Genomic DNA, 109815 nt, shown 5'->3' with positions numbered 1-109815 from the left:
CTTTGCCGTGTAGGGGCGAAGACGCCTGAGTTTCGGCAAACCGCGCAGAGCCAAGGCAATGCGCGGTTTTCGCGTTTCTGTGCGGCGCCAGACCCGGACCAAGCCTTGACCCGGTATAACAGCTCATTGTAGGCCTCGCCTCAGCGAAAGGCGGCCACCATGGCAAGAGCGATCATGCTGCAGGGAACCGGCTCGGATGTCGGCAAGACGGTGCTGGTCGCGGGCCTCTGCCGGCTGGCGGCCAATCGCGGGCTCACCGTCCGACCCTTCAAGCCGCAGAACATGTCGAACAATGCCGCTGTTGCCGACGATGGCGGCGAGATCGGCCGGGCGCAGTGGCTGCAGTCGCTGGCTGCGCGCACGCCCTCTTCGGTGCACATGAACCCGGTGCTGCTCAAGCCGCAATCGGAAAACGGCAGCCAGATCATCGTGCAGGGCAGGGTGTTCGGCCAGGCCAAGGGGCGCGACTATCAGCGGTTGAAGCCGCAACTGCTCGGCGCCGTGCTCGAAAGCTTCGAGACGGTGGCCGCCGGTGCCGATCTCGTCATCGTCGAGGGTGCGGGATCGCCGGCCGAAATCAATCTCCGGCCCGGCGATATTGCCAATATGGGTTTTGCGACGCGGGCCGGCGTGCCTGTCGTGCTCGTCGGCGATATCGACCGCGGCGGCGTCATCGCCTCGCTGGTGGGCACGCACGCGATTCTCGCCGACGAGGACCGGGCGATGATTGCGGGCTACATCATCAACAAGTTCCGCGGCGACGTCTCGCTGTTTGACGACGGCATCCACGCCATCGAAGGTTTTACCGGCTGGCCCTGCTTCGGCGTCGTGCCTTGGCTGCAGGGCGCTGCGCGTCTGCCGGCCGAAGATTCGGTCGTGCTCGAACGACTGGCGAGGGGCGGAGCGGGCGCGCTGAAGATCGCCGTGCCGGTGCTGCCGCGCATCGCCAATTTCGACGATCTCGACCCGCTGCGAACGGAGCCGGATGTCGAGTTGGTCTTCGTGCGATCGGGCGAGCGACTGCCCACCGATGCCGGCCTCGTCGTTCTTCCCGGCTCGAAATCGACGATCTCCGATCTCGCGGATTTCAGGGCTGAAGGCTGGGACCGCGATCTCCAGGCGCATGTCAGGCGCGGCGGCCGGGTAATCGGCATCTGCGGTGGCTACCAGATGCTCGGTCGCATGGTCCACGATCCGCTCGGCATAGAGGGCGGGACACTCGAGACGCCGGGGCTGGCGCTTCTTGACGTCGAGACCGAGATGGCGCCTGAGAAAACCGTGCGCAACAGCAATGCACGGTCGACCGAATATGACGCGCCGCTTGCCGGCTACCAGATCCATCTCGGCATCACCCGCGGCCCGGATTGCGACAGGCCCTCGGCGATCGTCGATGGCGCGCCCGACGGGGCGCTGTCGGCCGACGGCCGGATCATGGGCACCTATCTGCACGGGCTCTTCGGCAGCGATGCCTATCGCGCCCGGCTGCTTCAAAGCTTTGGGCTCTCGGGTGAGCGGAGGAATTACCGCGACTTCGTCGAGCAGGCGCTCGACGAGGTCGCCGGGGAATTGGAACGTCACCTCGATCCCCGCTGGCTCGCCAGCCTGATTGGCTAGGACGTTTGCGTCATGCAAGGGGCGCGGCTTGCTCCTTCTGCCTCTCGTTGGGAGGGCGGAGGCTGGGTCGATGACGCGGGCAGGGACCTGCGATCATCAGCCGTTTTTCTGCTCTTGCCAAATTAGTTGACTGAGTCCATTAATTCTCGCGACGAAACCAATTCAGAGCCATGAAACCATGAGCATATTGGATCGATTTTCACTGGCGGGTCAGGTGGCGCTGGTGACCGGCGGCGGCCGTGGTCTGGGCTTCGAGATGGCGCGCATCCTGGCCGAGGCAGGCGCGCATGTCATTATCACCGGGCGAACGGCGGCGACTTTGGAAGGCGCGGTCAGGAGCATCCGGTCTGCGGGTGGCTCGGCGGAGGCCGCCGTATTCGACGTCACCGATCGCGAGGCCCAGCGTGCTGTGATGGCCGATATCGACAAGATCCACGGCCGGCTCGATATTCTGATCAACAATGTCGGCGCCCGCGACAGGCGGCCGCTGGCCGAATTCGATGATGAGGCCATTATCGAGTTGCTGCGTACCGATCTGGCTGCGGCAATGACGCTTTCGCGCGATGCCGCCGTGCTGATGAAGCGGCGCAGTTACGGCCGCCTGATTGCCGTGACCTCGATCAGCGGCCATGTCGTCATGCCCGGTGACTGCGTTTATCCGGCAGCCAAGCAGGGCCTGACCGGTCTGATGCGCGGCATGGCGGTGGAATTCGGCCCGCATGGCATCACCAGCAACGCGATTGCGCCCGGCTGGTTTGCCACCGAGACGAACGCGGCAATGGCTGCGAACGACGAGCTGATGCCGTTCGTGCGCCAGCGCATCCCCGTCCAGCGCTGGGGACGTCCGGACGAGATTGCCGGCGCGGCGCTGTTTCTTGCCAGCGCTGCCGCCTCTTTCGTCAACGGCCACGTATTGACCGTCGATGGCGGCATGACCGTCAGGATGTGAATGCGGATACCGCAGGCGGGGGCGCGGCCCGCATTTCTCAGGCATTCTCCGTTGCGTCGAGCCCGCAGTCCAGGGAGGCCTGCTGAGCAGGCTTCTCATCGCCAATGGCTGGCAATATCGGCCCGGTGCGGCTATCCATTGATTTGGCGGCGAGCGGGTCGGCATCGCCGCCCATTTGCCCGATTTCCCATCATAACATCGCGCCTGATCATGTGGAGGTTCCAACATTAACAATCATATTCAGTGGCTTATAGAGCAGGGAATCACCAGCGAGCATATTGGTGACCTCGTCGCCGGCCTGTGCGACCGCCTGATTGCGGAGGGTTTTCCGATCTGGCGGGCGAGCATCCGAATGCCGTCCATCCATCCGATGTATCGCGGCGTCGCGGCCAATTTCGTCCGGGGCGGGGTCACGACCATCGAAACCGCCGGACATGGTATTGAGACGGAGCGCAATTTCGAGAAGACGCCGATATTTTACCTTTTGAACCGCGGTGAGAAAACGGGGCGATGGAACCTGGCGAATGGCGAGGGTCTCCACTATGCCGAGCTTGGCGAATTGGCGCTGGCCGGCGGCACGTACCACGTCATCAATCTTTGCGAATTCCCGAAGGAGGTGGCGCTGCGCGGGCTCGGTTTTTCTCTGACCAGCGACGCGCCCGGCGGATTTTCCGATGATCAGCTGGCAATCGTCGACGAGCTGTTGCCGGCGCTGGGACTGGCGGCCTACCGGGTGGCGGTATCGAAGACCGCGACCGATATTCTCGCTGTCTATACCGGCGCCAGGACCAGCGCGCGCATTCTTGCCGGCGAAACCCGCAGGGGCATGGGTGGTTCCATCGATGCCGCCATCCTGCTTGCCGACCTGCGCAATTTTACCGCCCTGACCGAGGTCTATCAGCCGGGCGAGATCGTCGAGTTTCTCAACGAGCATTTCGAGCTGATCGACCGGCATGTCGAGGAAAATTCCGGCGAGATTCTCAAGTTCATGGGCGATAGCGTATTGGCGATCTTTCCCACGAACGCCGAGGATCCGCAAAAGGCCTGCAAGGCGGCGTTGGCTTCTGCGCAGAATCTACTGAGGGCAAACGAAGCGCTCAATCGCGAGCGGACGCTGAACGGTGGCCCCGATATCGGCATCGATGTCGTGCTGCATCTCGGTGAGGTTTTCTACGGAAATGTCGGCGCTCACGGCAGGCTCGATTTCACGGTGATCGGCAGGGCGGTCAACGAAGCCTCTCGGCTGGAAAAGCTTTGCGGAACGCTGGAACAAGACCTGCTGCTCTCGGAGAGCTTCGCGGCAACCTGCGCCGTTCCCTGCGACTATCTCGGCTCGTTCGAATTGCGCGGCGTTTCGAAGAAGGCCGACGTCTTCCGGCTCGCCGACGCTGCCTCGTAGACTTGCTCAAATCTCGCCGGAAACCTCACGGCGGCGGCGGTCGAGTTCTTCGCTGTAGCGGCGCAGCGTGTGGCTTTCGCTGAGTTGGCCGATGACCTTGCGTTCGATAAGGTTGTTGACGACGGCGAGCGCTTCGCTTTCGCTCTTGTCGAAGATCGCCGCCGCCTGCCGCGCGTTCATCTGCGGCTGCAGGAAATCGTTGCGGTAGCGGATGAAATCGGCAAGCGTCGCAGCCTCGTCCTGGGCGTCGGTCGGATTGGCGTAGATCTCCGGTACCAGCACGAGGCCGGCATATTTGTCGCTCTCTTCGACGAGGATGACGCGCTGGGTCGAACCGATCGGGAAGGCCCTCTTGAATTCCTCCAGCGAGATGTCGGCCCTTGCCGTCTTGACGTCGGCGCGCATCAGCTTGTTCACAGTCAGGTTGCGGATCCAGCCGACGTCATGGGCGCTGCGGATGCTTTCGCCGCGCAGGTGGAAGCGCCATGTGGCGAAGGAGTAGCCGAAGGTCGAGCGCACGACGAGCGAAGAGGTGATGACGGCGGCGAGCACCAGCGCCGTGATCGGGAAATCGCCGGTGATTTCGAGCGCCAGGAAGGTCATCGTCAGCGGCCCGCCGATGACGGCGACGGCAAGCGAACTCATGCCGACCACGGCATAGATCGCAGGCGTCAACGTCGCATCGGCGAAATAGGGGCCGCAATAGGCAAAGAGCTTGCCGAGCAGGGCGCCCATGAACAGCGAGGCGAAGAACAGGCCGCCCCTGAAACCGGAGCCGATCGAGATAGCAGAGGCCAGCGATTTCAACAGAAAGAGGCCGATCAGCGCCGGGATCGCCACCTCGCGGGAGAGATTGAGATGCAGGGCGCCGTGGCCGGCCGAGAGCACCTGCGGTGAGATCATCGCCAGAAGGCCGACGATGATGCCGCCGAGCGCCGGGCGGAAGGGCGGAGCGATGGAGCTCTTGCGCGCCAGTTCCTCGATGAAGGCGACGCCCTGCATGATGAGGATGCCGACGCCGGCGCAGAAGACGCCGAGCAGCAGCGCCGGGACGTAGTCGGCCGGCACGACCGAACCGAAGCTGCCGATATCGATGGTGAAATCGCCCTCGGCAAGCAGTCTTGCGACGAGCGTGGACACGAGGGCGGAGGTGACGACCGGCGTCAGCGACACGATCGTATACGTGCCGATGATCAGCTCGAAGGCATAGAAGGCGCCGGTCAGCGGCGCGTTGAAGGCGGCGGCGATGGCGCCCGCCGCGCCACAGCCGACGAGCACGCGCAGGTCCGAGCGACGAAGCTGCAGCTTCAGACCGAATTTCGAGGCGAGGCCGGCGGCAAGCTGGGTATAGCCGGCCTCCAGCCCGACGGAGGCGCCGAAACCGTTGGAGATCAGGTTCTGCACGGCAACGATGATGCTGTCGGTCAAGGACAGGCGGCCGCCGTGCAGCGCATTGGCCTCGATCGGATCGACCATCGGCTTCTTGCGTCGCTTCGCCAAGACGAAAAGCAGCAGCCCGAGCAGGATGCCGCCGGCGACGGGGGCAGCGAGCAGAAGCAGCTTGTCGTCGATGGCAGACGAGCTCAGCCTTTCATCGTCTGATATGCCGAAGATCAGCTGGTGCAATTCACTGGAGACGAAGCTCATCCCGGTAACGGCAAGCCCCGAGGCGATGCCGACGATGGCGCCCGCGAGCGACAGGCCGACCTCGCTGCGGCGGGTCAGCGCACGCAGCCGCTCCAGATCAAAGAAAACACGCAGCGCGCGCAGACGGCGCCGATCCAATTTCATAAGCATGGCTAGACAACTAGGCGGGGGGAAGCCCGGTCAAGGGCGGTGGCGCAGTCCGCTTGCCGTGCAATTGCGGCGAAAAGCCGGCGCGAGGGTCAAATATTTATGACGTAAGCCTCTGATAAAAGACGATATTTCTGGTGGAGTAAGTCGTGTTAGGGTGGGCATGCCACCTTACCGGTGGTTTGCCGGCCGCCAAGGCTGGTTGACTTCCCCCCCGGGCTTGCCTAACCATCCGTCAACGGATGGTCTCCTGACCATCCCACGCGGATGGTCATCTGACCATCCTCGGACATAACGGATGGTTCCGGATCGGTGTAGCGCCCTTCCGGATGAAAAGGGAATGTGACGGGGCGGACCCAAGCCGGGCGCCTTCATCACAGCCGACCCCGCGACTGTAGAGCGGTCAGGGTCTTCCATCCGGCATCGAGCGCTTCCGGCCGACCCTTGCAATGGTGCAGGCGGGCCGGATGGGCGACATGCCGGAAAAGCCACTGGACATGCATGGTGATCAACCGGGGTCGGACGTCTCTATTTCTACGAATCGTCCACCTCTTCGCCAATGCAGCCGGGAAGGCGAGGCAGATCCGCTGGCACGATCAGGGGCGACCGGTTTCCGGTCCGCCCCGATCGAGGCCGAAACCCGCGAGCCAGGAGACCTGCCATTCGTGCCGGGCGAGAAGCCCACCCTTGGGCAAGAGTCCCGCTGCCAGCACGGAGGTTGTTTTGGCTGAACGATTGAATTCGGCGCGGCCTGGTGCGGCGCGATGGAATTTCCCCTTCTCCCCAGCGGGGAGAAGGTGGCCCGAAGGGTCGGATGAGGGGGCCGCGCGGCATCTCCGTCCTTTTGCCTTTCACTTGCGCTCAGTGCACTCGCGGCTTCGCCGCTCACCCCCTCAACCGCCTGCCGGCACCTTCTCCCCGCTGGGGAGAAGAGGGATGTGGCGCCGCTTTGCCCTCTCTCCGAGGGTCGTTTCGGCATGACCGCCACCTTCATCCTCGGCGGCGCACGCTCCGGCAAATCCCGTTTCGCCGAAAACCTCGTCACGGCAACCGGCCTCGAGCGCCACTACATCGCGACCGGGCGGGCATGGGACGACGAGATGCAGGCGCGCATTGCCCAGCACAGAGCCGACCGCGGCCCCTCCTGGACCACGCATGAGGAGCCGCTCGATCTCATCGGCAAGCTTACTGCCATCGACGGCGAGGGGCGTATCGTGCTGATCGACTGCCTGACGCTCTGGGTCACCAATCTGATGATGGAGGAGCGGGATATGACAGCGGAGTTTACGGCGCTCGCCGATTTCCTGCCTGGCGCGAAGGCGCGGCTCGTTTTCGTTTCCAACGAGGTCGGCCTCGGCATCGTGCCTGAGAACCGCATGGCGCGGGATTTTCGCGATCATGCCGGCCGGCTGCACCAATCGATCGCGGCGAAGGCCGCCGAAGTCTATTTTATCGCGGCAGGCCTGCCGCTGAAAATGAAGGGTTAAATCCATGAACCAGCAGAAGATTCCCGCAACCGTCATCACCGGCTTCCTCGGCGCCGGCAAGACGACGATGATCCGCAACCTGCTCACCAATGCCGGGGGCAAGAAGATTGCGCTCATCATCAACGAGTTCGGCGATCTCGGCGTCGATGGCGAGGTGCTGAAAGGCTGCGGCGCCGAGAACTGCACCGAGGACGATATCATCGAGCTCACCAATGGCTGCATCTGCTGCACCGTTGCCGACGATTTCATTCCGACGATGACGAAGCTTCTGGAACGGGAGCAGCGGCCCGACCATATCGTCATCGAAACCTCGGGGCTTGCCTTGCCGCAGCCGCTGGTGGCCGCCTTCAACTGGCCCGACATTCGCACCCAGGTGACCGTCGACGGCGTCGTCACGGTGGTGGACAGCGCGGCTGTTGCCGCCGGCCGCTTCGCCGACGACCATGATGCCGTCGATGCGCGGCGCGCCGAGGATGAATCGCTCGATCACGAAAGCCCGATCGAGGAACTGTTCGAGGATCAGCTCACTTGCGCCGATCTCATCGTGCTCAACAAAACAGACCTGATCGATGTTGCCGGTCTTGGCCGCGTGCGTGACGAAGTCGCTTCTCGCACCGCGCGCAAGCCGGTGATGATCGAGGCGAAAAACGGCGAAGTGCCGGCCGGCATCCTGCTCGGCCTCGGCATCGGCACGGAGGATGATATCGCCAACCGCAAGTCGCATCACGAGCTGGAGCATGAGGACGGCGCGCCGCACGATCACGATGAATTCGACAGCTTCGTCGTCGAGCTCGGCGCCGTTGCTGACCCAGCCGCTTTCGTCGAGGCGCTGAAGACGATCATCTCAACCCATGACGTGCTGCGCCTCAAGGGCTTCGTCGATGTTTCGGGCAAGCCGATGCGCCTGCAGCTCCAGGCGGTCGGCAGCCGCATCGACCATTATTTCGACCGCGCCTGGGGCCCGGGCGAAACGCGCGCCACGCGCCTCGTCGTCATCGGCCTGCACGAAATGGATGAGGGTGCCGTGAGGGCGGCGATCGAGGCGCTGGCGTAAACCCATGCATCTGCTTCTGGCCCAACAGGGAACGATCAGCGACGGCGAGGAGGCGATCGACCTCGGGCAGACGCCGGGCGATATCCTGTTCCTCTCGGCTGCCGACAGCGAGCTCGCGGCGATCGCCGCGGCTCATGCCGGCGGGGCGATCGGCCATACGTTAAGGCTCGCCAGCCTGATGAGCCTGAAGCATCCGATGTCTGTCGATACCTATGTCGAGCGCACGGCGCGCCACGCCAAGCTGATCATCGTGCGGGCGCTCGGCGGGGCGAGCTATTTCCACTATGCGCTGGAGGCGCTGCATGCGGCGGCTGCACGCAATGGTGCGTTGATTGCCGTGCTGCCGGGCGATGCCAGGCCGGATGCCGGGCTGGTTCCTTTCTCCAATATTGACGTCGAGGATATCAACGCGCTTTGGGCCTACCTGATCGAGGGCGGGGATGCCAATGCGCGGAATTTTCTTGCCTATGCGTCGGCGATCCTGGCCGGGGCGGACAAGCCGGCGCCGGCCGCGCCGTTGATGAAGGCGGGGATCTGGTGGCCGGGGCGGGGGCTTGTCGGGGTTGAGGAGTGGCGGCGGGTTGCCGGTTCTCACCTAGCGCCAACGTCGTCCGTCGCGCCTGCGATACCCCCCTCTGTCCTGCCGGACATCTCCCCCACAAGGGGGGAGATTGGATCGGCGCGGCGGTTTCCCCAAACAACTGATGTGGAATTGAGCTCTAACACCTTGCCGATCTCCCTCCTTGTGGGGGAGATGTCCGGCAGGACAGAGGGGGGTGCCTCAAGCTCGACGGAGAAGGTGGGATTCGAACCTACGGTTTCCCCCACAGTCGCCATCGCCTTCTACCGCGCCCTGGTGCAGAGCGGCGAAACTCGCCCCGTCGAAGCCCTGATCGAGGCCCTGCAGGCGCAAGGCATGCGTCCGCTGCCGGTCTTTGCCTACAGCCTCAAGGATCCCGTCTCAAGGGGCATCATTGAAGCCATCTTCGCCGATCTCAAGCCCCAGGTCGTCATCAACACCACAGGCTTTGCCGTTTCCGCCCCCGGCGCCGATCGAGAGCCGACCGTGCTGGAAGCCAACGATGCCATCGTGCTGCAGGCGGTCTTTTCCGCCTCGTCGCGAGAGGCATGGGCCGCCTCGTCGCAGGGGCTTTCTGCTCGCGATCTCGGCATGAATGTGGCGTTGCCGGAGGTGGATGGCCGCGTGCTGTCGCGCGCGGTCTCCTTCAAGACGGCGGCGCGCTACGATGCAGCTGTCGAGACCAACATCGTTTCCAGCCAGGCCGATGCCGGTCGGGTGCGGTATGCGGCAACCCTTGCCGCCAATTGGGCGCGGCTGCGCGGGACGCCGGCACGGAACCGGCGTATTGCGCTGGTGATGGCGAATTACCCGAACCGCGACGGCCGGCTCGGCAACGGGGTCGGCCTGGATACGCCGGCCGGCACTGTCGAGGTGCTTCGCGCGATGGAAGCCGCGGCTTATCCGGCCGCCGATATTCCAGCCGATGGCGACGCGCTGATCCGGCATCTGATGGAGGGGCCGACCAATTCGGGGCATGACGGCAAAGTCATCCGCGAGACGCTTTCCCTGAGTCGCTACAACAGCTTCTTCAATTCTCTTCCCAATCAGATTCAGGATGAAGTGAGGGCCCGCTGGGGGGATCCCGAGAACGATCCGTATTTTCGCGCGGGCGTCTTCGCTCTGCCTTTCGCCCGCTTCGGCGGGGTCCTCGTCGGCATTCAGCCGGCGCGCGGCTACAATATCGACCCGAAGGAAAGTTATCATTCACCGGATCTCGTGCCGCCGCACGGTTATCTCGCCTTCTATGCTTTTCTGCGCCACGAGTTCGGCGCCGATGCCGTCATTCACATGGGCAAACACGGCAATCTCGAATGGTTGCCGGGCAAGGCGCTGGCGCTGTCGGAGACATGTTATCCCGAGGCGATCCTTGGGCCGCTGCCGCATCTCTATCCCTTCATCGTCAATGATCCGGGCGAGGGTACGCAGGCCAAACGCCGGACGGCCGCCGTCATCATCGACCACCTGACGCCGCCTTTGACACGGGCCGAGAGTTACGGCCCGCTCAAGGATCTGGAAGCGCTGGTCGATGAATATTACGAGGCCTCCGGCGGCGATCCCCGCCGTATCCGGCTGCTCAGCCGGCAGATCCTCGACCTCGTGACCGATATCGGCCTGGATCGGGATGCCGGCATGGTGAGTGGCGAAAGCGAGGGCGACGCGTTGAAGAAGCTCGACGCCTATCTCTGTGACCTCAAGGAGATGCAGATCCGTGACGGGCTGCACGTATTCGGCGTGTCGCCGCAAGGGCGGCTGCTGACGGATTTGACGGTGGCGCTGGCGCGGGTGCCGCGTGGGCTCGGCGAGGGCGGCGATGCGAGCCTGCAGCGGGCGATTGCCGGGGATGCGGGGCTGGGAAATCCCTCCCTAACTCACTTCAGCGAAAACCCCTCCCCAACCCCTCCCCACAAGGGGGAGGGACTGACCGCTGCGCTTGCGGCAACCTCTGCGCTGAAGGATGATGTGGAGGTGGCGCGCCCAGCAAGCCCCTCCCACCTGTGGGGAGGGGTTGGGGAGAGGTCTTCTTTCGACCCTCTCGAGAGTGACATGGCCGCCGCCTGGACCGGCCCCAAGCCCCCGATCCTCGCCGATATCCTCGACGCTCCCTGGCGCAGCAACGGCGACACGGTCGAGCGGATCGAGCTGCTCGCCGCCAAGCTCGTTTCCGGTGAGATCGATTGCCCTGCAGACTGGACGGCGACGCGGGCTGTGCTCTCCGAGATCGGGACGCGGCTCAAGCCCTCGATCCTTGACTGCGGCCGGGCTGAAATATCAGCACTGCTTGCCGGCCTCGACGGCCGCTTCGTCGCTCCTGGTCCCTCCGGCGCGCCGACGCGCGGGCGGCCGGACGTGCTGCCGACGGGCCGCAATTTTTACTCCGTCGACAGCCGCGCCGTGCCGACGCCGGCGGCCTACGAGCTCGGCAAGAAATCCGCCGAGCTTTTGGTGCGCCGCTATGTGCAGGATCACGGCGAGTGGCCGGTCTCCTTCGGGCTGACCGCCTGGGGCACGTCGAACATGCGCACCGGCGGCGACGATATCGCCCAGGCGCTGGCACTGATCGGCGTCAAGCCGCTCTGGGATATGAGCTCGCGCCGCGTCACCGGCTACGAGATCATCCCGCAAGCAGTGCTCGGGCGGCCGCGCGTCGACGTGACGCTGCGGATTTCCGGCTTCTTCCGCGACGCCTTTCCCGAGCAGATCGCGCTGTTCGACAAGGCCATCCGCGCCGTCGGCGCGCTTGAGGAGGACGAGGCCGACAATCCGATTGCAGCGCGCATGCGCGGCGAGGCGGCAAGGTTTGCCGCCGCCGGTCTGGATGAGGGCTCGGCAAAACGGCGGGCGGGCTATCGGGTCTTCGGCTCGAAGCCCGGCGCCTACGGCGCCGGCCTGCAGGCGCTGATCGACGAGAAGGGCTGGGAGCGGCGTGCCGATCTCGCCGAAGCCTATCTCGTCTGGGGCTCTTATGCCTATGGCGCCGGCGAGGAGGGCAAGGCCGAGCGTGGCCTGTTCGAGGAGCGGCTGCGCTCGCTGCAGGCCGTTATTCAGAACCAGGATAATCGCGAGCACGACCTGCTCGACAGCGACGACTACTATCAGTTCGAGGGCGGCATGGCGGCGGCGGCCGAGCAACTGGCCGGTGCGCGTCCCTCCATCTATCACAACGACCATTCCAGGCCGGAAAAACCGGTTATCCGTTCGCTGGAAGAAGAGATCGGCCGCGTCGTGCGCGGGCGCGTCGTCAATCCGAAATGGATCGCGGGCGTCATGCGCCACGGCTATAAAGGTGCGGCCGAGATCGCCGCCACCGTCGATTATCTCTTCGCTTTCGCGGCGACGACAGGGGCGGTCGGCGCCCATCATTTCGAGGCGGTGTACCAGGCCTTTGTCGCCGATCCGGCAGTCGCCGCCTTCATGATGGAGAAGAACCCGGCGGCATTCGACGAGATGAGGGAGCGGCTCAGCGAAGCGATCGACCGCAGCCTCTGGACGCCGCGCAGCAATTCGGCCCGGTTCGAGCTCAATCAAAGAACGAGAGCATGATGTCTTCCGAAAACCGCTTACACTTTTCGGCATCATGCTCCAGCCATGCAACGCAATGAGGTGAACTGATGAGCGACGAGACCCCGGACAACGAAACGGGCGGCAAGGACGATGCACGCCACGCCGAGAAGATGGCGAAGAAGAAGGCCGCGCGCGACAAGATCATGGCGACCAAGACCGACGGCAAGGGCCTGATCATCGTCCATACCGGCAAAGGCAAGGGCAAGTCGTCTTCGGCCTTCGGCATGATCTTCCGTCATATCGCCCACGGCAAACCGTCCGCCGTCGTGCAATTCATCAAGGGCGCGATGTGGACTGGCGAACGCGACCTGATCGAGAAGCATTTCTCCGATCTCTGCCAGTTCCATACCATGGGCGAGGGTTTCACCTGGGAAACGCAGGACCGCGCCCGCGACGTCGCCGCAGCTTCGGCCGCCTGGGAAAAGGCCAAGGAGCTGATCCGTGACGAGCGCAATTCCATGGTGCTGCTCGATGAGATCAACATCGCCCTGCGCTACGACTATCTCGACATCAATGAGGTCGTCGCCTTCCTGAAGAGCGAGAAGCCTCCCATGACGCATGTCGTGCTGACCGGCCGCAACGCCAAGGAAGAACTCATCGAGATCGCCGATCTGGTCACCGAGATGGAACTCATCAAACATCCCTTCCGCTCCGGCATCAAGGGCCAGCCGGGCGTGGAGTTCTGAACCACTCAGTTGAGTGCGAGGCTGCGCAGGATGGCGGCCGTTTCTTCGTCCGCCGGGAAGAAGGATTCGACTGCGAGTTCCGACAGGGTGATATCGACGGGCGTGCCGAAGACCGTCGTTGTCGAGATCAGGGAAAGCAAGCCGGCCTTGGTCGCAAGCCGGAAGGGAACTGCGATGCCGGCGTGGTCGGCATGGACTTCGCCGGCCCGTTCCGGCGCTGGATAGGACCGCAACTCCTTCAACAGCTTTTCCAGGACAGGATCGCCCGAGGCCGATATCTGTTGGCGCAGCCTGTCGAGGAGGTGGGCGCGCCATTCAGCGTGGTTGGCAATGTGGGACGCCAATCCCTGCGGATGCAGGCTGAGGCGGAGCACGTTGACGGGCGGCGCAAGCAGCGACTGATCGCCAACGCCTGAGAGCAAGGGGGCGATCGCAGCGTTGGCGGCGACCAGGGTCCAGTGGCGGTCGATGGCCAGCGCCGGAAAGGGCTCATGGCCCTTGAGCACCATATCGACGGCGCGCCGCGCCGCCTGAAGGGCAGGGTCATCAAGCTTGCGTTCGGCAAAGACAGGGGCGAAACCCGCCGCCAGCAGCAGCGGGTTGCGGTCGCGGAGGGGCACGCCGAGGCGTTCTGCAAGATGCAGCAGCATGTCGCGGCTCGGTGTCGAGCGCCCGCTCTCGATGAAGCTCAGATGCCGCTGCGAGATCTCGGCCTCCAGCGCCAGATCCAGCTGGCTCATGCGGCGGCGCTGGCGCCATTCACGCAGATGATCGCCGAGAGAGCGGGCGGTCGGCGTCATCAGGCGGCTTCCGGCAATTGGTCGATGAAGCCGCGGACGGATTTCAGCTTGCCGCCCTCGAGTTCGGCGAAATCCGTGCCCTTGATCAGCGCTTCGCCATTTTCAGGGCCGAGCCCCCAGGAAAAGCGCAGATTGTCGCCATAGCCGTCGGCCACGCCGATCAGCTCGAAGCGGAAGCCGGGGAAGCGGCTTTGCACGGCTTCGACCAGCGAATTGATCTGTTCGTGACCTTCTCCGCGCATCAGCGGATCGATATAGGTTGCCGCTTCCGACCAGCTCTGGGCGATGAGAGCGCGGCGGCGGGCGGCATCCGTCTCGTTCCAGATGACGAGGTAGCGTTCTGCGTTGCTGTTTGCGTCATTCATCGGGTCATCTCCTTTTGATCGCCCGTCAGTTCCAGGCAGCGCGATCATGCGGGAAGGTGGTGCACCCTATCAATTACGCCTGAGGTAATGAAGGCGGCCGCGCGCTCGCTCAGATGCCGAGCCAGACACGCAGCGGATTTGCCGGATCGGCGAGCAGCTTGACCGCAAGGGCGACACAGACGATGACGAGCAGCGGCTTGATGAGCTTGGCGCCGATGCGCATCGCGAGCCGTGAACCCAGCTGTGCGCCGAGGAACTGGCAGATCCCCATCAACAGGCCGATCTTCCAGAGGATCGCGCCGAAGCTCGCGAAGACGATGAGCGCCCCGAGGTTCGAGCCGAAATTGAGCAGCTTGGTGTGCGCGGTAGCCTTCAGCACGCCGAAGCCGGCGAGGGTGACGAAGCCGAGCATGAAGAAGGAGCCGGTGCCGGGGCCGAAGACGCCGTCATAGAAGCCGATAGCCGGGACCAGCGTCAGACCGAAGGCGAAAGGCGTGATGAGCCGGTGCTTGTCGAGATCGTCCAGGTTCGGCTTGACGGCGAAGAAGATCGCGATTGCGAGCAGCAGCACCGGCATGATCGCCTGCAGCACGGCTCCTGGCACGATCGTGGCGAGTGCTGCGCCGAGCGCTCCGCCCATGACGGCCATCAGCGCCATCGGCAGCTGTTCCTGAAGCTGCACGTGGCCCTTGCGGGCATAGGCGAGCGTTGCCGAGGCGGCGCCGAAGATCGACTGCACCTTGTTGGTGCCGAGCGTCTGCAGCGGTGGAATGCCGGCGATCAGCATGGCGGGAACGGTGATCAGGCCGCCGCCACCGGCAATGGCGTCGACGAAACCGGCAAAGAAGGCCGCCGCGCAGAGGAGCAGAAGCAGATGGAGGGCAATGTCAGGCAAGATGCTATTCCAGGGCAGGAGCGTTCTGGTGACGTTGTTGCATTTGCCGCCCCAAGCTGCAATGGCTGCACGGACACAGTGGGGCGCATTCGACGGCTTCTATGAGCGAGATTCCCTTCGATACGGCAAGGCGCCATGTGCTCGGGCTCGGCTGCGAGCGCGGGACGCCGCCTGCGGAGGTGCTGGCGCTTGCCGTCGAGGCCTTGAGAGCAGCCGGCATCGGTGGGGCGCAGCTCGCGGCCATTGCTTCCATCGACAGCCGCAGGCAGGAGTCGGCGATCCTTGCCGTTGCCAGCCATTTTGCCGTACCGGCGGTGTTCTTCGATGCGTCGAGGCTGGAAGAGGAAACACCGCGGCTGAAAAATCCGTCCGCACTCGTTTTTGCCCGCGTCGGCTGTCACGGCGTGGCGGAATCGGCGGCGCTCGCAGCCATCGGCGCGGACGCGGAACTGCTGCTCGGCAAGATCAAATCCGCGCATGCGACGGCGGCGATTGCCCGCATCGGGTTGCAGAAAGCCTAACGGGCGTTATGGTGGCGGCACGTCGCGATGCCGTCCGGCAGCTCCGCGAATCACATCTTTGTTTCAACGCAATTCCGGGCGCAAACCGCTCGGGCAGTTTTGCTGGAATTGCTTTATGAGGTTACCAATGCACAAGGTCATTTATGACACGGACCCGGGCGTCGACGACGCCATGGCGCTTCTTTTCCTGCACCGCCATCCCGAAATCGATCTGATCGGCATCACCACCGTTTTCGGCAATGCCTCGGTCGAGACGACGACGCGCAATGCGCTCTTCCTCAAGCGCGAATGGAATATTCCTGCACCCGTCGCCAAGGGTGCCAGCGTTACCATCGATCCCGCGCGCGCCGAGCGGGAATGGCCGGCCATGGTGCATGGCGAGAACGGCCTCGGCGATATCGACGTGCCCGAGACGATCGACCTGCCGCTCGATCCGCGCCCGGCGCATCGCTTCATCATCGATACCGTGCGCGCCAACCCCGGCGAAATCAGGCTGGTGGCCGTCGGGCGAATGACCAATCTGGCAAGAGCGCTGAAGGAAGATCCGGAGATTGCGAGCCTGGTCAAGGACGTCGTCATCATGGGCGGCAATTTCTACGTGCCAGGCAATGTCTCGCCAGTTGCCGAAGCCAATATCCACGGCGATCCCGAGGCTGCCGACATCGTCATGACCGCGCCCTGGAAGGTGGTTGTCATCGGCCTCGACGTCACCTCGATCACCACGATGAGCCGCAGCTATCTCGGCGAGATGGCGGCCAGGGGGGACGGGGCGGTGAAGCTGCTCGACGCGCTGTCGCAGTCCTACATCGACTTCTACAGGCATGCGGTCGAGGACGGCATGATGGTGCATGATAGCTGCGCCTCGGTCTATGTCGTGGCGCCGGAGCTTTTCACCACGATCACGGGCGCGGTGCGCGTCGTCTGCGGCGGCATTGCCGATGGTCAGACGGTCGTCAAGCCGGATAACCGCCGTTTCCCGCCTGGTGACTGGGATGGTCTGCCGAGCCAGATCGTCGCGACCGGGATCGAATCGGAAAAAGTCCTGAAGCTGATCCGCGATACGCTGCTGACGGCTTGAATGACGTGAAGGCCGGCTGCATTGCGGCCGGCCACAGACTGATGACACAGTCGGCCAAAACCCTCTTACGTCATGCCCGGGCTTGTCCCGTGCATCCGCAGCCGGTCGGTATGCAGCGAGGCTTGCGACAAAATGAGGGACGCTGGCAGGTGGCGGACATTTCGGTAATATTACAATGTATTCATATTGTTGCGCCGCTTTTCTGCAAGATCGAATCCGCTTGTTTGCAAAGTGAGTCATCTTGATCTCAGCAACTTCGAGTGAGACGGTGCAGGCGGCGTTGACCTTGCCCCTTGCTGGGCCTAGATCAACAAAATGTTGACCAATCAACTTTCACATCTGCCGGCGCTGGAGCCCGGCAGCGTCTGGCTCGTCGGGGCTGGTCCGGGTGATCCGGGCCTGCTGACGCTCCTGGCTGCCAAAGGGCTCGCCGAAGCGGACGTGATCGTCCATGATGCGCTTGTCAATGAGGACTGTCTGAAGCTCGCACACCCCGGCGCGGAGCTCGAATATGCGGGAAAACGCGGCGGCAAGCCTTCGGCGAAACAGCGCGACATTTCGCTGCGGCTGGTGGAATTGGCGCGCGCCGGCAAGCGGGTGCTGCGGCTGAAGGGCGGTGATCCCTTCGTCTTCGGGCGCGGCGGCGAAGAAGCGCTGACGCTGGTCGAGCACAATATCCCCTTCCGCATCGTGCCGGGCATCACCGCCGGCATCGGCGGGCTTGCCTATGCCGGCATCCCGGTGACGCATCGTGACATCAACCACGCCGTCACCTTCCTCACCGGGCACGATTCCTCCGGCATCGTGCCCGACAGGATCAATTGGGAGGCGATCGGCCAGGGCTCGCCCGTCATCGTCATGTATATGGCGATGAAACATATCGCCGAGATCAGCGCCCGGCTGATCGCTGCCGGCCGACCGCCGAGCGAACCCGTCGCCTTCGTCTGCAATGCCGCCACCGGCCGGCAAAAGGTGCTGGAAACGACGCTTGGCGAGGCGCCCGCGGCAGTCGCCACCTCCGGGTTTGAACCGCCGGCGGTGGTCGTCGTCGGCGAGGTGGTGCGGCTGCGGGCCTCGCTCGACTGGCTTGGCGCACTGGCGGGCCGCCGGCTGCAGCCCGATCCGTTCCGCCGCTCCGGCAAGGTGCTGATATGAGCGGCCTGCTGATCGCAGCGCCATCCTCCGGCGCCGGCAAGACGACGGTGACGCTCGGATTGCTCAGGGCGCTTCGCCGGCGCGGCATCGCGGTCGCGCCCGGCAAGGCCGGCCCCGATTACATCGACCCCGCCTTCCATGCGGCCGCAAGCGGTGCGCCCTGCCTGAATTTCGACCCTTGGGCGATGCGCCCCGAACTGATCTCGGCCAACGCCGCTCTTCACCGTTCCGGCGACCGCATTCTCGTGATCGAGGCGATGATGGGGCTTTTCGACGGGGCGGCCGACGGAAAGGGAACCGCGGCCGATCTTGCCGCGCAGCTCGGCCTCTCCGTGGTGCTGGTCGTCGATGCCTCGCGCATGTCGCAGTCGGTGGCGCCGCTGGTATCAGGTTTTGCCGGCTTCCGCGCCGATGTCCGCGTGGCCGGCGTCATCCTCAACAAGGTCGGCAGCGAGCGGCACGAGGCGATGCTGCGCAAAGCGCTCGAGGCTATCCGCATGCCCGTCGTCGCCGTAATTGAAGCGGACAAGGCGCTTGCCTTGCCGGAGCGCCATCTCGGCCTCGTCCAGGCCGGTGAACATGCGACCCTTGAAAACTTCATCGAGCATGCGGCGGACGCCGTTTCCGAGGAATGCAATTTCGAATTCCTGCTGCGTATCGCCAGACAGGGCCTCAACCGGCCGTCGGCGGCCAATATCGATCGGCTGATGCCGATCGGCGCCCGCGTCGCCGTGGCGCGCGATGTCGCCTTTGCCTTTTCCTACGAGCATATGCTGCTCGGCTGGCGGCGGCGCGGCGCGAATATTTCCTTTTTCTCGCCGCTTGCCGACGAGGCGCCGGCCGCAGATGCCGATGCGATCTATCTGCCGGGTGGTTATCCCGAGCTACATGCCGGGCGGCTTACCGAGGTGCAGAATTTTCGCGCCGGCATGCTCGATGCGGCGGCGCGCGGCATCAGGATCTATGGCGAATGCGGCGGCTACATGGTGCTGGGCGATGGGTTGATCGATGCGGGGGGGAAACGGCATGAGATGCTCGGCCTGCTGCCTGTTGTCACCAGCTATGCCGAGCGCCGGCGCCATCTCGGCTATCGGCGCGTGACGCCACTCGACGGTGCTTTCTTCGCACGGACGATGGCGGCGCATGAATTCCACTATTCCACGGTCGTTTCCGAGGGGGAGGGAAAGCGGCTGTTTACAGCGCAGGATGCACTGGGAACCGATCTCGGTGCTGTCGGGCTGCGGCGCGGACAGGTGGCGGGCTCCTATATGCACCTGATCGATCTTGCCGGAGCGGCTGCATGAGCGCGCCCATTGCCCATGGCGGCGGCATTACCGCCGCCGCCGCTACCTTCGGCGGCAGGCCGGAAGACTGGCTCGATCTCTCGACCGGCATCAATCCGTGCCCCGTGATCCTACCGGACATTCCGGCAAGGGCATGGCACCGCCTGCCGGACAGCCATCTCGTCGACGAGGCAAGGTTTGCCGCGCGCGACTATTACCGCAGCGGCGAGATCCTGCCGCTGCCGGTGCCCGGTACGCAAGCGGTGATCCAGCTTCTGCCGCGCTTGCTTCTGCAGGACAGGCAAGCCGCGGTGGCGGATAACGGGGTTGCCGTAACGGACGATAGAATCGCAGCGACGGACAACAGAGTTGCCGTGGTGTCGCCGACCTATGGGGAATATGCGCGCGCCTTTACTTTGGCGGGTTTTGCCGTCGATGCGGTCGGCGATGTCGCCGCAATCCGGGCCGAGCATCGGCTGGCCGTCGTCGTCAATCCGAACAATCCGGACGGCAGGGCCTGGCCGGCCGAAACGCTGATTGCCCTGCACGACAGGATGAAGGCGGCCGGCGGGCTGCTCGTCGTCGATGAGGCCTTCGGTGATACCGATCCAGCGCTGAGCCTCGATGCCTGCGCGCAAGAACTGTCCAACCTGATCATCTTCCGCTCCTTCGGCAAGTTTTTCGGGCTTGCCGGCCTGCGGCTCGGCTTTGCCATTGCGCGCCGGGATATTCTGGAGCGTTTCGAGAACTGGCTCGGCCCTTGGGCGGTCTCAGGGCCGGCGTTGTCCCTGGCCGGCTCGCTCCTGCGTTCGGATCTGTCTTTGATCCGCGGCCGCATCGATGATCGTCGTGCCGGCCTTTCCGCGGTGCTGTCCGGCACCGGATTGCGGAAGGCGGGAGGTACGGCGCTTTTTACCCTTGTCGCCGATACGAGAGCCGGCGACATTTACACGCATCTGTGCCAGCATCATATTCTCGTCCGCAAGTTTGATTATGCGCCGGATTGGCTGCGCTTCGGCTTGACGCCCGATCCGGCGGCGGACCGCCGGCTTGGCGAAGCCCTTCAGGGATTTGAGCGATGACGATCGACGAAAACCTTCTCGTGCTGCTTCTGGCGCTGCTGCTCGATCGGATCGCCGGCGATCCGCAATGGCTGTGGTCGCGCGTGCCGCATCCCGTCGTCATCTTCGGCGCGGCGATCTCTTATGCCGACCAGCAGCTCAATCCCTCGAGCCTTACAGGCTCCCAACGCCGGATGAACGGTGTTGCCGCGATCCTGACGCTGCTTCTGCTGTCGATCGCCGCAGGCTTCGTGTTCGACCGGTTCTTCGCGCTCTTCGGCCTTGCCGGCATCGTGCTGGAGGCCGGGCTCGTGGCGATCTTCCTCGCGCAGAAGAGCCTTGCGGATCATGTCGCGGCCGTCGCGACCGCTCTGCGCGACCACGGGCTTGCCGGCGGACGAGCCGCTGTTTCCCGCATCGTCGGGCGCGATCCGGAAACGCTCGATGAGCCGGCTGTCTGCCGCGCGGCAATCGAAAGCCTTGCCGAAAACTTCTCCGACGGCGTGGTGGCGCCGGCGCTCTGCTATGCCGTCTTCGGCCTGCCGGGACTGCTTGCCTACAAAATGCTGAACACGGCGGATTCGATGATCGGCCACAGGTCGGAGAAATACATCGATTTCGGCTGGGCCGCCGCCCGGCTCGACGATATCGCCAATTGGCCGGCCGCTCGGCTCTCCATCCTGCTGATTGCCGCCGGCGCCTGGATCCGGCGGGGCATCAGCCCCTGCCGCGAGGCGATCCGGGTGGGGATGCGCGACGGCGGCCTGCACCGTTCGCCGAATTCCGGCAGGCCGGAAGCGGCAATGGCGGGTGCTCTCAACGTCCAGCTCGCCGGTCCCCGGATCTATGGCGGGGTCCTCGTGACCGAGCCGATGATCAACGATGCCGGTCGGGACGTCGCCACATCAGGCGATATCGAAGACGGCGTGTCGGTGTTTTATGCGAGCTGCATGGTGCTCGCCGGTTTGACGTTCGGGTTGTTTGTTTGTTTTTTGTAGGGTGATCCGTCGGGTGGAGTGAAAGGGCGTGCCATAAGGCAACCAGGTCTCGGTGGACAGTCCCATCTCAAACGTTTATTTGAACCGCCTCATATCTCCATCAGACCGGAAAGAAGGCGATGACAGTTCAGGTTGAATTACCCTGCCCGAAGTGCAAGAGCACCAAGATGAAGTTCGAACGTGCCGAGATCCGCGAGACCGACATCATCACCTGTGCCGCCTGCGGTCATAATCTGGGCACGATGGCCTCGATCCGCGAAAAGATGAACAAGGCCTACCGTCAGCTCAAGCAGCCTTCCGCGGCGCGCAAGCTGCAGTGAGGCGGCCCGCTGCCTTGCGGCGCCTTTCCGGCCTAAACGTGTTAAAATTGTGATTACCATTCGGGTTAAAGCTATATAGAAAGTATTGCCGTAGTCTCTCTGTCGTGGCGGCGCAACTAAACTGCGCCGGTCCGAGGAGGGATTATCATGAAGACGATTTTGGCGGCCGCGGCCGCAAGTTTATTGCTGCAGTTTTCTCCCGTTGCGGCCGAGGCGGCAACGCTGGTCGCCAATATCAGCATCGGCAAGCAGACGATGACCGTCACCGAGAACGGCTTCGTCAAGTATCGCTGGAAGGTTTCGACCGCGCGCAACGGCTATGTCACGCCGACCGGTTCGTGGAGCGCCAAGTGGCTGTCGCGCGATCACCGCTCTCAGAAATACGACAATGCGCCGATGCCCTATGCCGTGTTCTTCAACGGCGGTTATGCCGTTCACGCCACCTTCGACCTGAAGCGCCTGGGTCGGCCGGCCTCGCATGGCTGCGTCCGCCTGCATCCGGACAACGCGGCGCAGTTCTTCTCGCTGACGCGTCAAGCCGGTCTTGCCAATACTCGCGTCATCATCACCCGCTGATTTTCTTTTCCAGCTCATCCATATCGGGCACGACGATATGCCGGAAGTTCTCGATGCGGATAATGCCGCTCTTGCGCAGCCTGGTCATCTGGCGGCTGACGGTCTCGATCGTCAGCCCGAGGAAATCGGCGATCTCGGCGCGCGATAGCGGCAGGTCGAAAGCGGTGCTCGTGGCCGTTTGCGGTTCGGCATGCGTGGCAATGAGGTGGAGCAGGCATGCGACCTTCTCCTCGGCGGTGCGCCGGCCGAGCGTCAGCATCCATTCGCGCGCGGCATCCAGCTCCTTCAGCGCCTGATCGTGCAGGCTGCGCTGCAATTCCGGCGTCTCCGATATCATGCGGTCGAGCAGGTTGCGGGGGAAGACGCAGATTTCGGCGTCCGTCGCAGCCTCGGCCGACAGCGTGCTTTCGCGCAGGAAAGGCCTGCCGACGAAATCTGGGGCGAATTGCAGGCCGACGATCTGCTGGCGCCCGTCCGGCATCACCTTGCAGAGCTTCACCACGCCGCGCATGATGTTCGAATAGAAAGAGCTTTCCGACCCTTGGGCGACGATCTCGCAGCCTGCATCGATCTTGCGGCGCAGCGAGTGGCGTCCGAGTTCACGGAGCTGGCTGCTCGACAAGGCGCCGCAGACGACACCGTGCCGCGCCTGGCAGGACCGGCAGGCGACGGGGATACCAAGCTCGAGAACCTCACTGTGTGCGACGTCCATATCCTGATCCCTGATCCAAGTGCACCCGGCATGCCGGAATCTCCCCGGCGATTGCGTCTCGACCGCGGATTCGGCTATCCGGATTTCTTCCCGCGTTGCTTGATCATTATCAATTTCCCCGGATCACGACTTGATCTAGATCAACTGCCGGCGTCTGCGGTTCCTGCCGGAGGCGGCGCTTGCGAAAGGCGAGGCGCTGCGCGGTTTTGATTCGGACAGCTCGTTCGCTCCGCCGCCGCAGCGGGCTTCCTGTTGCGGGGCGCCTGTCGCCCCGATGACGGCAAAGGTCTGCATTCCATTGCTGTTTAGGCAACACCCAATCGGCAAATTGCCGCAACGCCTGGACGAAAGCATTGGCTTTTGAAATGGATTTGCCTATGAGGAGGTTAAATCGTCATTTCATGAGGTACAGCGCGTGACCGCTACATTCGATAAAGTTGCCGACATTATTGCAGAAACCAGCGAGATCGATCGCGCGACGATCACGCCGGAGAGCCATACGATCGACGACCTCGGTATCGACAGCCTCGATTTCCTCGACATCGTCTTTGCGATCGACAAGGAATTCGGCATCAAGATTCCGCTCGAAAAGTGGACGCAGGAAGTCAACGAGGGCAAGGTTTCCACCGAAGAATATTTCGTGCTGAAGAACCTCTGCGCCAAGATCGACGAGCTCAAAGCAGCCAAGGCCTGAGCGACATATCAGTCTTTTTTGAACGCCCTGCCGCCATGAATATGGCGGCCGGGCGGTTTCGTTCCTAGATCAGTTCAGATTCGCACTTCCGGACGGAAAACCGCTTCGCACTTTTCCTGGAATTGCTCTAAGTAGTCGTCACCGGCGGGCGGATCTGGCCTGTCGGGCCGGAGGATCCGAATGCTGCTGGAATATTTCCAGATGATTGACCGCGTCGAAGCGGTGGACCTGACGAAGGGCGTGCTTAAGGCGCGATCCGTCGTGCCGGCCAATAGCCCCGTCTTCGAGGGGCATTTTCCCGGCATGCCGCTGGTTCCCGGCGTGCTCTTGATCGAGACCATGGCGCAGGCCTCCGGCATGCTGGTGCTTGCCGTCACCGATTTTGCCGCCATGCCTTTCCTGATGACGGTCGACGGCGCCAAGATGCGCACTTTCGTCGAACCGGAAGCTGTGCTCGACATCGAGGCGGCGCTCGAGCACGACGGTTCCGGTTTCGCGGTCACCAAGGCTAAAATCACCAGCGGCGGCAAGAAGGTGTGCGATGCGCAGCTGAAGCTTCGCACCATGCCGTTTTCCGAGGTGCCGCTCGGCGATATCGTGAAGAAACGTGCCGGCGAGATCGGGCTTCTCGAAGCGATCGCGGCGCAGGGAGTGATTGGATGAGCAAGGCTGCAAACGACGTCGTCATCACAGGCATCGGCATCGTCACCTGTCAGGGCGTCGGCAAGGATGCGCATGTCGCGCTGCTTTCGGCGGCGAGCACGCCCAAGCCGATCGTCGAAACCGAGAAGTTCAAGCCCTATCCGGTGCATCCGCTGCCTGAGATCGACTGGTCGCAGCAGATTGCCAAGCGCGGCGACCAGCGCCAGATGGAGAACTGGCAGCGCATCGGCGTCTTCGCCGCCGGGCTGGCGCTCGACGATGCCGGCTTCAAGGACGATATCGAGGCCTGCGGCACGATGGACATGATCGTGGCAGCCGGCGGCGGCGAGCGCGACATCAATGTCGATACGCTGATCGTCGACGAGGCGCTGAAGCGCAACGACCGCGAGCTGCTTTTGAACGAGAAGCTGACGACGGAACTCAGACCGACGCTGTTCCTCGCCCAGCTTTCCAACCTGCTCGCCGGCAATATTTCGATCGTGCACAAGGTCACCGGCTCGTCGCGCACCTTCATGGGCGAGGAAGCGGCCGGCATATCGGCCGTAGAGACCGCCTTCTACCGCATCAAGTCCGGCGAATCCTCGCATGCGCTTGTTGGTGGCGCCTTTGCGGCTGAGCGTCCCGACATGATCCTGCTCACCGAGGCGATCGGCGCGCATGCGCGCGGCGACTGGGTGCCGCTCTGGTCGCGCAGACCCAGCGACGGCGGCGGCATGATCACCGGTTCGGCCGGAGCCTTCCTGGTGCTCGAATCGCGCCAGCACGCGGAGGCCCGCGGCGCCCATATCTATGCCGTCATCGATGCGGTCGAGGGCGACCGCGGCAACCGCGGCGCCGGCAATTTCGAAGTCCGGCTGGAGCGGCTGCTGGCGCCCGCCGCCGGGCTTGCCGCCGAAAGCACGGCGATCTTTTCCGGCTCGACCGGCATGCACGATCTTGCCGCCCGCGAGCGGGCGGTGCTCGAACATCAATTGCCCGACGTTGCGATCCGCGGCTTCGGCGGTGTCACCGGCCATACGATCGAGACGCAGTTCACCCTGGGTCTGGCGCTTGCAGCCCTTGCGGTCGACGGCAAGGCCAAGGTGCCGCCGTTCGATGCCGCCCATGAGGCGCCGATGCACGCAGGCGCCACGGCCGCTGTCGTGACTACGGTCGGCCACCAGCGCGGCGAGGGCGTCGCCGTTCTTTCCGCAGATGCGTGAGGAGTGAGAGATATGACAGCTTCCGCTTACAGGGATCATCTCGGCCGTCCGATCGTCGCCGTCACCGGCATGGGCATCATCACTTCGCTCGGCCAAGGGCTGAAGGACAATTGGGCAGCCCTTTCCTCCGGCACCTCGGGCATCCACGAGATCAACCGCTTCCCGACCGAGGGGCTGTCGACGCGCATTGCCGGCACGGTCGATTTCATCGGCATTCCGGTACCGAACGCCGTCGAGCGCTCCTATGCCTTCGCCCGGGAAACGACGATCGAGGCACTTGCCGATGCCGGTCTTTCCGGCGATTTCAACGGCCCGCTATTTCTCGCCGCCCCGCCGATCGAGCCGGAATGGAGCGCGCGTTTCGAACTTGCCGACCGGTCGCCGGCCTCCGATCATCCCGGTGATGCCTATGAGCGTTTCCTGACGGCGCTGCGCCAGCGGCCTGACCCTGCCTTCCACGAAGCCGCACTGTTTGGTGCGATTTCCGAGCGCCTTGCCGACCGGTTCGGCACACGCGGTCTTCCCGTGACATTGTCGACGGCTTGTGCCTCCGGCGTCACCGCGATCCAGCTCGGCATCGAAGCCATCCGCCAAGGCCGCACGACCCGGGCGCTGACCGTTGCGACCGACGGATCGCTGAGCGCCGAAGCGCTGATCCGCTTCTCACTGCTGTCGGCGCTTTCGACGCAGAACGATCCTCCGACCAAGGCTTCCAAGCCGTTCAGCAAGGATCGCGACGGCTTCGTCATCGCAGAAGGTGCGGCGACCCTGGTACTGGAATCGCTGGAATCGGCGGTTGCCCGCGGCGCCAAGGTGCTTGGCATCATGAAGGGCGCCGGCGACAAGGCCGACAGCTTCCACCGCACCCGGTCCTCGCCGGACGGCGGCCCGGCGATCGCGACGATCCGCGCGGCCCTTGCCGATGCCGGCATCGACGAGAGCGGCATCGGCTACATCAACGCGCACGGCACCTCGACGCCTGAGAACGACAAGATGGAATATGGGGCGATGTCCGCCGTCTTCGGTGAACGGCTGGTCGGCATTCCGGTTTCGTCGAACAAGTCGATGATCGGCCATACGTTGACTGCGGCGGGCGCCGTCGAGGCGGTGTTTTCGCTGCAGACGATGCTGACCGGCACCCTGCCGCCGACGATCAACTATACCAATCCCGATCCATCGATCGTTCTCGACGTCGTGCCGAACAAGAAGCGGGATGCTCAGGTTTCAGCCGTGCTTTCCAACTCCTTCGGCTTCGGTGGGCAGAATGCCAGCCTTGTCATGGCGCTCGAACCGGCTTAAGCGGTTCCCGACAATTTCAAGACAAGACGAACGCCTTCGAGGCGAGGGATTTTGCCATGCGCGCTTTGCAACTGATCGACGACCGCAAGCTTGAGATCACCGACCTGCCGGAACCGGAGGCGCCGGCCGCCGGCGAGGTGACGCTGCGCGTCAAGGCCGTGGCGCTCAACCATATCGACGTCTGGGGCTGGCGCGGCATGGCGTTTGCCAAGCGCAAGATGCCGCTGGTGATCGGCGCGGAAGCCTCCGGCGTCGTCGAGGCGATCGGGCCGGGTGTCGCCAACGTCCTGCCGGGCCAGCTCGTCTCGATCTATGGCGCGCGCACCTGCGGCCTCTGCCGCCCGTGCCGCGAAGGCCGCGACAATCTCTGCGAACATGTCTCCGGCGTGCACGGCTTCCATCTCGATGGTTTCGCGCAGGAGAAGGTCAATCTGCCGGCGCGTCTGCTGGTGCCCGCACCTCCCGGTGTGGATGCGATCGGCGCCGCACTCGCGCCCGTCACTTTCGGGACCGTAGAACACATGCTGTTCGACAATGCCAAGCTCGAGCCCGGTGAAACGATCCTCGTCCATGCCGGCGGCTCCGGCATCGGCACGGCGGCAATCCAGCTTGCCAAGAAGATCGGCTGCACCGTCATCACCACGGTCGGTTCCGACGACAAGATCGAAAAGGCCAAGGTGCTCGGCGCCGATCACGTCATCAATTACCGCACCGACCGCTTCGAAGGTGTGGTGCGCAAGCTTACCAAGAAGAAGGGCGTCGACGTCGTCTTCGAACATGTCGGCAAGGATACCTGGGCGGGCTCGATGCTTTGCATGAAGCGCGGCGGCCGTCTCGTCACCTGCGGCTCGACCTCGGGCGTTTCGACAGAGATGAACCTGATGATGCTGTTCCAGCAGCAATTGAAGCTCTTCGGCTCCTTCGGCTGCCGCATGGAGAACATGGCGGATGCGATGCAGAAGATGGGCCGCGGGCTCGTCCATCCCGTCATCGATACCGAAGTCGGCTTCGACGATATCGACCGGGCGCTGGAGCGGATGGAATCGCGCCAGATCTTCGGCAAGATCATCCTGAAGATGGATTGAGCCCCACGTGAAGCTCTTCATCACCCGGATCGTTCTGGCGCTCAGGAATTTCCAGCAATGGCTGGTAGCGCAGGCGATGTTCGGCTTCCTGAACATATTGAAGCTGTTTCCGGCCGATGGGGCGATCCGATTCGCCGATCGGATGATGCGTCGTCTCGGCCGGCGGACCCGTCGCCATAGACTGATGCTCGTCAATCTGCGCAACGCCTTCCCCGAGAAGAGCGACGCCGAGATCGAGGAGATCGCACTCAGCAGCTGGGGAAATATGGGCAGGCTCGCCGCCGAATACGTCTTCCTCGACCAGTTGTTCGACTTCGATCCTGACCAAACCGAACCAGGCAGGGTGGAGGTGTCGGGCATTCCGACCTTTATCGACCTGCGCGATAATCCGCGCCCTTTCATCGTCTTCACCGGCCACACCGCCAATTTCGAGTTGCTGCCGGTGGCGGCGGCTGCCTTCGGGATGACTGTGACTGTGCTCTTCCGGCCGCCGAACAATCCCTATGTCGCCAGGAAGGTGTTCGATTTCCGCAGCGCGCGCATGGGCAAGCTGGTGCCCTCGCATGCCGGCTCCTCCTTCGCGCTCGCGCGCCAGCTGGAAGCGGGCCAGGGGGTGGGCGTGCTCGTCGATCAGAAGTTCGGCAAGGGCTTGAAGGGCACCTTCTTCGGGCGCGATGTGAAGACCAATCCGCTGCTGCCGAAGCTGGTGCGTCAGTTCGATTGCGAGGTTTATCCGGCCCGCTGCATCCGGCTGCCGGGGAATCGCTACCGGCTGGAAATCGAGCCGCGGCTGGAGATGCCGCGCGACGCCAAAGGCAATCTCGACCTGCCGGCGGCCGCTCAACTGCTCAACGACAAGGTGGAAAGCTGGGTACGGGAATATCCGGAACAGTGGCTGTGGTATCACGACCGCTGGCAAATCAAGCAGACACTCGCGCCTTAGAACGGATCTTTTGGGGCGGCGTGAGGCATGAAATCTGAAACCCGTTCGAGATGAAAAGGTCCACCCTCATTTATCAGCGGTGAAAAGCGGCAGGTGCCCTCGGATTGAAACCAGGTACACTTCATGCTACCGGTCACCACCAAAGCGCGAATAATGTCTACCACAAGGCGCATTTTAGAGGTGTAGCCAGGTCAGGTTTCGGACTCGTCTCTTCGGACAATGGGAGTTGAAGGCGTCTTGCTGGAGCTTTTTCGAGCTTTTTCCTTGCGCTGTACGCAAATCGAGGACGCCATACGCCTGGGCGACGACCAGCGCGTCACGGCGCTCGACCGCCATGTCGAGCCGCTGGTCGAGGCGATCCTCGCTCACCGGGCGGTCAACCTGCTCGAAGTCTACATGCAACTGCAGTTTGTGACGCATCTCATCGGTCAGGACGCCGACGACAGCGCCAGCGTCACCGAGCACACGACCGTGCTTTCCTTCCTGCTCGACCGTTATTTCGGGACGCATGGGCCGGACTGGCGCGTGCCTTCGCCGCAGGACGTGCGCATCGCGCCGCCGCCGGCCTACGTACCGGATACCGATAACGGCCAATTTCTCAACGCGGTGATCCTTGACAGCATGCCGGACCGGGTGGCGGTGCTGACGAGGGATTACCGATACCTCTATTCCAATCCGGCCAACAGCGCCTATCTCAACAAAAAGCCGATGGAACTGATCGGCCGTCATCTTTCCGAATTCATCGGCGAGAAGCGGTTTGCCGAATGCGCCAAGCAGAAGCTCGATACCTGTTTTGCCGGTGGCCAGATCGACTACACCTATGAGCGCTCGGCCGGCAGCGCCGGATCGCGGCACGTGCGTTGTCGCATGTCACCGCTGCGCGATGCGGGTGGCACGGTGATCGGCGCGCTGATCGTCATGGGAGATCTCGATCAGCAGCCGCAGGCTGCCTGATCCCGATCGGCTGCCTTTTGGCCGCCGGATCCTCGGTTATGGCATCACGCGGTCGCCCAGACGGCCAGTTCGTAACCGTCACGATCGAGGAAGTGGAAGCGGCGGCCGCCGGGAAAATCGGTGATCGGCCGGACGATCGTGCCGCCGGCTCTCTCGACCGAGGTCAGGACCTCTTCCAGATCCCTGGCATAGACGACAACGAGCGGGCCGCCCGGCCGCACGGGGCCGTAATCGGTGAATCCTCCCTTCAGCCGGCCATCGTCGAATTCGCAGTAGTTCGGGCCGTAATCGGTGAAACGCCAGCCGAAGGCGGAGCCGTAGAAGGCTTTGGCGGCGGCGATGTCGGCGACGTTGAATTCGACATAATCGATGCGGCGGTCGTGGTTTTCTGACTTTTCGGCCATCTATCTCTCCATCAGGGCTTTCAGCATGACGAGATCCTTCTCGACATGGGCGGCATCGGCGGAAAACTGCGCGTCTGTCATGCCGGGCAGGCGCAGCAGCGTGAACATGACCTCGCAGCCGTCGCCGTTCGGCACGATGCGCAACGCATTATAAACCCTGAGGCCGGATTCGATCGTCACCGTATGGTCGATCACGCCGAATTCATTGGTCGGCACGAAGCTCACCTTGACGGTGCCGAGAACACCGTGGGCGATCCAATCGGCGCCATCGGGATCGAGCCCCGTCGCAAGGCCGGAGGCCCAGAGCGGCATGTTTTCGGGCTTGCCGGCAAAGTCGTAGACGTCGCGCCAGTCGCGCTCGATGGACAGGTGGACGATTCTCGCGGGCATTGTCGACATGGCTTGCAGGTCCTTCGCATCTGGTCCGCCTGGAATAGCAGACCGGCCGGCGGCGTCTTGAACAAAACGGTCAGCCGGGTGTTTTCCGCATGCCGAGCTGGCCGAGGATGGCAGCGGGCGTCAGCGTCGAGAGTTCGCCGACCTCGCGCGTCATATGGGCCTGGTCGGCAAAGCCCGCTTCAAGCGCAAGGCAGGCAAGCGGCATCTTGCCCGACCTGCGGCATAGGTCGAGGAAACGCTGGAATCGGCGGATCCGTTCCAGCGTCTTGGTGCCGTAGCCGAAGTGATGGTGGCAGCGGCGGCGCAACTGCCTTTCGCTTATGTCGAGCAACCCGGAGAGCGGGCGTCCGTTGTTGACTGCGGCGAAGATCACGGCGGCGTCCTGCGTGGGCATCTCTTCATCTCTTGCAGCCTCTTCCAGCATGCGGCCGAACAGCGCTACGACGGCCGAGGGATCGGGGCAATCGCCAAGCCGCGCCTCGAACTCGGCCGTCCCCTTCCGGCCGATATCCGCCAGTGGCACCGAGAGGCCGACCAGCGCCGAGAGTGGCGTCTTCAGCCAGGAGGCTGCGGCGCCGGGCGCAAAACGGGCGCCGATGACGGTGGCGCCGGGCCTGATGATAGGAAAGGCCGCCGTCCTGTCAGGCCCGGCGACGACCAGCCGGCCGTTGATGCAGAGGAGATCGCAATAACCGTCCGGCACGATCGCCACCCTTGCCGGCGGCCCGTCGTGCATCGTATGCGACCAGAGACGGCTGAAATGGCGGCGCAGCGCCGGCGGCGGCGCATATTCGCTGTAGCGGCCGGCGCTGGCCGCGAGCATGGCCAGATCGTTTCTTTTTCCCGATGCCAAAGCGAGATCTCCCAAGGCGCCGATGATAACATGACATAGGACATAACGGGCGGGTCGTCGCAAAAATTTGCCGCATGCCGACAATGCGCCGGTTTGCGGTTGTCCGACAAGTCGGCCGTTCAAAGCTGCATTTCATCGGCTTTTGCGAACCGATTAGACCCTTGCCAGACTTGCCGTTTGGCCGAGACAGTGCCACAACACCGGTCCAAATGACACATCGGAGGTTTGTCGTGGAAAAGGCAGAAATCGGACTGATCGGCCTTGCGGTCATGGGCTCCAACCTGGCGCTCAACATCGCGGAGAAAGGCAATAAAATCGCGGTGTTCAACCGCACGCCGGAGAAAACCGACGAATTCTACGAAAGCGCCGGCGATCTGAAGAAGCAGATCATTCCCTGCAAGACCATCGAAGAGTTCGTCGATGCGATCCGGCCGCCGCGCCCGATCATCATCATGATCAAGGCGGGTGAGGCCGTCGACCAGCAGATGGAGGCGTTACGCCCGCATCTCTCCAAGGGCGACATCATGATCGATGCCGGCAACGCCAATTTCCGCGACACCGTTGCTCGCTTCGACCGCCTCAAGAATACCGATCTCACCTTCATCGGCATGGGTGTATCGGGCGGCGAGGAAGGTGCGCGCCATGGTCCGTCGATCATGGTCGGCGGCACCGAGGAATCCTGGAAGCGCGTCGAGAAGGTACTGACCTCGATTGCCGCCCGCTATAATGACGAGCCCTGCGTTGCCTGGCTCGGCAATGACGGCGCCGGCCATTTCGTCAAGACCATCCATAACGGCATCGAATATGCCGACATGCAGATGATTGCCGAAATCTACGGCATCCTGCGCGACGGCCTCGGCAAGAGCGCCTCCGACATCTCCGGCATCTTCGGCGAGTGGAACAAGGGCCGGCTGAACTCCTACCTGATCGAGATCTCCGAAAAGGTGCTTGCCGCCAATGACCCCGTCTCCGGTGGGCCGATGGTCGACATGATTCTCGACAAGGCCGGCCAGAAGGGCACCGGCAAGTGGTCGGCGATCGAGGCGCAGAATATGGGCATTCCGGCAACGGCGATCGAAGCCGCGGTCGCCGCCCGCAGCCTTTCCTCGATGAAGTCGCAGCGCGAAGCCGCCGAAAAGATCTTCGGCGCGCAGGCCGTATCCTTCCCGATCGCTTACGGCCCCGAGCTCAACAAGGATCTGGAACTGGCGCTGTTTGCCGCCAAGATCGGCGCCTATGCGCAGGGCTTTGCGGTGATGGCGGAAGCATCGCGCGAGTTCAACTGGTCGCTGCCGATGCCGACGATAGCCCGCATCTGGCGTGCCGGCTGCATCATCCGCTCGCAGTTCCTCGACGAGATCACCTCGGCCTTCACCAAGGCTCCCGACGCCGCCAACCTGATCGTGACGCCGGCCTTCTCGGACATGGTCAAGGAATCGATCCCGGCGCTTCGTCGCGTCGTCGCTGCCGCGATTTCCACCGGCCTGCCGGTGCCGGCGCTGACCTCGGCGCTCACCTATTTCGACGCCTACCGCCAGGGCCGGGGCACCGCCAACCTCATCCAGGCCCAGCGCGACTTCTTCGGTGCCCACGGCTTCGACCGCCTGGATGGCAAGGATTTCCACCACGGTCCCTGGGGCAGCGGTGCGTCGACCTTCTGAGGTTTGCGAGGAAGATATCGAGGAAGCCCGGCCGTCGCGCCGGGCTTTTTCGTCGTGGTAGGTCGCAGATACGGAGATCGATGTGAGGAGCATTCGGATAGCTGCGGCGCAGACACCGGAGTTCCGGGAAAATATCGACGCGGCTCTGGATTATGCCATCAAAGTCGTGGCGCTTGCCGAGGCCGATGACGTCGCCTTGCTGCTTTTCCCCGAAGGGTTTCTCCAGGGCTACCTGATCGACGAACCATCAGCGCGCCGCGTTGCGCTCGATCTCGCATCAGCCGAGTTTGCCCAGATCCTGGATCGGTTGCCGAAGTCGGGACCTGCTTTGGTCATGGGGCTGATAGAAATCGAGGCCGGGCGATTATTCAATACGGCGGTTGTCGTCGATCGCGGCGTTTTCCTTGGCCGCTATCGGAAAGCTCATTTGCTGCGCGGCGAACAGGCGTTCGAAGCTGGAAAAGAGAGCCCGCTATTTGCGATTGGTGGCCTGCGTTTTGGCATCAACATCTGCTATGACACGAACTTTCCGGAAGCGGCAGCGAAGGTCGCCGCGCTCGGTGCGCCAGTGATCCTGTGCCTCTCCAACAATATGATGCCAAGAGTCAGGGCGGAAGCCTTCAAGGAGCTGCATAATGCGGTTCGCGGCGAAAGATGCCGTGAAACAGGACTGTGGCTAATATCGTCGGACGTGACGGGTGAGCGTGACGGGCGCGTTGCCTGGGGGCCGACGGCCGTGCTGAACCCGGAAGGACAGGTAGTGGCGCAGCTCCCACTGGAGCAAGCCGGCTTGCTGGTCTTTGACTTTCCCTATGATACATAAATGATCGTACCAGCCCAAGCAGCCGGTCTTGCGCGTGTTGGAAAATACACTGCAGGCTAGGTGCTGCCGCCCAACGCGACGTCGATGCGCTGTTGGATTACTTCGTGCCGCCGGAGGAATCGCAGAAATGCACATTCGATACGAAACGCCTGCTGATATCCACGCGATCCATGAGTTGACCTCGATCGCCTTCAAGCCGATGGCCTACAGCAGCGGTACGGAAGCGGAGATTATCCGAAAACTTCGCGTGAGCGGTGATCTGGCGATATCGCTGGTCGCTGAAGAGGATGGCGAGATCCTGGGGCATGTCGCCTTTTCGCCGGTGGCGATCGACGGCGTGCATGATGGCTGGTTCGGGCTGGGGCCGATATCGGTCACGCCGGCAAGACAGCGGCAGGGCATCGGCACGGCTCTGATCGCAAGGGGCCTCGAATTGCTGAAGGAGACGGGCGCGAGCGGATGCGCGCTGATCGGCAATCCCGACGTTTATCGCGGCGCGGGCTTCGGTAGCGATGGGCAGCTGACGTATCATGATCTCGATACGCGGCTCGTGCAGCGTATCGTTCTTCGCGGACTCGCGCCGAGCGGGACGCTTCGGTTTGCTCCGGCATTTGAAAGCTAGAGTTCCGTTCCAACCCCAGCAGAAAGGCGACGACATGTCCGAAACGGGCGTGATCACCATCCGAACCGAGCGCCTTGTGCTCCGCATGCCTGATATCGATGATTTCGCCGCCTATGCCGGGATCATGGCTTCGCCGCGCTCGATTGGAATGGGCGGCCCGTTCGATCTGCGGGCGGCGTGGGGGATGTTCTGCCACGACATCGCGCTGTGGCGGCTTTTCGGGCATGGGGCGCTGATGATCGATCTTGCCGAAACCGGGGAATGTGTCGGCCAAGTGGGGATCAACCATGGGCCGCTCTTTCCGGAAAAGGAGCTCGGATGGTTCGTCTACGAAGGGCATGAGGGCAAGGGCTATGCGACCGAGGCGGCTTTTGCGTTGCGCGGCTGGGCTTTCGAGACACTCAAGCTGCCGTCGCTCGTCAGCTATATGGCTCCCGGCAATGCCGCGTCCGTGGCCGTTGCCGAGCGGCTGGGGGCGCATCTCGATCCCGTAGCGCCCCGAACCGATCCTGCCGATCTCGTCTATCGTCACCTCGCTTACTGAGTTCGGGCGCTCGGGCCGGAGAGCGGTTGGTGACCGGCGTCTCAATCCTTACATATCGATAGGTCAGCATAGGACGCTGCAAGAGATGGGGGTAGCCGATGACGGATGCGAAGCGAGAGCATTGGGACGAGGTCTATCGCACGAAGGCAACCGACAGTGTTAGCTGGTATCAGCCAATCCCGGAACCCTCCCTCAAGGCGCTTGATGCGCTGCAGTTGCCGGCTACGGCTTCGCTGATCGACGTCGGCGGCGGTGCATCGAGCCTCGTCGATCGTCTCGTCGAACGCGGGTGGTCCGACCTTACCGTTCTCGATATCGCCGCACCGGCACTGGATGTCGCGAAGGCGCGGCTGGATGACGATGCCATGCGCGTCACCTGGATGGTGGCCGATGTCGCCAAATGGAGACCCTGGCGCTGCTACGACGTATGGCATGACCGCGCCGTTTTTCATTTCCTCACCGAGCCGGAGCAGCGGCTCGCCTATCGCCACGCGCTTGAAGCCGGCACGGCGGCGGGCAGCGTCGTGATCATCGCGACTTTCGCGCCGGACGGGCCGGAACGGTGCAGCGGCCTGCCGGTCCAGCGGTACGACGCAGCCGCGCTGGCGGCGGAGTTCTCGCCCGCCTTCACGCTGGAGCGCGACTGGCGTGAAGAGCATACGACGCCGGGCGGCGGCCGGCAGTCTTTCCAGTGGTGTGTTCTTCACAGGCGCTGAGACGCGGCCGAGATGCCGCTAGTTCGCTTCCTGAGACAGGTGGTCGAGCACGAAATCGGCCCGGTCGGCGACCGGCATCTTCGGCAGTATGATGACTTCGTAGCCGAGCATTGGATAGATCGCGGCAAGCCGGTCATATTCGGCGACGGCCTCGTCGAAGCCATGGCGCCGCTCAGGATCGCTCACGTAAATCTCAGGCCATGGCGGCGTGAGAAAAACGCGTCTGTCGTAAGGGTAAGCGGCGCTCAACCTTTCCAGGATCGGTTCTCCGGTCAGGTGCTGAAGCGCTGCCGCGGCGTCGATCAACCCACGATCGAAAAACGCCCGGCCCGGCTGCCGTGCGATGGCCGCGTGGTCGGCAATCGCCATTTCGATCGCACGGCGGGCGAAGGCCTCCATGTTGGCCCAAGGTAAGGCAGCGCCAACGCCCTCGATCTCCTGCTTGACGATCCGTCGGCCGGGCTCTTCGACGATCCTGTAACCGCGACGGCCAAGCTCAGCAAGCAGCGTCGATTTTCCGCCGCCGGAACATCCGGAAATCAGAACCGACCTGTTCATGATCTAGCCCGCCCGGCCGGCGCGCGCCATGCCGTGTGCCACCAGCCGGTCGATGATTTCGGCATAGCTGACGCCGCTTGCCGCCATTGCCTTGGAATACATGCTGATATCGGTGAAGCCCGGGATGGTGTTGAGCTCGTTGATGACGAAGCGCATGTCCGATGTCAGGAAGAAATCGACGCGTGCCATGCCGTCGCAGCCGACGGCCCGGAAAGCCCTTGCGGCGATGTCGCGCATGGCGGCCTCGATCTCCGCCGTGAGGTCGGCCGGTACTTTCAGCGCGGCGCCGTTCTCGTCGATATATTTGGCGTTGTAGTTGTAGAAGCCATGGCTTTCCGCCGGCACGATCTCGCCCGGGCGCGAGACGAAGAGCTTGCCGTCGGTATCCTCCAGCACGCTGAATTCGATCTCGCGGCCGGCGACGAATTCCTCGGCAAGCAGGGTGCGGTCATGGCGGAAAGCCTGCTCGAGCGCTGCGGCGAATTCCTGGCTGGCATGGACCTTGGCGACGCCGACAGACGATCCCTGTCGCGCCGGCTTGATGAAGAGCGGCAGGCCGAGTTCGCCTTCGAGCGCAGAAAGCGGAGGGGTGGCACCTTCATGGATCGTCACGGCGCGCGCCACCGGCAGGCCCGCCGCCCGCAGCAGGCGCTTGGCGATATCCTTGTCGAGGGCCGCGGCGGAACCGAGGATGCCGCAGCCGGCGAGCGGTACGCGGGCCACTTCAGCTGCGCCCTGCACCGATCCGTCCTCGCCATGCGGGCCGTGCAGCACGGGAAACAGGATGTCGATCCTTGGCAATTCATGCGGCGCGCCATGGGACGACATTGCCAGCATGCGCCCGCGGCCGCCCGGCACGAGGCAGATTTCCGTGCCTGACGAGGGTGTCGCCAGCCGGCCGTCCTCGAAGCTGCTCAGCAGCCATTGCCCCTCGCGGGTGACGAAGACGGGAAGGGCATCATATTTCTCCGGCGCCAGCGCAGCCATGACGTTGGTCGCCGAGAGGATGGAAACCTCGTGCTCGGCCGAACGGCCGCCGAAGAGCACGGCGATGCGCAGCCTGTTGGGGGAAGGGGTCATGAAAGCCTCCGAAGCGGTGGGATATCGGAAAGATCAAGCCTCGACCGATATGCCGCGATTGGCAAAGAAACGATCGAAGACGGCAAGCGGCAGCGTGACATCGGCCTGGCTTGCGGCGTCATGGCCGGACGGATTGTGAAATCGGATCGTCTCCTGCGAGGCTGATGTCACCAGCACGAGATGTCCGCCCCTCGACGGCGGCTCTTGCTCCGGCCAGCGGATGGCCGAATGCACCGAAGCGATGAAGAAGCGGCGTTTCGACAGAAGTTCCGGGATGGCTGACGTCTCGATGTTGATCATCGTCTCGGCGCCGAGGCCGAAACGTTCGCTCACGAAGCGGACGAAGGGCGCGTAGATCAGCCCCTTGATCGAAGCGTCGATCTCGTTGACGACATAGCCGCCGTAGGCTGTGCAGGCGCGGGCGAGTTCGAGGGTGGGATGGATCTCGCCGCGCGCGGCGAGGATCATCTTCAGGCAGGCCATGCCGCAGACATTCACCGCCCAGCGCGCATATTCCTCGATGGTCGCGGCTCCCGAATGGCGCCAGAGCGGATCGCTGAGCAGCGCCTGCGATCCCTCGGCAAGCACCGGCAGCGTCATGCAGGGGGTCTCCCATTGGCTGAAATAAGGCACGCTGCTTTCATGCATTCCGTCGATATTCCCCGTGGCTCCATCTGTGGGATGACCGGCAATCACGGCTTTTTTCGAGCCGTCGCATCATCTCGCGAATCCAACGGTAGGGTGGGTTTTAATTCAGGTCCACTTAATCAAAATAAGGATATAGGTTAGAAATTATGGCCGATTGCGAAAGGAGCCGGATTTGGATTTTTTCCGATTGCGCACGCTGCGCGAGCTTTCGCGCCGCGAGACGATGGCTGCCGTTGCCGATGCGCTCGGCATTTCATCCTCGGCGGTTTCCCAGCAGATCGCCCAGTTGGAGGACGAAGCAGGGATTGCGCTGGTCGAACGGCGCGGGCGAGGGGTGACGCTGACGGCGGCCGGCCGGCGGCTGGTCGAACATGCCGATCGGCTCTTCGCCATCGTCGAGGAAGCCAGAACCGATATTGCCGCGCTGCAGAATATCGTCGCCGGCGACCTCAGGATCGCCGCCCAACCCTCGTCCGCATCGTCCTTCATTCCCGCCGCCATGCGGCAGCTGGCGATCGACCATCCCTATCTCGATATTGTCATGACGACGATGGGGCCTGCCGAAGGCCTGGCGGAACTCAGGGTCTGGCAGGCCGATATCGTCGTTGCTGACGACATAGCGCTTGATCCGCATGCGCTTGACGACGCCGTCGACAGGCTGTTCCTGTGCCGGGACCAGCTCTTCGTGCTGCTGCCCGTCGGCCATAGGCTGGAAAACGAGCCGGTCATCGAACTTGCCCAGCTCCGGGATGAACGCTGGACGCTCGACCTTGCCTCCAGCGCCTATTGCAAGGCGATCCGCCGGGCCTGCCGCGATGCCGGTTTCGAACCCGTCATCAACGGTTTCAGCGACAGTTTCGAGGTGATTTTCGCGCTCGTCGAAGCCGGCTGCTCGATTTCGGTGATGCCGGGCCTGGCGCTTCGCGATTTCCGCGGTAGCCTGATCGTCAAACCGCTCGCCCCACCCGCCTATCGCGGCATCCACGCGATCACGCGGCGCGGCGAGGGGCGCAACCCGAAGATTGCGGCAGTGCTGGAGCAATTGGCAAGGAGCGTGCCGAGAGGCATGGGCGAGGGCTGATATAGGTTTCCAGGTCGGCCTTAACGTCGATATTGTTGATAAGTGAAAGCCGATCGTTGGGACCTGGCAATGGATAGCTTTGCGCTACCAGCGGACATTGCCCTTTTGATTATGGGACGCAATAAAGAACACTTTGCCATAAAGGACAGGCACGGGATCGATGCTTCGACGCTACTGGTTTAAGTTTGGTCCGTCGCCACTATGCCGCGGCTTTTCTTCGCTCCCGTTGCGCCACCACCCTATCTGTCACCCTCCGGCCAGACCGGCTGGCTGATGCTCTGCAGCAGTTCCGGTTCGACGCCGTCGATGCGGGCGATGACGGCCTTGGCCATTTCGCGGCCGGCCTGGCGCACGTCTTCCTGAGCGGTGATGATTTCCGGGCGGATCCAGTTGAGGATCGGCACGGATTGCTTTGAGACCATGTCGAGGTCGCGACCGAGGGCCTTGCCGGCGGCTTCTATGCCGGCATTGACGGCGATCGCCGCGCTGCCGGCCGAACAGACGATGCCGTCGGGCGCATTGGCCGAGCGCATCATCACCTCGACGACGTCGCGGATGTCGGCGAGCGGTGCATCGGTGTTGATGCGCAGCTGCACTTCCTCGGCGCCGTAATCATGCAGGCCGGTCTGGAAGCCGATGCGGATATGGGCGTAATAGGTGAGTTTGCTCGGCGGCTGCAGCAGGGCGATGCGGCGGCGGCCGCGCTTGACGAGCTTTTCCACCGCCTTGTGGGCGAAGGCTTCGTTGTCGAAATCGTGAAAGGGATGCGTGAGACCCGCATCGGTGCGCCCATGCGTTGCAAAGGGCATGCCGCGCTCGGTCAAAAGCCGTACACGCGGATCGTCCGGTTCGATGCGCGAGATGATGACGCCGTCCGCCGAGCCGGTCTCGAGGATATAGCGCACCGGCAGCATCGGGTCCTTGCTGTGGGAGTGCGGCGTGACGACGATATGATAGGGCGTGCCGGACAGCACTTCGGAAATGCCGAAGACCATCTGGCTCGAAAAGCCCATGATCTCCTCATCGATACTGAGGACGAGGGCGATGACGTTGGTCTTGCCGGTGCGCAGGCGCACGCCTGCCCTGTTCGGCTGGTAGCCGAGCTGGCGGGCGACCATCCGCACACGTTCCTTGGTTTCCGCCCCAATATCAGGCGCATCTTTCAGCGCGCGCGACACCGTCGTGACGCCAAGGCCGGTCATGAAGGCGATCGTCTTCAATGTGGGACGCTCGCGCGCCGCCGGCGCCGATGCCGCTTGCCCGAAATTTCCCTTGTTTTCCATCCCTGTAGGCCTGCCTCGCGCGAATTGGTGTCGCTTATAGAGGCTTTTTCAAGCGCCGTAAGCCCGCGCCTGCCAAAATCGCGCCTCCCTAAGAAAGTCAAATCTGTAACGATACAGTAGAAATGTCGAGTGCTTTTTCTTGTGTGCGCTGCGGCATTGTACGCTTGGGTTGAATCGGCAAATCTTTCCCGGTTTTTCCGCGACTGCGAAATCGATTATTTAGGTCGTGAATCGAAGTTCTGAAATTTATATAATATATTCAGTCTGATGTAGCGATAACGCATATGCGAGAAGAGCTGATTTAGCATCGACGAAGAGGGCGTGGAGCTTCGATTGAAAACAGGCAGAAGCTGCAATTCCAGTTGCTCGGGAAAAATTTGCCGGCTGACAGTTGCGTGAGGAAATCGATTGATCTAAGTTTTTCCGGCAACGTTTCAGTGAGGGAGGAGAACTCATGAAAATTCGTATGATGGCGGCTATGCTTGCCGCTTCCGCTGCGCTTCCGATCAGCGCCAGCGCCACCGATCTCGAAGTCACCCATTGGTGGACATCCGGCGGCGAGTCCGCTGCTGTCGCCGAACTGGCAAAAGCGTTCGACGCCACCGGCAACCATTGGGTCGACGGTGCCATCGCCGGTTCCGGCGGTACGGCGCGCCCGATCATGATCAGCCGCATTACCGGCGGCGACCCGATGGGTGCCACCCAGTTCAATCACGGCCGGCAGGCGGAAGAGCTCGTCCAGGCCGGCCTGATGCGCGACCTGACCGATGTGGCGACCGCCGAGCACTGGAAGGATATTATTCGTCCGTCGAGCCTGCTCGATTCCTGCACCATCGACGGCAAGATCTACTGCGCGCCGGTCAACATCCACTCCTGGCAGTGGTTGTGGCTTTCGAATGCCGCCTTCAAGAAGGCCGGCGTCGAGGTTCCGAAGAACTGGGACGAATTCGTCGCTTCCGCTCCGGCTCTTGAAAAGGCCGGCATCATTCCGCTCGCCGTCGGCGGTCAGCCGTGGCAGGCGACAGGCGCCTTCGACGTGCTGATGGTCGCGGTCGCCGGCAAGGACGTCTTCAACAAGGTCTTCAAGGACAAGGATGCGGAAGTCGCTGCCGGTCCCGAGATCGCCAAGGTCTTCAAGGCCGCCGACGACGCCCGCCGCATGTCCAAGGGCAGCAACGTCCAGGATTGGAACCAGGCGACCAATCTCGTCATCACGGGCAAGGCCGGTGGCCAGATCATGGGTGACTGGGCGCAGGGCGAATTTGCTCTCGCCGGCCAGAAAGCCGGCACCGATTATACCTGCCTGCCGGGTCTCGGCGTCAACGAGATCATCTCGACCGGCGGCGACGCTTTCTACTTCCCGCTGCTGAAGGACGCGGAAAAGTCCAAGGCGCAGGCCGTCCTTGCCAAAACCCTGCTCGATCCCAAAACCCAGGTTGCCTTCAATCTGAAGAAGGGCTCGCTACCGGTTCGCGGCGACGTCGATCTTGCCGCCGCCAACGATTGCATGAAGAAGGGTCTCGATATCCTGGCGAAGGGCAACGTGATCCAGGGCACCGACCAGCTGCTTTCGGCCGACAGCCAGAAGCAGAAGGAAGACCTCTTCTCCGAATTCTTCGCCAATCCGTCGATGACGCCGGAAGACGCGCAGAAGCGTTTCGCCGGGATCATCGCTTCGGCTGACTGATCGGTAGATTCGCTGCCTTTGCGATCCGGCTCCCATGGGGCCGGATCCGCTTCGGACGATTTTGATGGTCCGGCAGGCGGCATCTCCCGGTATCTTCAGCAGATTTCGGACGTGGGGACGACAGGCGGCACATGCCGTTTTGTCACAGGTCGCAGTTGCGATTTGAGGAGGAGTATTCATGACGGGTCAAGCGCAAGCAGGCCGGCCAAACAAGTTACTGCGCAATCTGAATGCCAAGATTGCATCCATCCCGATGATCCTGACAGCGATGGTGATCTTCGTCGGCGGCACGTTCTGGACGGTCTTTTATTCCTTCACCAATTCCAAGCTCCTTCCGCGGTTGAGCTTTGTCGGCATCGATCAGTATGAGCGCCTTTGGGCAGCGCCGCGATGGGTGACGGCAATCGAAAATCTTGCCCTCTATGGCGTGCTGTCGCTGATCTTCAGCCTGGTGATCGGTTTCATGCTCGCCGCGCTGATGGATCAGAAGATCCGTTTCGAAAATACCTTCCGCACCATTTTCCTTTACCCCTTTGCGCTGTCCTTCATCGTCACCGGCCTCGTCTGGCAATGGGTTCTGAATCCGGATTTCGGCATTCAGTCGGTGGTGCGTTCGCTGGGCTGGACAAGCTTCACCTTCAACCCGCTCTATACGCCTGAAATCGTCATTTACGGCATTCTGATCGCGGCGCTGTGGCAGGGAACGGGCCTCGTCATGTGCCTGATGCTTGCCGGCCTGCGCGGCATCGACGAGGATATCTGGAAGGCGGCGCGCGTCGACGGCATCCCGATGTGGAAGACCTACCTCTTCATCGTCATTCCGATGATGCGGCCGGTGTTCATCACGACGATCGTCATCATCGCGTCGGGCATCGTCAAGGTCTACGACCTCGTCGTCGCGCAGACATCGGGCGGGCCGGGCATCTCTTCGGAAGTGCCGGCGAAATATGTCTACGACTACATGTTCCAGGCGCAGAACCTGGGGCAGGGCTTTGCCGCCTCGACCATGATGCTCGTCACTGTCGCGATCATCATCGTTCCGTGGGCCTATCTGGAATTCGGAGGAGGGCGCAAGCGTGGCTAATATCGAAACTCTCAATAGCACGGCCGCCGGCATCGACGCCGTTGCGCCGAGGCTCGGCGAAGGCCCGAGCGGCGCCAAGCCGCGCCCGGCTCTGTCGTCGCGCAACATCATACTCTACGGAACGCTTGGTGTGGCGGCGCTTTATTATCTGCTGCCACTCTATGTGATGGTCGTGACGTCGCTGAAGGGCATGCCGGAAATCCGTCTCGGCAACATCTTCTCACCACCGATGGAGATCACCTTCGAACCCTGGGTCAAGGCCTGGGCCGAGGCCTGCACCGGCCTCAACTGCGATGGCCTGTCGCGCGGCTTCTGGAATTCGGTGCGTATCACCGTACCATCGGTCATCATTTCGATCGCGATTGCCTCGGTCAACGGTTATGCGCTTGCCAACTGGCGCTTCAAGGGATCCGAGCTTTTCTTCTCGATCCTGATCATCGGCGCGTTCATTCCCTATCAGGTGATGATCTACCCGATCGTCATCATCCTGCGCGAAATCGGCATTTACGGCACGCTGACCGGCCTCGTCATCGTCCATTCGATCTTCGGCATGCCGATCCTGACGCTGCTCTTCCGCAATTATTTCGTGTCGCTGCCGGAGGAACTGTTCAAGGCGGCGCGTGTCGACGGGGCGGGCTTCTGGCAGATATTCCTGAAGATCATGTTGCCGATGTCGCTGCCGATCTTCGTCGTTGCGATGATCCTGCAGGTGACCGGCATCTGGAACGACTTCCTCTTCGGCGTCGTCTTCACCCGGCCGGACACCTATCCGATGACCGTGCAGCTCAACAACATCGTCAATTCAGTCCAGGGCGTGAAGGAATACAACGTCAACATGGCGGCAACGATCCTCACCGGTCTCGTGCCGCTGATCGTCTATTTCGTCTCTGGCCGGCTTTTCGTCCGTGGCATCGCCGCCGGCGCAGTGAAGGGTTGATCCCATGAATATGAATTCAAGTGTCTCCAACGCAAGTGTCTCGATCAAGGATCTGTCGCTGAACTTCGGCGCGGTCAGCGTGTTGAAGGATCTGAACCTCGACATCAACGACGGCGAATTCCTGGTGCTGCTCGGTTCGTCCGGCTGCGGCAAGTCGACCTTGCTGAACTGCATCGCCGGCCTGCTCGATGCCTCGGAAGGCCAGATCTTCATCAAGGGCAAGAACGTCACCTGGGAGGAGCCGAAGGACCGCGGCATCGGCATGGTGTTCCAGTCCTATGCGCTCTATCCGCAGATGACCGTCGAGAAGAACCTCTCTTTCGGGCTTCGTGTCGCCAAGGTGCCGCAGGCTGAGATCGACAAGCGCGTGGCGCGTGCCTCCGAAATCCTGCAGATCCAGCCGCTTTTGAAGCGCAAGCCGGCTGAGCTATCAGGCGGCCAGCGCCAGCGCGTGGCGATCGGCCGTGCTTTGGTACGTGATGTCGACGTCTTCCTGTTCGACGAGCCGCTGTCCAATCTCGACGCCAAACTGCGCTCGGAACTGCGCGTCGAGATCAAGCGGCTGCACCAGTCGCTGAAGAACACAATGATCTACGTGACCCATGACCAGATCGAGGCGCTGACGCTGGCAGATCGCATCGCCATCATGAAGAGCGGCATCATCCAGCAGCTCGACGACCCGACGACGATCTACAACAGGCCGCGCAATCTCTTCGTCGCCGGCTTCATCGGCTCGCCGTCGATGAATTTCCTGCGCGGCGAGCTGGTCAAGGCAGGTGACGGCATTGCCTTTTCCGCCAATGGCGTCATTTTCTCGCTCGCTGCCTACGACGCCAACGAGACATTGCAGCCCGGCCGCAAGGTGGTGCTCGGTGTTCGCCCGGAGCACATCAAGGTCAACGAGAATGCCGGCGGCGAAGAACATGACGCCACCGTCGATATCGAGGAGCCGATGGGCGCCGACAATCTTCTGTGGCTGAAACATGCCGGTCACACAATGTCGGTCCGCGTCAACGGCGCACGCCGCTTCAACGTCGGAGCCAAGGTAAAGCTCGCCTTCGACATGACGCTGGCTTCGGTGTTCGATGCCGAGAGTGAGCTGCGTCTTTAGAGGAGTTTTGCGGGTGGCGTCGAGATGGCGCCCGCCTGCCTGACGTGAGGCCAAAGCCCAGCGCGGGTTTGGCGAAAAGCCCAACCTCGCCCTCCGTCATCCTCGGGTCAAGCCCGAGGATGACGGAGGGCGAGGCGGATGGCGGGAGACGAGGGCGTTGCTACACATCTCTTCTCCCCAGCGGGAGAAGAGGGCGCCAAGTCGGGCCCTGACGAACGACAGCTACCGGACGGCGACCATCCGCCGTCCATATCCAAAACGTAATTCGGAAATGACATCGTGACGCATCCATCGACACCCCCCAATATCGTCCTTTCCGGTTCGTGGCATCTCGCTTCCGTCGACGGGGAGATCCGGACCGCGATCGTCCTGCCGGGCGATGTACACACCGCGCTCCACCGGGCAGGGCTGATCCCAGATCCCTATTTCGGCCGCAACGAGGAGAAGGTGCAGTGGGTCGCTGAGCGCGAATGGGCGGTCGAGCGCAGCTTTACGTTGCAGGAGGTCGAAGGCGACTGGTATCTCGATATCGACTATCTCGATACGGTCGCCAGTGTCTACGTCAACGGTTTCCTGGCGCTCGAAGCCGATAACAGCTTCCGCCGCTACCGGCCCGATGTCTCGAGCATGCTGAAATCAGGCGACAATTCGATCCGCATCGTCTTTGCCTCCAACCCCGCCATTGGCGCCGAGCGGCAGAAGCAGCAGCCTTTCTATATTCCTTACAGCACCGGCAATTCGCCGATCCCCGACGGCAACATGCTGCGCAAGCCGCAATGCCATTTCGGCTGGGACTGGAACATCGCCATCGCGCCGTTCGGCCTTTACGGCACGATCGCGCTGAAAAAGATCGAGACGGCGCGCATCGAACATGTCGTCACCCGCCAGATCCACAATAATGACGGCTCGGTCGACCTCATGGTGACGGCGAGCCTGTTTGCCAAACATGCCGGCATCGCCCAGGTCTATTTCGATCTCGACGGCGAGCGCGTCCGTCTCGATGTGGGTGTCAAGGGCGAGACGGATGTCCACCACCTCTTCCATATCGACAATCCGCGTCTCTGGTGGCCCTCCGGCAGCGGCGAACAGGCGCTCTATAGGCTTTCCGTCGAATTGTCCGAAGAGGTGGTGACGAAGCAGATCGGCCTTCGCACTATCGAACTGATCACCACGCCGGATGCGGCGGGCAGCCGTTTCGCCTTCAAGGTCAACGGCCGCGAGGTCTTCTGCCGGGGCGCCAACTGGATTCCGGCCGATGCACTGTTCTCGCTGTCTTCGCCTGAAAAGACCGAGGACCTGCTGCAATCGGCCAAAGCCGCCAACATGAACATGATCCGCGTCTGGGGCGGCGGTTTCTATGAGCAGGATTATTTCTACGATCTCTGCGATCGGCTGGGCCTCATGGTCTGGCAGGACTTCATGTTCGCCTGCAACCTCTATCCCTCGACCGAAGACTTCCTCGGCAATGTGGCTGTCGAGGTGGATTACCAGGTGCGCCGGCTCTCTTCGCATCCTTCGATCGCGCTCTGGTGCGGCGATAACGAGCTGGTGGGCGCGCTGACATGGTTCGAGGAATCGCGGAAGGACCGCGACCGCTACCTCGTCTCCTACGACCGCCTCAACCGGACGATCGAACAGGCGGTGAAGAAGGCGCTGCCTGGGGCGCTCTGGTGGCCGTCGAGCCCGGCATCAGGCTATCTCGATTTCGGCGACGCCTGGCATGCTGACGGCTCCGGCGACATGCATTACTGGTCGGTCTGGCACGAGAACAAATCCTTCGACAATTACCGTTCGGTGCGCCCGCGCTTCTGCTCGGAATTCGGATTCCAGTCCTATACGTCGCTGCCTGTCATCAGGACCTATGCCGAAGAAAAGGACATGAACGTCGCTTCGCCGGTCATGGAACTGCACCAGAAGAATGCCGGCGGCAACGAGCGCATCGCCGGCACGATGTTCCGCTATTTCCGCTTTCCCAAGGATTTCCCGAACTTCGTCTATCTCTCCCAGATCCAGCAGGGGCTGGCGATCAAGACGGCGGTGGAATATTGGCGCTCGCTCAAACCCCACTGCATGGGCACGATCTACTGGCAGCTCAACGACACCTGGCCGGTCGCCTCCTGGTCGAGCCTCGACTATGGCGGCCGCTGGAAGGCGATGCATTATCTCGTCAAGCGTTTCTTCCAGCCGGTGGCGGTCGCCGCCATTCCCTCGGAAGACGGCAAGACGATCCGCTTCTCGCTGGTCAACGACACGCTTTCGGACGTCAGCGTCGACCTTTCGATCTCGCTTCTGACGATGAAGGGCGAGCGGAAGCATCTGAAAGACGTGCAGGCCGCGTGTTCGCCGGACGCGGCGGTGACGGCTGCGACCATCGACGTGTCCGAGATTGCCGAGGGAACGCTGCTTGCCTGGCATTTCACCGCGTCGAACGGCATGGGCGGCGAGGGGCACTATGTCAACGGCACCTATAAGGCGCTGGAGCTGGAGCCCTCCGGGCTGACCATCACCCATGAATATGTCGAGGCGAGCGGCGCCGTCGACATCAATGTCACCGCCAGGGGACTTGCGCTCTTCGTGATGATCGAAAGCGAGACGGACGGCAAATATTCCGACAATGCCTTCGATCTTGCGGCAGGCGAGAGCCGCCGCATCAGCTTCACCCCGGCACATCCGCTCGAACGCGGCAAGCTGCCGGAATTCCGCTTCTACGACCTGCAATCTTGTCAGTCCGCGGATTGATCCGGACTGAAATTCAATGGGCACGAGGCCCGAGGAGGAATGATGACGAAACTGAGTTTCCAGCTTTACAGCGCCCGTAACTTCCAACCCTATTCGGCGATCTTCGAAAAGCTCGGCAAATCAGGCTATCAGGAAGTCGAAGGTTTCGGCGGCATCTATGCCGATCTTGACGATGCCGGTCTGAAGAGCCTGCGCGCAGAACTCGACAGGAGCGGCTTGACGATGGCGAGCGGCCACTTCAGCCCCGATTTCCTCGACGGCGAAGTCCAGAAGTCGCTGAACATTGCCAAAACTCTCGGCATGGACTCGATCTATGCGCCGCATCTGGCAGCCGATCAGCGCCCGACCGACGGTGCCGGCTGGCTGGCATTCGGCAAGCGCCTGCAGGAAATGAGCAAGCCCTACAAGGATGCCGGCTATGAGTTCGGCTGGCACAATCACGACTTCGAATTCGTCAAGCTCGCCGACGGCTCGCTGCCGATCGAGCGCATTTTCGAAGGCGCGCCCGACATTTCCTGGGAAGCCGATATCGCCTGGGTCGTTCGTGGCGGTGCCGATCCGTTCGCATGGATCGAAAAGCTCGGCTCGCGCATTACCTCGGCTCACGTCAAGGACATTGCGCCGGCAGGCGAGAATAAGAACGAGGATGGCTGGGCCGATGTCGGCCATGGTACTCTGCCTTGGGCAAAGCTCGTCGCCGCCCTCAAGGGCACCAAGACCAAGCACTACGTCGTCGAGCATGACAATCCGGCCGATGTCGATCGCCTGATCACCCGCTCGATCGCATCCTTCCAGACTTATTGAGGCACAACATGACCAGGGAACTTGGCGTCGGCATCATCGGATGCGGCAACATCTCCACCACCTATTTTTCGCTGGCACCGCTCTTCAAGGGGCTGAAGGTGCTGGCCTGCGCCGATATCAACCTGCAGGCGGCCGAGGCGCGCGCCAAGGAGTATGGCGTCAAAGCACAGACGATCGAGGAGCTTCTCGCCAATGACGAGATCGACGTCGTCGTCAACCTGACGATCCCCGACGCGCATTTTCCGGTGTCGAAGGCAATCCTCGAAGCCGGCAAGCATGTCTATTCCGAAAAGCCGCTCGTCCTTTCGCTGGAGCAGGGCGAGGAGCTTCGCCGAATCGCCAAGGCGAAGAATCTTGCCGTCGGCTGCGCGCCCGACACCTTCCTCGGCGGCGCGCATCAGCTCGCCCGCAAGTTCATCGACGATGGCGGCATCGGCCGGGTCACTTCGGGCGCCTGCTACGTCATGAGCCCCGGCATGGAGATGTGGCATCCGAACCCGGATTTCTTCTTCCTGCCGGGCGGCGGCCCGATCCTCGACCTCGGTCCTTATTACATCGCCAACCTGATCAACCTGATCGGCCCGGTCAAACGCGTCGGCGCCATGACCTCGATGGCGTCGCCGACCCGCACCATCACCAGCGAGCCGCGCAATGGCGAGATCATCCCGGTCAAGACGCCGACGACGATCCAGGCGCTGCTCGAATTCGTCAACGGCGCCACCGTGACGCTGACGGCGAGCTGGGATGTGTGGTCGCATCGTCATGCCAATATGGAGCTCTACGGCACCGACGGCTCGCTTTACGTGCCGGATCCGAACTTCTTCGGTGGCACCGTCGAGGCGAGCGGCCGCGATAAGGAGATCAAGCCGCTGGAAGACTGGGAGCATCCGTTCGGCAAGATCAACCAGGAAAGCCCGAATGGCTCGCGGGCCAACTACCGCACGGCCGGCCTTGCCGATATGGCGATGGCGCTGATCGAAGGCCGCGATGCACGCTGCTCGCTGGACCGCACGCTGCACGGCGTCGACGTCATGACCTCGATCCTGAAGTCGGGCGAGGAGGGCCGTTTCATCGAGCTCACGACGACTTGCACGCAGCCGGCCGCGCTCGGCATCGAAGAGGCGCAGGCGTTGTTGAGGTAGCGGAGGAAGCGCGCCTACGCTTGCCGTGTCGGCGCGCTTGCTCCATTGGTTTCGTCATGTAGGCCTCGCGCCACCTGTCGTCCGATTTGTGCTTATGGTTGCCCCTCACCCTAACCCTCTCCCCGTAAACGGGGCGAGGGGACGTGCCATGCGAGAGGTGGTTGAGAAGGGAGAGGCTGCGGCATTTCCCTTCTCCCCGCTTGCGGGGAGAAGGTGCCGGCAGGCGGATGAGGGGCAGGTGGCGGCGTTTTCGTGAGCCGAAAATGCCGTATGACGATTACGCTGATATCGCACGAAGGAGAGTTTCATGAGCTGGCAACCCGCCGCGGACCGTTATTCGAAGATGAAATATAACCGCACGGGCCGTTCCGGCCTGAAGCTGCCGGCCGTTTCCCTCGGCCTCTGGCACAATTTCGGCGGCGATACGCCGCATGACCGCAAGATCGACATGTGCCGCACGGCCTTCGATCTCGGCATCACCCATTTCGATCTCGCCAACAACTATGGCCCGCCTCCCGGCAGCGCCGAGACCGCCTTCGGCGAGATACTGCGCACCGAATTTTCCGGGCTTCGCGACGAACTGATCATCTCCTCCAAGGCCGGTTATGACATGTGGCCAGGCCCTTATGGCGAGTGGGGCAGCCGCAAGTACCTGATCGCCTCTTGCGACCAGAGCCTGAAGCGCATGGGCCTCGACTATGTCGATATCTTCTATTCGCATCGCTTCGACCCGGAAACGCCGCTTGAGGAAACCTGCGGCGCGCTCGACCATATCGTTCGCTCCGGCCGGGCGCTCTATGTCGGCATCTCCTCCTATAATTCGCAGCGCACTCGAGAAGCCGCCGCGATCCTCAAGCAGCTCGGCACGCCGTGCCTGATCCATCAGCCGAGTTATTCGATGCTCAACCGCTGGGTCGAGGACGACAGACTGCTCGACACGCTCGACGATGTCGGCATGGGGTCGATCGTGTTCTCGCCGCTTGCCCAGGGCATGCTGACGACCAAATATCTCGCCGGCATTCCCGACGATAGCCGGGCGGCGCAGAACCATTTCCTCAAGCGCGATTTCATCCGTCCTTCGATCATCGACAATATCAGGAAGCTCAATGGGATTGCCGAAAAGCGCGGCCAGACGCTCGCACAGATGGCGATTGCCTGGGTGCTGCGCGGCGGACGCGTGACCTCAGCGCTTATCGGCGCCAGCCGCTCGTCGCAGATCGTCGACTGCGTCAAGGCGCTGGATAACCTTGAATTTTCGGCCGAGGAGCTTGCCGAGATCGATGTCTATGCCAAGGAGGCCGATATCAATCTCTGGGCGAAGTCGGCGGAGCGGGTATGAAGGCGGGGAGCACATTTGTTGCTCCCTCATTCCTGTGTCCTCATGCAGGCATGAGGGATGTCACAGGAATCCAGCCACCGCGCGTCCGCGCGGTGAGAAGGGTCTTTCCGGCCCAAGGACTTGGGCCGGCTGGATCTCTGTGACATCCCTTGGGCAAAGCCCTAAGGCCACAGAGATGAGGGTGGGCAGGCGACGTATCCGCGCCAATCTGACGTACGTACCACAGTTTGTTTAAGAGGAGCCCGTCCATGATCCGCAATCCCATCCTGCCTGGGTTCAATCCCGATCCCTCGATCTGCCGCGTCGGCGACGATTATTACATCGCCACCTCGACCTTCGAATGGTATCCCGGCGTGCAAATCCACCATTCGCGCGACCTGGTGAACTGGACGCTGGTGCGACGGCCGCTTGAGCGCCCCTCGCAGCTCGACATGCGCGGCAATCCGGACAGTTGCGGCATCTGGGCGCCGTGCCTTTCCTATGCCGATGGCCAGTTCTGGCTCGTCTATACCGACGTCAAGCGCTTCGACGGCAGTTTCAAGGACGCGCCGAACTACATCGTCACCGCGCCCTCGATCGAGGCCGAGTGGTCGGATCCCGTCTATGTCAATTCTTCCGGCTTCGATCCCTCGCTCTTCCACGACGACGACGGCCGCAAATGGTTCGTCAACATGCAGTGGAACCACCGTACCGAGAGCTATGGCGGCTCGCCGAAATCGCCGGCTTTCGACGGCATCCTGCTGCAGGAATGGGACCCGGCAACGAAGGCGCTGACGGGTCCGATCAAGAACATCTTCGCCGGCAGTCCGCTTGGCCTCGTCGAAGGCCCGCATCTCTTCAAGCGCAACGGCTGGTATTATCTGACGACCGCCGAGGGCGGCACCGGCTACGACCATGCAGTCACCATGGCGCGCTCGCGCCGCATCGAGGGGCCTTATGAGATGCATCCGAACACGCATCTCATCACCTCCAAGGATCATCCTGGCGCGGTGCTGCAGCGGGCGGGGCATGGCCAATATGTCGAAACGCTTGATGGCGAGGCCTACCACACCCATCTCTGCGGCCGGCCGCTGCCGCCGAAGCGGCGCTGCACGCTGGGGCGCGAGACCAGCCTGCAGAAATGCGTCTGGCGCGGTGATGACTGGCTCTATCTCGAAAACGGCACCTCAGTGCCCGATGTCGATGTGCCGGGCCTGTTTGGTGCTGTGCCGTTGGAAAGGCCGATGCGCAGTGAATACAGCTTCGATGGCGCCACATTGCCGGCCGATTTCCAGTGGCTGCGCACGCCCGAACCCGCGCGCATCTTCAACCTGACGGATCGTCCCGGCCATCTGCGTCTGATTGCGCGCGAAAGCATCGGTTCCTGGTTCGAGCAGTCGCTGGTCGCCCGCCGACAGGAGCATCACAGCTTCCGCGCCGAGACCGTGGTCGAATTCGCGCCCGACACCTATCAGCAGGTTGCCGGGCTGACGCATTATTACAATCGTCACAAGTTCCACGCCGTCGCCGTGACGCTGCACGAAACACTCGGCCGCTGCGTGACGATCCTCTCCTGCAACGGCGACTATCCGAACGGACGCCTCAGCTTCCCCGCCGAAAGCGGCGTCGCCATTCCCGCCGAGGGGCGTGTCCAACTCGCTATGGAAATTCGCGAGAACGACCTGCAATTCTTCTGGCAGACCGAGGGGAAGGGCGCCTGGCAGCCGATCGGCCCGGTCCTCGACGCCGGTGTGATTTCCGACGAGGGCGGGCGTGGCGAACACGGCTCCTTCACCGGCGCCTTCGCCGGCGTGTTTGCCTTCGACACGTCAGGGCGAGGCAAGGTCGCGGATTTCGACTGGTTCAATTACGATGAATTGTGAGGGGGCGTCTGCTGCCTCCCACCCGCCCTCGTCCTTCGAGGCTTCCGCCTTTGGCCTGCGCAAGGATGAGGGCTGATTGCTGTGCCGTGTCGTTAGGGGCCAGCATACCCCGTTGCGCCAAATCCGGTGAGGTGCCCGCCAGGGGCCTCGAAGGACGAGGGCGGCCACCTGCTTCCACGACGACTCAAAAAGAAAAGCCGGCCAGAGGCCGGCTAAGACGAACGCGGCTGAACAGGGGATACTGGCCGGTTCCAAGCACTTGGTGACTGACAATAACTTTCATTACATGCCGAGGCAGCGGAAAAGGGCGCAACGAGAACGCCGGGAAGACGGCTCCGCAAAGGAATGGGCGGCGGGGCGGATGCCGCTGCATGCCTCGGCTCACTTATCGGGCATGAATATCACCGCATGATGACATTCCAAGCCGGCCATAACTTTCTTTTTACAGCAAGATCGGCTGTCGCGGCGATATGACTGTGCTGTGACCTGCCCGTCGTTGGTGACGGTGTTGGTGCTGTGTGAATGCAGTGTTCACGTTCCCGAAGGATGTCAAAGCGTCACAGACGAACTATATAGCGGGCCGAAATACCTTCCGAATCCGCAAGAGTCCTGCATGGCCCCCATTATTTCCGTTCAGAACCTCACAAAGACTTATGCCAACGGGTTCGAGGCCCTGAAAGGCATCAATCTCACGGTCGAAAAGGGCGAGATCCTTGCGCTGCTAGGGCCGAACGGCGCTGGCAAGACGACTCTGATCTCGATCATCTGCGGTATCGCCAATCCGAGCGGCGGCCAGGTGCTGGTCGCAGGCCACGACGTCGTCAAGGATTTCCGCGCCACGCGCGGGATGATCGGGCTGGTGCCGCAGGAACTGACCACCGATCAGTTCGAGACGGTGTTCAATACGGTGAGCTTTTCGCGGGGGTTGCACGGCAAGAAAGCCAACCCTGCCCATATCGAGAAGGTGCTGCGCGCGCTGTCGCTCTGGGACAAGAAGGACAATATGCTGCGCCAGCTTTCCGGCGGCATGAAACGGCGGGTGCTGATCGCCAAGGCGCTGTCGCATGAGCCGGATATTCTTTTCCTCGACGAACCCACAGCCGGGGTCGACGTGACGCTGCGCAAGGACATGTGGAATGTCGTTCAGGAGCTTCGGGCCTCTGGCGTCACCATCATCCTGACCACCCATTATATCGAAGAAGCCGAGGAGATCGCCGATCGCGTCGGCGTCATCAATGGAGGGCAATTGCTGCTTGTCGAAGACAAGGCGGCGCTGATGGCCAAGCTCGGCCGCAAGCAGCTCATTCTCGATCTCGCCGAACCGCTCGAACGGCTTCCGGATTGTTTTGCCGGCAACGGACTGACGCTGGAAGCGGACGGCAGCCGGCTGACCTATGATTTCGACGCCGACAACGAGCAGGAGAGCATCGCGGCGCTCCTGACCCGGCTCGGTGAGAACAACATCCATTTCAAGGATCTCTCGACGCGGCAGAGTTCGCTCGAAGACATCTTCGTGGCGCTGGTGGGAGCGAGCAAATGAATGTCGAAGCGATCAAATCCATCTATTTCTTCGAGATGGCCCGTACGCGTCGCACGCTGCTGCAGAGCGTTATCTCGCCCGTCATCTCGACATCGCTCTATTTCATCGTCTTCGGTGCCGCGATCGGTTCGCGCATCCAGGAGGTGGAGGGGGTCTCTTACGGCGCTTTCATCACGCCCGGCCTGATCATGCTGACGCTGCTCGGCCAGTGCATCAGCAACGGCTCCTTCGGCATCTATTTCCCGAAATTCACCGGCACGATCTACGAGGTGCTGTCGGCGCCGGTGGCGATGGCCGAAATCCTGATCGGTTATGTCGGGGCAGCGGCGACCAAGGGCATGATCATCGGCTTCATCATCCTTCTCACCGCCAATTTCTTTGTCGATGTCAGGATCGAGCATCCCTTCATGATGATCCTGTTCTTCCTGCTGACGGCGATCACCTTCAGCCTGTTCGGCTTCATGATCGGCATCTGGGCCGGTAATTTCGAACAGCTGAACCTCATTCCGATGCTGGTCGTGCCGCCGCTCACCTTCCTCGGCGGCAGCTTCTATTCGGTCAACATGCTGCCGCCGTTCTGGCAGGCGGTCAGCCACCTCAATCCGGTGCTCTATCTCGTCAGCGGCTTTCGCTGGAGCTTCTACGGGATCGCCGACGTCAACCCGGCGATCAGCCTGGCGATGATCACGGTGTTCTTGGCGATCTGCCTGGGAACGCTCGGCTGGATCTTCAAGACCGGCTACCGGCTGCGCAACTGATCGCTCCGAATTGCATCATCGGAAAACCCGATGATGCTATCGGTTTCTTCCGTTTTTCTTCCGCTCCGGTTCGCGGCATCTGCTCTCCCAGCCAAAAGGAGAAGTGAGATGACTGCTATCGGGATCGAAGATGCGAAGGTGATAATCGTCGGCGGCAGCTCCGGCATGGGGCTGGCGCTTGCCAGGCGCCTTCTCGATGAGGGGGCGTCGGTAATGATTGCGGGACGCAGTCGGGACAGGCTCGCGGCGGCGCACCTCGGCGGGCATCCGAAGCTTGCGACATATGTCGTCGATATATCGCGAGAGGAGGAAGTCGCGGCGCTGTTTCGAGAGAGCGGACCGGTCGACCATATCGTCAGCACGGCCGCCGATATCAAAGGGGCCTACCAGTTGCTGCCGTCGATCGAGCTTGCGGCAGCGCAACGGGTGGTCGAGAGCAAGTTCTACGGGCCGCTGCTGCTGGCGAAATATGGTGCGGCCCGTCTGCCGCCGTCAGGATCGATCACCTTTACCTCGGGTGTCGCGGCTTATCGGCCGGCAGCGCGCGGATCTGTGGTCGCAGCCGTCAATGCGGCGCTCGAGGGCCTGGTCAGGGCGCTTGCCGTCGAACTGGCGCCGATCCGCGTCAATGCCATATCGCCGGGATGGGTGGATACACCGATCTGGAGCTTGGTTGCCGGAGACGCCAAGCAGGCGACGCTGGAGGCGATGGCGCAGCGCCTGCCGGCAGGGCGCGTCGGTCATCCGGAGGATATTGCCGACGCGATCCGTTTCCTGATCGGCAATGGCTTTACGACCGGCACTATCCTGCATGTCGAAGGCGGACATCGGTTGGTCTGACCGGCGAGAGTTCGTCGCTTGCCGATTGCAGCAGGAGGGCGAGCGCCGGCGGCTGCACGCGCCTGCGCCGCCACATCATCACCAGCGCTGCCGCGGGTGGTTCGCCCGGCCACGGCAGCTCGACAATATCGCCGCGCGCGCCGACCACGAGACGGGGGACCAGCCCGTAACCTGCGCCAGACGCGACGAGCCGGACGATCGTCGCGATGCTGTCGACTTCCGTGACAATAGGTGGCGCAGCTACACCGGCCGCGCCAAAGGCGGTGTCGAACAGGTGGCGGTAAACGCAGCCGGATTCGGTCGCTATAAAGGGCACAGTGCACAATGCCGCGAGACTTTCAGGCGATCGTGCATGCGAATGACGGCTGGCGATCAGGACCAGCGGCTCGTTGGAGATTCGGCGCATGGCGAAACGCTGGTCCTGCTGGCCGCGATCGAAGGTGAAGGCGACGTCGATCGAGCCCGACTGCAATTGCGCAAGCAATTCACCACTGCCGCCGATCTTCAGCTTCACGCCAAGGCCCGGGTTCTGCTTGCCAAAGAGCGACAGCCAGGGCGCCAGCCTTTCGGCGGCGATGGTTTCAAGCGTGCCCACGCTGATGGATTGTTGGGCGTTGCCGGCGGCGACACGGACGGCGCCTTTTGCCTCGTCGTTCAGCGTCAGGATTTCTTCCGCATAGGTCTGCAGCGCCGCACCCGCCGGTGTCAGGGTAACACCCTGCCGGGAGCGGAGGAAGAGTTTTGCTCCAAGTTCTTCTTCCAGCACCTGTATCTGATCGCTGAGGCTCGACTGGGAGAGATTGACCTCGGCAGCGGCGCGCGTGAGATTTCCGTGTCGGGTCACCGCAAGGAATGTCTTCAATTGTCGCGGGTTCATGTTGGCTCCGTGTGGCGCGCAAAAGCGTCTTCACACAGGATATCAACAATGCAGAACGTGCTGCAATGCAGGAGTATTCGGGGCCGAAGCGGGTCGTCTTTCCTCCTCAGGCGCTGCTGATGAGCAGGGCATCTGAAAGGATGAGCAGGGTGCCGGCGACCAGCTTTACGATGTTCAATTCGGAGGCTTCGCCGAGCAAGACGGCGCCGATTGCCAGCGTCACCAGCACGTTGCAGCTCCAGATCGGCGCGAGTTTGGAAACCGGGACGCCATAGGCGAAAAGTGCGAAGCTGATCAAGCCGGTGCCGACGGCGAAGCAGGCGCCTGCCGTGGCGGCAAATCCGAGGCCCTCCGCGGTCCAGGGAGCAGGGCGCCAGATCAGCGCTGCGATCAGGCCGGCGATAGCGCAGGCAGCGCCGAAGGCGATCAGATAGACGGCGGAGCCGGTGGCAGCCGTGGCACTTTGCTTCTGAAAGATGGCGGTGATGCCCCAGAAGAGAGCCGGCAAAACGCCGCCGATGACGATCGGCCAGAGTGAATTCATTGCGAAACTCCTGTCACACCCATGGGGCAAGGCCCCGCCGAAGGCGAAAGCCGGTCGAACATGCGGTGCCACCAGACTAGGAGTTTCTTTTTGCTCTTTGTGGTCTTGTTGTTGCGTTTGAAGGTGACAGATCCGAATGCCGGCGTAAAGCTGCGCCGAGCTCAATCCCGCAGGCGGAGTTCGTCCGTCTGCATCTGCAGCGAGCCAAGCGTTTCCAGGAAGCTCATGCCGAGCAGGCTCTGGTCGAGCCGGCCGTCCTCGGCGACGCTGGCTGCGACATTGTTGCGGATGATCGGTCCGATCGCCACCTGGTCGAGGGTGACGGGGGCTGCGCGGCCGCGGCCGTTGGCGGTCATGACGGTCATGGAATAGGTGAGGCGGGTAAGGTCGATGCCGATCCGTGCAGCATCCTCGCGCGAGAGCGCCACCATGCTGGCGCCGGTATCGACGAGCATCTCGATCGTCTGGCCGTTGACGGCGACATCGGCCTCGAAATGGCCGTTCAGCAGCTTATGCAGGATGATTTCCTGGCCGCCCTCGCTTGTCGTGACAACGACTGCGCGGCCGGGGACAAGGCCGGCGAGCAGCCGGTTGCCGACGGCAAGCGCGTCCTGGCGATAGAGATAGGCGGTGGCGAGCGCCAGGATGAGGACCAGCCATATCATCATATGGCGCATCGTTTCACCGAGGCTGCGCCGGCTTGTCCAAATGCCGGCCGACAGCATCAATGCGATCGGCAGCAGATAGACGACGCGGCCGAAATCATCGCTCTGCAGGCCGAGGATGCGCCCGCTGTCATTGTTGACAACAAGCACGGTAAGGCCGATGCCGATGACGGCGAGGAAGACGATCAAACGCATCATAAAGGCCGCTCCGGCCCGCCGGCGAGAGTTGTGTTCATGTGGTTCGACACCGCTGCCACGCCTGCAAGCCTTGCCGGCAGCAGCGCCATGACCCGTCTTCGCTCGGTATCGGAGTAACTCACCCAGTTTCCGATTTCCTGAAGAGTCCGGCCGCAGCCGGCGCAAAATCCGGTGGCTGAAACCAGGGAACAGACGTGAATGCAGGGTGTTTGCATGAGCGATATATCGGAGTTTCAAAGAGCCGTGGCAAGGGCGCAAAGGGTGGCGATTTCACATATCTGCTGCGTCGCGCCCAGCGTGTCACCGGTGTGGCCGCCAAGCTTGCGGCGGATGACGGCGGTGAAGGCAAGGCTGGCGATGCCGGTCGCGAGCAGGCTTACGACCAGTGGCTGCAGGCCGAATGCCGGCCAGATCAGAATGGCTGCGAGGAAGCTGGCCGAAGCGAGCGCAAACTGCATCGCCGCCTCGTCCGGCCGGCCGGTCGAGGCGGCCACGCCATCGGCCTTGGCCGGCGGCAGCCGCTGCCAGTGCCAGGCGATGGCGCCGCGACTGAGGGCGGCAACCGCGGGAACGGCAAGAGCTGCGGCAAGCGGCGAGGCGTGGCGGGCGAGGGCGGCAAGTGCTGCGGCGCGGATCGCGAAGGAGAGGATCAACGCTATCGCGCCATAGGTGCCGATCCGGCTATCCTTCATGATGATAAGGCTCTGCTCGCGGCTCTTGCCGCCGCCGATGCCGTCGGCCGTATCGGCCAGGCCGTCCTCATGCAGCGCGCCGGTGACGAGGACCTGGATGGAAAGCGCGATCAGGGCCGCCATCAACGGATCGGCGCGCAGCCCCAAAAGCAGCAGAAGGACGAGGGCGGGCGGGACACCGATGACGATGCCGGCGAAGGGAAACGCGCGCACCAGCGGGCCGAGCCTGCCGTCATAGCCTTTGAACAGTGACTGCGGCATGGGAATGCGGCTGAGGAAGGCGACGGCGCGGGCGGTATCGACCGCATGGTCCTTGATCTTCATTCTGCTTCGTTCTGCCAGAGGTTTCGGCTTATGGTCGCGGCGGCGCTTTTGGAGTTGTTCGCCTCGTCCGCCCGCTTTAAGAGAGTTGCCACCCGCAAAGAAGCTGATTTGCTCGACGCAAACAAGTGGTTTGCGCGAAAACAAGAATACCCGGATTCATAGGAAAACCGCACAGATGAGCGTTTCAGGCCTGCCGTTCGACGATTTCCGTACCCTGCTTCGTGACCTGCCGGGGCCAGATGCCCGCGCGCTGGTGACTGCGCGAGAACGCGACGCGCAACTGACCAAGCCGCCGGGCGCGCTTGGACGGCTCGAGGAAATCGCCTTCTGGCTTGCCGCCTGGACGGGCCGCGCCCCTGCCGTCAACCGGCCGCTGGTGGCAATCTTTGCCGGCAATCACGGCGTCACCCGGCAGGGCATCACGCCCTTTCCGCCCGCGGTGACGCAGCAGATGGTCGAGAATTTCGCTGCCGGCGGTGCGGCGATCAACCAGATCTGCGTTGCCTATGATCTCGGGCTGAAAGTCTTCGATCTCGCGCTCGAATATCCCACCGGCGACATCACCGAGGAGGCTGCGCTTTCCGAGCGCGATTGCGCTGCCACCATGGCCTTCGGCATGGAGGCGATTGCCGGCGGCACCGACCTGCTCTGTGTCGGCGAAATGGGTATCGGCAATACGACGATTGCGGCTGCGATCAACTACGCGCTCTACGGCGGTTCGGCGCGCGACTGGGTTGGACCCGGCACTGGTTCGGAAGGCGAGATGCTGGAGCGCAAGATCGCGGCCGTGGAAAAGGCGGTGGCGCTGCACAGCGATCATCTCGACGATCCCCTGGAGATCATGCGCCGGCTCGGCGGCCGCGAGATCGCGGCCATGGCCGGCGCCATCCTTGCCGCCCGCATGGAGCGCATTCCGGTGCTGATCGACGGTTATGTCGCGACGGCCGCTGCGGCGATCCTGAAAGCCGCCAACCCAGCCGCGCTCGACCATTGCCTGATTGGACATGTTTCCGGCGAGCCCGGACATCTGCGCGCGATCGAGATGCTCGGCAAGACGCCGCTTCTGGCGCTCGGCATGCGGCTCGGCGAAGGCACGGGGGCTGCTCTTGCCGCCGGCATCGTCAAGGCGGCGGCGGCCTGCCATTCCGGCATGGCGACCTTCGCCCAGGCGGGTGTGGCCAACAAACATTAGGGGATCGACCTTGGCGAAGCCCGCGGTGACGAAGCATACCGGATTTCGGCATTTCATCGCCGCGGCGAGCTATTCCTGGGCGGGCTTTCTGCGCGTGTTGAAAGAGGCGGCGTTCCGCCAGGAACTCGGCTTCTTCGCCGCTTCTATGGCGGCGCTGGCGCTGGTGGGGGCGAGTGCGGGTGAAATCGTCGTCGCAGTGCTTCTGTTTCTCGGGTTGTTTTCGATAGAGGCGATGAATACCGCCGTCGAAGAAGTGATCGACCGGATTTCACCGGAGATTTCGATCGTCGGCAAACATGCCAAGGATCTCGGCTCATTTGCCGTGACCTGCATGATCGCTGCCTGCTGCCTCTATCTCGGTTTCGTTCTCGGCAAGCACCTGTTTTTCAGTCCGGCCTGATTTAAACTGGATCGGCTGAACCACGCGGGCTCTATCAGGCAAAGCTCCGGCGCTTGCGGGCGACGGCATGGGCTTCTTCGACGGCCGGCAGGCTCTGCAGAACGCGCCTGGCCGGCAGGATGGCGATAACCTCGGTGCCTTCGCGCAGCTTCGATTTCAACAGGAACTGCCCGTCATGCTTGGCAAGGATCGCCTGGACGATCGGCAGGCCGAGGCCGGTGCCCTGTTCAGCGCTCTTGATGGCGATCGAGCCCTGGCCGAAGGCCGAGAGCACCACGGGGATCTCTTCTTCCGGAATGCCGGGGCCGTTGTCCTTGATCGAGATGTATTGTCCGCCGCCGGCCGTCCAGCCGACCTTGACGTGGATTTCGCCGCCTTGCGGCGTGAACTTGACGGCGTTGGAGAGAAGGTTGAGCACCACCTGGCGCATCGACTTCTCGTCTGCCCAGATGGCCGGCAGCTGCCGCTCGAATTGATCCGAAATGGCGATGTTCTTGGCGCGGGCGCGCAGCTGAACCATGCCGATGCAATCTTCGGTGATATCGAGAAGCGAGATCGCCTCCTCGCTCAGCTCGTATTTGCCGGCCTCGATGCGCGACAGGTCGAGGATCTCGTTGATGAGATCGAGCAGATGCTGGCCGGAGCGGTGGATATCGCCGGCATATTCCTTGTAGGTCGGATTGGCGAGCGGCCCCATGACTTCCGCCGACATCACTTCGGAGAAACCGAGAATGGCGTTGAGCGGGGTTCTGAGTTCGTGCGACATGGAGGCGAGAAAGCGGGATTTGGCGAGGTTTGCCTCTTCGGCGCGGCGACGGGCCTCATCCGACATCGATTTCGCCACCTCGAGCTCGGCGATCAGGTCATCCTTCTCCGACTGGTAGGAAAGGATCCTGAGGTTCGACTTGAAGAGCCGGTCGCTGATATAATTGAAGAAGACGACGGTGGTAGTGAAGGCGCCCGTCAGGCTGATTTCGAGCAGGTCGCGCGACAGGCCGCTCTTGGCGGCGAGCGCCAGAATCGCCGGCGCGAAGCCGACGAGCACGGCAGGCGTCAGCATGAAGTTCGACATCGCCGTGACGGAGAGCGCGATCAGCAGCGTCGCACCCTTATAAAGGATGAAGCTCGACGGCTCGCAGCTATCGCAGCCCTGCAGCGCGAAGATGGCCCAGCAGCAGCCGAGCAGGAACTGGCCGAGCAGCAGCAGGCGGCGCCATTTACGGGCGTTCTCGGAGGTGATTTCCTGCCGTCGTGCGCGCCGTGCGAGCAGAATATTGCCGGCGTGACAGGTGAGCGTCAGCAGCGCCCAGAAAAGCAATTGTGTGTTTTGAGTGAAATAGACGCCGAGGGCGGTGATGATGACCACGAAGAGCGGCATGATCGTCGCGCCCTGCAGCATCGATGCCACATACATCTTGAGCACGTCGCGGTCGAAGGAGGAATTGGACGCATGGCCGGACTGAAGACGTTCGCGCGTCTGCCGCACGGCCTTGGAAACGGCCTTGTTGCGGTGGCTGCGCGACCTGTCGACGATAATCTTGTCGGTCGATGTGCTGACGCCGGTACTCATGTGCACGTTGAAACTTCATCCCAGGGTGGATAAGAGCTTAACCGGCAATTCTTAAGAAGATGTTTGCCATCTTTGCCAAGGATTTGTTTTTTAAGGAGGCGAAAGCGTGACACGGGGCCTGCGCCTGATTCGCGACGGCGTGATCGCTTTTGCCCTGCTGGCGCTCCTGGCGCTGATTGCCGCCAAGCTCAACGATGCAGCGAGAATCGAGCGTGCTGGCGCTTTTCATGCTGCCGACGGCGACAGCCTGACATTGGGAGACGAACGTTTGCGCCTCGAAGGCATCGATGCGCCTGAGCTCCGCCAGAGCTGCGAAAGGGCAGGGAAGGCCTGGGCTTGCGGGCGGGCGGCGCGTGAAGCGCTGCAGGGTATGGTCCTGGCATCGGGAACGCTTTGTCAGGGCAGCCGGCGCGACCGCTACGACAGGCTGCTCGTCGTCTGCCGGAGCGGGACGAGTGGCGATATCAATGCCGCCATGGTGCGCCTGGGCATGGCCATTTCCTATGGCGGTTATGGTAAGGAGGAGGCCGAGGCGAGGGCCGCGAAGGCGGGCCTTTGGGCCGGGGCTTTCGAGCGGCCGCGTGATGTGCGCGATCACGCGCGCCACAAATCCGGCTTCGACGACGCCCTGCGTTTCATCCGGCAGATCGCCGGGTGGGAGTAAAGAGATGACCGACGAAGCCACCCTGGAGATACTGCGGAGCGAAATCGCATCCTGCCGCATCTGTCGGGATATGCCGGCGAAGGGCCCTGAATATCGGCTGCCGCACGAGCCGCGGCCGGTGGCCGTGATCTCCTCGAAGGCACGCATCCTGATCGCCGGGCAAGCGCCGGGGCTGAGGGTGCATGAAAGCGGCCTGCCGTTTGACGATGCCTCTGGCGACCGGTTGCGGTCCTGGCTCGGCGTCGACAGGACAAGCTTCTACGACCGCGACCGATTCGCCATCGTGCCGATGGGGTTCTGCTTTCCCGGCTACGACGACAAGGGCGCAGATCTGCCGCCGCGCCGCGAATGTGCGCCATTCTGGCGGCAAAGGGTGATTTCGGCGATGCCGCAGATCGAACTCGTGCTGGTCATCGGTCAATATGCACAGGCCTGGCACATGGCCGACGAAAAGCAGGGCAATATGACCGAGACGGTGCGGGCATGGCGCGACAGCCTTCTGTCCAGCCGGTTACCTGCGGTGCTGCCGCTGCCGCATCCGAGCTGGCGCAACAGCGGCTGGCTGAAGCGTAATCCCTGGTTTGAGGGCGAATTGCTGCCGGTCTTGCGAGGGCGGACGAAAGTACTGCTTTCCTGAAACAAAATTCTTTTCGTCGTGCGGAATCGCGTTATACAAAGAAAAATAATTCGAAAGGACTGTTGTGCGCATGGACCGCCTCGACCGCAAAATACTGCGTCTGCTGCAAGAAGATTCGACCCTTGCCGTGGCCGATCTCGCCAAGAAAGTCGGTCTTTCGACGACGCCGTGCTGGCGGCGCATTCAGAAGATGGAGGAAGACGGCGTCATCAAGCGGCGAGTCGCCATCCTCGATCCGGAGAAGGTCAACACCAAAGTCACCGTTTTCGTGTCGATTCGCACGGCCACACATTCGATCGAATGGTTGCGACGCTTTTCCGAGGTCGTTGCCGAATTCCCCGAAGTGGTCGAATTTTACCGGATGAGCGGGGATGTCGACTATCTCCTGCGAGTCGTCGTGCCCGATATCGCCGCCTATGACGCCTTCTACAAGCGGATGATCGCCAAGATCGAGATTCGCGACGTCTCTTCCGCCTTTGCGATGGAGCAGATCAAGTATTCGACGCAGCTGCCGCTCGACTACATGCTTCTGGAGAATGCCAAATCCAACGAGGATTGAAATCGGCGTGCGGCCTGCGGCCGCACGCCGAAATTGCGCCAGAATTGAGGTGCCGGAGGCAATCCGGCCATTTTGAGTCCCGATCTGGAAGCGCAGGGTGCGGTTGAATGTGGTTGCGACCGCAAAAAAGCCCCAGAAATAGCGAAAAAACGCTCGAATTTTACCAAACCCTCAAAATAAATAGCTTAATAAAGAATATGAGACTATGCTCATCGACAACCCGTGAGCGTTGTGTCAACATTTCGTCTCATTGGTATCGAATTCAGGACACCATGTTCTAAGCCGCCGCCTTGTATGTGTTGGTTAGCCGGCGGTAGAGTTTACGCACTTCACCATTATGTTCGACAGGGGTCGAACGGTGGAGAATTTGACGAATGGGCTATAGTTTTACGGCTTGCGATGGAAGATTTCCGTCGCGGAGCCGTTTGGCGTGTTTTTTGTCTAAATAATTGAAATTGTTGTATAAAAATCACGCCTACGGGGAAAGTAGCTTCGGTAGGCCCATCTCACGTGTATCAAGAATTGCTTGATAAGGCGGTGTATGGGATGACGGTTTGGCGGTTCGATCGATCCGCACGCCGAGATGGCTGTTCAAACTGGGCCGGCTTCAAATCGACTACCCGATTGGAAGCCAGCCCCGATCGACAAAGGAATGGATTGGTAAATGAACATCAGAATGGTTTTGCTTGCATCAGCAGCAGCATTTGCTGCATCGACGCCGGTTCTTGCAGCTGACGCTATTGTTGCTGCTGAGCCGGAACCGGTTGAATATGTTCGCGTCTGCGACGCTTACGGCACCGGCTACTTCTACATCCCGGGCACCGAAACCTGCCTCAAGATCGAAGGCTACATCCGTTTCCAGGTTAACGTTGGCGAAGACGTCGGCGGCGATTCGGACTGGGATGCAGTCACCCGCGGTCAGGTTCAGTTCACGGCCAAGAGCGACACCGAGTATGGTCCGCTGACCGGCGTCATCGTCATGCAGTTCAATGCTGACAACGCCACCGATCAGGAAGCCATTCTCGACTCCGCTTACCTCGACGTCGCGGGCTTCCGCGCCGGTCTCTTCTACAGCTGGTGGGACGACGGCCTCTCCGGCGAAACCGACGACATCGGTTCTGTCGTAACGCTGCACAACTCCATCCGTTACCAGTATGAAAGCGGCACCTTCTACGCCGGCCTTAGCGTCGACGAACTGGAAGATGGCGTTTATCAGGGCACCACGGATGCAGCCGGTGTCTTCACCGCGGACGACGGCCCGAACAACGTTGGCGTTGCCTTCGGCGTTGGCGGCACTGCCGGCGCATTCAGCTACCAGATCACCGGTGGCTGGGACGTCGACAACGAAGACGGTGCTATCCGTGCAATGGGTACGGTTGACATCGGCCCCGGCACGCTCGGCCTCGCTGGCGTTTACTCTTCCGGCCCGAACTCCTACTACTCGTCGGCTGAATGGGCTATCGCTGCCGAATACGCTATCAAGGCAACCGACAAGCTGAAGATCACCCCGGCCGTTCAGTACTACGGCAACTACTTCGGCGGCGGCAAGGATGTTCCGAGAGACTGGGATGGTCTTGGCGATGCTTGGAAGGTTGGTCTGACGGTTGATTACCAGATCGTCGACAACTTCTACGCCAAGGCTTCGGTTCAGTACCTCGATCCGGATGATGGCGACGACTCCACGACGGGCTACTTCCGTCTGCAGCGTTCGTTCTAATCCACTTAGTGGATGCCCCCGGTTTTCGGGCCGGGGGCACTTCAAATCAGTTTCTGATCCGAGTGACCTCCGATCAGCTACGGGGACGGGTCCGGTCTTCCCTGCCGGACCGTCCTTGCAGCGTTTTTAACGTGCAGTCTTCAAGTTAGTCTTTCGATAGACTTTTCAGGTCGTGGAACTGGCCCGTTTGCTTGTCGCACGCCAGCGTCTTCGCGATCTCGTTTCTCGATCAACTCCCTCTTCAATTTTCAAGCGCGCTAGATTGATCGATAGCACCATCGTGCGGACGGGCGCTGTTGGCCGATTCTCGCTTTCGCCGCCGGCTGGCTTTGCCGCAACAGGCCGCGAAAAGAAATTCCAATGCCGACAATGTGATTACCGCTTTTGGGAAGAGGAGATACAACCTTTGCAGGGGGCTGGCATTCATTCCTTCACTCGGATAGCTTGTTCTTATGGACGATCTCAACGATTACTATTATTTCGCCGCTGTCGTCTCCAGCGGCGGTTTTGCTTCTGCAAGCCGCGATCTCAAGATACCGCGTTCGAAGTTGAGCAGGCGGGTCAGCCGGCTTGAGGACGGGCTTGGCGCAAGGCTCATAGAACGCTCTACACGTCACTTCCGAGTGACGGAGATCGGCCAGGCTTTCTACGAAAGATGCCAGACTATTCTGCAGGAGGCCGACCGCGCCAAGTCGATCGTCAGCGAGGCCCAGTCCGATCCGCAGGGCGTGGTGCGAATGGGGTGCCCGCTCGGCCTCGTCGATATTTCGGTCGGCGGAATCCTGCCTGAATTCCTGGAGCGTTATCCGAAGATCAAACTGCAGATCATCGGCTCCGACCGGCGCGCCGATCTCATCAATGAACGGATCGATCTTGAGGTGAGGGCGACCAACGAGCCGGAAACGCAGACGAGTCTGACGATGCGCAAGCTCGACCGGGCGCGGCGCATCCTCGTTGCAAGTCCCTCGCTCATCGAGCGCACGGGTCGCCTCAATTGCGTGGACGAACTCGCCGAGCTGCCGACGCTGGCAATGACCTCATGGGTGTCGTTCCACAGCTGGGAACTGATCGGCCCGAATGATGCCAGGCGGGTGATTCGGCATCAGCCGAGGCTCACCTGCCGCAGCATGACCGCCATTCTCGACGCGGCCCGTGCCGGTCTCGGCTTCGGCCTTCTGCTTGAAAGCGCCTGTGAGGCGGATCTCCAGGCCGGCAGGCTGGTGCGGGTGCTGCCGGAATGGCAATCGGAGGAAAGCCAGTTCTATATCGTCTTCACAACCGCCAAGGGCATGCCGCCGGCGGTCCGGGTGCTGATCGATTTTCTGGTCGAAAAATCCAGACATCATTGACGAAGCGGCGAGGGCTTCGGCATTCGCTCTATCTCAGCCGTACCAGCAGCTTTTCGCCGGTCAGCTCCTTGGCGGCATCCTTGCCGATCCAGCGGGTAGTTTTGTCGGGGCTTTCCGCCAGGACTCTCGCGAGTGCGAGCGCCGGGGCATGGCAGGCGAGATTGCGCTTGCCGATACTGCGGAGTGCCCAATTGACCGCCTTGCGCACGAAGTTTCGAGGGTCGCCGGAATAGGCTTCGATCAGCGGCAGCCAGGCAAGGATGGTGGCGTCAGGCTCCTTCTTCCGATGAACCGCGGCACCTGATATCATGGCGAAGGCAGTGCGCCTGACAAATTCGCGCTCATCACCGGCGAATTCCGACACGAGCTCGTCGAGCCGGGCCTCGACGAAGAGATCGGCGGCGCAGTCGACGATCTCCCAGGAGTTGAAATCATTGGCCCAATTTCGCGCATCATCCGCCGTCAGCCGCTTCGGGTCGGCTGTAAAGAGAGCAAGCAGACGGGCTTCGCGGATGTCGCTGCGCCAGAGCTGCATAGCCCTGGCGTGATCCTTCTTCGCTTGCCTAGCGACCGCTTTGATATCGGGATTGGGGATGCCGAGGGCGCGGTTCGTGACAATGCCGAAGCGCGCCATGCAGGCGATATTTTCCTCCGAACGCAGCATTTCCAGATGCGCGATCAGTTCGGCTGCGCCGGAGGCTGACGTGATCATTTTTCGAGGCGGGCGAGCAACGAGGATGTATCCCAGCGATTGCCGCCCATCGCCTGGACGTCGCCATAGAACTGGTCGACGACGGCGGTGACCGGCAGTTTGGCGCCGTTGCGGCGGGCTTCGGTGAGCACGATGCCGAGATCCTTGCGCATCCAGTCGACTGCGAAGCCGAAATCATATTTACCGGCGTTCATCGTCTTGTGGCGGTTTTCCATCTGCCAGGAGCCGGCGGCCCCCTTGGAAATCACTTCGACGACCTTTTCGATATCGAGACCGGCGCGCTTGCCGAAATGCAGCCCTTCGGCAAGCCCCTGCACGAGGCCGGCGATGCAGATCTGGTTGACCATCTTGGTCAGTTGGCCCGAGCCTGCCGGCCCCATCAGACCGACCATGCGGGCATAGGCGTCGATGACGGGCCTGGCGCGTTCGAAGACGGCCTCGTCACCGCCGCACATGACGGTCAGGACGCCGTTTTCGGCGCCGGCCTGGCCACCGGAGACCGGGGCATCGATGAAGTCGACGCCTTTCTCCTTTGCTGCGGCATAAAGTTCGCGGGCGACCTCAGCGCTGGCGGTCGTGTTATCGATCAGCACGGAACCCGGCTTCATGCCGTGCAGGGCGCCGTCCTTGCCTGATGTCACCGATCGGAGATCTTCGTCATTGCCGACGCAGACAAAGACGAAGTCGGCTCCGGCGGCTGCCTCGGCCGGGGTGGGGGCGGACTTGCCGGAGAATTTCTCGGCCCAGGCGGCAGCTTTTTCGGCCGTCCGATTGTAGACGGTGACATCGTGGCCGCCCTTCGTCTTCAGATGACCGGCCATGGGAAATCCCATGACGCCGAGACCGATGAATGCGACTTTAGCCATATGTCCTATCCTTATCCCAAGTGCGAGGCTTCGAGAATTAACCGAAACGGCGAGAGCAGAAAAGCCGTGAAGACGGACTTCGTTCCGATTGACGCATCGAAGCTGGCCGTCATTCGCTCGAACCCTAGATTGAGGAAAAACCACAATGTTTCCGGGGGAGAGATGAACGAAGTTCCGACGATCAAGGCGCGGCGCAGAGGCCGCAACGGAATGCAGGCGATGCTTATTCCATCGCAACAGATGGTCGCAGAGCGGATCCGGTCGGCGCCGGAAGGTGTTTTCACCGAGGTCGGTGTCCTTCGCCGCCGTCTCGCTGCCCAATATGGGGCGGATGCCTGTTGCCCGGTGACCGTGCAGCGGCATTTGCGCGCGATTGCCGAAATGTCCTTCGATGCCATAGAAAAGGGCGAGCCGGTTTCGACGGTTACGCCCTATTGGCGCATGGTGGATCCCGAAAGCCTGCTTGCGACGCGCCTCGCAGGCGGCCCCGGCTTTATCCGGGAGCGGCTGGCCGTCGAACGTCGGGAGGCGTGACGGCAGGCGCTTGCCGACGAGCGCCGGAACGGGGAAAAATATTCCCCGTAGCGGACGACAATGGAAAATTGATATTGTCGATATAATTGATAGTCTATGCCAATATCCTGACGACCGAAGGCTACTCTTGAGGGCACCCGGCAAGCTGCCATCGATCGACAGGATATTGCAGATGTTCACGCGCAGACAGAGCCCCGGCATTCCTCCCACCGCCTGCCAAAGGCCGGCTTAGCCGCGCGAACTGAATTTCGAATTTCGCAGCAAAGGACCGTTTCCATGACCGCCACATCCGATCCCATCAATTTCCTCTGGTTCATCCCGACGTCGGGCGACGGCACCTATCTCGGTTCCGCCGATCTCAACCGCGCGCCCGAGATCGGCTATCTCACGCAGATCGCCCAGGCGGTCGACCGGCTCGGCTATTCCGGCGTGCTGCTGCCGACCGGGGTTGCCTGCGAGGAATCCTTCGTCACGGCGGCGGCTCTTGCCGCCAAGACCGAGAAACTGCAGTTCCTGGTGGCGATCCGTCCCGGCACCGCGTCACCCGCTTATTACGCTCGCCTTGCAACGACGCTCGACCGCATTTCCAACGGCCGTCTGCTGCTTAACATCGTCGTCGGCGGCAGCCCGGCCGAACTTGCCGGCGACGGCATTCATCTCGAGCATGACGAGCGTTATGCCCATGCCGAGGAGTTCTTCACCGTGTTCGAAGAACTGCTGGACAAGGGTACGGCGAGCTTCGACGGCAAATATATCAAGGCAACCAATGCGCGCCTCGGCTTTCCCTCGGTGCAGAATCCGCGTCCGCCACTTTATTTCGGCGGCTCGTCGGATGCCGGCATCGATTTCTCCGTCGGCCGCGTCGACAAGTACCTGACCTGGGGCGAACCGCCGGCGCAGGTGGCCGAGAAGGTCGCCAAGGTGCGCAAGGCCGCCGCCGAGCGTGGCCGCCAGGTGAGCTTCGGTATCCGCCTGCACTTCATCGTGCGCGAAACCGATGAAGAGGCATGGGAGGCGGCCGAGCGACTGATCCGCCATCTCGACGACGATACGATCCGCGAGGCGCAGGAGCGTTTCGTCCACGAATCCGACTCGGTCGGCCAGAAGCGCATGGCAGCCCTTCATGGCGGCCGCCGCGATAAGCTCGAGGTCTCGCCGAACCTGTGGGCGGGCGTCGGCCTGGTGCGCGCCGGCGCAGGCACGGCACTGGTCGGCTCGCCCAAGACGGTGGCCGCGCGTCTGCGCGAATATCAGGAGATCGGCATCGATACGGTGATCGGCTCCGGCTATCCGCACCTGGAAGAAGCCTATCGCGTCGCCGAGTTGCTCTTCCCCGAGCTCGGCATCACTCGCGAGCAGCAGCGCCTGGCCTTCAACAATGAGTTCGGCCGCAAGCAGATTTTCGCAGGCGGCAGCCATGGCGGCAACCTGAAAGTCGTCTCCGGCTCCTGAACCAGAACGAAGACGCCGAGCTCGATATCGCCGGAAGCCGTTTATGGCTTTCGGCATTTTGTTGCCACGACAAGGTCTCGGTATCCTGAGGGCAGTCTTCAGGAGGCGATCCAGCGTGATCTGGCAAAAATTGATGCATAGCCGATAGGCTATGCGCTGTTGGCCGATGATCTTGTCGAAACCGCATGTGCTTTGCGGTCGGCAATGCTTTACGCGCCTTATTGCGTCAATTTTGTTCGTCGCTTGACGAACCCATACCTTTGCAGCTATAGGTAAATTCATAGCTAACGAGGTATGGATTGCAAATGCCCAATGCTCCGGACGTGCTGTTCAGGACACTTGCCGATCCCACCCGGCGGGCTCTCTTCGAGCGGCTGTGCCGGGAAGGCGAGAAGACGGTCGGGGCTCTGACCGCCCGGGCCGGGGTCTCGCAACCGGTCGTCTCAAAGCATCTCGGCATTCTCAAGCAAGCCGGATTGGTGCGCGACCGGCACGAAGGCCGCCAGACGCATTATAGCGCGCAGCTCGGCGCGCTTGCTCCGCTCGTCGATTGGACGAGCGAGATGGCCGGCTTCTGGCAAAACCGCTTCAACGATCTCGAAGATTTGCTGAAAAGGATGGATCAATGACCGACATATCGACAGAAACGCGCTCCGTCGTCATCGAACGGGAATTTCCTTTTCCCTCGGAAAAGATCTGGCGGGCGCTCACCCAGCCCCACCTGATCCAGGAGTGGCTGATGAAGAGCGACTTCAAGCCGGTCGCTGACCATCGCTTCCGCTTCAACGCCGATTGGGGTTCGGTCGACTGTAAGGTTCTGGAGGTCGAGCCGAACAAGACCCTGTCCTATACGTGGGATGCCTATGGTCTCGAAAGCACCGTCACCTGGACTCTCACTCCGACCAGCACGGGCACGCACCTGCGCATGGAGCAGGCGGGTTTCCGGCCGGATCAGCGGCAGGCTTACGGCGGCGCCAGGAGCGGATGGACACAGTTCATTGCAAATCTGGAGCAGGTGCTGGCGCGGGCGGAGTGAGGCCGCCCAGCTCGGGCTGATTTCAACGGAGGAGGTCTCATTGAAGTGGAACAACTGGTTGCGGCAGATGCACCGCTGGCTGTCCGTTGCCTTTACCGTGGCGGTCGTTCTCAATATTATCGCCATGGTACAGGAGAAATCGACCGTTTGGGTGGGCCTCTTGGCGCTGTTGCCGCTCGGCTTGCTTCTGGTGACCGGTCTCTACCTGTTCGTGCTGCCCTATGCCGCCAGGTGGGGCGGAAGATGGGAGTGAGGCAATGGCCGGCAAGACCTCCAAGGCCGCAGCGAAGGTCGGAAAGGCGATGGCCGCCGAGCCTACCGCGGCAGAGCCGAAACTTCTTTCAGGCGGCAACCCGCAAATCCCCAAGGGCGACGGTGAGGCTCGGGTGCAGGCTTACATCGCCGCCATGCCGGGCTGGAAAAGCGACCTTGGACGCCGGCTCGACGCGCTGATCACGCGCACCGTGCCTGGCGTCTGCAAGGCGGTTAAATGGAACTCGCCCTTCTACGGCATCGAAGGGCAGGGCTGGTTCCTCGGCGTTCATTGCTTCACGAAATACGTCAAGGTGGCGTTCTTCCGGGGCACGTCGCTGCATCCTCTCCCGCCCGGCCAATCCAAACAGAAGGACGTGCGCTACCTCGACATCTGCGAGGACGACGAAATCGACGAAGCCCAACTCGCCGCCTGGGTGGAGCAGGCCAGCCGTTTACCCGGCGAACGGATGTGAGCGGACAAGAATTCAAAGCGTTACAGCGTCCTTTGTGCGTGCCAGAAGACGCGCGGCGTCGTCGGTCATCGGTATGCGGGGGCAATGACAACCGTGAAGAAAGCGACAGCAACCATGAAGAAGAGCGATTCCGGGGACGGAAACGAGGGAACCTCTCCCTCTCAGCTGATCGATGCAAGGATCGAGGAACTGGCCGATTGGCGGGGCAAGATGCTCTCCCAGGTTCGAGCGCTCATCAAGCAGGCCGAGCCCGAGGTGGTTGAGGAATGGAAGTGGCGCGGGGTTCCGGTGTGGGAGCGTTCCGGCATCATCTGCACTGGAGAGACTTACAAGGGCGCAGTGAAGCTGACCTTCGCCAAGGGCGCCTCACTGGAAGACCCTTCGGGACTTTTCAACTCCAGCCTCGAAGGCAATACCCGCCGCGCCATCGATTTCCATGAAGGCGACACAATCGATGAGGAGGCGTTGACGGCGCTCATTCGCGCCGCCGCCGCGCTGAATATGTCAAAGGTTGCCGGCTCCCGGAAAAAAACAAGCGGCTGAGCGTTGCTCGCTTAATGGATCGGGCTCGTCTCACGCTCGAGAAAAAGTTCGAGATTGTCGAGGCCGATCTCGGTGCCTTGGAGGCGGGCGCCGTTGTCGGCGTAGCCGTCGAGGAAGACGACCTGCTCGGTAAAGACCATTCTGGTGCCGGCAGGTTCGGCTTCGAAGGCGACGGTTGCGAGCGAGGCGGAGATCCGCCTTTCTCCGAGCTTCATCTCGTAAGCGTAGATGATGCGGGCATCGGGCACGTTATCGATATACTGAGCGTCAAAAGCGTGCAGGAGGCCGTCGGAATCGGCGACGTGGTTCCTCTCGGCGCCGCCCGGGCGGAAATCGAGCGCGTAATCCAGTGTCACCCATTCACCGTGGCAGGCGAACCATTGGCGCTTGGATTCCGGCGTCGACCAGGCGCGGAAGACACGGGCGAGCGGCGCCTTCAGGTGGCGCTCGATGACGAAGGTGGCGTGTTCGGCGGATGGTGTCGTCATTCGGGAAAGGTCTCCGTCTCTTCGGCAAGATATTGATCCAGCCTGTCGAAGGCGGCGCTCCAGCGGGTCTTTCGCTGTTCCACCCAGCGCTCGACGGCGGCAAGCGCATCCTGCTGCAGGCGGTAGGTCCGTACCCGGCCGGATTTTTCGGAGAGCACGAGGCCGCTGTCCTCCAGCACCTGCAGATGCTTCATCACCGTCGGCAGGGCGACCGCGAGCGGTGCTGCCAGCTCGGTGACGGAAGCCGGCCCGCGACCGAGGCGGTCGATCATACCGCGGCGACTGCGGTCGGAAAGCGCATGGAACATGCGGTCGAGATCCGCCTGGCTTTCGATCATCCCGCCGTATCCCGGAAGCGGGCCGGCAGCCTGTCATGATAGGGATAGAATTTGAAGTAGGGGCGGGCCTCTTCCAGCGCTCTTGCAAAGGGCGGGCGAGCCAGCAGCCGATCGTAATAGGCGCGAAGCTTCGGCTGGTCCTGTGAGAACGGCACCAGCGTCTCGGCATAGAAGAGGGCGGGGGCCGCGGCGCAATCGGCCATGGTGAAGGCTTCCCCCGTTATCCATTGCTTGTCGGCGAGTTGCTTTTCGATCATCGCATAGGCGGTGGCGAGTGTCGTCCTGGCGGCTGCCATCTCGATCTCGTCGGCCGTGCCCTCGGGGCGCCGGCGATTGCTGACGAGCGTCTGCATCGGAGCCTGGACATAGTGGTCGAAGAAACGGTCCCACAACCGGACCTGCAGCGCACGGTCGATCTCCAGCGGCAGGAGGCGAACGGGACCGGGATAGTAGTGATCGAGATATTCGATGATGATCGACGTTTCGGGAATGGTACTGTCGCGCGCTTCGTCCCTCAGCAGCGGCATCTTGCCGACCGGCCAGAAGCGGAAGAGATCGGCGCGCGAACTCTCGTCGGAAAGATCGACGAGACGATTGTCGAAGGGCGTGCCGTTTTCATAAAGCGCAATCAGCACTTTGTGGCAGAAGGAGGCGAGCGGATGTCCATAGAAAACGAGCGACATGCGGCGACCTTTCCGATCGTTGCGGTAAACTTTACCGATCGACTAAGTATCAGGTCGGAAGAAATCGCGCAACAGATACTTCGCCAATCGTGCAACTATTCCGTCAGCCGAGATACTTGGCGATCACCAGATGGCCGGGCGTCGGCTGGCCGTCTTCCATACGCACGTTGATATCGGTTATTTCGACGAGTTCGAAACCGGTGGCTGTCAGCCGTTCCCTCACATAGGCATCGGCATGGGCGAAGCGCTGGTGCGGGCCGACCATGTAAGCGCGGCCGGCGAGGGTCTCCTCCGGCAGGGTTTCCGACGAAAAGACGAACAGGCCGCCGGGCGCCAGGTTCTCGGCGGCGCCGAAGAACAGCGGTTCGAGCGCGCCGAGATAGGGCAGCACGTCGGTGGCGGTGATGATGTCGAAGGCTTCCTCGTCATTGTCGTCGAGGAAATCCTCGACCTCGGCGACGAAGAGCGTCTCGTAGAGATCTTTCTCATGGGCGATTTCGACCATATTCTCCGATAGGTCGATGCCGGTCATATCCTCGCAGATGTCGCGCAGGGCGCCGCCGGTCAGGCCGGTACCGCAACCGAGATCGAGCAGCCGCTTGAACGGCCCGAGCTTCAAGGCCTGCAGGCGTTGGCGCACCAGCATCGGCACGTGATAACCGAGCTGCTCGACGAGCACGTCTTCGAAAACCTCGGCATGCTGGTCGAACAAGGTCTCGACATAAGCATCGGGCGCCTTGACCGGCGTTTCGCCGCGACCCATCGCGGCGATGCGCACGGCCGCGCCACCGTGATCGTCGGGGTCGATTGCCAGGACTTCCTCATAGGCTGCTACGGCCGCGTCGACATCGCCGGCCTTTTCCAGCGCCAGCGCGCGGTTGTAGGCTTCGCCGAGGGCTTCTTCGTCGATCTTCTTTGCCATCGCAATTCACCGTTTCTGTGTTTTCAGGCATGGCTCTTTGTTTCAGGCATGGCTCTAAGGCCGCTTTCGATGTTTTGCAATGGCGCGCTTGCAGGCGCAGAATGACGATTACCTATGATCGACCGGCTGAAAAGAAGACGAAGGGAGGAAAAACCATGGAGACCAAGCAGGACAGGGTGCCGTCGGCAAGGGAGGAAGAGGGTATGCGGATACCGCTGATGCCCGGCACGCCTGGTGAAATCACCAATTCGCTCAGCCATTATTACCGCGGCGAACTCGGGCGGATGACGAGTTGGCGCGACCGCATCGACCGGACGTCGAACTGGGCGATCACCGTTGTGGCGGCGCTGCTGTCGGTGTCGCTGTCGACGCCGACCTCGCATCACGGTGTGCTGCTGTTCGGGATCATGCTGGTGACGCTGCTGCTGATGATAGAGGCGCGACGCTACCGCTTCTTCGATATTTACCGGGCCCGTATTCGCCAGGTCGAGCGCTGCTATTTCGCCCAGATCATGGCGCCCGACGCCAATGCCGGCAGCGAATGGGCTACGGTTATCGCAAACAGCCTGCGCAAGCCACGTTTTCTGCTGAGCTATCACGAGGCGATGCACCGCCGTCTCAAGCGCAATTACGGCTGGATGTACCTGATCCTGTTGCTTGCCTGGTGCCTGAAGATCTCGACGCCGAAACTGCAGACGGAAGGTATGCCGGCATTGCAGGCGCAATCATGGACCTATGTCATCGACAATGCCGTGCTCGGGCCGATTCCCGGCCTTGTCGTCATTGCCATCGTCCTTACCTTCTATCTCGGTATGCTCGCTTTCGCCCTGCGTCCCGACCGCGACGAGGGCGAGTTCGGTCACGGCGAGGCGCATGTCTGACGTAGCCGGCTCCGATCAGTGCAGGATGAACTCGCCTTTCAGCGCCCGCCACTCGGTTGCCGAGATCAGCTTGCGGTGGACGTAGCGCACCGAGTGCAATGGCCCGTCGAGCTTTTCTTCCCAGAATTTCAGGAAGCCGCGCATTTCGGGAAAATCGGGGGCGAGGTCATACTCCTGCCAGACGTAGCTTTGCAGGATCGCCGGGTGGTCGGGCAGGTGGTAGAGGATCTGGGCTGTCGTCAGACCGTAGCCCTGCAGTTGCTTTTCCATGTCCTTGTGCATCGTATTCCGCTTCTTCTCGTTCCCACTCGCGCGCTTATTAGCGCTGCGTGATATGGAAGCATGCGAGTGGTTGACGAAAACTTTACAGGCACTTCAGAAAAGAACAATTGATTTTTAATATCAAAGGCTTGGCAGCATATTGCCGAGAGTGCTGCCAAGCGGTTTCCCGTTGATGCGCGCAGTTCCCAAAACCGCGACACAGGTTTGGGCGTCATGCATCAGCGCTTGAGATGGCGGGTCAGGCGGCGCTCGATCCAGGCCCAGAGATGGCGCAATGCCTCGACGATGGAGAGATAGAATATCGCCGCCCAAAAATAGGTCTGGTAGTCGAAGGTGCGGGAGAAGGCGTAGCGGGTTTCGCCCATCAGGTCGAGCACGGTGATAATGGCGACGACCGCCGAGCCCTTGATCAGCAGGATGATCTCGTTGCCATAGGGGCGAAGTGCGACGATGAGAGCCTGTGGCAGGACAACTTTGCGGAAGGCGATGAACTTGTGGATGCCGAGTGCGGCCGCCGCCTCCCGCTGGCCGTGCGGTACACTTTCGATAGCGCCGCGCAAGATTTCCGCCTGGTAGGCCGCGGTATTGATGGTCATGGCAAAAAGACCGCAATACCAGCCTTCGCGGAAGAACCACCAGAGACCGACGGCCTCCAGCTGTGGCCGGAACACGCCGAGGCCGTAGTAGACCAGGAACAGCTGTGCAAGCAGCGGCGTGCCGCGGAAGAAGTAGATATAGCCGTAGGCCAGCCAGTTCAGCACCCGGCCGCTCGACAGGCGCGCCATCGCGAGCGGCAGCGATAGGAGAGCGCCGCAGGCGACGGAGATGGCAACGAGGCTCAGTGTTACCCCAAGTCCGTGCAGGTAGCGCGGCCCATAGCGGGTGAACTTCTCTGGATCCCAGCCATTGATGACGGTGTAGACCAGCAGCGCGGCGAATAACGCCCAAATCGCAACGAGAATATAGCCGGCAAGGCGGGCGCCCGTTATCGGCTTTGCCACTTTACGGGGCGCGGGCTGCGGCGGGATCAATGTTTCAGCGTAGCTCATCGCCGGACCTCCGAACGCTTGGCCCAGCGCTCGACATAGACGAGCAGAAAGGAGGAGAGGACGGCGAGCACCAGATAGAGGCAACAGGCCAGCCCATAAAAGAAGAAGGGTTCCTTGGTTACGCGTACCGCCACGCTCGTCTGGCGCAGAATATCGGCAAGGCTGATGATCGAGACGTAGGAGGTGTCCTTCAGCAGCACCATCCAGAGGTTTGTCAGGCCCGGCAGCGCGATGCGCACGAGCTGTGGCAGAATGATCAGCCGCAGCGTGCGGCCGTGATGTAGCCCAAGCGCGTCGCCCGCCTCATATTGCCCCTTGGGAATGGCGCGAAAGGCCGAGAGCAGCACTTCCGAACAATAGGCGGAAAAGACCACCGACAGCGCGATGACGCCGGCGAGGAAGGCGTTGATCTCGACCGGCGGTCCATCATAACCGACGAAGGTCAGCAGAGACTGGATCAGCATCTGCATGCCGTAATAGATGATGAAGAGCGTCAGAAGCTCCGGCAGGCCGCGGAAAATCGTGGTGTAGATGCCGGCCGCCAGCCGCAGCGGCTTTTCCTCCGACTGCTGGCCCAGCGCCACGAGAAAACCGATGACAAGCCCGATCGGCAAGGTGACGATCGCCACCGAAACGGTAACTTGCAAGCCGAGCGCGATCTCGTCGCCCCAGCCGGTATCGCCGCACGCAAGAAGCGTCGACTGACCAAACCAGGTGAAGATGCCGACGGGTCCGCACAGCGGATCGAAAATGTGCACAAGTGAGCTCCAGAAGGAGCCGAGCGCGGAAAACAATCCGCCCATGCGTGGATTCCCCTCACGGCTTTTGCCGTTTTGATCTTGCTACCTTTGTCAAACAAAAATGGCGGAAGAGCAAGCCTTCCGCCATTCGCTTTTGTCGGCCAGATACCGAATTTCTTATTCGCCGTAAACGTCGAAATCGAAGTACTTGTCCTGGATCTTCTTGTACTCGCCGCTGGCGCGGATCGCAGCGATTGCGGTGTTGAGCTTTTCCTTGAGCGGATCGCCCTTGCGAATGGCGATACCGGCGCCGTTGCCGTTGATTTCCTTGTCGACCGGCAGGGTCGTCAGGATCTTGCAGCAGGCGCCGGCGTCGGACTTGACCCATTCGGAGAGCACGACGACGTCGTCGATGACGGCATCGACACGGCCGCTGGAAACGTCGAGCTTGTATTCGTCAGCCGTCGGATAGAGCTTCAGCTCGGTGTCGGCGAGGTGCTTCTCGGCGTAGTTGGCATGCGTCGTGGAAGTCTGTGCGCCGATGACCTTGCCCTTGAGGCCGGCAACGTCAGTGATTTTCGAATCCTTCGGCACGGCAATGGCCGGAGGGGTGTTGTAGTACTTGTTGGAGAAGTCGACGAGCTTGAGGCGCTCCGGCGTGATCGACATCGAGGAGACGATCATGTCGAACTTCTTGGCGTTGAGCGCCGGGATGATGCCGTCCCAATCGGTGCTGACGAAGGAGCATTCGGCCTTCATCTCAGCGCAGAGCGCCTTGGTGATGTCGATGTCGAAGCCCTGGATCGTGCCGCTGGCATCGACGAATTCGAAGGGCGGATAGGTCGAATCGGTGCCGATCACATACTTCTCGCCGTCGGCCATGGCCGAGCCGGCAAAGAGAGACATCGCCGCGATCGAGGCTGCCGCGAAAATACGGGTGGAGATATGCATGAGGATCCTCTCTGTTGGTAGCCGTCGCGCATTTTTCTCTTGGGCTGACGGCTGCTGTTCAACGGTGACGGGGCACCGCCTTGCCGCGATAATCAGACTTTTTTTCATGGAAATGCAACAGAAATTCCCGCGCGATTTGCCGCGCAAACAGCGGGCGAGATGAACGGCGCCGGACTGCAACATTCATGTAAGGTTAATCCCCGAATTCCTAGAACCGGAACAAATCGGCAGCTTGGCGCTTTGCCATTTCGCCGTTTCGCCTCAATGCGACGCTAGGGGCGGAAGCAGGGCCTGTCGGCCTTCAGGAAGTTCAAACAGGATCGAGGAAATCCGATGGGCATGAAATCAAGATTGTTCGCAAGCGCGGCTTTTCCGCTGCTTTCTCTCTCGCTGGCTTTCCAGCCGGCATCGGCGCTGGCCGCCATACGCGGCGTTCAGACGCAGGCCGAGGCCGTGCGGCAAGTTGACCAGGGAAGCTTCGAAGTGGCGCAGGATGCGCCTGCCGACGCACCTTCCGACGAGGAACTGCTGAAGAAGAAAAAGCATAAGGAGAAGGAAGAGGCTCCGGCTGAAAAGGCTCCGGCCGCCGAGCAGCCGAAGGAAGCGCCCGCCGAAAAGCCGAAAGCGGAGCGGAAGGAGGCGCCGGCGCCTGAACCCAAGGCAGAGCCGGAACCGCCGAAGGCCGAAGCGCCGAAGGAGGAGCCCGCGCCCAAGGCCGAAAGCAAACCCGAGCGGAAAGCCAAGCAGGAAGCCCAGCCCGAGGCAAAGCCGGAGGCCGCGCCGCAGCAGGAGCAGCAGCCGGTAACGCAGGAAAAACCGAAAAAGCCTAAGAAGCAGGAAGCCCAGCAGGCCGAGCCGGAGGCTCAGCCGGCACAGGAACAGCAGCCGGCCGCGAAGGAGGCTCAGCCCGCGACCGAGCAGGCTCAGCCTGAAGCCAAGCCGGATGGCGGCAAGCAGAGGCCGCGCGACAAGCAGGATAAGGGGCAGGACAAGGCCCAGGGCAAAGAGAAAGGCAAGGGCAAGGCGGAGACCGCTGCGCCTGAGGCGGTGACGCCGGCCGAGGAGCAGGCCAAGCCCGAAGTCAAGCCGGAGGCAAAACCTGCCGCCGAGGCGCCTGCCGAGCAGAAGCCGGCAAAGGGGGAGGCCGCAGCCCCCGCCGATAAGACGACTGGCGAGAAGCCGGCCGCAGACAAGACGACCCAGGATAAGGCGACCCAAGACAAGGCGACCGAAGAAAAGGCGGCGGCACCTGCTGTCGCACCGGCAGAAAAGCCGAAGGACGGCACCGCGGCAAAGCCTGCCGGTGAACAGCCGGCCGCGCCGGCGACCGACACCGCTCAGCCGCTGCCGGATGCCAATGGTGGCCAGCAGGCGGAGCAGGCCATTCCGGCGCCTGAGAAAGTATCGCCCGAGGAGCTGGAACGCCGCAAGAAGATTGCTGCAGATCCGGCCAAGAGCAATGAGACCGTCGTGCTGCCGGTCGAGAACGGTGCCGCCGTGCTCGACAGCGATAAGGATGCCGACCGCAGCAAGGGCCGGGAAGGCCGCCGCGACCGCGACAAGCAGCGCGGCGATAGCCAGGAGGTGAAGGTGCCGACCTCGGATGCCGATGCGCAGGCCGCCACCGGCGCCAAGGCGCCGGCGCCGATCAAGCTCGAGGCGGTGACCAGCGAGAAGGGCACGAGGCTCAACGAGCGGCCACAATTTGCCCGCCCCGACGGTGCGCGGTATAGCGACAGCCAGGACGACAGCCGCGTCATCATCCAGTACAACAATCAGGTGATCGTGCGCGGCGACGACGACAGGCGGTTCCTGCGCGACGGCGAGCGGCCGACCTACGAGGAGCTGTCGGGTGATCGCTACCGCGAGACGATCATGCGGCCGGAGGGCTACCGCATCGTCACCATCCGCAATCGCTACGGTGACATCATCCAGCGGTCGCGCGTCGATGCCCGCGGACGCGAGCACGTGCTCTATTACTCCCAGGACCTCTATGAGGATCCGGACCGCGATTATTTCGAGGATCCGGGCGCCGACCTGCCGCCGATGCGGCTGCGCGTGCCGCTCAACGATTACATCATCGATACCCGCAGCGATCCGAACCGGGATTATTACGAGTTCCTGAGCGAGCCGCCCGTCGAGCCGGTGGAACGTGTCTATTCGCTTGACGAGGTGAAATATTCGGCCCGTATCCGCGACAAGGTGCGCCGCATCGACCTCGATACGGTGACCTTTGCGACCGGCAGCGCCGAGATCCCGATGACCCAGGCGCGCACCCTGCGCAAGGTTGCCGACGCGATCAGCCAGGTGCTGAAGAAGGATCCGAGCGAGACCTTCCTGATCGAGGGTCATACGGATGCCGTCGGCACCGATCAAAGCAATCTGGTCCTCTCCGACCAGCGCGCCGAATCGGTCGCCAATGTGCTCTCCGACGTCTACGGCATCCCGCCGGAGAACCTGGCGACCCAGGGCTACGGCGAGCGCTACCTGAAGGTCAACACGTCAGGCCCCGAACAGGAAAACCGCCGCGTCACCATCCGCCGTGTCACAGCGCTGGTCCGCCCGGTCGCAGCCAACCAGTAAAGATGTCTTGCCCCTCTCCATTTTGTGGAGAGGGGCAATTCGTCCGTCGCCATCCGACTACTAATCGCCGGCTTTGTTGGCGGCTTTTTCGATGGCGTCGGCGACCTTCTCCGGCTGGGACGCGAAGACGGCGTGGCTGGCTTTGATCTCGGTTACTTCGCTGCCGGCTCGTTTTGCCATGTCGCGCTCGAGCCCGGGGTTGATGGAGCGGTCTTCCGTGGCGACGATCGACCAACTGCGCTTCGTGCGCCATGCCGGCTCGGTGATCTTGGCGGCGAATGCCTGTTTCGAGGCGAAGACCTGCGATCTCGCCAGGAAGTCGGCTTCGGCTTTTGGTAGGTCGGCGGCGAAATCCGCGGCGAAGGCGCCCGGGTCGAGATAGAGATACTCGCCGTCCTTCGTTTCCTTGATATCCATGCTGCCGGCGGGCTTCGAACTGGCGAGGTTCAACAGGCTTTCGCCCTTGTCGGGCTGGAAGGCCGCGACATAGACGAGGCCTGCGACATTGGGGTCGTTACCGGCTTCGGTGATAACCATACCGCCATAGCTGTGGCCGACGAGGAGGACCGCTCCTTCCTGGAGGTCGAGAACCCGCTTCGTCGCCGCAACGTCCTCCACCAGCGAGGTGAGGGGCTCCTGGACGATGGTGACGTTGAAGCCGCGCTTTTCGAGAATCTCCGTCGCCTTGCGCCATCCCGAGCCGTCGGCGAGCGCACCGTGGACGATGACGATGTTCTTCACCGCGGCAGCCTCAGCTGTGAAGGCGGTGGCAGTGGTAGCGAAGGCGAGGGCTGCGGTGAAAAGAAGACGTTTGTTCATGGACTATCACTCCTTTGGTCGTTGTTGAGGATCGGGATATTGCCGCCCTTCAGGTTCAACCGAATGTGAAGGCGTAGGCCTGGACGCCGGGATCGAGAAAACGGATCTCGAAGTTGCGGGCGGCGACGGTGCCGGACTGGCGGACGAGCTGGTAGAGCCTTGTTGCCGTCACTGTGCCGTTGCCATCGGCATCGATGTCGGAGCCATGGTCCGGCCCGGGTGCCTTGCCGTCGACCGTTACCTGGAAGCGGATCGGTTTGCCGTCGGCACCGGGCCCGAGAACGAGATGCAGGTCGCGGGCGCTGAAGCGGTAGGCGATGCCGCCGCCAGGCTGATCGAGCGTCGCCTGATCCTTGCCGACAGTCCAGGTTCCCGACAAGCCCCATCCATTGAGGCCTGGTTCGGCGATCGAATAGGTGTGTGGGGCGTCGGCTTGCAGGCCTTCGGGAGAGGCGAAATTCGCCGTCTGCTCATAGCCGAGATATGTCTCGCCGGAGCGGATGTTGCCGAGGTCGGGGCCGGCTTCCACGCCCTTCGCATCGGGCGTGACCAGCGCGCTTGCCGCCATTTCACTGCCGGCCTCGCGCAGCAGGTCCTGAATGGCCTTCTCGGTCCTGCCATAATTGCCTTCGCCGAAATGGTGGTAGCGGATCTGGCCCTTGGCATCGATCAGATAGGCGGCAGGCCAGTAGCTGTTTTCGAAGGCGCGCCAGATTTTGTAGTCATTGTCGATGGCAACGGGATAAGCGAGCTTGAAGTCGCCGACCGCCTTCCTGACGTTGTCGATCTTCTTTTCGAAGGCAAATTCCGGAGCATGGACGCCGATCACGACGAGACCCTGATCGGCATATTTTTCCGCCCAGGCCCTGACATAGGGGATCGTCCGAATGCAGTTGATGCAGGAATACGTCCAGAAATCGACGAGCACCACCTTGCCACGCAGTTGCTCCGTGGTCAGCGGTTTGGAATTCAGCCACTCGACGGCGCCATCGAGTGAAGGCGCAAAACCTTCGACGGGCAAATCGGCGCGGAACGGTTTCTTCGCATCGGCAATCATCACATCGCTGCCGGCGACCTCGGAAGTTGCGCCGGCGGCGGGCTTGGCATGCAGCCTGTCGAGCACGGCCTGTTCCAGCGATGCGGTGCTGGCATAGGACAGCCGTGCCAGCAGGCTGGTGTCCAGGCCGAGCGCGATGACGGCGACGCCGGCCAGGACGGCTGCGCCGAGCGCCTGACGGATGCGGTCGCCGAAGCCGAGGGAGCGTTTCATGGCGGCGAATATGCTGCCGCCGACAAGCAGGGCGACGGCAAGCGAGGTTGCGGCGCCGGCGGCATAGGCAATCAGCAGGAAGGTCGTTTGCAGGTTGGCGCCCTGCAAGGCGGCGCCGGTCAGAACCAAGCCGAGGATCGGCCCGGCGCAGGGCGCCCAGAGCAGTCCGGTGGCGATGCCGAGAATAGTGGCGCTCTTGATCGTTGGGGCGGAGCGTCCGCCACTGTTGGCGTTCATGAGGTTGTTGCCGAGATCGACGATCGGCCGGGCAAGCGTGCTTGCAAAGCGCGGCGAAAGCAGGCTCGCGCCGAAGAGCGCCAGCAGGACGATTGCGGCAAGGCGGCCATATTCATTGGCGCGGATGGCCCAACTGCCGCCGACTGCGGCAAGGGTGGCGACAAGGGCGAAGGTCGCCGCCATGCCGACAAGCATCGGCAACGTGCTCCTGACGAAGGGCTGTCCGGCACGGGCGAAGACGAAGGGGAGGATGGGCAGGATGCACGGGCTGAGGATCGTCAGCGCGCCCCCGAGATAGGCAATGATCAGAAGTGTCATCATCGTTTCCTTTGAAACCGATTGATCGGGCTCTGGACGGCGATGGGCCTGAACCAGCAACGGCGGGGATATGGCCGGGTGGACGTATCCTTGATGTGTCCGGTTTGGCGGCAAAATGTACCGAAGTGTTGCGGACCGGCGCGGGCGATACAAAGCGATACAAGCTGGCGTCACTGCTTCGGATTGCGGTCCGATACCGATGCTTTGCCGGGAGGGCGGGATTGTATCAGAATGTATCCCGGCGGCCGGAAGCTACATCCGCATGCAAAACCGATGGCTTGCGACATATGGGGGATACAAGCGCAAGGTCACATCAGCACCGTGATCATTCGACAGGAGAGACCGATGTCAGAGCAAATCAACCATCACCGCCGCCGTTTCTTCGGCATGACCGCCGTTGCCCTCGCCGCGGCCGAATTCGGCGTGGCCGGCCTTGCCGCCGCTCAGTCGTCGCCCGCCGCATCCCCGGCCGACGTGAAGGCCGGAACCAACACGTCGTTCGAAACGCTGAAGCAGAGCAAGGCAGGTGTGCTCGATATCGGTTATGCCGAGGCGGGGAAGGCGGACGGCCCGGTCGTGCTGCTGCTGCATGGCTGGCCCTACGACATCTATAGTTTCGTCGACGTTGCGCCCTTGCTTGCCTCGGCCGGCTACAGGGTGATCGTGCCTTATCTGCGCGGCTACGGCACCACTCGCTTCCTCGACGACAAGACCGTTCGCAACGGCCAGCCATCGGCGCTCGCCGCCGACATGATCGCTCTGCTCGACGCGCTCGATGTCGAGAAAGCCGTGATCGCGGGCTACGATTGGGGCGGGCGGACTGCCAATATCATGGCCGCGCTGTGGCCGGAGCGCTGCAAGGCGATGGTCTCGGTGAGCGGCTATCTGATCGGCAGCCAGGAGGCCAACCAAAAGCCGCTTTCGCCGAAGGCCGAACTTGCATGGTGGTATCAGTTCTATTTCGCCACTGAGCGCGGACGCCTCGGCTATGAGAGCAACCGGCACGATTTCGCAAAGCTCATCTGGCAGACGGCCTCGCCGAAGTGGAATTTCGACGATGCGACATTCGACAGATCGGCGGCGGCCTTCGACAATCCCGACCATGTCGACATCGTCATCCACAATTATCGCTGGCGCCTGGGACTTGCCGAAGGCGAGGCCAAGTATGATGCCTATGAGGAAACGCTTGCTGCAGCACCGATGATTTCGGTGCCGACCATTACCATGGAGGGCGATGCGAATGGTGCGCCGCATCCCGAACCCTCCGCCTATGCCGGAAAATTCTCCGGCAGATACGAGCATCGCACGATCGGCGGCGGCATCGGCCACAACCTGCCGCAGGAGGCGCCGCAGGCCTTTGCGCAGGCGGTCATCGACGTCGACCGCTTCTGATCGACGAGGCCGGCCGCAGAGCTTCGTTGCTCCGGCCGGCCGAATATGCGTAGGTCGGGGCCGCTTCTATCGGTAAGGGAACAGGGACATATGGATCATGTCGATCACATCCTGGTCGTCGACGACGATCGCGAAATCCGCGAGCTGGTTTCGGGCTATCTGCAGAAGAACGGCCTGAGAACCAGCATTGCCGCGGACGGGCGCCAGATGCGCAGCTTTCTCGAAGCCAATGCCGTCGACCTGATCGTGCTCGACGTGATGATGCCCGGCGACGACGGGCTGGTGCTGTGCCGCGAACTGCGCGCCGGCCGGCACAAGGCGATCCCAATCCTGATGCTGACGGCCCGCACCGACGAGATGGACCGGATCCTGGGGCTTGAGATGGGCGCCGACGACTATCTCGCCAAGCCCTTCGCCGCGCGCGAGCTGCTTGCCCGCATCAAGGCGGTGCTGCGGCGCACGCGCATGCTGCCGCCGAACCTGCAGATCAGCGAGGCCGGACAGTTGCTGACTTTCGGCGACTGGCGGCTCGACGCGGTCGCCCGCCATCTTCTCGACAAGGAGGGGACCGCGATTGCGCTCAGCGGCGCCGAATACCGCTTGCTTCGAGTCTTCATCGATCACCCGCAGCGGGTGCTCAATCGCGATCAGTTGCTGAGCCTGACGCAGGGCCGCGATGCCGACCTCTTCGATCGCTCGATTGATCTCCTGGTCAGCCGCCTGCGCCAGCGGCTGGGAGACGACGCACGGGAACCGACCTACATCAAGACGGTGCGCAGCGAAGGCTATGTCTTTTCCGTTCCGGTCGAAATCACGGAGCTGCGCCAATGAGGGCGGGGATCCCCCTGTTTTCGAGCCTGGCGTGGCCGAGGACGTTGCGGTCGCGGATCTTCCTCATCCTGCTGATCGGTCTCGCCCTTGCCTATGGGCTGTCCTTCAGCGTGCTCTACATGGAGCGCACGATGTCAGCCAAAGCGATGATGCTGGGCACGCTGGAGAATGACGTCGCAACATCGATTGCCGTTCTCGACCGGCTTCCGCCCGGCGAACGCGGCGATCTCCTGGATCGGCTGAGCCGTGGCAATTACCGCTTCGTGCTCGGGACGGGCCTTCCCGGCGTGCCCGACACGTCAAGCAAAGGCGCGGAGATATCGGGCAAGATCGAGGAGGCCGTCGGCCACCGATTTCCGATCAACATCGAACGGATTCCGGGTGAGGTGAACCGATTGCAGGCGCATCTGACGCTGAGCGACGGAAGCCCGCTGACGATCGACGTCACGCCGAAAGGCGTTATGCCGATCGCCGCATGGCTGCCCTATGTTTTCGTCATCCAGATGCTTCTCCTCATCCTCTGTACTTGGTTTGCCGTGCGCCAGGCGATCCGGCCGCTCGGCGCGCTTGCCGCCGCTGCCGATGCCCTCGACCCAAACAAGGATGGTCCTGCCTTGAGCGAGGCGGGTCCGAGCGAGGTCGCGCATGCAGCGAGGGCATTCAATGCGATGCGGGAGAGGATCGCCCATTACCTCGAAGAGCGGGTGCAGATCCTGGCGGCGATTTCGCACGACCTGCAGACGCCGATCACCCGCATGCGACTGCGCGCCGACATGGCGGAGGATTCGCCTGGGAAGGAGAAGCTGGTGCACGATATCGGCGAGATCCAGCGCCTCGTCCAGGACGGCATAGCCTATGCGCGCAGCGCCCACGGCAGCGGCGAGAAGAATGCCCGCATCGATCTTGCATCGTTTATCGACAGCATAGCTTACGACTATCAGGACACCGGAAAGGCGGTGACAGTTGTCGGGCTGGTTCAAGGCGCTGCCTTGACCAAGCCGCATGCCCTTCGCCGCATCCTGTCGAATTTCATCGACAATGCGTTGAAGTTTGCCGGTGCCGCCGAAATCGGCGTCGGGCACAACGCGGAAAATCATGTGGTGATCACCGTGATGGATCGGGGGCCTGGAATTCCCGACGACATGCTCGAAGCCGCGATGCAGCCTTTCTTCCGGCTGGAGCAGTCCCGCAACCGGGAGACCGGCGGCACGGGTCTCGGCCTTGCGATCGCCCAGCAGCTGACGGCCAAGATTGGCGGGTCGCTGCGCCTCTACAATCGCGCCGGCGGCGGCCTGGTGGCAGAAGTCACCCTTCGGTGACGATTGGGGCCGCCGGAAATTTCCGGCGGTTTTGTATAGGAAAATGTCCTGGATGGCGGATGCTACATTCTGTGACATTTCGGCCAATTCCGGAAACATGCCCGAAATATCAGCCGGTCAAACCACACTCCGTCAACCCAGTCGCCTGTGGTGACCGGCCGCACACTGGCGGCCAGTCGCTGAAAGCGACACAACACAAGGAGTGTTCCATGACGAAGATCGACAAGGTTCTCTATACCGGTAAGACCCGCACCACAGGCGGCCGCGAAGGTGCTTCACGAAGCGACGACGGCGAACTTGATATCAAGCTGTCGCCTCCCGGCAGCAGCCGCGCCGGCACCAACCCCGAACAGCTTTTTGCGGCCGGCTGGTCGGCTTGCTTTATCGGCGCGATCAGCTTCGCGGCCGCCAACCGGAAGGTCAAGCTGCCTGCCGATCTTGCCGTCGACGCGGAGGTCGATCTCGGATCAGGCGATGGCGGCTATTTCCTGCAGGCCCGGCTGAAGGTCAGCATGCCTGGGATCGAAGCTGATGTTGCGAAGGCGATCATCGAGGAAGCCCATCAGACCTGCCCCTATTCGAAGGCGACGCGCGGCAATATCGACGTCGACTTGATCGTCGCCTGACCGGCGCAACTGCTGACAGAAGGCTGCCGGTAAGCAGGATCGAAACAACAAGGGCGAGGCCTACCGGTCTCGCTCGTCGGAGGATTTGATGAAATTGGCGATCATCTGCATTCTGGGGGCGGTGGTTTTCGCTGCGCCCTGCATCTACGACGTAAGTTCGCGGGAGCCTTCGCCGCTCGCCGGCCTCGTCACGGCGGCGTCGACGGTTTCCTCTTCAGGCGATCAGGGAGAACGACAGTGAAGCTCTATCAGAACGAAATTTCCTCGGCGACCTCAAGAGTGCGGATCGCGCTCGCCCTGAAGGGGCTGACCGCCGAGGCGCTGCCGGTCACCATCCTCGGCGAAGAGGCCGAGAGCCGGCAGGCCGGATATCGCAGCGTCAATCCGCAAGGGCTGGTGCCGGCCTTGCTGACGGATGACGGTATCCTCATCACCCAGTCGCTGGCGATCGTCGAATATCTCGACGAGATCCAGCCGCAACCGCCGCTGCTGCCCGATACGGCGGAGGGCAGGGCGTTGGCGCGGTCGATCGCGCTGGCGATCGCAGCCGAAATCCATGCTCTGCTGCCGCCGCGCATCGGCCTGCATCTCAAATCGGTCTTCCAGGCCGATGCCGATGCCATTGCCGCCTGGAGCCGTCACTGGGTCGGCGAGGGAATGGCCGCAGTGGAGACGATGATCGCCGGCCGCAGGCAAGGCGCCTTCGCCGTCGGGGACCGGCCTGGTCTTGCCGATATTTTCCTCTTCCCGCAGGCAATCAGCGCTCGACGCATGGGCTTCGATCTCGCCCGATGGCCAAATATCGCGGAGATTGTCGGCAGGCTTGAGGCGATCCCGGCTTTCCGGGAGAATGCGCCGGCGCCGCGACGATGATGCGCTTAGTGAAGAAGCGACCGCCAACGAAGGCGGCCGTTTCTCTTCTCAGCGGTTGACCCTTGCCTGCAAATGGGCGGGGTAACGATCGCCTTCCACCTTGATGGTGGCGAGTGCGCTTTCGATATTGGTGAGATCTTCGGCCGTCAATTCGACCTCGGCGGCCCGGATGTTTTCTTCCAGGCGATGCAGCTTGGTGGTGCCGGGGATTGGCACGATCCAAGGTTTTTGCGCCAGCAGCCAGGCCAGGGCGACCTGGGCCGAGGTGGCCTTCTTGCGCGCGGCGATCGCTGTGAGGAGATCGACGAGCGCCTGGTTGGCCTTTCGCGCTTCTTTCGAAAAGCGCGGCACGATGTTGCGGAAGTCCTTGCTGTCGAAGGTTGTGGCCTCGCTGATCGCGCCGGTGAGGAAGCCTTTGCCGAGCGGGCTGAACGGCACGAAGCCGATGCCGAGCTTTTCGAGCGTCGGCAGGATTTCCTGCTCGGGCTCGCGCCACCACAGCGAATATTCGCTCTGTAGCGCCGTCACCGGCTGGACGGCATGGGCGCGGCGGATCGTCTGGACGCCGGCTTCCGAAAGACCGAAATGCTTCACCTTGCCTTCTGAAATCAGCGCCTTCACCGTGCCTGCGACATCCTCGATCGGAACGTCGGGATCGACGCGATGCTGGTAGAACAGATCGATGACGTCGGTCTTCAAGCGCTTCAGCGCCTGGTCGGCCACCGCGCGGATATGTTCCGGCCGGCTGTTCATACCGCTCTGGCCGCCATTGGCATCGAAGTTGAAGCCGAATTTCGTGGCGATCACCACCTCGCTGCGGAAGGGCGCAAGCGCCTCTCCCAAAAGCTCTTCGTTTTTATAGGGTCCATAGGCCTCGGCAGTATCGAAGAAGGTCACGCCGCGTTCGAAGGCCTGCCGGATCAGCGAGACCGCTTCCTGAATATCCGTCGCCGGGCCATAACCATAACTCAGCCCCATGCAGCCGAGACCGATGGCCGAGACTTCGAGACCGCTCTTTCCGAGTTCACGCTTCTGCATGACCGTTTCCTTTCCAAGCATGGTACTCACTGTCGGTGACATGCTCCATCCAGTCGACGACCTTGCTGTCGAGCTGTTCCTGGATGGCGATATGGGTCATTGCCGTCGTCGGCGATGCGCCATGCCAATGGCGTTCGCCGGGGGAGAACCAGACGACGTCGCCGGCGCGGATTTCCTCGACAGGCCCACCTTCGCGCTGCACGCGGCCGCAGCCGGATGTGACGATCAGCGTCTGGCCGAGCGGATGGGTGTGCCAGGCGGTCCGGGCACCGGGCTCGAAAGTGACGCTGGCGCCAGCCGCGCGGGCCGGGTCGGTCACCTGAAAGAGAGGATCGACGCGCACCGTGCCGGTGAACCAGTCCGCCGGTCCCTTGGCCGAAGGCTGCGAGCCGCTTCGCTTGATTTCCATGATCGTTCTTTCCTTGTCTGAATGTGTGGAACGGTTCGTCCGCCCGCAGCGGATCTTCGTCCTCCGATGACAGGATATTTAGCGCGTGCCTTTGCTCAGGATTAGATGGTAATCGTGGCAAGGACCTATGAGAAAGTTTCATCAATGCCGCGTCCTGCCGTCAATGACCTGATCGCTTTCCTTGCCGTTGCCCGCGCCCAGAGTTTCACGAAGGCGGCGGCGAGGCTCGGTGTGTCGCAATCGGCGCTCAGTCATACTATCCGGGGGCTCGAGGAGCGGCTTGGATTGCGATTGCTGACACGCACGACGCGCAGCGTCTCCCCAACGGAGGCCGGTCAACGCCTGCTTCTCAGCATCGGTCCGCGGCTCGACGAGATCGAGACCGAGCTTGCCGCCTTGAGCGCGTTTCGGGAAAAGCCGGCTGGCACCATCCGCATCAATGCCGGCGAACATGCAGCGGATGCGATCCTCTGGCCCGCCCTGGAAAAGCTCCTGCCCGATTATCCCGAGATCAATGTCGAGATCATCGTCGACTACGGCCTGACCGACATCGTCGCGGAGCGCTACGATGCGGGCGTGCGGCTGGGGGAGCAGGTGGCGAAGGACATGATTGCGGTGCGCATCGGTCCCGACATGCGCATGGCTGTGGTCGGTGCACCCGCTTATTTCGAAAGACGCCAGAAACCGCTGACGCCGCAGGATCTTACCGAGCATAATTGCATCAATCTGCGCCTGCCCACCTATGGCAGCGTCTATGCATGGGAATTCGAGCGGGACGGGCACGAGTTGAAGGTTCGCGTCGAGGGACAATTGACCTTCAACAATATCGCGCTCAGGCTGAATGCGGTGCTCGCCGGGGCGGGACTGGCATATCTGCCGGAGGACGCCGTGCAGGCGCATCTAACGAGTGGGCGGCTGGTGCGCGTGCTCGAAGACTGGTGTCCGCCGTTTCCCGGCTACCATCTCTATTATCCCAGTCGCCGGCACGCCTCTGCGGCTTTCGGTCTCATCGTCGACGCGCTTCGCTATCGAGGATAGCGGCCGACATTCTCAGGTCCCGCCAACGAGCGGGTATCCACGCCAGCATCTATTTCAACACTCCGACAGGCACTTTGCCGGGAGCGAAAAACATGCTGTGCCGACGATTTGACATTCCATCACTCCCCACTAATTCACACTTGAAACTGAAGGAAACAATGAATGAATACTGCGCTGCCTGCCACGAAAGCTCGGACCGGTGTGTCCGGTTTGGACACGGTTCTGGCGGGAGGCCTCTCCACCGGCCATGTTTTTCTCCTGGAGGGAAATCCGGGAGCGGGCAAGACGACGATCGCGCTGCAGTTCCTGATCGAGGGTGCGCGGCTCGGTGAGCGCGGGCTCTATATCACGCTGTCTGAAACCGAGGAAGAACTGCGGACCGGTGCTGCATCGCATGGCATGGTCCTCGACGACAATATCGAGGTGTTCGAGGTCGTGCCACCGGAAAGCCTGCTCGACGCCGAGCAGCAGCAGAGCCTGCTCTATTCGTCCGACCTCGAACTCGGGGAAACGACAAAAGAAATCTTCGCCGCTTTCGAACGGGTCAAGCCGAGCCGGGTTGTTCTCGACAGCCTGTCGGAGATCAGGCTGCTCGCGCAAAGTTCGCTGCGCTACCGCCGGCAGATCCTGGCGCTCAAACATTATTTTGCCCGACAGGGCGCGACCGTGCTTCTCCTCGACGACATGACCTCCGACATGCTCGACAAGACGGTGCACAGTGTCGTTCACGGGGTCATCCATCTTGACGAACTGGCGCCGACTTACGGCTCCGAACGACGACGCTTGAGAGTGATGAAATACCGCGGACAGGCTTTCCGCGGCGGCTATCACGATTTCATCATCCAGACCGGCGGCGTTGTCGTCTTTCCGCGTCTCGTCGCCGCCGAACACAGGTCGAGTTACGCTCGCGATCAGCTGCCCAGCAATATTGCCGAGCTGGACCTGCTTCTGGGGGGTGGGCTCGAGCGAGGGTCCAGCACGCTGATCCTCGGTCCCGCCGGCACCGGCAAGAGTACCTTCTCTTTTCAATTCCTGATGGCGGCGATCACGCGCGGCGAGAAGGCGGCCGCTTTCATTTTCGACGAGGAGCTCGGTTTGCTGCTCACACGCCTGAAAGCGCTGGGGATGGATCTCGAAGCCATGCGGGACGAGGGTCTGGTGCATATCGAGCAGCTCGATGCGGCGGAACTGTCACCCGGCGAATTTGCGCACCGTGTGCGCGCTTGTGTCGATAACTCGGGTGCAAAATCCGTCCTGATCGACAGCATCAACGGCTACCAGGCTGCCATGCCGGATGAGAATTCGCTGACATTGCATATGCACGAGCTGCTGCAATATCTGAACAGGCAAGGCGCAAACACCTTTCTCACCGTCGCCCAACACGGACTGGTCGGCGACATGAAGGCGCCGGTCGACGTTACCTACCTCGCCGATACCGTCATCCTGCTACGATATTTCGAGGCCGTGGGACGTGTGCGGCGGGCGGTCTCCGTCATCAAGAAAAGAACCGGTTTCCACGAGGACACCATTCGGGAGTATCGGATCGCTGGTAACGGTCTGACGCTCGGAGATCCCATCGTCGGTTTTCAGGGGGTGCTTCGCGGCGTTCCGGAATTCGTCGCGACGACCGCTCCACTTTTGCCAACCGACAGCAAGGACGGCGGCAATTCCTAATTCCGACAAAACGAAGGCTCTGATCTATGCCCCGGCCGGACGCGACGCGCAGGTCGCGGCGTCGCTGATCGATGAGGCAGGACTGTCATCGACCACAGTTGCCGATTTGAATCTCTTCGCGTCCTCGCTCAGTGATAGGGTCGCGGTTGGCGTTCTGACGGAAGAGGCTGTCCGTGGCAGTGACCTGAAACCCATTGCTGCCTGGGTTGCCGCCCAGCCAAGCTGGTCCGATCTGCCGTTCATCGTACTCACTCAGCGCGGCGGAGGGCCTGAACGAAATCCGGCCGCTGCCAGGCTTTCCGAAGTTCTCGGCAACGTCACTTTTCTGGAGCGACCGTTCCATGCGACTTCATTCGTCAGCGTTGCCCGGACCGCATTGAAGGGGCGCCTGCGCCAGTATGAGGCGCGCGACCGGCTTGAGGCTCTCAGCGAGAGCGAGAGGCGGTTGCAGACGGCGCTTGCCGCCGGCCGTCTCGGGGCGTGGGAGCTGGAGCTGTCGTCGATGGCCTTGTCCGCCTCGGCGACCTGCAAGGCGGTCTTCGGCCGAGAACCGGATGATGATGTCACGCGCGACGATCTGATCGCCAGCATCCACCCCGACGACCGGGACTTCGTGCTGGTGCGCCTGCGCCAGACGATCGACACCGGGCGTGACTATTCGATCGAACACAGGACGATCTGGCCGGATGGGTCACTGCATTGGACCGAGGTCCACGCGCAGCTCTATGCCGATAGATATGGTTCCGCCAGGAAGCTTGTCGGCGTCTGCTCCGATACCACCGCCCGCAAGACCATCGAGGAAAATCTGAGACGGCTCAATGAGAACCTCGAAGAGCGCGTGAGGGAGCGGACCAGGGAGGTCAACGCCGCTCACCAGACACTGCTCGAAGAGGTCGCCCAGCGCGAGAGAGCGGAGGAGCAGCTTCGCCAATCCCAGAAAATGGAAGCGATCGGCCAGCTCACCGGCGGCGTCGCGCATGATTTCAACAATCTGCTAATGGTGGTTCTCGGAAATCTGGAACTGCTCGGCAAGTACCTTGCCGGAGACGCCAAGGCGACGCGTCTGGTCGAGGGCGCGCTTCAAGGCGCGCGCCGGGGAGCGGCGCTGACGCAGCGCCTGCTGGCTTTTGCCAGGCAACAGGATCTGCAAGTCAAGCCCGTCGATCTGGCCGAACTGGTCTCAGGCATGAACGATCTGTTGCGACGCTCGGTCGGATCCTCGGTCAGCATCGAGACCATCCTGCCGGCGACCTTGCCGCCGGCTCTTGTCGATGCGAACCAGCTCGAACTGGCGCTGCTCAATCTTGCAGTCAATGCCCGGGATGCGATGCCCGAGGGCGGAAGGCTGTCCATATCGCTGCGCGAGGAACAGGTTAGCGGCAATGGCGGCGATCTCAGCGAGGGCAGCTATCTTGTCTTGGCGGTGGCCGACAGCGGCACCGGCATGGACGCGGAGACGCTGCAGAAGGCCGTCGATCCGTTTTTCTCGACCAAGGAACTCGGCAAGGGCACGGGCCTTGGCCTATCGATGATCCACGGGCTTGCCGTTCAGCTGAATGGCGCACTTCTCCTGACAAGCGAGCTTGGGGCGGGAACGACCGCCGAGTTGTGGCTGCCGGCGACCGAACAGCGCCCCGAGCAGGCGAACGAGACCGCGCTGCCTGTTTCGGAAACAGCCTCAAGGCTGAAGATCCTTCTGGTCGACGACGATGCCTTGATCGCCATGAGTTCGGTCGACATGCTCGAAGATCTCGGCCACGAGGTCGTCGAGGCCAATTCCGGCGTGCAGGCGCTTGAACTGATCAGGAACGGCCAGAATTTCGATCTTGTCATCACCGACTATTCGATGCCCGGTATGACCGGTGCCCAGCTCGCAGAGGCGGTGCGCGATCTTCATCCGGCGCTACCGATCGTGCTGGCCACCGGTTATGCCGATCTGCCCGCCGGCACCGACATCGATCTTCCGAGATTGGGAAAACCCTATAATCAGGCCCAGCTTGCCAAGGAAATCAGCAGGGCGGTGGCAGGCGAAGCGGCTTCGGTTCCCAGATCCGGCGCCGGTGCGTCAGGGGCTCGCCTGGCCAAGGCCGACGATCGCTGCGATGAAATCGGCGATGGCGCCTGTGTCATCTAGATCGAAGACGGGCAGGGCCGTATCCGCGACGGCATGATCGGCGGCGATGGCGCAGATGTGGGGATCGCTCGGCGCCAGCGGTTGGCGATTGGCGGCCTCCAGGCGGCGAGCCTCGATCTTCGGGATCGGTTCGCGCTTGTAGCCTTCGATCAGGACGAGATCGCAGGGGGCGAGACGGGCGAGGATCTCCTCGAATGCGGGTTCTGGCGCGCCGCGCAGTTCGTGCATGATGGCGTAGCGGGTGCCGGAGACGATGGTGACCTCGTGGGCGCCCGCCTCGCGGTGGCGGTAGCTGTCGGCGCCCACCTTGTCGATATCGAAATCATGATGGGCGTGCTTGATCGTCGAGATCCTGTAGCCGCGGCGTGTAAACTCCGTCACAAGGCGGACGGCCAGCCCTGTCTTGCCGGAGTTCTTCCAACCGGCGATGCCGAAGATTTTGGGTGCGGTCATGCGCGAAGAGCCTCCAGCCAGCGTTCCGCCTCGACGAGATCGTCAGGTGTGTTGATGTTGAAGAAGGGATCGAGCAGGCTGGCCCGCGTCGGATGCAGCGGGAAGGCGACTTCCGTAACGTCATGCCCCGACAGGAAGTCACGGACGCGGCGCTTTTCGTCGGTGGCGATCCAGGCTCCGAGATCGGCGGCGAGTGTCACCGGCCAGAGACCGAAGACCGGGTGGCTGCGGCCTTCGGAGGCGGCGATGGCAATCTGCGACGGGTGTTCAAGCGCTGCCGCCAGCCGGGCGACGAGATCGGCCGGGAAGAACGGGCAATCCACCGAGACGGTGACGACATGGGTGATCGCTGGAAGGCCGGCGGCATAGACCATGGCCGCATGGATGCCGGCCAACGGCCCGGCCTTGCCGGGAAAACGGTCGGGGACGAGAGGCACATCCTCGGCGGCGGCATCGGCATTGACGGCAACGGGGAGGACCTGCTGCGAAAGGCGGGTCAGCACATGGCGGAGCAGGGTTTCGGCTCCGAGTAGTGCGCCTGCCTTGTCGCGGCCCATGCGTTGCGAGCGACCGCCGGCCAGCACGACGCCTGCTATCTCGGATCTGTCGAGCGCGAATTCAGCCATCAACCTGCCTCAAACCGGTGAGCGCGGCGCCGATTCCTGCGCGATCGGGGGTACGCGGCGCTTGGCTTCACGATAGAACGTATAGAGGCCGGAAGCGATGACGATTGCGGCGCCGATGAGCGTCCAGCTGTCGGGCACTTCGGCGAAGAAGATAAAGCCGAGCAGCGAGGAGAAGATCAGGCTGGTATAGCGGAACGGCGCGACGAAGGAGATTTCGCCGGTGCGCATGGCGAGAATGACCGACTGGTAGCCGACGAGCACCAGAACCGAGGCGAGCAGGAGATGCCCGAGCGACGTCGCGCTGACGGGGTGCCAGCCACCGAGCACGGGGATGAGAAGCGCGCCGAAGAATGAGATGGAGATGGCGGTGATGACGGTGATCATCAGCGAGGGAATCTCCGGGTCGATCGAGCGGGTGGCGAGATCGCGGCCGGCCGTCGTCAGCACGGCGCCGACGCAGAGCAGGGCGGCGGCGGTGAAACCTTCCGGTCCGGGCCGGATGATGATCATGACGCCGACAAGACCGACCGTTATCGCCGACCAGCGCCGCCAGCCGACGGGCTCGCGGAAGAACATCGCCGCACCGAAGGTGACCACCAGCGGCAGCGATTGCAGGATCGCCGAGGCATTGGCGATCGGCATCATGCCAAGCGCGGTGATGTAGGTGACGGCGGAGAACATCTCGCAGATGATGCGCAGGATGATGATCGGCTTCAGCACAATGCGCCAGGAGCGCAGAGCGCCCATTTTCCTGGCGATCAGATAGACGAGCAGGCTGGTGAAAAGGCCGCGCAGGAACATGATCTCGCCGGCGTTCATATAGGCAACCACCGATTTGGAGAGGGCATCGCTCGCGGAAAAGCCGGCCATCGCCATGCTCATATAGATGGCGCCCTCAGTATTGCGTGACCGCGGCATGAAGAGATTCCCTTTACCTGTGCGCCCCTTCTTAGTCGGGAAGATACATGAAGGGAATCGGATGAATGTCACACCCGGGATAAATCGATGATGCAGCGCACAATGGCGCTGACGCTGCGACAGGCGCGTGTTTGGAAACCACAGCAAAGCGGCGTTTTACAATGCGAATTCCGATATTTTCGATGGGTCGATCGAGGCTTTCATTCTCCTTCGGCTGGCGGCGGGATCGCCGGCGAGAACATCGGCTGCCGGAAGTTTTCTTTTGTCTGTGCGGGAAACGGGTGGCTGCATCGGCCGATGTTTGAGATCTCAGACGCCTCGACAACTGAGGAGAAACGGACATGACACTTCTGAACGACAAGGTCGCGATCGTCACCGGCGCAAGCTCCGGCATCGGCCGTGCAGCGGTGAAAGTCTTTGCGCGACAAGGTGCGAGGCTCGTGGTCACCGGTCGGCGGCAGGAGGCGCTCGACGCCGTCGTCGCCGAAATCGAGGCGGACGGCGGACAGGCCGTCGCCGTTGCCGGCGACATCAGGGATGAGGCGCTGCAGGCGAGGCTGACCGATACGGCGGTCTCGCGCTTCGGCGGGCTCGACATCGCCTTCAACAATGCCGGCGGCCTCGGCGAGATGGGGCCGGTTGCCGGCCTCTCCGTCGAAGGATGGCGCGAGACGATCGAGACCAATCTGACCGCCGCCTTTCTTGGCGCCAAACATCAGTCGGCGGCGATGGGAAAGCGTGGGGGATCGTTGATCTTCACCTCAACCTTCGTCGGCCACACTGCGGGCATGCCCGGTATGGCCGCCTATGCGGCGAGCAAGGCGGGGCTGATCGGCTTCGTGCAGGTGCTCGCCGCCGAACTCGGGCGGCAGAACATCCGCGTCAACGCGCTGCTGCCGGGCGGAACGGATACGCCGGCCAGCATTACCAACGCGCCTGACGCGACGCCTGATCTGCTCGCCTTCGTCGAGGGGTTGCATGCGCTGAAGCGTATGGCGCAACCGGAAGAGATCGCCAATGCGGCGTTGTTTCTGGCGTCGGATCTGTCCAGCTTCGTGACGGGGACGGCGATGCTGGCGGATGGTGGGGTTTCGATCAGCCGGACGTAAGGTTGGTGAGGGGGCATTTTGCCCAGGCAATGAAAGATGTGCCGTGCGGCCGCCTCATCTGCCTGCCGGCATCTTCTCCCCGCCGGGGAGAAGGGACCAAGCCGTACGGCCATCTTTTCAGCCGAAATGTCAGAGAGAGCGAGACGTCGCCACGATTCCCCTTCTCCCCAGCGGGGAGAAGATGCTGGCAGGCAGATGAGGGGGGTGAGGAGCGATAGCGACGAACGCCTTGAGCGGCCAGCGAAAGGCAGATGGCTGCTTCAGGTTTAAGCTTCAACGCCGCCCCAAGGCCCGCCTACGACATAATCAACCCGCCATCGACATTGATCGTCTGGCCGGTGATGTAAGCGGCGTCGTCGCTGGCGAGGAAAGTCACCAGGCCGGCGACGTCCTCGCCGGAGCCGGCGCGTTTCATCGGGATGCCTTCGACCCATTCCTTCATCAGTTCGCCTGGACCGTAATTGCCAAGGAGTTTGCCCCAGGCCTGGTCGTTATAGGCCCACATGTCGGTCTCGATGATGCCGGGGCAGAAGGCGTTGACGGTGATGTTTTCGGTCGCGACTTCCTTGGCCAGGCTTTGGGTGATGCCGACGACGCCCATTTTCGAGGCGGCGTAATGCGGGGTGTAGATGAAGCCGTCGCGGGCCTGGCCGGAGGCGGTGTTGATGATGCGGCCGCCGCGCTTGTGTTTGCGCATTCTTGCAATGGCCTCCTGGGCGCAGAGGAAGACGCCCTTGGTGTTGACTGATATGACCTTGTCCCACTCGTTCTCCGTCAAGTCTTCGACGCGGGCGATGGTGATGACGCCGGCATTCTGGATCGAGACGTCGACCGTGCCGAATTCCTTTTCGGCCGCATCGTAGAGCGCGATGACGCTCGCCTTGTCGGTGACGTCGCCGATGAAAGAGATCGCCTTGCCGCCTTCGACTCGGATCTGTTCGGCAACGCCGTGGACCAGATCCTCATTGGCCGAGACGACGAGATTGGCGCCTTCGCGCGCAAAGCGCCTGGCGATCGCAGCGCCGATACCGCGGCTGCCCCCGGTAATGACGACGGTCTTTTGCTCAAAGCGTTTCATGCTCTTTCCTCGTATCCTGACATAAACAGCAAATCTCGGCGCAACCGTCCGTTCGATCGGCGCGAAGGGCGGGCAGACGACGATATCGCACGCCGTCATGCCCGTTACCCTCCAGCGCCTCGATCTCAGCCAGGGAGGAGGCGAGACCGTTCATTTTCCAGCGGCCGGCATCTCATCGCATCACCAGCAGCAGAAGCCGCCGTCGACGAGAAGATCGACGCCGGTCACGAAACTTGCCGCATTCGACAGCAGGAACACCGCCGGCCCCACCATCTCGTCGACCGTCGCCATGCGCTGCATCGGCGTCTGCTCTTCGAAGAGCTTGGTCTGGTGGACCATCTCCGGACGGGTGTTCATCGGCGTTGCCGTATATCCGGGGGAGATGGTGTTGACGCGAATGCCGCGGCCGACCCATTCCATGGCCAGAGACTTCGACATGTGGATGACGCCCGCCTTGGAGGCGTTGTAATGCGCCTGGCTCAGCCCTCGGTTGACGATCACACCGGACATGGAGGCGATGTTGACGATGGAGCCGCGTCCATTCTTCAGCATGGCGCGGGCTTCGGCCTGGCAGGACAGGAATATGCCCTTGAGGTTGATATCCATCAGCGTCTGATATTGATCCTCCTCCATCCCTTCCGCCGGGCTGGCGTTGGCGATGCCGGCAGCGTTGACGGCAAGCGTCAGCGCGCCGAGGTCGGATTCGGTGCGTGCGACGGCATCGGCAAGGGAGGATTTGTTGGTGACGTCGGCCGCGATCTGGATCGAGCGGCGGCCGGCAGCGCGGATATGTTCGGCTGTCCTCGCCAGTCCGTCGTCGGTCCGGCGGTCGAGCAGGGCGACGTCGGCGCCGCATTGCGCAAGGCCGATGGCGATGCGCTGCCCGATGCCGCTGCCGGCGCCGGTAACGATGGCAACCTGGCCGCTGAGATCGAAAAGCTTCGGGGCGTTCAGAGTGATGTCGGACACCGCTCTTCCTTTCTCTGTTGTTTTGTTTTCACGCAATTCCCGGCAAAAGTGCTTCGCGCTTTGCCTGGCAAACCGCTGCACACTTTTGCTGGAATTGCTTTAGATGGTAGCCAGTTCCATGACCGAAACGTCATTGGCCTGGTCACGATTGAGGATCCCCGCCTGCTTGCCTTGGGCAAGCACGAGAATGCGATTGGAGACGCCGAGAACTTCCTCGAGGTCGGAGCTTACGACGATGACCGCCACGCCCTGTTTGGCAAGATTGACGATGATGTCGTAGATGCCGGCGCGGGCGCCGACATCGATGCCTCTCGTCGGTTCGTCGAGCACGACGACCTTCGGATCGCGCATGAGCCATTTGGCGATCACGACCTTCTGCTGGTTGCCGCCTGACAGGTCCGAGGCGTATTGCTCGGCACGGCCCTTGACGCCGAACTTGGCAACGGCCTTTTCCGCAAAGGAGCGCTTGACGCGCGGTGTGATCCAGCCACCGCCCAGTTTGTCGAGATTGGCGTAGATAATGTTCTCGCTGATCCGGTGCCCGACGATCAGGCCTTGCTCCTTGCGGTCTTCCGGAACCATCACGATACCTCTAGCGATCGCGTCCGCCGGGTCGCGCAGCCTGAGCTCCTCGCCTTCCAGCTTGATCGAACCGGCACTGATCGGATCGGCGCCCGAAATCGCCCGCACCAGTTCGGTGCGGCCGGCGCCGACCAAGCCGGCGATACCGAGAATTTCGCCGGCTCGCACCTCGAAGGAAACGTCGCGGAACGAGTCGTCCGGCGAGCTCAGGCCGGAGACTTGAAGCACGGGACGATCTGTCGGAACGGGCAGGGTAGGAAACAAGCGGTCAAGCGGGCGCCCGACCATGCTCTCGACAATCGTTCGCACCGGGGTCGCGCTGTCGGAGAATTCCTGCACGCGCTCGCCGTCGCGAAGAACGACGATGCGGTCGGTGATCTGCTTGATCTCTTCCATGCGGTGGGAAATGTAGACGATGCCAACGCCTTCCGAGCGAAGCTTGCGGACCTGTTCGAACAGAGCTTCCGTCTCCGCGCCGCCAAGGGCGGCTGTCGGTTCATCGAGGATCAGGAGCTTTGCGTTGAGCGCCAGCGCCTTGGCGATCTCGATGAGTTGCTGATTGGCGGTGGAAAGGCCGGCGACCTTCCGCGTTGCGGGTATGTGAAGGTTCAAGCGGGCGAGCTGGTCCTGGGCCCGGCGAACCATCTGGGCGCGGTCGACGACGCCGTTCTTCATCGGCCAGCGTCCGATGAAGACGTTTTCGGCGACCGAGAGCTGCGGCAGAAGCTGCAGCTCCTGGTGGATCAGGACGACACCCTTGTCGATCGCTTCCCTTGGGGTGGCCGGGGCATAAGGCTGCCCCAGCCATGTCATCGATCCTTCGGAGGGCGTGCGGGACCCGGCGATGATGCCCGACAGCGTTGACTTGCCCGCTCCGTTTTCACCGAGAAGTGCAACCACTTCGCCCGGATAGACGTCCAGGCTGACATCCTTCAGAACCTGAAGCGGCCCATACCACTTGGATATGCCCCTCAGGGAAAGAACGGGATCAGTCACGGCACACCTCCTCAAGACCTCAACGTTATCAGGGATGGTTGGCGATGAAGCCTGCCACGTTTTCCTTGGTGGTCAGCGTGGCATCCAGGAGCTGGACCGGAGGCACCTTTTCGCCGGCGACGAGCTTGGCAGCATTTTCAACCGCGTCGCGGCCCATCTTCTGCGTCTGCTGCGTTGCAGTGACGTTGAAGACGCCCTTGCTCAGGGCTTCGAGAGCTGCGGTGTCGCCATCGAAGCCGCCGACCACGATCTTCTGCGATGGATTGGCGACCTTGATTGCCTGGGCGGCGCCGAGTGCGAGGCCATCGGCCTGGGCGAACACGATCGAAACATCCGGGTTTGCCTGCAGCATGTTCTGCATGATCTGGAAGCCTTCGTCCTGGCTCCAGATGTTGGAGAACTGCTCGGCGACGACCTTCACGTCAGGATATGCCTTGAGCGATTCAGCGCAGCCCTTCGAACGATCGACTTCCGGCGTCGTGCCCTTCTGGCCGTGGATGATGACCATCTTACCCTTGCCGCCGGCTTCCTTCAGAATGTAGTCGCACACAGCCTTGGCAGAGGCGACGGAATCCGTTGCAAGGAACGTATCGCCCGGTGCTCCCTCGGCGTTGCGGTCAACGTTTACGACCGGGATGCCGGCGCTCTTTGCGAGTTTGACCGGAACGGTCGCAGCCGCAGCACCGGCCGGGATATAGATCAGCGCGTCGATCTTCTGGGTCAGCAGATCCTGGATCTGGTTGACCTGCGTCGGTCCGTCGCCCTTGGCGTCGACCGTGATGACTTCGATGCCGCGCTTCTTGGCTTCGGCCTCGACCGATTGCTTGATCTGGTTGAAGAAGTTTGCCTGAAGGTTGGCAACGGCGAGGCCCAGCTTCTTCAGCTCCGCCGCGTGTACGGGACCGAGCATGAGACCGAGCAGTGCAGCAGACGCGAGCATGGTGCGCGCAATTTTCATTGTATTTCCTCCGTTGTTTAATGGAACCCTCGGGTATGTCCTCCCCCTCGGGGTATTGATCCGCCCCGATTTTCCGGGGCGGAATTCCGGGTCCGCCAGTGCGGCGGACCCCGCTCGTCAGGCGCGACGCCGACGAATAGTCTCTGCGCCGACCGCAAGCACGATGACGATGCCGATGATCACCTGCTGAAGGAACGGCGAGACGTTGAGAAGGTTGAGACCGTTGCGCAGCACGCCGATGATCAGAACGCCGATCAGCGTTCCGCCGATGCCGCCAGCGCCGCCGGAGAGCGACGTGCCGCCGATGACGACCGCAGCGATGGTGTCCAGCTCATAGCCGAGACCGCTGGACGGCTGGACGGAATCCAGCCGGGCGGCGAGCACGACGCCGGCAAGGCCTGCAAGGACGGCACTCATGACATAGACGCCGATCGTCACCAGCGGGACGTTGATGCCGGCGAGGCGCGCGACTTCGGAATTTCCGCCCACCGCATAGAGCATGCGGCCTTCGGAGCGGAAATGCAGGAAAAGCCAGGCCGCCAGAACCACCGCCAGCATCAGAAAGACGGTGGCCGTCATGACGCCGAAATGGCGATCGATCGCCAGCATCATGAACCAGTCGGGGAAGCCGACGATCTGCTGGCCGTCGGTGATCATATTTGCAACGCCACGGGCAGCCGACATCATCGCGAGAGTGGCGATAAAGGCCGGAACCCTGAACTGCGTCACGAGCAATCCGACGATCAGGCCCGATACCGCCGAAGCGATCAGCGCGAAGGCGATCCCGACGGGCAGCGGCAGGCCGGCGACGTTGGCGGTCCAACCCATCACCATCATCGCCAAAGCGAGTGCCGAGCCGACGGAGAGATCGATGCCGCCAATCAGGATGACGAACGTCATTCCCACAGCCATGATGCCGAGAACGGTAATCTGGTCGAGAATGTTGAGGCCGTTTCGGACCGAAAGAAATGTGTCTGTGCTGACGCTCAGAAAGACGCACAGCACGAGCAATCCGACGAGTGGGCCGGTCGCTCCCTTGAGCTTGCTCAACCACGCACCGGACGAAAGCCTGTGTTCATTGATATCGAGCGCCACCATTGCTCCTCCCTCTGCGTAGGCCTGTATCCGATATTTGTTCAGGATGGAATAATTATTCATGCCTGCTGGAAAATTCATTAACAACTTGCTTTCCGGCTGTCAACAATATTTCGTTGAGTGGATGTTCTCGGTACATGGTATAAGGGGGTTGACTAATCGGCTTCTTGTGCAAAAATATTGAGTAGTGAATATTTATGCACACGAGGAATCGATGGATACGACAGAACTTGAGCGCATCGCCCGCGAGATCCGATTGCGCGATCTTCAGGCGGTCTTTGAAGCGGGCGCCGGCCATATCGGCGGGGAGATGTCGGTCATCGACATTTTGACGGCGCTCTATTTTCGTGTGCTGAAAGTCTGGCCGGATCAGCCCAAACATCCCGACCGCGACAGGTTCGTCCTGTCAAAGGGGCATACGGCATGCGCCCTCTATGTGACGCTCGCAAAACGCGGCTTCATCCCGGAGGAGGAGATTTCCACCTTCCTGCAGCCGCATTCGCGGCTGAACGGGCATCCGAACTGCAACAAGGTTCCGGGCGTCGAAACGAATACCGGGCCGCTCGGCCATGGTCTTCCGGTCGCAGTCGGAATGGCGAAAGCGGCCAAGCTCTCGGGTGCTAAATTTCACACCTACGTCGTCACCGGCGACGGTGAAATGCAGGAGGGTTCCAACTGGGAAGCGATCATGGCGGCCGCCCAGTTCAAGCTCGATAACTTGACGCTGGTCATCGATCACAACAGGTTTCAGCAGGGCGCGGCGCTGGCCGAAACCAACGATCTCGCCCCGCTGCGCCCGAAGCTCGAAGCCTTCGATTGGGAAGTCACCGAGATCAACGGCAACACGATGAGCGAAGTCGTTCCTGCGCTCGAACACCGGGGGGCAAGGCCGCATTGCATCGTCGCCCATACCAACAAGGGCCATGGAATCTCGTTCATGCAGGACCGGGTCGAATGGCACCACAAGGTGCCGAGCAAAGAACAATACGAAATCGCATTGGCAGAATTGTCGGAGGCACTGTAATGAACGCGCCAATCAACCCACCCAAGCTTTATGATTGCCGCGACGCATTCGCCGCCACGCTGGAGCGGCTGGCAACTGAAAACGAGAGGATCGTTGCCGTCTGCAACGATTCCGTCGGTTCCTCCAAGCTCGGCGGCTTCAAGTCCAAATTTCCCGAACGCCTCGTCAATGTCGGCATCGCAGAGCAGAACATGGTCGGCGTCGGAGCGGGCCTCGCCAATGGCGGACGGCTTCCATTCGTCTGCGCCGCCGCTCCGTTTCTCACCGGGCGGTCGCTGGAGCAGATCAAGGCCGACATTTCCTATTCGAATGCCAACGTCAAGCTGGTCGGCATCTCCTCCGGCATGGCCTATGGCGAACTCGGTCCGACCCATCACTCGATCGAAGATTTCGCCTGGACGCGGGTCCTGCCCAATCTTCCGGTCATTGCGCCTTGTGACCGCATCGAAACCGCTGCTGCCGTTGCCTGGGCCGCGAGTTATGACGGGCCTTGTTTCCTGCGCCTGTCGCGGGTCGGCGTGCCCGACCTGCTTCCGGAAGGCCATAAGTTCGAACTCGGCAAGGCGAATCTCCTTCGGCAGGGGTCCGACGTCACGCTCATTGCCAACGGCACTTTGACCCATCGCATTCTGAAGGCGGCCGAAATCCTCGCTGAGCGCGGCATCAATGCCAGGGTGCTCAATCTTGCGACGGTTCGTCCCATCGACGAGGAGGCTATCATCACTGCTGCCAGGGAAACCGGAGCGATCGTCACAGCCGAAGAGCATTCGATCTTTGGCGGGCTCGGCTCGGCGGTCGCCGAAGTGGTGGTCGACAATGCCCCGGTGCCGATGAAACGTCTCGGCGTTCCCGGCGTCTATGCCCCAACAGGTTCGGCAGAGTTCCTGCTCGACGAATTCGGGATGGCGCCGTCCGCAATCGCCGACGCCGCGCAGGCGCTGATCAAGCGCAAGTAATAGGATCCAGAGACTGGTCGAAACGTTTTGCCGTTTCGGCCGTCACCTGATCCGGGGAGGATGGAATGCGGGCAATTCTGGCAATCGACCAGGGCACGACCAATTCAAAGGCAGTTCTCGTTTCCGAGAAGGGAGAGATCGTCGGCAGGGGGGCGGCGCCCGTCGGCATCTCCTATCCCAGGCCGGGCTGGGTCGAACAGGACCCGCGCCGGCTCTACGCCTCGGTCTGCGAAGCGGTCGACATCTGCCTGAAGGCCGGCCCCGATGTTGTTATCGAGGCTGTGGCCATTTCCAACCAGCGCGAATCCGTCACCGCCTGGGACGCCGATACCGGGGAGGCGCTTGGGCCGGTGGTCAGCTGGCAGTGCCGCCGAACGGCGCAGGATTGCGAACGTCTGATTGCCGAAGGTCGCCTTGACCGGGTGCAGGCGCTTACCGGCCTGCCATTGGACCCGATGTTTCCGGGTTCGAAATTCCGCTGGCTGCTCGACCGTATTCCGGCCGGGCGATCGGTGCGGCTCGGAACGATCGACAGCTGGCTCGTCCACTGCCTGACGGGCGGGCGCCGGCATGCCTGCGACGCTTCGAATGCCGCCAGGAGCCAATTGTTCGATCTCCGGGAGCAGAGATGGAGCGAGGAACTCGTCGAGATTTTCGGCGTCGATATCGCGCTGCTGCCCGAGGTGCTCGACAGCTCCGCCGATTTCGGCAGAACGCAAGGATTGCCGGGAGTGCCTGATGGTACTCCGATCATGGCCGCGATCGGAGACAGCCACGCCGCCCTGTTCGGTCATGGGGCATTCAAGCCGGGCGACGGCAAGGTGACTTTCGGGACCGGCTCTTCGGTCATGACGACGCTTTCGCACTTCATTTCCCCGCGCAACGGCGTCACGACCACCGTCGCATGGCGTATCGGGGGAAAGCCGACTTTCGCTTTCGAAGGCAATATTCTCGTTTGCGCCGCCAGTCTTCCCTGGATGGCCGATATTCTCGGCCTTGCGGATGTGGCGGCTCTCGTCGAACTTGCGGCGAGCGCCGAGCCGGGCGGCCCCGGCTTCGTGCCGGCATTCGTGGGACTGGGCGCCCCTTACTGGAATGCCGATGCCCGTGCGCTGTTCTCCCAGATCAACTTCAATACGACACGCGCGCAGATGGCCCGGTCGGTAACCGATTCCATCGCCTTCCAGGTGCATGACGTGATCGCGGCGATGCGGACGCAGAGTGGCGGCGAACTCGGCGCGCTCTATGTGGATGGCGGACCGAGCCAGAACCGCTTCCTGATGCAGTGCGTCTCCAACCTCATCGAACATCCGGTAATCCAATGCGAAGCGCCCGAGGCCTCGGCCCTGGGTGCTGCCTATCTGGCGGGGCTGTCACTTGGCTTGTGGAGCGATCTCCAGATTGTCGCGGAGCTGCCGCGAAACACTGAGACCATCGAGCCGCAGCCCGTTGATCGTGGGTTGCTTCTCGATACCTGGAATGATGCGCTCGCCCGCTCGACGTCCCGCGAAACACAGGCTAAAGGTGAATAAAAATTCACTCTGGGATTAGCGATGACTCGCCTCAACGAACTCCGCCTCATTTCAAGGGTCGCCCAGATGTACCACATAGAGGGGCGACGACAGGCGGAGATCGCGGAGCACCTTCGACTGTCTCAGGCGACGGTGTCGCGCATGCTGAAGCGCGCCGAGGCTGAAGATATCGTCAGAACCAGCGTGATCCCTCCCGTCGGCACCTATAGCGAGCTCGAGGGCGCGCTTCGCGAGAAATACGGTCTGCCGGAGGCGATCGTCGTCGAGTGCACGGAAGATCGGGACGGCGCCATCATGGCCCGTATCGGAGAGGCGGCGGCTCATCTCCTGGAGGTGACGCTTTCGCCAGGAGAGATCATCGGCGTTTCGAGCTGGAGCCAGACCATTTTCAAGATGGTCGAGAACATCCATCCTTCGAAGAGCGCTCAGGTGAAATACGTCGTCCAGACCCTTGGCGGCATGGGCGATCCTTCCGTGCAGACGCACGCGACGCAGCTGACCACGCGGCTTGCACGGCTGACCGGCGCCGAGCCGAAGCTGCTCCCCGTGCAGGGCGTGACGACATCGAGGGAGGCAAAACTTCTGATGCAGGCCGACCCGTTCGTCCGTGAGACGATGGACCTCTTCGGCAGTATAACGCTTGCGATCGTCGGCATCGGAGCCGTCGAACCGTCCGAACTTCTCGCCCGCTCCGGCAACATCTTTTCCTCCCGCGAACTCTCCGATCTCGCGGAAGCGGGCGCCGTCGGCGATATCTCGCTTCGTTTCTTCGATAAGAACGGCAAGCCGGTCAAGACACCGCTGGATGATCGGGTCATCGGACTGCCGCTCGAGGATCTCGAGCGGGTGGACCGGGTTATTGCTCTGGCTGGCGGAGCCAAGAAGACCGATGCGATCGCCGGCGCGCTGCGCGTGGGGGTGATCGACATGCTTGTGACGGATAAGTTTACTGCGCAGCGGTTGATCGACTGACGGGGTGGGGTGATGGAGTGCCCGCCTCGTCCTTCGAGGCCCCTGCGGGGCACCTCAGCAACCGTGTTGTTGGGGCTCGTTCCATGGCGTTTGTCTTTTGAGAATAGTGTTGATCATGATGATTAGCTTTCGCATGGCGGCGACGAG

At 62.2% G+C, this 109815-nt stretch carries 112 protein-coding genes and 1 riboswitch; of the genes, 71 read left to right on the top strand and 41 right to left on the bottom strand.

The genetic code is table 11. From position 1 onward, the window contains the following. Positions 1–159: 159 nt before the first annotated feature. Together GGD57_RS03035 and GGD57_RS03030 are read left to right on the top strand one after the other, a co-directional pair. Positions 160–1614: a cobyric acid synthase gene (locus GGD57_RS03035; protein ID WP_184466714.1), complete on the top strand. Its 1455-nt coding sequence runs from the start codon at positions 160–162 to the stop codon at positions 1612–1614. A 178-nt stretch (positions 1615–1792) separates the two neighbouring features. Next, the gene (locus GGD57_RS03030) at positions 1793–2563 is read left to right on the top strand and encodes an SDR family oxidoreductase (protein ID WP_184466712.1); all 771 of its coding nucleotides are present in this window, start codon (positions 1793–1795) and stop codon (positions 2561–2563) included. Positions 2564–2600: 37 nt separating this feature from the next. On the opposite strand, the gene GGD57_RS03025 is transcribed toward GGD57_RS03030, so the two are convergent. Next, a complete protein-coding gene (locus GGD57_RS03025) occupies positions 2601–2738 on the bottom strand; it encodes a hypothetical protein (protein ID WP_184466711.1) in 138 nt (45 codons plus the stop codon). Between the two features lie 177 nt (positions 2739–2915). Between GGD57_RS03025 and GGD57_RS03020 the strand changes: the two genes are divergently transcribed. Then, positions 2916–3962: an adenylate/guanylate cyclase domain-containing protein gene (locus GGD57_RS03020; RefSeq protein WP_246713532.1), complete on the top strand. Its 1047-nt coding sequence runs from the start codon at positions 2916–2918 to the stop codon at positions 3960–3962. A 6-nt stretch (positions 3963–3968) separates the two neighbouring features. Here the strand turns inward: GGD57_RS03020 and GGD57_RS03015 are convergent, their stop codons facing one another. Further along, on the bottom strand, positions 3969–5759 hold the full coding sequence (locus tag GGD57_RS03015; protein WP_184466709.1) for a chloride channel protein: 1791 nt from the start codon (positions 5757–5759) through the stop codon (positions 3969–3971). 279 nt (positions 5760–6038) lie between these two features. Then, positions 6039–6434: riboswitch (cobalamin riboswitch) on the top strand. Between the two features lie 299 nt (positions 6435–6733). Between GGD57_RS03015 and cobU the strand changes: the two genes are divergently transcribed. The 4 genes from cobU (at position 6734) to cobO (ending at position 13127) form a co-directional block, all read left to right on the top strand. Then, on the top strand, positions 6734–7243 hold the full coding sequence (cobU, locus tag GGD57_RS03010; protein WP_184467380.1) for a bifunctional adenosylcobinamide kinase/adenosylcobinamide-phosphate guanylyltransferase: 510 nt from the start codon (positions 6734–6736) through the stop codon (positions 7241–7243). A 4-nt stretch (positions 7244–7247) separates the two neighbouring features. After that, entirely contained in the window at positions 7248–8297 is a 1050-nt protein-coding gene (cobW, locus tag GGD57_RS03005; protein ID WP_184466707.1) for a cobalamin biosynthesis protein CobW, read from the top strand. Between the two features lie 4 nt (positions 8298–8301). Next, on the top strand, positions 8302–12420 hold the full coding sequence (gene cobN, locus GGD57_RS03000; RefSeq protein ID WP_184466704.1) for a cobaltochelatase subunit CobN: 4119 nt from the start codon (positions 8302–8304) through the stop codon (positions 12418–12420). Positions 12421–12488: 68 nt separating this feature from the next. Beyond that, a complete protein-coding gene (cobO, locus tag GGD57_RS02995; protein ID WP_184466702.1) occupies positions 12489–13127 on the top strand; it encodes a cob(I)yrinic acid a,c-diamide adenosyltransferase in 639 nt (212 codons plus the stop codon). A gap of 5 nt (positions 13128–13132) precedes the next feature. Here the strand turns inward: cobO and GGD57_RS02990 are convergent, their stop codons facing one another. From GGD57_RS02990 to GGD57_RS02980, 3 genes are all read right to left on the bottom strand, one after another. Beyond that, the gene (locus GGD57_RS02990) at positions 13133–13927 is read right to left on the bottom strand and encodes a helix-turn-helix domain-containing protein (RefSeq protein ID WP_184466700.1); all 795 of its coding nucleotides are present in this window, start codon (positions 13925–13927) and stop codon (positions 13133–13135) included. Beyond that, positions 13927–14292 carry a nuclear transport factor 2 family protein gene (locus GGD57_RS02985; protein ID WP_246713531.1) on the bottom strand — a complete coding sequence of 122 codons (366 nt, stop codon included), beginning with the start codon at positions 14290–14292 and terminating at the stop codon, positions 13927–13929. The genes GGD57_RS02990 and GGD57_RS02985 overlap by 1 nt, the downstream gene beginning before the upstream one ends. 109 nt (positions 14293–14401) lie before the next feature. Next, complete coding sequence (locus tag GGD57_RS02980; protein ID WP_184466695.1) at positions 14402–15187, bottom strand: TSUP family transporter; 786 nt, start codon at positions 15185–15187, stop codon at positions 14402–14404. A 101-nt stretch (positions 15188–15288) separates the two neighbouring features. On the opposite strand from GGD57_RS02980, the gene GGD57_RS02975 reads away from it, so the two are divergent. From GGD57_RS02975 to GGD57_RS02940, 8 genes are all read left to right on the top strand, one after another. Beyond that, on the top strand, positions 15289–15708 hold the full coding sequence (locus GGD57_RS02975) for a cobalamin biosynthesis protein (RefSeq protein ID WP_184466693.1): 420 nt from the start codon (positions 15289–15291) through the stop codon (positions 15706–15708). A 127-nt stretch (positions 15709–15835) separates the two neighbouring features. Then, positions 15836–16786 (top strand): nucleoside hydrolase, encoded by a 951-nt coding sequence (locus tag GGD57_RS02970; RefSeq protein ID WP_184466691.1) that lies wholly within the window; start codon positions 15836–15838, stop codon positions 16784–16786. A 315-nt stretch (positions 16787–17101) separates the two neighbouring features. Continuing rightward, positions 17102–17941 (top strand): uroporphyrinogen-III C-methyltransferase, encoded by an 840-nt coding sequence (gene cobA / locus GGD57_RS02965; RefSeq protein WP_085737533.1) that lies wholly within the window; start codon positions 17102–17104, stop codon positions 17939–17941. After that, a complete protein-coding gene (locus GGD57_RS02960) occupies positions 17938–19245 on the top strand; it encodes a cobyrinate a,c-diamide synthase (protein ID WP_184466689.1) in 1308 nt (435 codons plus the stop codon). Before cobA ends, GGD57_RS02960 begins: the two co-directional genes overlap by 4 nt. Further along, a complete protein-coding gene (locus GGD57_RS02955; RefSeq protein WP_184466687.1) occupies positions 19242–20306 on the top strand; it encodes a threonine-phosphate decarboxylase in 1065 nt (354 codons plus the stop codon). Before GGD57_RS02960 ends, GGD57_RS02955 begins: the two co-directional genes overlap by 4 nt. Then, on the top strand, positions 20303–21283 hold the full coding sequence (gene cbiB / locus GGD57_RS02950) for an adenosylcobinamide-phosphate synthase CbiB (protein WP_184466685.1): 981 nt from the start codon (positions 20303–20305) through the stop codon (positions 21281–21283). The genes GGD57_RS02955 and cbiB overlap by 4 nt, the downstream gene beginning before the upstream one ends. A 119-nt stretch (positions 21284–21402) precedes the next feature. Then, positions 21403–21603: an ECs_2282 family putative zinc-binding protein gene (locus GGD57_RS02945; protein WP_003579852.1), complete on the top strand. Its 201-nt coding sequence runs from the start codon at positions 21403–21405 to the stop codon at positions 21601–21603. A 147-nt stretch (positions 21604–21750) separates the two neighbouring features. Then, complete coding sequence (locus GGD57_RS02940) at positions 21751–22179, top strand: L,D-transpeptidase (RefSeq protein ID WP_184466683.1); 429 nt, start codon at positions 21751–21753, stop codon at positions 22177–22179. Here the strand turns inward: GGD57_RS02940 and GGD57_RS02935 are convergent. Beyond that, positions 22169–22891 (bottom strand): Crp/Fnr family transcriptional regulator, encoded by a 723-nt coding sequence (locus GGD57_RS02935; RefSeq protein ID WP_184466681.1) that lies wholly within the window; start codon positions 22889–22891, stop codon positions 22169–22171. The two genes, GGD57_RS02940 and GGD57_RS02935, sit on opposite strands and share 11 nt — an antisense overlap. A gap of 415 nt (positions 22892–23306) precedes the next feature. On the opposite strand from GGD57_RS02935, the gene GGD57_RS02930 reads away from it, so the two are divergent. The 7 genes from GGD57_RS02930 to GGD57_RS02900 all read left to right on the top strand — a co-directional run bounded on the left by GGD57_RS02930 (position 23307) and on the right by GGD57_RS02900 (position 29731). Then, positions 23307–23585, top strand: coding sequence for an acyl carrier protein (locus GGD57_RS02930; protein WP_003540486.1), 279 nt, complete (start codon positions 23307–23309; stop codon positions 23583–23585). 180 nt (positions 23586–23765) lie between these two features. Beyond that, the gene (locus tag GGD57_RS02925; protein ID WP_184466679.1) at positions 23766–24248 is read left to right on the top strand and encodes a 3-hydroxyacyl-ACP dehydratase FabZ family protein; all 483 of its coding nucleotides are present in this window, start codon (positions 23766–23768) and stop codon (positions 24246–24248) included. After that, the gene (locus GGD57_RS02920) at positions 24245–25450 is read left to right on the top strand and encodes a beta-ketoacyl-ACP synthase (protein ID WP_184466677.1); all 1206 of its coding nucleotides are present in this window, start codon (positions 24245–24247) and stop codon (positions 25448–25450) included. Before GGD57_RS02925 ends, GGD57_RS02920 begins: the two co-directional genes overlap by 4 nt. 12 nt (positions 25451–25462) lie before the next feature. Further along, entirely contained in the window at positions 25463–26749 is a 1287-nt protein-coding gene (locus tag GGD57_RS02915; RefSeq protein WP_184466675.1) for a beta-ketoacyl-ACP synthase, read from the top strand. A 56-nt stretch (positions 26750–26805) separates the two neighbouring features. Continuing rightward, positions 26806–27834, top strand: coding sequence for a zinc-binding dehydrogenase (locus GGD57_RS02910; protein ID WP_184466673.1), 1029 nt, complete (start codon positions 26806–26808; stop codon positions 27832–27834). A gap of 7 nt (positions 27835–27841) precedes the next feature. After that, positions 27842–28777, top strand: a complete 936-nt coding sequence (locus GGD57_RS02905) for a lipid A biosynthesis lauroyl acyltransferase (RefSeq protein ID WP_184466671.1) — start codon at positions 27842–27844, stop codon at positions 28775–28777. A gap of 237 nt (positions 28778–29014) precedes the next feature. After that, a complete protein-coding gene (locus tag GGD57_RS02900) occupies positions 29015–29731 on the top strand; it encodes a PAS domain-containing protein (protein WP_184466669.1) in 717 nt (238 codons plus the stop codon). A 44-nt stretch (positions 29732–29775) separates the two neighbouring features. On the opposite strand, the gene GGD57_RS02895 is transcribed toward GGD57_RS02900, so the two are convergent. The 3 genes from GGD57_RS02895 to GGD57_RS02885 form a co-directional block, all read right to left on the bottom strand. Continuing rightward, complete coding sequence (locus GGD57_RS02895; protein WP_184466667.1) at positions 29776–30135, bottom strand: VOC family protein; 360 nt, start codon at positions 30133–30135, stop codon at positions 29776–29778. Continuing rightward, entirely contained in the window at positions 30136–30534 is a 399-nt protein-coding gene (locus GGD57_RS02890) for an SRPBCC family protein (RefSeq protein ID WP_184466665.1), read from the bottom strand. Positions 30535–30604: 70 nt separating this feature from the next. Then, the gene (locus tag GGD57_RS02885) at positions 30605–31387 is read right to left on the bottom strand and encodes a helix-turn-helix domain-containing protein (protein WP_184466663.1); all 783 of its coding nucleotides are present in this window, start codon (positions 31385–31387) and stop codon (positions 30605–30607) included. Between the two features lie 209 nt (positions 31388–31596). On the opposite strand from GGD57_RS02885, the gene gndA reads away from it, so the two are divergent. The 5 genes from gndA (at position 31597) to GGD57_RS02860 (ending at position 35753) form a co-directional block, all read left to right on the top strand. After that, positions 31597–33048, top strand: coding sequence for an NADP-dependent phosphogluconate dehydrogenase (gndA, locus tag GGD57_RS02880; protein WP_184466661.1), 1452 nt, complete (start codon positions 31597–31599; stop codon positions 33046–33048). 82 nt (positions 33049–33130) lie between these two features. After that, on the top strand, positions 33131–33871 hold the full coding sequence (locus GGD57_RS02875; RefSeq protein ID WP_184466659.1) for a nitrilase-related carbon-nitrogen hydrolase: 741 nt from the start codon (positions 33131–33133) through the stop codon (positions 33869–33871). Between the two features lie 127 nt (positions 33872–33998). Beyond that, positions 33999–34493 (top strand): GNAT family N-acetyltransferase, encoded by a 495-nt coding sequence (locus GGD57_RS02870; protein WP_184466658.1) that lies wholly within the window; start codon positions 33999–34001, stop codon positions 34491–34493. A 34-nt stretch (positions 34494–34527) separates the two neighbouring features. Continuing rightward, complete coding sequence (locus GGD57_RS02865) at positions 34528–35037, top strand: GNAT family N-acetyltransferase (protein ID WP_184466656.1); 510 nt, start codon at positions 34528–34530, stop codon at positions 35035–35037. A 98-nt stretch (positions 35038–35135) separates the two neighbouring features. Continuing rightward, positions 35136–35753: a class I SAM-dependent methyltransferase gene (locus tag GGD57_RS02860; protein WP_184466654.1), complete on the top strand. Its 618-nt coding sequence runs from the start codon at positions 35136–35138 to the stop codon at positions 35751–35753. An 18-nt stretch (positions 35754–35771) separates the two neighbouring features. Here the strand turns inward: GGD57_RS02860 and GGD57_RS02855 are convergent, their stop codons facing one another. Genes GGD57_RS02855 through GGD57_RS02845 form a run of 3 tightly spaced genes read right to left on the bottom strand, consistent with a single transcriptional unit; the run spans position 35772 to position 38039 of the window. After that, a complete protein-coding gene (locus tag GGD57_RS02855) occupies positions 35772–36311 on the bottom strand; it encodes an AAA family ATPase (protein ID WP_184466652.1) in 540 nt (179 codons plus the stop codon). A 3-nt stretch (positions 36312–36314) separates the two neighbouring features. Next, the gene (locus tag GGD57_RS02850; protein WP_184466650.1) at positions 36315–37391 is read right to left on the bottom strand and encodes a D-alanine--D-alanine ligase family protein; all 1077 of its coding nucleotides are present in this window, start codon (positions 37389–37391) and stop codon (positions 36315–36317) included. 33 nt (positions 37392–37424) lie between these two features. Next, positions 37425–38039, bottom strand: a complete 615-nt coding sequence (locus GGD57_RS02845; protein ID WP_184466647.1) for a C39 family peptidase — start codon at positions 38037–38039, stop codon at positions 37425–37427. 172 nt (positions 38040–38211) lie between these two features. On the opposite strand from GGD57_RS02845, the gene GGD57_RS02840 reads away from it, so the two are divergent. After that, a complete protein-coding gene (locus GGD57_RS02840; RefSeq protein ID WP_184466646.1) occupies positions 38212–39120 on the top strand; it encodes a LysR family transcriptional regulator in 909 nt (302 codons plus the stop codon). A 239-nt stretch (positions 39121–39359) separates the two neighbouring features. Here the strand turns inward: GGD57_RS02840 and GGD57_RS02835 are convergent, their stop codons facing one another. After that, the gene (locus GGD57_RS02835) at positions 39360–40403 is read right to left on the bottom strand and encodes a LacI family transcriptional regulator (RefSeq protein WP_184466644.1); all 1044 of its coding nucleotides are present in this window, start codon (positions 40401–40403) and stop codon (positions 39360–39362) included. 454 nt (positions 40404–40857) lie between these two features. Between GGD57_RS02835 and GGD57_RS02830 the strand changes: the two genes are divergently transcribed. From GGD57_RS02830 to GGD57_RS02775, 12 genes are all read left to right on the top strand, one after another. Further along, positions 40858–42090: an ABC transporter substrate-binding protein gene (locus tag GGD57_RS02830; RefSeq protein WP_184466642.1), complete on the top strand. Its 1233-nt coding sequence runs from the start codon at positions 40858–40860 to the stop codon at positions 42088–42090. Between the two features lie 178 nt (positions 42091–42268). Beyond that, positions 42269–43174, top strand: a complete 906-nt coding sequence (locus GGD57_RS02825; RefSeq protein ID WP_184466640.1) for a carbohydrate ABC transporter permease — start codon at positions 42269–42271, stop codon at positions 43172–43174. Continuing rightward, positions 43167–44111 carry a carbohydrate ABC transporter permease gene (locus GGD57_RS02820; protein WP_097612966.1) on the top strand — a complete coding sequence of 315 codons (945 nt, stop codon included), beginning with the start codon at positions 43167–43169 and terminating at the stop codon, positions 44109–44111. The genes GGD57_RS02825 and GGD57_RS02820 overlap by 8 nt, the downstream gene beginning before the upstream one ends. Before the next feature lie 4 nt (positions 44112–44115). After that, positions 44116–45222: an ABC transporter ATP-binding protein gene (locus GGD57_RS02815; RefSeq protein ID WP_184466638.1), complete on the top strand. Its 1107-nt coding sequence runs from the start codon at positions 44116–44118 to the stop codon at positions 45220–45222. Between the two features lie 279 nt (positions 45223–45501). Next, positions 45502–47961, top strand: coding sequence for a glycosyl hydrolase 2 galactose-binding domain-containing protein (locus GGD57_RS02810; RefSeq protein ID WP_184466636.1), 2460 nt, complete (start codon positions 45502–45504; stop codon positions 47959–47961). A 42-nt stretch (positions 47962–48003) separates the two neighbouring features. Beyond that, complete coding sequence (locus GGD57_RS02805; RefSeq protein ID WP_184467378.1) at positions 48004–48765, top strand: sugar phosphate isomerase/epimerase family protein; 762 nt, start codon at positions 48004–48006, stop codon at positions 48763–48765. An 8-nt stretch (positions 48766–48773) separates the two neighbouring features. Continuing rightward, positions 48774–49907 carry a Gfo/Idh/MocA family protein gene (locus GGD57_RS02800; protein ID WP_184466634.1) on the top strand — a complete coding sequence of 378 codons (1134 nt, stop codon included), beginning with the start codon at positions 48774–48776 and terminating at the stop codon, positions 49905–49907. Between the two features lie 307 nt (positions 49908–50214). Further along, the gene (mgrA, locus tag GGD57_RS02795) at positions 50215–51246 is read left to right on the top strand and encodes an L-glyceraldehyde 3-phosphate reductase (protein ID WP_184466632.1); all 1032 of its coding nucleotides are present in this window, start codon (positions 50215–50217) and stop codon (positions 51244–51246) included. Positions 51247–51494: 248 nt separating this feature from the next. Next, complete coding sequence (locus tag GGD57_RS02790) at positions 51495–53108, top strand: glycoside hydrolase family 43 protein (RefSeq protein WP_184466630.1); 1614 nt, start codon at positions 51495–51497, stop codon at positions 53106–53108. Positions 53109–53721: 613 nt separating this feature from the next. Further along, positions 53722–54648 carry an ABC transporter ATP-binding protein gene (locus GGD57_RS02785; protein ID WP_184466628.1) on the top strand — a complete coding sequence of 309 codons (927 nt, stop codon included), beginning with the start codon at positions 53722–53724 and terminating at the stop codon, positions 54646–54648. Then, positions 54645–55406 carry an ABC transporter permease gene (locus GGD57_RS02780; protein WP_184466626.1) on the top strand — a complete coding sequence of 254 codons (762 nt, stop codon included), beginning with the start codon at positions 54645–54647 and terminating at the stop codon, positions 55404–55406. The genes GGD57_RS02785 and GGD57_RS02780 overlap by 4 nt, the downstream gene beginning before the upstream one ends. Positions 55407–55514: 108 nt before the next feature. Continuing rightward, on the top strand, positions 55515–56246 hold the full coding sequence (locus GGD57_RS02775; RefSeq protein ID WP_184466624.1) for an SDR family oxidoreductase: 732 nt from the start codon (positions 55515–55517) through the stop codon (positions 56244–56246). Here the strand turns inward: GGD57_RS02775 and GGD57_RS02770 are convergent. The 5 genes from GGD57_RS02770 to GGD57_RS02750 form a co-directional block, all read right to left on the bottom strand. Continuing rightward, complete coding sequence (locus GGD57_RS02770; RefSeq protein WP_184466622.1) at positions 56209–57123, bottom strand: LysR family transcriptional regulator; 915 nt, start codon at positions 57121–57123, stop codon at positions 56209–56211. The genes GGD57_RS02775 and GGD57_RS02770 overlap by 38 nt on opposite strands. 106 nt (positions 57124–57229) lie before the next feature. Beyond that, positions 57230–57667 (bottom strand): hypothetical protein, encoded by a 438-nt coding sequence (locus GGD57_RS02765; RefSeq protein WP_184466620.1) that lies wholly within the window; start codon positions 57665–57667, stop codon positions 57230–57232. Positions 57668–57828: 161 nt separating this feature from the next. After that, positions 57829–58530 carry a TIGR02281 family clan AA aspartic protease gene (locus GGD57_RS02760; RefSeq protein ID WP_184466617.1) on the bottom strand — a complete coding sequence of 234 codons (702 nt, stop codon included), beginning with the start codon at positions 58528–58530 and terminating at the stop codon, positions 57829–57831. Next, positions 58527–58745, bottom strand: a complete 219-nt coding sequence (locus GGD57_RS02755) for a DUF1289 domain-containing protein (protein WP_184466615.1) — start codon at positions 58743–58745, stop codon at positions 58527–58529. Before GGD57_RS02755 ends, GGD57_RS02760 begins: the two co-directional genes overlap by 4 nt. A gap of 18 nt (positions 58746–58763) precedes the next feature. Continuing rightward, positions 58764–59546 (bottom strand): adenosylcobinamide-GDP ribazoletransferase, encoded by a 783-nt coding sequence (locus GGD57_RS02750; protein WP_184466613.1) that lies wholly within the window; start codon positions 59544–59546, stop codon positions 58764–58766. Between the two features lie 175 nt (positions 59547–59721). On the opposite strand from GGD57_RS02750, the gene cobT reads away from it, so the two are divergent. Both cobT and GGD57_RS02740 read left to right on the top strand, forming a co-directional pair. Next, complete coding sequence (gene cobT, locus GGD57_RS02745) at positions 59722–60738, top strand: nicotinate-nucleotide--dimethylbenzimidazole phosphoribosyltransferase (RefSeq protein ID WP_184466611.1); 1017 nt, start codon at positions 59722–59724, stop codon at positions 60736–60738. Positions 60739–60748: 10 nt separating this feature from the next. Then, a complete protein-coding gene (locus GGD57_RS02740) occupies positions 60749–61138 on the top strand; it encodes a diacylglycerol kinase (protein ID WP_184466609.1) in 390 nt (129 codons plus the stop codon). 34 nt (positions 61139–61172) lie between these two features. Here GGD57_RS02740 and GGD57_RS02735 read toward each other — a convergent pair whose 3' ends face one another. Continuing rightward, entirely contained in the window at positions 61173–62708 is a 1536-nt protein-coding gene (locus tag GGD57_RS02735; RefSeq protein ID WP_184467376.1) for a sensor histidine kinase, read from the bottom strand. A gap of 106 nt (positions 62709–62814) precedes the next feature. On the opposite strand from GGD57_RS02735, the gene GGD57_RS02730 reads away from it, so the two are divergent. From GGD57_RS02730 to GGD57_RS02710, 5 genes are all read left to right on the top strand, one after another. Then, the gene (locus GGD57_RS02730; protein ID WP_184466607.1) at positions 62815–63372 is read left to right on the top strand and encodes a thermonuclease family protein; all 558 of its coding nucleotides are present in this window, start codon (positions 62815–62817) and stop codon (positions 63370–63372) included. A 4-nt stretch (positions 63373–63376) separates the two neighbouring features. Next, complete coding sequence (locus tag GGD57_RS02725) at positions 63377–64009, top strand: uracil-DNA glycosylase family protein (RefSeq protein WP_184466605.1); 633 nt, start codon at positions 63377–63379, stop codon at positions 64007–64009. 70 nt (positions 64010–64079) lie between these two features. Beyond that, a complete protein-coding gene (locus GGD57_RS02720; protein WP_007816294.1) occupies positions 64080–64568 on the top strand; it encodes an Lrp/AsnC family transcriptional regulator in 489 nt (162 codons plus the stop codon). A 664-nt stretch (positions 64569–65232) separates the two neighbouring features. Continuing rightward, positions 65233–66285 (top strand): porin, encoded by a 1053-nt coding sequence (locus GGD57_RS02715; RefSeq protein WP_184466603.1) that lies wholly within the window; start codon positions 65233–65235, stop codon positions 66283–66285. Positions 66286–66737: 452 nt separating this feature from the next. Then, a complete protein-coding gene (locus tag GGD57_RS02710; RefSeq protein ID WP_184466601.1) occupies positions 66738–67634 on the top strand; it encodes a LysR substrate-binding domain-containing protein in 897 nt (298 codons plus the stop codon). A gap of 28 nt (positions 67635–67662) precedes the next feature. On the opposite strand, the gene GGD57_RS02705 is transcribed toward GGD57_RS02710, so the two are convergent. Next, the gene (locus tag GGD57_RS02705) at positions 67663–68346 is read right to left on the bottom strand and encodes a DNA alkylation repair protein (RefSeq protein ID WP_184466599.1); all 684 of its coding nucleotides are present in this window, start codon (positions 68344–68346) and stop codon (positions 67663–67665) included. Then, the gene (locus GGD57_RS02700) at positions 68343–69212 is read right to left on the bottom strand and encodes an NAD(P)-dependent oxidoreductase (protein WP_184466597.1); all 870 of its coding nucleotides are present in this window, start codon (positions 69210–69212) and stop codon (positions 68343–68345) included. Before GGD57_RS02700 ends, GGD57_RS02705 begins: the two co-directional genes overlap by 4 nt. A 162-nt stretch (positions 69213–69374) precedes the next feature. Here GGD57_RS02700 and GGD57_RS02695 point away from each other — a divergent pair, with 162 nt between their 5' ends. The 7 genes from GGD57_RS02695 (at position 69375) to GGD57_RS02665 (ending at position 73505) form a co-directional block, all read left to right on the top strand. Continuing rightward, a complete protein-coding gene (locus GGD57_RS02695; protein ID WP_184466595.1) occupies positions 69375–69746 on the top strand; it encodes a hypothetical protein in 372 nt (123 codons plus the stop codon). 276 nt (positions 69747–70022) lie between these two features. Beyond that, positions 70023–71198: an FMNH2-dependent alkanesulfonate monooxygenase gene (gene ssuD, locus GGD57_RS02690; RefSeq protein WP_184466593.1), complete on the top strand. Its 1176-nt coding sequence runs from the start codon at positions 70023–70025 to the stop codon at positions 71196–71198. A 305-nt stretch (positions 71199–71503) separates the two neighbouring features. Further along, positions 71504–71827: an ArsR/SmtB family transcription factor gene (locus GGD57_RS02685; RefSeq protein WP_184466591.1), complete on the top strand. Its 324-nt coding sequence runs from the start codon at positions 71504–71506 to the stop codon at positions 71825–71827. Continuing rightward, positions 71824–72234: an SRPBCC family protein gene (locus tag GGD57_RS02680; RefSeq protein WP_184466589.1), complete on the top strand. Its 411-nt coding sequence runs from the start codon at positions 71824–71826 to the stop codon at positions 72232–72234. The genes GGD57_RS02685 and GGD57_RS02680 overlap by 4 nt, the downstream gene beginning before the upstream one ends. Positions 72235–72274: 40 nt before the next feature. After that, positions 72275–72487, top strand: a complete 213-nt coding sequence (locus GGD57_RS02675; protein WP_184466587.1) for a hypothetical protein — start codon at positions 72275–72277, stop codon at positions 72485–72487. Positions 72488–72491: 4 nt separating this feature from the next. Further along, positions 72492–72962: a DUF1801 domain-containing protein gene (locus tag GGD57_RS02670; protein ID WP_184466585.1), complete on the top strand. Its 471-nt coding sequence runs from the start codon at positions 72492–72494 to the stop codon at positions 72960–72962. Positions 72963–73055: 93 nt separating this feature from the next. Then, entirely contained in the window at positions 73056–73505 is a 450-nt protein-coding gene (locus GGD57_RS02665; protein WP_184467374.1) for a DUF1801 domain-containing protein, read from the top strand. 11 nt (positions 73506–73516) lie between these two features. On the opposite strand, the gene GGD57_RS02660 is transcribed toward GGD57_RS02665, so the two are convergent. The 4 genes from GGD57_RS02660 to GGD57_RS02645 all read right to left on the bottom strand — a co-directional run bounded on the left by GGD57_RS02660 (position 73517) and on the right by GGD57_RS02645 (position 75936). After that, on the bottom strand, positions 73517–73993 hold the full coding sequence (locus GGD57_RS02660; RefSeq protein ID WP_184466583.1) for an SRPBCC family protein: 477 nt from the start codon (positions 73991–73993) through the stop codon (positions 73517–73519). Further along, positions 73990–74331, bottom strand: a complete 342-nt coding sequence (locus tag GGD57_RS02655) for an ArsR/SmtB family transcription factor (RefSeq protein ID WP_184466581.1) — start codon at positions 74329–74331, stop codon at positions 73990–73992. The genes GGD57_RS02660 and GGD57_RS02655 overlap by 4 nt, the downstream gene beginning before the upstream one ends. Beyond that, on the bottom strand, positions 74328–75014 hold the full coding sequence (locus GGD57_RS02650; protein ID WP_184466579.1) for a glutathione S-transferase family protein: 687 nt from the start codon (positions 75012–75014) through the stop codon (positions 74328–74330). The genes GGD57_RS02655 and GGD57_RS02650 overlap by 4 nt, the downstream gene beginning before the upstream one ends. A 103-nt stretch (positions 75015–75117) precedes the next feature. Beyond that, positions 75118–75936, bottom strand: a complete 819-nt coding sequence (locus GGD57_RS02645; RefSeq protein WP_184466577.1) for a class I SAM-dependent DNA methyltransferase — start codon at positions 75934–75936, stop codon at positions 75118–75120. A gap of 155 nt (positions 75937–76091) precedes the next feature. Between GGD57_RS02645 and GGD57_RS02640 the strand changes: the two genes are divergently transcribed. Continuing rightward, positions 76092–76817, top strand: a complete 726-nt coding sequence (locus GGD57_RS02640; protein ID WP_184466575.1) for a DUF2270 domain-containing protein — start codon at positions 76092–76094, stop codon at positions 76815–76817. A 15-nt stretch (positions 76818–76832) separates the two neighbouring features. On the opposite strand, the gene GGD57_RS02635 is transcribed toward GGD57_RS02640, so the two are convergent. The 4 genes from GGD57_RS02635 to GGD57_RS02620 all read right to left on the bottom strand — a co-directional run bounded on the left by GGD57_RS02635 (position 76833) and on the right by GGD57_RS02620 (position 79839). Then, positions 76833–77099, bottom strand: a complete 267-nt coding sequence (locus GGD57_RS02635) for an usg protein (protein WP_085737484.1) — start codon at positions 77097–77099, stop codon at positions 76833–76835. 218 nt (positions 77100–77317) lie between these two features. Continuing rightward, positions 77318–78148 carry an ABC transporter permease gene (locus GGD57_RS02630; protein WP_184466573.1) on the bottom strand — a complete coding sequence of 277 codons (831 nt, stop codon included), beginning with the start codon at positions 78146–78148 and terminating at the stop codon, positions 77318–77320. Next, positions 78145–78951 (bottom strand): ABC transporter permease, encoded by an 807-nt coding sequence (locus GGD57_RS02625; protein ID WP_184466570.1) that lies wholly within the window; start codon positions 78949–78951, stop codon positions 78145–78147. Before GGD57_RS02625 ends, GGD57_RS02630 begins: the two co-directional genes overlap by 4 nt. A 114-nt stretch (positions 78952–79065) precedes the next feature. Next, the gene (locus GGD57_RS02620; protein ID WP_003569151.1) at positions 79066–79839 is read right to left on the bottom strand and encodes a transporter substrate-binding domain-containing protein; all 774 of its coding nucleotides are present in this window, start codon (positions 79837–79839) and stop codon (positions 79066–79068) included. Between the two features lie 333 nt (positions 79840–80172). Between GGD57_RS02620 and GGD57_RS02615 the strand changes: the two genes are divergently transcribed. Then, positions 80173–82422: an OmpA family protein gene (locus GGD57_RS02615; protein WP_184466569.1), complete on the top strand. Its 2250-nt coding sequence runs from the start codon at positions 80173–80175 to the stop codon at positions 82420–82422. Positions 82423–82482: 60 nt separating this feature from the next. Here the strand turns inward: GGD57_RS02615 and GGD57_RS02610 are convergent, their stop codons facing one another. Both GGD57_RS02610 and GGD57_RS02605 read right to left on the bottom strand, forming a co-directional pair. After that, complete coding sequence (locus GGD57_RS02610) at positions 82483–83241, bottom strand: alpha/beta hydrolase (RefSeq protein ID WP_184466567.1); 759 nt, start codon at positions 83239–83241, stop codon at positions 82483–82485. A gap of 55 nt (positions 83242–83296) precedes the next feature. Beyond that, complete coding sequence (locus tag GGD57_RS02605; RefSeq protein ID WP_184467372.1) at positions 83297–85066, bottom strand: cytochrome c biogenesis protein DipZ; 1770 nt, start codon at positions 85064–85066, stop codon at positions 83297–83299. 345 nt (positions 85067–85411) lie between these two features. Here GGD57_RS02605 and GGD57_RS02600 point away from each other — a divergent pair, with 345 nt between their 5' ends. From GGD57_RS02600 to maiA, 6 genes are all read left to right on the top strand, one after another. Next, a complete protein-coding gene (locus GGD57_RS02600) occupies positions 85412–86458 on the top strand; it encodes an alpha/beta fold hydrolase (protein ID WP_184466565.1) in 1047 nt (348 codons plus the stop codon). A 90-nt stretch (positions 86459–86548) separates the two neighbouring features. Next, positions 86549–87289: a response regulator gene (locus GGD57_RS02595; RefSeq protein ID WP_184466563.1), complete on the top strand. Its 741-nt coding sequence runs from the start codon at positions 86549–86551 to the stop codon at positions 87287–87289. Next, positions 87286–88608 (top strand): ATP-binding protein, encoded by a 1323-nt coding sequence (locus tag GGD57_RS02590; protein ID WP_184466561.1) that lies wholly within the window; start codon positions 87286–87288, stop codon positions 88606–88608. The genes GGD57_RS02595 and GGD57_RS02590 overlap by 4 nt, the downstream gene beginning before the upstream one ends. Before the next feature lie 209 nt (positions 88609–88817). Then, positions 88818–89234 (top strand): organic hydroperoxide resistance protein, encoded by a 417-nt coding sequence (locus GGD57_RS02585; protein WP_184466559.1) that lies wholly within the window; start codon positions 88818–88820, stop codon positions 89232–89234. 88 nt (positions 89235–89322) lie between these two features. Further along, positions 89323–89475 (top strand): hypothetical protein, encoded by a 153-nt coding sequence (locus tag GGD57_RS02580; protein WP_184466557.1) that lies wholly within the window; start codon positions 89323–89325, stop codon positions 89473–89475. Then, complete coding sequence (gene maiA, locus GGD57_RS02575; RefSeq protein ID WP_184466555.1) at positions 89472–90107, top strand: maleylacetoacetate isomerase; 636 nt, start codon at positions 89472–89474, stop codon at positions 90105–90107. The genes GGD57_RS02580 and maiA overlap by 4 nt, the downstream gene beginning before the upstream one ends. A 48-nt stretch (positions 90108–90155) precedes the next feature. Here maiA and GGD57_RS02570 read toward each other — a convergent pair whose 3' ends face one another. Next, the gene (locus GGD57_RS02570) at positions 90156–91145 is read right to left on the bottom strand and encodes an aldo/keto reductase (protein ID WP_184466553.1); all 990 of its coding nucleotides are present in this window, start codon (positions 91143–91145) and stop codon (positions 90156–90158) included. Continuing rightward, a complete protein-coding gene (locus tag GGD57_RS02565) occupies positions 91132–91554 on the bottom strand; it encodes a (R)-mandelonitrile lyase (RefSeq protein ID WP_184466550.1) in 423 nt (140 codons plus the stop codon). The genes GGD57_RS02570 and GGD57_RS02565 overlap by 14 nt, the downstream gene beginning before the upstream one ends. A 144-nt stretch (positions 91555–91698) precedes the next feature. On the opposite strand from GGD57_RS02565, the gene GGD57_RS02560 reads away from it, so the two are divergent. From GGD57_RS02560 to GGD57_RS02550, 3 genes are all read left to right on the top strand, one after another. Further along, positions 91699–92592, top strand: coding sequence for a LysR family transcriptional regulator (locus tag GGD57_RS02560; protein WP_184466549.1), 894 nt, complete (start codon positions 91699–91701; stop codon positions 92590–92592). A gap of 162 nt (positions 92593–92754) precedes the next feature. Further along, a complete protein-coding gene (locus GGD57_RS02555) occupies positions 92755–94266 on the top strand; it encodes an ATPase domain-containing protein (RefSeq protein WP_184466546.1) in 1512 nt (503 codons plus the stop codon). After that, the gene (locus tag GGD57_RS02550; RefSeq protein ID WP_348645952.1) at positions 94259–96400 is read left to right on the top strand and encodes a response regulator; all 2142 of its coding nucleotides are present in this window, start codon (positions 94259–94261) and stop codon (positions 96398–96400) included. The genes GGD57_RS02555 and GGD57_RS02550 overlap by 8 nt, the downstream gene beginning before the upstream one ends. Here GGD57_RS02550 and mobB read toward each other — a convergent pair. The 3 genes from mobB to GGD57_RS02535 are packed head-to-tail and all read right to left on the bottom strand — an operon-like array spanning position 96332 to position 98397. Further along, entirely contained in the window at positions 96332–96853 is a 522-nt protein-coding gene (gene mobB / locus GGD57_RS02545) for a molybdopterin-guanine dinucleotide biosynthesis protein B (RefSeq protein WP_184466544.1), read from the bottom strand. The genes GGD57_RS02550 and mobB overlap by 69 nt on opposite strands. Continuing rightward, on the bottom strand, positions 96850–97479 hold the full coding sequence (gene mobA, locus GGD57_RS02540; RefSeq protein WP_184466542.1) for a molybdenum cofactor guanylyltransferase MobA: 630 nt from the start codon (positions 97477–97479) through the stop codon (positions 96850–96852). Before mobA ends, mobB begins: the two co-directional genes overlap by 4 nt. A gap of 9 nt (positions 97480–97488) precedes the next feature. Next, positions 97489–98397 carry a DMT family transporter gene (locus tag GGD57_RS02535; RefSeq protein ID WP_184466539.1) on the bottom strand — a complete coding sequence of 303 codons (909 nt, stop codon included), beginning with the start codon at positions 98395–98397 and terminating at the stop codon, positions 97489–97491. 87 nt (positions 98398–98484) lie between these two features. On the opposite strand from GGD57_RS02535, the gene GGD57_RS02530 reads away from it, so the two are divergent. Continuing rightward, positions 98485–98742: a hypothetical protein gene (locus tag GGD57_RS02530; RefSeq protein ID WP_184466537.1), complete on the top strand. Its 258-nt coding sequence runs from the start codon at positions 98485–98487 to the stop codon at positions 98740–98742. After that, positions 98739–99506 (top strand): SDR family oxidoreductase, encoded by a 768-nt coding sequence (locus GGD57_RS02525; RefSeq protein ID WP_184466535.1) that lies wholly within the window; start codon positions 98739–98741, stop codon positions 99504–99506. The genes GGD57_RS02530 and GGD57_RS02525 overlap by 4 nt, the downstream gene beginning before the upstream one ends. A gap of 295 nt (positions 99507–99801) precedes the next feature. Here GGD57_RS02525 and GGD57_RS02520 read toward each other — a convergent pair whose 3' ends face one another. The 5 genes from GGD57_RS02520 to GGD57_RS02500 all read right to left on the bottom strand — a co-directional run bounded on the left by GGD57_RS02520 (position 99802) and on the right by GGD57_RS02500 (position 105187). Beyond that, positions 99802–100584, bottom strand: a complete 783-nt coding sequence (locus GGD57_RS02520; RefSeq protein WP_184466533.1) for a glucose 1-dehydrogenase — start codon at positions 100582–100584, stop codon at positions 99802–99804. 180 nt (positions 100585–100764) lie between these two features. Continuing rightward, on the bottom strand, positions 100765–101553 hold the full coding sequence (locus tag GGD57_RS02515) for an SDR family oxidoreductase (protein ID WP_184466531.1): 789 nt from the start codon (positions 101551–101553) through the stop codon (positions 100765–100767). A 99-nt stretch (positions 101554–101652) separates the two neighbouring features. Next, positions 101653–103131 carry an ATP-binding cassette domain-containing protein gene (locus GGD57_RS02510; protein WP_184466529.1) on the bottom strand — a complete coding sequence of 493 codons (1479 nt, stop codon included), beginning with the start codon at positions 103129–103131 and terminating at the stop codon, positions 101653–101655. Between the two features lie 28 nt (positions 103132–103159). Beyond that, positions 103160–104089: a sugar ABC transporter substrate-binding protein gene (locus tag GGD57_RS02505; RefSeq protein ID WP_003540275.1), complete on the bottom strand. Its 930-nt coding sequence runs from the start codon at positions 104087–104089 to the stop codon at positions 103160–103162. 117 nt (positions 104090–104206) lie between these two features. After that, on the bottom strand, positions 104207–105187 hold the full coding sequence (locus GGD57_RS02500; RefSeq protein WP_064803062.1) for an ABC transporter permease: 981 nt from the start codon (positions 105185–105187) through the stop codon (positions 104207–104209). A 211-nt stretch (positions 105188–105398) separates the two neighbouring features. Here GGD57_RS02500 and GGD57_RS02495 point away from each other — a divergent pair, with 211 nt between their 5' ends. From GGD57_RS02495 to GGD57_RS02480, 4 genes are all read left to right on the top strand, one after another. Continuing rightward, the gene (locus GGD57_RS02495) at positions 105399–106208 is read left to right on the top strand and encodes a transketolase (protein WP_184466527.1); all 810 of its coding nucleotides are present in this window, start codon (positions 105399–105401) and stop codon (positions 106206–106208) included. Next, positions 106208–107164: a transketolase family protein gene (locus GGD57_RS02490; RefSeq protein WP_184466526.1), complete on the top strand. Its 957-nt coding sequence runs from the start codon at positions 106208–106210 to the stop codon at positions 107162–107164. Before GGD57_RS02495 ends, GGD57_RS02490 begins: the two co-directional genes overlap by 1 nt. A gap of 65 nt (positions 107165–107229) precedes the next feature. Beyond that, on the top strand, positions 107230–108696 hold the full coding sequence (locus GGD57_RS02485; protein ID WP_184466524.1) for an FGGY family carbohydrate kinase: 1467 nt from the start codon (positions 107230–107232) through the stop codon (positions 108694–108696). 21 nt (positions 108697–108717) lie between these two features. Next, on the top strand, positions 108718–109668 hold the full coding sequence (locus tag GGD57_RS02480; RefSeq protein ID WP_085737461.1) for a sugar-binding transcriptional regulator: 951 nt from the start codon (positions 108718–108720) through the stop codon (positions 109666–109668). Positions 109669–109815: the final 147 nt, after the last annotated feature.

Source organism: Rhizobium esperanzae (genome assembly GCF_014197615.1).
GTDB lineage: Bacteria > Pseudomonadota > Alphaproteobacteria > Rhizobiales > Rhizobiaceae > Rhizobium > Rhizobium esperanzae_A.
The sequence above is the reverse complement of the archived record's forward strand: the minus strand, read 5'-3'. Positions and strand labels throughout refer to the sequence as shown.

What these genes read in the sequence shown, in the direction of transcription:
- cobO (WP_184466702.1), top strand. Translation starts at nt 12,489, where the DNA reads ATGAGCGACGAGACCCCGGACAACGAAACGGGCGGCAAGGACGATGCA.
- GGD57_RS02710 (WP_184466601.1), top strand. Translation starts at nt 66,738, where the DNA reads ATGGACGATCTCAACGATTACTATTATTTCGCCGCTGTCGTCTCCAGC.
- GGD57_RS02850 (WP_184466650.1), bottom strand. Translation starts at nt 37,391, where the DNA reads ATGACCCCTTCCCCCAACAGGCTGCGCATCGCCGTGCTCTTCGGCGGC.
- GGD57_RS02790 (WP_184466630.1), top strand. Translation starts at nt 51,495, where the DNA reads ATGATCCGCAATCCCATCCTGCCTGGGTTCAATCCCGATCCCTCGATC.
- GGD57_RS02700 (WP_184466597.1), bottom strand. Translation starts at nt 69,212, where the DNA reads ATGGCTAAAGTCGCATTCATCGGTCTCGGCGTCATGGGATTTCCCATG.
- GGD57_RS02535 (WP_184466539.1), bottom strand. Translation starts at nt 98,397, where the DNA reads ATGCCGCGGTCACGCAATACTGAGGGCGCCATCTATATGAGCATGGCG.
- GGD57_RS02990 (WP_184466700.1), bottom strand. Translation starts at nt 13,927, where the DNA reads ATGACGCCGACCGCCCGCTCTCTCGGCGATCATCTGCGTGAATGGCGC.
- GGD57_RS02785 (WP_184466628.1), top strand. Translation starts at nt 53,722, where the DNA reads ATGGCCCCCATTATTTCCGTTCAGAACCTCACAAAGACTTATGCCAAC.
- GGD57_RS02490 (WP_184466526.1), top strand. Translation starts at nt 106,208, where the DNA reads ATGAACGCGCCAATCAACCCACCCAAGCTTTATGATTGCCGCGACGCA.
- GGD57_RS03030 (WP_184466712.1), top strand. Translation starts at nt 1,793, where the DNA reads ATGAGCATATTGGATCGATTTTCACTGGCGGGTCAGGTGGCGCTGGTG.
- GGD57_RS03025 (WP_184466711.1), bottom strand. Translation starts at nt 2,738, where the DNA reads ATGGGCGGCGATGCCGACCCGCTCGCCGCCAAATCAATGGATAGCCGC.
- GGD57_RS02800 (WP_184466634.1), top strand. Translation starts at nt 48,774, where the DNA reads ATGACCAGGGAACTTGGCGTCGGCATCATCGGATGCGGCAACATCTCC.
- GGD57_RS02590 (WP_184466561.1), top strand. Translation starts at nt 87,286, where the DNA reads ATGAGGGCGGGGATCCCCCTGTTTTCGAGCCTGGCGTGGCCGAGGACG.
- GGD57_RS02520 (WP_184466533.1), bottom strand. Translation starts at nt 100,584, where the DNA reads ATGAAACGCTTTGAGCAAAAGACCGTCGTCATTACCGGGGGCAGCCGC.
- GGD57_RS02630 (WP_184466573.1), bottom strand. Translation starts at nt 78,148, where the DNA reads ATGAGCTACGCTGAAACATTGATCCCGCCGCAGCCCGCGCCCCGTAAA.
- GGD57_RS02815 (WP_184466638.1), top strand. Translation starts at nt 44,116, where the DNA reads ATGAATATGAATTCAAGTGTCTCCAACGCAAGTGTCTCGATCAAGGAT.
- GGD57_RS02580 (WP_184466557.1), top strand. Translation starts at nt 89,323, where the DNA reads ATGAAATTGGCGATCATCTGCATTCTGGGGGCGGTGGTTTTCGCTGCG.
- gndA (WP_184466661.1), top strand. Translation starts at nt 31,597, where the DNA reads ATGACACATCGGAGGTTTGTCGTGGAAAAGGCAGAAATCGGACTGATC.
- mgrA (WP_184466632.1), top strand. Translation starts at nt 50,215, where the DNA reads ATGAGCTGGCAACCCGCCGCGGACCGTTATTCGAAGATGAAATATAAC.
- GGD57_RS02555 (WP_184466546.1), top strand. Translation starts at nt 92,755, where the DNA reads ATGAATACTGCGCTGCCTGCCACGAAAGCTCGGACCGGTGTGTCCGGT.
- GGD57_RS03035 (WP_184466714.1), top strand. Translation starts at nt 160, where the DNA reads ATGGCAAGAGCGATCATGCTGCAGGGAACCGGCTCGGATGTCGGCAAG.
- GGD57_RS02910 (WP_184466673.1), top strand. Translation starts at nt 26,806, where the DNA reads ATGCGCGCTTTGCAACTGATCGACGACCGCAAGCTTGAGATCACCGAC.
- GGD57_RS02825 (WP_184466640.1), top strand. Translation starts at nt 42,269, where the DNA reads ATGACGGGTCAAGCGCAAGCAGGCCGGCCAAACAAGTTACTGCGCAAT.
- GGD57_RS02610 (WP_184466567.1), bottom strand. Translation starts at nt 83,241, where the DNA reads ATGAACAAACGTCTTCTTTTCACCGCAGCCCTCGCCTTCGCTACCACT.
- GGD57_RS02650 (WP_184466579.1), bottom strand. Translation starts at nt 75,014, where the DNA reads ATGTCGCTCGTTTTCTATGGACATCCGCTCGCCTCCTTCTGCCACAAA.
- GGD57_RS02680 (WP_184466589.1), top strand. Translation starts at nt 71,824, where the DNA reads ATGACCGACATATCGACAGAAACGCGCTCCGTCGTCATCGAACGGGAA.
- GGD57_RS02560 (WP_184466549.1), top strand. Translation starts at nt 91,699, where the DNA reads ATGCCGCGTCCTGCCGTCAATGACCTGATCGCTTTCCTTGCCGTTGCC.
- GGD57_RS02565 (WP_184466550.1), bottom strand. Translation starts at nt 91,554, where the DNA reads ATGGAAATCAAGCGAAGCGGCTCGCAGCCTTCGGCCAAGGGACCGGCG.
- mobB (WP_184466544.1), bottom strand. Translation starts at nt 96,853, where the DNA reads ATGACCGCACCCAAAATCTTCGGCATCGCCGGTTGGAAGAACTCCGGC.
- GGD57_RS02715 (WP_184466603.1), top strand. Translation starts at nt 65,233, where the DNA reads ATGAACATCAGAATGGTTTTGCTTGCATCAGCAGCAGCATTTGCTGCA.
- GGD57_RS02915 (WP_184466675.1), top strand. Translation starts at nt 25,463, where the DNA reads ATGACAGCTTCCGCTTACAGGGATCATCTCGGCCGTCCGATCGTCGCC.
- GGD57_RS02685 (WP_184466591.1), top strand. Translation starts at nt 71,504, where the DNA reads ATGCCCAATGCTCCGGACGTGCTGTTCAGGACACTTGCCGATCCCACC.
- GGD57_RS02955 (WP_184466687.1), top strand. Translation starts at nt 19,242, where the DNA reads ATGAGCGCGCCCATTGCCCATGGCGGCGGCATTACCGCCGCCGCCGCT.
- ssuD (WP_184466593.1), top strand. Translation starts at nt 70,023, where the DNA reads ATGACCGCCACATCCGATCCCATCAATTTCCTCTGGTTCATCCCGACG.
- GGD57_RS02645 (WP_184466577.1), bottom strand. Translation starts at nt 75,936, where the DNA reads ATGGCAAAGAAGATCGACGAAGAAGCCCTCGGCGAAGCCTACAACCGC.
- GGD57_RS02985 (WP_246713531.1), bottom strand. Translation starts at nt 14,292, where the DNA reads ATGAATGACGCAAACAGCAACGCAGAACGCTACCTCGTCATCTGGAAC.
- GGD57_RS02485 (WP_184466524.1), top strand. Translation starts at nt 107,230, where the DNA reads ATGCGGGCAATTCTGGCAATCGACCAGGGCACGACCAATTCAAAGGCA.
- GGD57_RS02780 (WP_184466626.1), top strand. Translation starts at nt 54,645, where the DNA reads ATGAATGTCGAAGCGATCAAATCCATCTATTTCTTCGAGATGGCCCGT.
- GGD57_RS02605 (WP_184467372.1), bottom strand. Translation starts at nt 85,066, where the DNA reads ATGACACTTCTGATCATTGCCTATCTCGGGGGCGCGCTGACGATCCTC.
- GGD57_RS02480 (WP_085737461.1), top strand. Translation starts at nt 108,718, where the DNA reads ATGACTCGCCTCAACGAACTCCGCCTCATTTCAAGGGTCGCCCAGATG.
- GGD57_RS02625 (WP_184466570.1), bottom strand. Translation starts at nt 78,951, where the DNA reads ATGGGCGGATTGTTTTCCGCGCTCGGCTCCTTCTGGAGCTCACTTGTG.
- GGD57_RS02530 (WP_184466537.1), top strand. Translation starts at nt 98,485, where the DNA reads ATGATGCAGCGCACAATGGCGCTGACGCTGCGACAGGCGCGTGTTTGG.
- GGD57_RS02570 (WP_184466553.1), bottom strand. Translation starts at nt 91,145, where the DNA reads ATGCAGAAGCGTGAACTCGGAAAGAGCGGTCTCGAAGTCTCGGCCATC.
- GGD57_RS02670 (WP_184466585.1), top strand. Translation starts at nt 72,492, where the DNA reads ATGGCCGGCAAGACCTCCAAGGCCGCAGCGAAGGTCGGAAAGGCGATG.
- GGD57_RS02695 (WP_184466595.1), top strand. Translation starts at nt 69,375, where the DNA reads ATGAACGAAGTTCCGACGATCAAGGCGCGGCGCAGAGGCCGCAACGGA.
- GGD57_RS02940 (WP_184466683.1), top strand. Translation starts at nt 21,751, where the DNA reads ATGAAGACGATTTTGGCGGCCGCGGCCGCAAGTTTATTGCTGCAGTTT.
- GGD57_RS02960 (WP_184466689.1), top strand. Translation starts at nt 17,938, where the DNA reads ATGAGCGGCCTGCTGATCGCAGCGCCATCCTCCGGCGCCGGCAAGACG.
- GGD57_RS02890 (WP_184466665.1), bottom strand. Translation starts at nt 30,534, where the DNA reads ATGTCGACAATGCCCGCGAGAATCGTCCACCTGTCCATCGAGCGCGAC.
- GGD57_RS02870 (WP_184466658.1), top strand. Translation starts at nt 33,999, where the DNA reads ATGCACATTCGATACGAAACGCCTGCTGATATCCACGCGATCCATGAG.
- GGD57_RS02750 (WP_184466613.1), bottom strand. Translation starts at nt 59,546, where the DNA reads ATGAAGATCAAGGACCATGCGGTCGATACCGCCCGCGCCGTCGCCTTC.
- GGD57_RS02640 (WP_184466575.1), top strand. Translation starts at nt 76,092, where the DNA reads ATGGAGACCAAGCAGGACAGGGTGCCGTCGGCAAGGGAGGAAGAGGGT.
- GGD57_RS02615 (WP_184466569.1), top strand. Translation starts at nt 80,173, where the DNA reads ATGGGCATGAAATCAAGATTGTTCGCAAGCGCGGCTTTTCCGCTGCTT.
- GGD57_RS02860 (WP_184466654.1), top strand. Translation starts at nt 35,136, where the DNA reads ATGACGGATGCGAAGCGAGAGCATTGGGACGAGGTCTATCGCACGAAG.
- GGD57_RS03020 (WP_246713532.1), top strand. Translation starts at nt 2,916, where the DNA reads ATGCCGTCCATCCATCCGATGTATCGCGGCGTCGCGGCCAATTTCGTC.
- mobA (WP_184466542.1), bottom strand. Translation starts at nt 97,479, where the DNA reads ATGGCTGAATTCGCGCTCGACAGATCCGAGATAGCAGGCGTCGTGCTG.
- GGD57_RS02495 (WP_184466527.1), top strand. Translation starts at nt 105,399, where the DNA reads ATGGATACGACAGAACTTGAGCGCATCGCCCGCGAGATCCGATTGCGC.
- GGD57_RS02635 (WP_085737484.1), bottom strand. Translation starts at nt 77,099, where the DNA reads ATGCACAAGGACATGGAAAAGCAACTGCAGGGCTACGGTCTGACGACA.
- GGD57_RS02845 (WP_184466647.1), bottom strand. Translation starts at nt 38,039, where the DNA reads ATGCATGAAAGCAGCGTGCCTTATTTCAGCCAATGGGAGACCCCCTGC.
- cobW (WP_184466707.1), top strand. Translation starts at nt 7,248, where the DNA reads ATGAACCAGCAGAAGATTCCCGCAACCGTCATCACCGGCTTCCTCGGC.
- GGD57_RS02805 (WP_184467378.1), top strand. Translation starts at nt 48,004, where the DNA reads ATGACGAAACTGAGTTTCCAGCTTTACAGCGCCCGTAACTTCCAACCC.
- GGD57_RS02970 (WP_184466691.1), top strand. Translation starts at nt 15,836, where the DNA reads ATGCACAAGGTCATTTATGACACGGACCCGGGCGTCGACGACGCCATG.
- GGD57_RS02585 (WP_184466559.1), top strand. Translation starts at nt 88,818, where the DNA reads ATGACGAAGATCGACAAGGTTCTCTATACCGGTAAGACCCGCACCACA.
- GGD57_RS02755 (WP_184466615.1), bottom strand. Translation starts at nt 58,745, where the DNA reads ATGCAAACACCCTGCATTCACGTCTGTTCCCTGGTTTCAGCCACCGGA.
- GGD57_RS02505 (WP_003540275.1), bottom strand. Translation starts at nt 104,089, where the DNA reads ATGAAAATTGCGCGCACCATGCTCGCGTCTGCTGCACTGCTCGGTCTC.
- GGD57_RS02835 (WP_184466644.1), bottom strand. Translation starts at nt 40,403, where the DNA reads ATGGAAAACAAGGGAAATTTCGGGCAAGCGGCATCGGCGCCGGCGGCG.
- GGD57_RS02765 (WP_184466620.1), bottom strand. Translation starts at nt 57,667, where the DNA reads ATGAATTCACTCTGGCCGATCGTCATCGGCGGCGTTTTGCCGGCTCTC.
- GGD57_RS02770 (WP_184466622.1), bottom strand. Translation starts at nt 57,123, where the DNA reads ATGAACCCGCGACAATTGAAGACATTCCTTGCGGTGACCCGACACGGA.
- GGD57_RS02975 (WP_184466693.1), top strand. Translation starts at nt 15,289, where the DNA reads ATGAGCGAGATTCCCTTCGATACGGCAAGGCGCCATGTGCTCGGGCTC.
- cobN (WP_184466704.1), top strand. Translation starts at nt 8,302, where the DNA reads ATGCATCTGCTTCTGGCCCAACAGGGAACGATCAGCGACGGCGAGGAG.
- GGD57_RS02595 (WP_184466563.1), top strand. Translation starts at nt 86,549, where the DNA reads ATGGATCATGTCGATCACATCCTGGTCGTCGACGACGATCGCGAAATC.
- GGD57_RS02705 (WP_184466599.1), bottom strand. Translation starts at nt 68,346, where the DNA reads ATGATCACGTCAGCCTCCGGCGCAGCCGAACTGATCGCGCATCTGGAA.
- GGD57_RS02735 (WP_184467376.1), bottom strand. Translation starts at nt 62,708, where the DNA reads ATGAGTACCGGCGTCAGCACATCGACCGACAAGATTATCGTCGACAGG.
- GGD57_RS02500 (WP_064803062.1), bottom strand. Translation starts at nt 105,187, where the DNA reads ATGGTGGCGCTCGATATCAATGAACACAGGCTTTCGTCCGGTGCGTGG.
- GGD57_RS02660 (WP_184466583.1), bottom strand. Translation starts at nt 73,993, where the DNA reads ATGACGACACCATCCGCCGAACACGCCACCTTCGTCATCGAGCGCCAC.
- GGD57_RS02920 (WP_184466677.1), top strand. Translation starts at nt 24,245, where the DNA reads ATGAGCAAGGCTGCAAACGACGTCGTCATCACAGGCATCGGCATCGTC.
- GGD57_RS02830 (WP_184466642.1), top strand. Translation starts at nt 40,858, where the DNA reads ATGAAAATTCGTATGATGGCGGCTATGCTTGCCGCTTCCGCTGCGCTT.
- GGD57_RS02935 (WP_184466681.1), bottom strand. Translation starts at nt 22,891, where the DNA reads ATGGACGTCGCACACAGTGAGGTTCTCGAGCTTGGTATCCCCGTCGCC.
- GGD57_RS03015 (WP_184466709.1), bottom strand. Translation starts at nt 5,759, where the DNA reads ATGCTTATGAAATTGGATCGGCGCCGTCTGCGCGCGCTGCGTGTTTTC.
- GGD57_RS02600 (WP_184466565.1), top strand. Translation starts at nt 85,412, where the DNA reads ATGTCAGAGCAAATCAACCATCACCGCCGCCGTTTCTTCGGCATGACC.
- GGD57_RS02620 (WP_003569151.1), bottom strand. Translation starts at nt 79,839, where the DNA reads ATGCATATCTCCACCCGTATTTTCGCGGCAGCCTCGATCGCGGCGATG.
- cobA (WP_085737533.1), top strand. Translation starts at nt 17,102, where the DNA reads ATGTTGACCAATCAACTTTCACATCTGCCGGCGCTGGAGCCCGGCAGC.
- GGD57_RS02775 (WP_184466624.1), top strand. Translation starts at nt 55,515, where the DNA reads ATGACTGCTATCGGGATCGAAGATGCGAAGGTGATAATCGTCGGCGGC.
- cbiB (WP_184466685.1), top strand. Translation starts at nt 20,303, where the DNA reads ATGACGATCGACGAAAACCTTCTCGTGCTGCTTCTGGCGCTGCTGCTC.
- GGD57_RS02855 (WP_184466652.1), bottom strand. Translation starts at nt 36,311, where the DNA reads ATGAACAGGTCGGTTCTGATTTCCGGATGTTCCGGCGGCGGAAAATCG.
- GGD57_RS02525 (WP_184466535.1), top strand. Translation starts at nt 98,739, where the DNA reads ATGACACTTCTGAACGACAAGGTCGCGATCGTCACCGGCGCAAGCTCC.
- GGD57_RS02865 (WP_184466656.1), top strand. Translation starts at nt 34,528, where the DNA reads ATGTCCGAAACGGGCGTGATCACCATCCGAACCGAGCGCCTTGTGCTC.
- GGD57_RS02925 (WP_184466679.1), top strand. Translation starts at nt 23,766, where the DNA reads ATGCTGCTGGAATATTTCCAGATGATTGACCGCGTCGAAGCGGTGGAC.
- GGD57_RS02720 (WP_007816294.1), top strand. Translation starts at nt 64,080, where the DNA reads ATGGACCGCCTCGACCGCAAAATACTGCGTCTGCTGCAAGAAGATTCG.
- GGD57_RS02945 (WP_003579852.1), top strand. Translation starts at nt 21,403, where the DNA reads ATGACAGTTCAGGTTGAATTACCCTGCCCGAAGTGCAAGAGCACCAAG.
- GGD57_RS02760 (WP_184466617.1), bottom strand. Translation starts at nt 58,530, where the DNA reads ATGATGCGTTTGATCGTCTTCCTCGCCGTCATCGGCATCGGCCTTACC.
- cobU (WP_184467380.1), top strand. Translation starts at nt 6,734, where the DNA reads ATGACCGCCACCTTCATCCTCGGCGGCGCACGCTCCGGCAAATCCCGT.
- cobT (WP_184466611.1), top strand. Translation starts at nt 59,722, where the DNA reads ATGAGCGTTTCAGGCCTGCCGTTCGACGATTTCCGTACCCTGCTTCGT.
- GGD57_RS02895 (WP_184466667.1), bottom strand. Translation starts at nt 30,135, where the DNA reads ATGGCCGAAAAGTCAGAAAACCACGACCGCCGCATCGATTATGTCGAA.
- GGD57_RS02655 (WP_184466581.1), bottom strand. Translation starts at nt 74,331, where the DNA reads ATGATCGAAAGCCAGGCGGATCTCGACCGCATGTTCCATGCGCTTTCC.
- GGD57_RS02725 (WP_184466605.1), top strand. Translation starts at nt 63,377, where the DNA reads ATGACCGACGAAGCCACCCTGGAGATACTGCGGAGCGAAATCGCATCC.